Here is a 112095-nt window from a genome sequence, read left to right as displayed (position 1 = left end):
ACTATCCCGAGATGAACCCGCTCATTCCGCTCTGGTACCACGACAAGGCGTCGAAGACGCCTGCATCGAAAGGTGTGCCTGTGCGGATCGAACGCGCCGTGCCTACCGCTTGAGCGTGAATGTGAAATCGCGAAAGCGGTGCGCGTTGCCGCTGTTAGCCCTTGTGTCACCCACGCTACTGGGAGGGTGCGCGGCGTTGAGTCACGGCTTCATGGCTGCGGCCGGGCCCGTCGCTGCTCAGCAGCGCGAGCTGTTCTGGATCGTGGCACCCGTCCTTGCGTTCGTCGTCGGGCCAGTGCTGATCCTCGTCCCGCTGATCGCGTGGCACTATCGCCTGTCGAACAAGGGGGATGCGTATCGGCCCAACTGGAATTTCTCGTGGACCTTGGAAGGGTTTATCTGGATTCCGCCGGCGTTGATTGTGATCGGACTGGCAGTGCTGCTGTGGAGCTACACGAAACGACTAGACCCATATCGTGTGCTTCCCGGAGCTTCTCCGCTGGAGGTGCAAGTGGTCGCTTCCGACTGGAATTGGCTGTTCGTCTATCCCGGTAGCGGGATCGCCAGTGTCAATCGCTTGGTCATTCCTGCAGATCGGCCGGTACGACTGACCATCACGAGTACTACCGTAATGCAGTCGCTGATGATCCCGCGGCTGACCGGTCAAATCTATGCCATGGCGGGCATGAAGACCCAATTGAACTTCCAGGCCAATCGCCCGGGCAATTTTCGCGGGGCAAATATGCAGTATAACGGTAACGGGTTTCCTCAACAGTCGTTCGACGTCGTCGCGGTTAACCCGTCCCAATTCCAAAATTGGCTTGCCGGCTCGGATCGCATGGCGCCCACCTTTGACGCCCATGTTCGAGGTTTGCTGGCCGAACGTTCAACGGTGGCAGGCGAACCTGTTTACGCGCACGTGCCTCGCGGATTCTTCGACTCGGTCGTCGCGGCGAACGGGGGCGCGGCGCACGCTGGGGCGAACGGGCGAAGCCAATGAGCGCCCCGGTGCTTCCGATCTTGCTTGGCCGCTTCGAGTGGACCGATCTATCGTTCGTGCGCGCCTGGGAAAACCCGACGATCAGCGAAATCATTGGCGCCGGTGCGGGGGGATTGGTTATTGTCGGTGCGCTCGCGGTTGCCGGCCTGCTTACCGTCACGGGGCGTTGGCGCTGGCTCTGGACCGAGTGGCTGACGAGCCTCGATCACAAGAAAATCGGCATCATGTATGTCGTCCTCGCGTTCGTCATGCTCACTCGCGCTTTGATCGAAGCGGTGCTGATGCGCATGCAACAGGCGGTCGCGATCGGACATCCCGGCTTCCTGTCGAACGATCATTTCGCGCAGCTGTTCTCAACCCACGGCTCGATCATGATCTTCTTCATGGCGATGCCGTTCCTCACCGGCCTCATGAATTATGTTCTGCCGTTGCAGCTCGGCGCGCGGGACGTCGCATATCCGTGGGCAAACTCGGTTGGGCTCGCACTGACCGCGGCAGGCGCCGGGCTCATGATGGCAAGCTTGGTCATTGGTCAGTTTTCGACCGGCGGGTGGAGCGGATATCCCCCGTATACCGGACTCGCGTTCAGCCCGGATGTCGGCCCCGACTACTGGATCTGGGCCGTTTCCCTTGGATCGTTCGGCTCAACGATCGCGGGCATCAACATCGCGTGTACGATCTACAAGCGGCGCTGTCCCGGCATGACCTTCATGCGGTTGCCGATGTTCTGCTGGACGAGCCTGTGCACCGCAATCCTGATGATCTTCGCGATGCCGCCGCTGACCGTGGCAACCGCACTCCTCGCACTCGACCGCTATCTCGGCTTTCATTTCTTCACCAACGACCTCGGGGGCAATGTTATGAACTTTGCCAACCTGTTCTGGCTGTTCGGCCACCCCGAGGTCTACATCGTTATCCTTCCGGCGTTCGGCGTCTATTCCGAGGTCGTGTCCACCTTCTCGACGAAGTCGCTTTACGGTTACACTTCGCTCGTTATCGCCACGATGGCGATTGCGGTGCTGAGCTTCACGGTGTGGGTCCACCATTTCTTCACGATGGGACAGTCTGCCAACATCAACGCTGTGTTCGGCATCGCGACGATGACAATCGGAATACCGACGGGTGTGAAAATCTATGACTGGATATGGACCATGTTTCGCGGCGAGGTCCGTTTCACCGTGCCCACGCTATATTCTCTCGCGTTTATGATGACGTTCGTGATCGGCGGCATCACCGGCATCGTGCTGGCAATCCCGCCGCTCGACTACGTGTTCCACAACACGTTGTTCCTGGTAGCGCATTTTCATAACATGCTGATTCCCGGTACCCTCTACGGCATGCTTGCTGCATATCACTACTGGTTCCCCAAAGCGTTCGGGTTCCGGCTCGACGAGCGATGGGGACGACGCGCGTTCGCGTGTTGGGTCGGGGGCTTCTATCTGGCATTCATGCCACTTTACGTCTTGGGTGCCAGCGGGATGGTGCGCAGAACCGCCGAGATCTTCGAGCCTGATTTCAGGCCTTGGCTTTATGTCGCTTGCGGCGGGGCCTGCGTCCTGCTGGCGGCGCTCGGCTCGCTGTTCGTGCAGTTGTGGGTCAGCATCCGCGACAGAGAGACGACGCGGGTGACCGCAGGTGATCCTTGGGACGGGCGCACGCTGGAATGGTCGACCTCAGCGCCACCTCCTGAGTATAATTTCGCGGTGCTGCCGACCGTCGTCCGCCGCGACGAGTTCTACGAGGGCAAGCGGGATGCCAACCCGTACGCTCCGCCCGCGTGTTATGCTTCGATCGAAGTGCCGCGCGGGAGTGCGCTCGGGCCGGTAATCGGACTGGCGGCGGCTTCATGCGGCTTCGGGCTCGTCTGGCATATGTGGTGGTTGGCAACGCTGGGACTGGTCGGCATTGCGGCTGCGCTGATTACGCGAAGTTTCGTGCGTGATACCATGCGGGCCATCCCGGCCGCGGAGGTGGAGGCGGTCGAGCGCCGCTGGCTGACAGCGGTCCACGAGCACCGACCGATTTCGCGCGAGCTGGAGCAGACGCCTGCCAACCGCGGCCTCGCAGAGGCGGTGCCGACATGAGCCGCTCCGCACACGTGGGCCTGACGTTGGGCGAAGAGGGGACCCCGCATCGCGCTCGAGCCGAGCCCGACCTGTTCGGATTCTGGGTGTTCTTGATGAGCGACGCGCTGCTTTTTGCGCTTTTGTTCGCGACTTATGGTGCGATGCTTGTCGGAACTGCGGGCGGACCCGGCCCTCGCGACCTGTTCGAGCTGAAGCCGACGTTGATCGAGACCGCGCTTCTGCTGACAAGCAGTTTTACCTGGGGCATGGCGTCAGTCGCGCTCAAATATGGCGATGCCAAGCCGCGCCTGCTTGCCTGGATGGGGACGACTCTGGTGCTGGGCGTGGCCTTCCTGTCGATGGAGGTGAACGATTTCGCGACGATGTTTGCGAAGGGCGCTTTCCCGACCCGCAGCGGCTTCCTGTCGGCATTCTTCGGACTGGTGCCGCTCCACGGCCTTCATGTTCTAGCCGGCTGCATCTGGATCTCTGTCATGGCAGTGCAGGTGGTCGTGATCGGCACCGACGAACGCACGAAAACGAATTTGCTGCGACTGGGGCTCTTTTGGCATTTCCTCGATATCATCTGGATCGCGATCTTCTCCGTCGTATTCCTGCAAGGGTTGGCGCCGTGAGCGATCGCACGCGCGAGACAATGGGATATGTCGCCGGTTTGCTGACCGCGGCAGTTCTGACCATCTGCGCCTTTGGATTGGTTCGCTGGCCAGGCGTGGTGGGACGGTTGACGTTCGCGGCCGTCTGCACCTTGGGTCTTCTCCAGGCGATCGTACAATTCCGCTTTTTCCTCCATGTGCGGTTGAAGGGCTCGGGACGGGATGATCTGCTGCTTCTAGTCTTCTCGTCGATCATTATCGCGCTGATGGTCGCGGGAACGCTGGTGATGATGGCCAACCTTCGTAGTCGAATGATGTGACGCGGCCAGGCGAGAGATCACGTTAGGTTTTAGCCGTAGCCGAACCTGCCGCAGTGTCGAAGAAATCGACTTTTCCCGTGCTCAGCGCGTAATAAGCTCCCACGACAAGAAGCCTGCCACTCGCCTGCGCCTCGATGAGCGCCGGAGCGGAATCTTCTCGTAGTTCCCGCACCGCATTTGCTACGTTTTGACGGACAGCTGCTTCAAGCGTGGAATGACCAAGCCGGGATGCCTCCAGAACAGCAGGAATGATCGGCTCGACCATCTTGCCGATGTTGCCGGGGAAGCGCTCGCCCCTGGTCACCACCGCCATCGCGGCGCTCACCGCGCCGCAGCCTTCGTGGCCCATGACGACGATCAATGGCACTCCAAGCACGGCGACCGCGAATTCCAGGCTGCCCGAGGCCGCGATGTCGAGCGTATTACCCGCATTACGAACGATGAACAGTTCCCCCAATCCTCGACCGAACAGCAACTCCGGTGGCACTCGGCTGTCGGAACAGCTGACATAAGCCGCGAACGGCTTCTGCCCTCCAGCCAGGGCGAGGCGGCTCGCCCGATCTAGTGACGGTTGAAGCGGCTCGTCACTTAGGAATGCGCGATTTCCCTCTTTTAGGCACGTCAGCGCTTCAGCAGGGGTCATTTGATCGATGCTCCAATGATGTATCCCGAAAAACGGTCAGACGTCTAATAGCAGCTTGGGTGGTATCCGAGCTCTTTTAAGGCAGCAACCGCGTCATGTTCCGTCTGTTTCCCCCGATATGGTATGAAGCCACTTCAGCAGTAGCGTCGCCGACAAAATGGCTACCCAAGAAACTAGAGGGTTCGTTTGTTCGGATGAGCCTACCTGAGCGATCCAGATCGCGCCGATCAGTGCAACCATCGTAATGGCTGTTAACAATATCTTGCCCGCTCTCGCTTCCGCTCTCCAGAGTAAATCCGAAAGCAGCGCGATAGTCAAAGACAGCAGGACACCGATAACGCTGATGATCTAGTTTCTTCTATTTTTAGTAAAACATCCGTAGTTTATTTTGTTACGATACGACATTGATAATGGTTTAATATAAAGAGTTGGCATTATTCCACTAACCCAAAATTGAATTAAGATTATCTACTCTCGTCGCATTCAAAGCTCTCGCCATCAGCGACATCACCGTCGAATGTGACACAAGCGCAAACGACCGCGATCTTTACTGCATCAGCTCAACGAGATCTTGGAGTGTCCCCTAGCGATGCTACGGTCGGCGGACAGCCGGTATCCCGGCGCATCCTCTCCCCAACGACAGCCCTGCTGAGCTTGTCGGCCAACCGTAGCGTCTCAGAGTAGCGGCAGCCGAACGCCTTCAGTAGCTATTTTTAGCTGAGACTAAGGATGTGCTCAAATCGCCCTGCGTTATTGTATCGTGGTGCGACATATTAACAACATGTCTCATGGAGGATAAGCGTCAGAGGCGCAAAACCTCTCCAACAGTGACTACTGAGCGCCGACTGAACCTCGACAGGCGCGGCCAACGTTTCCGACGCCCCGCGTGCACTTGTAATTAGCGATAACGCTGATTCCCGCTAATTACATGCTGGCGCAGATTCTGGTGATCGGTTAGCCCGTTTCGCGGATAAGGGCGGTCTCATCCACCGGCCGGTTGAATCAACGTGCGGCGTAGGAGGACGGCTTGCCCGATGACGACATTGATGATGCGGCTCGCGTCAACCGCGCGGACCTGGACGCGATCGTGGCTGACGCGCTGGTCATCGTTGATCAGGTCCAGTCGCTCGAACCCTATCTCCCGCAACTTGCCCCCCAGGATCGCGAGCGCGTCGACGACTATGTCCGCCGCGCGTCGGCCGACGCGACACTGCGCGCCTACAAATCGGACTGGCGGTTGTTCTGTGCGTGGTGTCAGGAGAGCGGCTATCGCCCGCTTCCCGCGACACCGGCGACCGTCGCCGCATTTCTGACGTTGCTGGCCGAACGCGGATACAGTCCGCAAGAACTTCGCAGGACGAAGCGCGGAACCGTGCTGCCGCGGAAGGAGCCAACGCCACTCGGCCGGGCGACGATCGGCCGGCGGCTTGCTGCCATCGTATTCGCGCACCGAGCCGCCGACGTCGAGCCGCCGACCTCGCAGCCAGACGCGGCGCGCTTAGAGCGCGCCATGCGCGGCATCCGCAAGGACAAGCGTGGCGAACTGTCCGGGAAGAAGCGTCCTGCCGACGGCGACGTTCTGCGCGACATGGTGCGCGCAATCACGGGTGAGGATCTTCGCAGCTACCGCGACCGCGCTCTCCTTGCGATCGGGATGGCCGGAGCGTTCCGCCGTTCCGAGCTCGTGGCAATCACCGTGGCGCGTGTAAGCGGGGATAGCCGCGGACTGCTAGTGCGCATCGCCGCATCGAAGACTGACCAAGAGGGCAAGGGTCACACCGTCGCGATCCCCGACGGCCGCAGGCTTGAACCAGTGAGGCATTACCGCGCCTGGCTCGAGCAGGCAGGCATCACCAGCGGGCCGGTATTTCGCAAACTGACGCCACAGGGCCGGCTAACCGACAAGCCAATGAGCGCTCAAGGGGTGGCGTTGGTGGTGAAGGCGGCTGCGCTCGCCGCGGGATACTCGCCGGAGTTGTTCTCAGGCCACTCTCTCCGCGCCGGGTTCCTTACCGAGGCCGGTCGCCAGAACGCCAATTTGTTTAAAATGAAGGAGCATAGCCGGCATTCATCTTTAGAAATGGTAGCGGAATATGTGCGGGATCATGAGCGGTTCCGCGAGCATGCGGGCGAGGGATTTTTGTAACTACGACCCAGATGCGGACACTCAGCGACCTCGTCACCTATCTTAACTTCAGACGCTCGTTCAGGTGAGGCGATCGATGAGCCGGCGGCCGCATCTGTCGGACTGAGCGAACGATGGATGCCCTTGTACGAAAAGTTTATCGGCTTTGACCGGATATGTCAGGTACGATCTTCGATAATGAGCACGCTGGCGCGCCGCTGCTCGGCTCCTTCGATCGCCCAGTCTTCCGCCTGGGCAACCGTCTCATGGTCGCGGTCCTCCATCAACCCCGACATTGGGCCTTCAATTTTGAGGTTTGCGCGAACGCGGCCGCCATGCGCCTGAGAGAGCATCAGGCGCGCTACGGTCGCGTTTGCGGGGTGCTTCGGGACGCGCAAGATTTCCATGGACCGTGATTAGCAGAGCTGGAAGAAGTGTGCGAGCCAAGCCGGTGCCGTAGCGGCGCGGGCTGGACCAAGCACGCAGATCTTTGGGCTGGAAACATGTTGACGCGAAACGACAGCAAGTGTCGCCGAAATGGCTAGTGCGCGCGAGGCATCGGTCTTCGTGTCGTATTCACATCTGGATGATGAGTTCAGGAAGCGCTTCGAGACTCATATGGCGCAGTTGCACCGCGAAGGCGTGCGCACCTGGTTCGATGGCGACATAACCCCCGGCGCCGAGCTCGATCCCAACATCAGGCGGGCATTGAAGCAGGCGGACATCTTCGTCGCGCTGGCGAGCCCGAACTATCTGGCTTCGCGCTATTGCTTCGAGACCGAATATGGCTTCGCGCTGCGCAAAGCGTCCCGCAAGAAGCTCTTTGTCGTCGTCGTCCTGCTGCGCCAGTGCCAGTGGCGGCACACTCGCATGGCTAGGTACAAGCTCTTGCCGAGGGACGCCAAGCCGATTGACCAATGGGCGCGCCGCGGCGACGCTTGGGAAAATGTCGTCGAGGGCATCAGGACGGTTGTGAAGCAATTTCGTCTGGCGTCGCAGCCGCCCGACGCACTCAAGAAAACAAGAGCCCCCGCCCAGACGAGCGCCACTAAAACGAAGCCGCCCGGTGTGCGGCCACGGCGGGTGACGAGCGGTAAGGCGTCGCCCGCGGCCAAACCCAAGCCGACGCGCAGCCTGAAGCCTGCCGGGAAGCGGACGCGACCGATCAAGCCGCGCGCATCCTAGCTTGCTTCGCTCGCCCGCCCTCCCTCACAAGGTTGCACAACCAAGGATCCGCCATGCACGGTAACGACCCCGAACTGCCACTGCTCGAGGAGCCGTGCGGCGCCTGCGGCGGAAGCGGTGATGCACCGCCCGGCAACGGCTATGAGATGCGCGCCAGCTTCAATTGCCCGAAGTGCAAAGGGCATAAGATTGCTCCAACCGCTGCGGGCCGCACGCTGCTCGATTTCGTCAAGCGTCGTTTGAACCTGTCCGAACCCGAAGCGACGCGATCGTTATTCGGTTAGGTGGCGCATCGCCCTTTTCATCGCTCATTCATCGCGAGCGTGATCGGAGCCGCCGAGACGACAGGACCCATTACCCGCCGTTTGTATGCCGTTCGTCGTTCCCGAACTTCCGTCGGTCGTTCAGGCTAACTGCGCGCCACGATTTCCCTCCAGAGGGTGGACCGGAACGACACTGTCCCTTGGCAACGAGTGCCCCATTCTTCAAAACTGCGGCATGACGCAAGAGACCATCGCGCGCGTGCGCATCAACCTTAACGACATCGGTCCTGAGATCTGGCGGATCGTCGAGATGCCTGTCGCGGGCAGCCTCAAGATGCTCCATGACGTGATCCAGGCCGCCATGGGGTGGCAGGATTATCATCTCTGGCATTTCGAGGCCGGTGAACGCCGCTACGGCGTACCAAACCCGGAATGGCCAGACCGCAACCTCGCCGCAGCCCGAAACGTAAAGCTTGGTACGCTCATCGATCGCGACGTCCGGCAGTTCACCTATACCTATGACATGGGTGATGACTGGCGGCACACTGTCGTCGTCGAGGCAGTCGAACTGGGTGAGCACGAAATCAAATATCCCCGCTTCGTTACTGGAGAGCGACGATGCCCACCCGAGGATGTCGGCGGCCTCCCCGGCTTTGAGCGCTTCCTACAGGCGCTGAGCGACGTGGCCCACGAGGAACATCAACAGCTATATGAATGGTATGGCGGTCCCTTCGACCCGCTCGACATCGATGAAGTCGCCTCGAAGAATGCAGTCGCAGCGATTGCGATCCGCCGACATGCCGGCAAGGTCGCCTACGAAAAGAGCCGAAACCGCCACTGACGCAGTTGAAAGATCAAGATCCTGGCGCGGGAGACCCACGTCCGGACATTCGCGACCAGTTTCCGGCTCCCCAACTTCAGCCGTTCATTCATCTCGAGGATAACACGGTAGTTTCCGGATAAGCGGTTCACGCCATACAAATGGATCACCTGAAATCACGCCGCGTGAGATCGATGACCATCACGGCCAGCAAAATGACGCCCGCGATCCCACCGACGAGCGCGAATGGCACCGGGTCTTTACTCGTCACGATTTTCATCGGCAAAACCCACGGAAACCAAGCCGCCTGTTGTGTGCGCGTCATCGCTACTGCGAGGGCTACAAGCGTACCCCCGATGCCGACGCTCAGCGGCACGACGAAACTTGCGAAACGTAATGCGGACCATAGCTGGAGAATTATCATCAGCGTAGTACCCGACCACAGGAGAAACATGGTTCGGGCCAGGCTCTGCCAAGGGATTGCCCCCACTGGAACGTGCCCACCAAGCGTCCCTCCAAGCCAAGCACCGATCCCGGTGTCCAGAAGGGCCAGCAGCGTGATGCACCCGGAGGTCACAAGCACGACGATCGCTTTCGCCAGGAACACCTGCCAACGTCTGATCGGCAGGGCGAGGAGATGATCCCAACTACGTCCGCGATGTTCGATCTGGCCGACCAAGGTGGTGAAAGCGGCGACGATCATCGGCAGCAGGAACAGCGCCCAGATCGGGAGCAGGAACTCGTTGAAGATCGACGTCCAGCTCGACGTGCGGTCGCTGGTCATGAGCGACAGGCACGCCAGACCGCCGGGCAACGCCGGCGTAGCCAATGCGAGGAGTGCGGCCAGTGAACCGTTCAGCTTGCGAATTTCGACATCGAGGATCGTGATCATGCTGTCATCCCGTCATGCGCTTCGGCACGATCGACCGCATCCCGGTAGACGTCCTCCATCGTGCGAACCTGCGGCCTGATCGACGAGACGGCGAAATCGGCTTCGACCAGCAGGCGGTTAGCCATCGACGCCTGATCGGATTGCACGATGCCTTCACAACGAACGATGATCGACCGGTCGTCACCTGCCGTCGCGTCCATCCCGCGCCTCCTCAGCAACGCAGATCCCGCTTCCGCCTCGCCGGAAACCGTGAAGATTATGCTGGTGCCACCCCGCAGCAGTGTGTCGATATCGTCCTGTACCAGCAGGCGCCCCTTGCGCATCACACCGACGTGATCGGCCACGTGCTCGACTTCAGTCAGGAGATGACTGGAGACGAACACGGTCCCACCGATATGTCCGGGTAGCGCACGGATCAGGGCGCGCATGGCCAAAATGCCATCCGGATCGAGGCCGTTGGTGGGTTCGTCGAGCAGCAGTAGTTTTGGCGAACCGAGCATGGCTCGAGCCAAGGCAAGGCGTTGTTTCATCCCGAGCGAATAGTCTCGCACCCGCCGACTTGCCGCTGTGCAAAGATCGACGAGTTCCAGTACACGATCGACCTCTCCGTCTGGCAAACGAAGCAAGCGGCAGGTGAGGCCAAGGTTGGCCCGTCCGGTCAGATGATCGTACAGCGAGGGGCTTTCAACGAATGCGCCGACCTGCGCCAAGGCGACGCGGCGTGCCATGGCCAGATCGTGGCCAAGCAGCCGTATCGATCCGGCGTCAGGGCGTAACAGCCCGAGCAGCAGGCGCATCGTGGTGGTCTTGCCCGCGCCGTTGGGCCCGAGGAAGCCATACACGCATCCCATCGGCACTTGCAGCGCCACTGCATCGACCACCGGACGTCCGGCAAAACGCTTGGTCAGTCGGTCCGTTTCGATCGCCAGCAATAGCTTGCCCCTATCATTAGATTTAATTCTCGATTAAATCCTCATCGTGGAGCGATTTAAGTCAAGGTTAAATATGGCACGGCTGATGAACGACGATCTGCAGCACAGTCGATGGCTGGCACGGCTGGCGACGATGACCTTCTGTGTGATCGCGCTCGTGATCGTCACAGAAGCGGCAATCGTCGCCGTTGCGCCTCGTTCTGCTGCCGCACTAGCGTTCCTGCTCGCATTCCGTGCGCCGGTGCCGTTCTACCTATATGCGCTCTGGACAATGCGGCTGGCTTTTGGCCGGATCGCCGGTGGCGAGGTGTTCTCGACTGTGCTGCCGAGTTCTCTCACTCGACTGGGCCTGGCTCTCGCCCTCGGTGCGACCGCGACGGTCTTCGTCAGCCCGTTGGCACTGAGGCTCATGGGTGGCTATCGTCACGGTGCCTATGCCGCCTTCGATCCATCGGCGATCACAATCGGGCTCGCGGGTCTTTTCCTCGTGATCCTGTCGCGCCTGTTCTCCCGCGCGGTCATGCTGCAGAACGAATTGGACGAGATCTCTCTGATGCCGATCCGGGTGACGCTCGATACCGTTCTGACCAATCGGAAGATGACGGGGAAGCAGCTGGCCCAAGCGGTGGGCCTCAGCGAGACGCAGCTTTCGCTGTTCCGGTCCGGCAAGGTGCGCGGCATCCGGTTCGCAACACTGGCCCGGCTATGCGCCGCTCTTGATTGCCGACCAGGCGACCTCGTCGACTATGATTACAATCCGAAAGACCTGCACAACGACGATGCTGCAGATACCTGACATCCTACGTGTTTTGTCCCGGCTACCGCCTCGACCCAGACCCGGACATTCGCCACACGTATCTCACTTGCCGATTTCGGTCATTCGTTCATTCAAACAACGTACGTTGAGTATGTTAATCTCATCATACATGTACGATTTTTCTGACTCCGCCTGGCGTGGCGCAGTCAATAGGGCGATTCGAGCCCGCTCAGGATCATCTCGGCAAACACCTTGCCGATCTCGTCCGCGGATGCCCCACGATCCGGCTTGTACCAGCGGTGCGACCAGTTGAGCATGCCGAGGATCCCGTACGCGACGATCCGCGGCACGCCCACCCGGCGAAAGCTCTTATCCGCATAGCCCTGCTCGACGATGTCGATCACCGACTGCTCGATGTTGCGATTGAGGTGCCGCATGTGTTCGGACCAGCTCGATCGGGTGTCGCTGACGTGCGTCAGGTCCTCGCGGATATAAATATATAGCAGCGGATAATTGGAACCGTAGGAGTTCATCAGCGCGGTGATCAGTTCGCGCAGCTTGCGCGCCGGACTGATCGGACTGTCGGCGATTCTGGCGCGCCAGTTTGTCGTTGCTTTCCAGGACCGTGCGGACGATCTCGTCGAACATCTGTTCCTTCGACGAGAAATAATAATATAGCGTCGCGCGATCGACGCCAAGCTCGGCCGCGACCGCGCTGACGCTCGCGGCGCTGTAGCCGAGCCGGTGGAAGACGCGGATCGCCGCCTCGGAGATCTCCTGACGGCGGTTTTGATAGGATTCGCGCGGCTCCTTGCCCGCGGCGAATCGTCGCTTGCCGATCAACGATGGTTGCTTTGCCACTCTGATGCCCTTCGATACGAGATGCCGGACTAAGGGCTCGCGTCGCGCTTGGCGAGTGCGCGCGGGCCTTACCCCCTCGGTGCGCCGGCGACATAGAGCACCTGCCCCGTTACGAAGCCGGACCGTTCGTCGGCGAAGAACGCGACCGCTTGCGCGATGTCGTCGGGCACGCCGGGGCGCCCGACATGGATCCCGGTCATCATCTCGGTCACCATATCCTCGAACGGCATGTTCATGCGTGCGGCAACCGCGCGCGTCATGTCGGTAACGACGAAACCCGGGGCGACCGCGTTGGCGGTGATGCCGTGACGGCCGAGTTCGATCGCCAATGTCCGCGTGATGCCCTGAACCCCGGCCTTTGCGGCCGCATAGTTCGCCTCGCCGATCACGCCGAGCGCGGCAATGCTCGACATATTGACGATCCGGCCCCAGCGCGCGGCGCGCATATACGGCTGCACCGCGCGGCACATCAGAAAGACCGAGCGGAGGTTTACCGCCAGCACGACCTCCCAATCGTCCAGCGTCATCTTCGCCAGCGTCCGATCGCGGAGGATGCCGGCGTTGTTGACGAGGATTGTGGGCGCACCGAGTTTCTCGACGACGCGCGCAACTCCAGCGACGACCGCATCCTCGTTCGATACGTCGACGGCGACCGCCAGCGCGCGGTGTCCGGTCGCCTCAATCCGGCCGACCGTCTCGGCGCAGGCGTCGGCGTCCAGATCGAACACCGCAACGTCGTGGCCATCTGCCGCAAGGCGCGTGGCGATCGCCGCGCCGATGCCCCGCGCGCCGCCGGTGACGATCGCGATCTTACGGTCGGGGGCAGTGAAGATCGTCGTCATGGCAGCTCCAGGATATGCAGGGCCTGTTCGGTCAGCAGGAATTTGCGCGCCCGGCCGGACGCAGTGGTCGGTATGGCTGCCGCATCGACGAGCAGGATGTGTCGCGGTACCTTGTAGCGCGCGAGACGGTTGGCGATCAGGCGCTGCAACTCGGATCGGTCGAGCGTCGCGCCCGGCCGCGAGACGACGAACGCCACGCCCACTTCGCCCATCCGTTCGTCGGGGATCGGCACGACATGCGCCTGCGCCACGTCGGCATGCGTCGTCAGCAGATCCTCGATCTCGGTCGGCAGCACCTGTTCGCCGCCGCAGCGGTAGGACTCTTTGGTGCGGCCCAGCAGCGTGATGTAGCCGTCGTCGTCGATCCGGCCCAGATCGCCGGTGCGCAACCAACCCTCGGCATCGAAGGCCGCCGCCGTCGCCTCGGGCTTGTTGTAATAGCCGGGCGTCACGCCGTAGCCCTTGGCGACGAGTTCGCCGGTCTCGCCATTGTCCAGGAACGTACCCGTGCCGGGATCGACGACGCGGTAGGTGACGAGCCGCCCGCCGTCCTTCGGATCGCCGGCGACGCCGACGTCACGCTGGCGGCCGTTGGTGGTCAGCAACCGCTCGACCGGATCGTCGGGACGGGTGACCGTGGTCGATGCGGTCGTCTCGGTCATGCCGTAGCCGGTGGTGATCTCGTCCACCCCCAGCACCTCGCGGATCCCCTGCCAGACGCGTTCGGGTGCGCGTCCGCCCGATGCCAGCACCGAATGCCATCGCGACAGGTCGTACGTCCCTGCCCCCGCCGCATCGAGCACCGCGAGCGACATTGCCGGGATCAACAAGGCATCGCTGGCATGATGCCGGGCGATCGCCTCCAGCGTCGCCGCGGCGTCGAAGCGCAACTGCGGTACGATCGCGCCACCGACGAACGGCACGGCGAGCAGTCCTTCGACATAGCCGAACACATGATACATCGGCAGCGAGAATAGGATGCGGCGGTCATCCTCGAACGCACGCGCATAGGCGCTGCCATACGCGGTACGCATTAGCATGTCGTGCGTCAGCAGCACGCCCTTTGGCGGTCCGGTCGTGCCCGAGGTGTAGATGATGTCGCAAACGGCGAGCGGATCGACCTGCATATCCGCCCAGGCGTCGTCGGTCTCAAGCGACGAGAACGTCCGTGCGGAGTTACGATCCGGCGCCTCCCCGGTCGGCAGCACCACGACTTGGCGTAGGTTCGGCAAGCCATCGCCTCCGCCCGCGTCCTCCCATCCCGGCGCGATCTGTTCGAGCATGTCGAGGTAATCGACGCCGCGAAACTGGTCCATCGTGACGAGCAGCACCGCATTCGATTGATCGAGCAGATAGCGGAGTTCGTCGCGGCGATTGAGGATGTTGATCGGCACGCAGACCGCGCCGATCCGCGACACCGCATATCTGATCGCGACAAATTCGGGATAATTGGCGAGTACCAGCGCGACCTTCTCGCCGGGCGTAACGCCGAGCGCGACCAGCCCGGCCGCGAGCCGCTTCGACCAAGCGGCCATCTCGGCATAGGTCCAGCTTTGGTCGTCGGTGATCACGAACGGGCGATCCGGCGTAACGCGAACCGCATCGTCGAGCACCGCGTGTAGCGTCCGGGGCTTCCAGACGGGCATCGCGGCCCGCAACGCCCGCTGCCGATCGGCGACCGAACCCATCATCTCCTGCGTCCCTCGCCATTGCCGGTCCGGATACGGCGCGACGCCATACCGGCCGGAGGTCAATCCTTGGTCGACCCGAGCCGACGATCGCAATCTAATCCCACGCAAACGCGATCGTCAATGTAGTCGTGGAAAATCGATCAGGTTCGCGGGACGAATGCGATAGAACCAAGTGGCTATAATATTCCACACAACCGTTGACGAGCGTGGAGAAATGAGGGATTACCGGCGCACAGGAGAGGTCCATGACGACGTTCGTTGACGCATTGGTGGTCGGTGCCGGGTTCGGCGGATTGCGCACGTTGCATACGCTGCGCTCCCAGGGGTTCTCGGTCGCCGTCCTCGAAGCGGGCGACGATATCGGCGGAGTCTGGCAGTTCAATCAATATCCCGGCGCGCGCTGCGACGTCGAAAGCTATGATTACTCCTACCGCTTTTCGCCCGAACTCGAACAGGAATGGCGCTGGAGCGAACGCTACGCGACGCAGCCCGAGATCCTGCGATACATCAACCACGTCGCCGATCGCTTCGACCTGCGTCGCGATATCGAACTCCGCACCAGCATGGAACGCGCAACGTTCGACGAAGCGACCGCACGCTGGATCATCGAGGCGAGCGACGGGCGACGCTGGAATGCCGAAAAGCTGATCCTCGCGGTGGGACAATTGTCGACGCCCAAGGATACGCGGTATCCTGGTCAGGACGACTTTACCGGGCGCGTCATCTCCAGCGCGCGCTGGCCGAAGGACAAGGTCGATTTCGCCGGCAAGCGCGTCGCGATCATCGGCACGGGATCATCGGGCGTTCAGATGACGCCGGTGATCGCCAGCGACGCAGCACACCTCACCGTCTTCCAGCGCACTGCGAATTACTCGATCCCCGCCGCCAATGCACCGGTCACCGATGCCGAGGACCGGGCGGTGAAGGCTGGCTATCCCGCACGACGCGAGGCGGCGCGCAATTCGCCGAGCGGTCTCGGCTTCGTGCCCGACAACCGCGCGGCGATCGACGTGCCGGAAGCGGAGCGTAACGCCGCGTTCGAGACCGCGTGGAACCGGCTAGGCTTCGGCTTTGCACTGACGTTCAAGGATATCCTGCTCGACCAGCAATCGAACGACACCGCGTCGGCGTTCATCCGCGGCAAGATCGCGGAACAGGTCGATGATCCAGACCTGCGCGCAAAGCTCACGCCAGGCGACTTCCCGTTCGGAACGCGCCGCCCTTCGGTCGACAGCGGATATTTCACGGCGTTCAACCGGCCCAATGTTTCGCTCGTCGACATCAGCGAAACCCCGATCGAGCGCTTTACCGAGCACGGCATCCGAACCAGAGATGCCGAATATCCGTTCGACATCGTCATCTACGCGACCGGGTTCGACGCATTTACCGGATCGCTGCTGAAGCCGGAGATCGTCGGTCGCGGCGGGTGCACGTTGCGTGAGAAATGGTCGGCGGGGCCGGTCAGCTTTCTCGGGATCGGGGTGCACGGCTTCCCCAACATGTTCGTGATCGTCGGACCGGGCAGCCCGTCATTGCTGAGCAACGTATTGCTGTCGACCGAGGAGCAGGTCGACTGGCTAGTCGCGTTGTTCGACCATTGTCGGCGTGACGGAATAAACGAGATCGAGGCGACCGAGCAGGCCGAACGCGACTGGGTCGCGCATGTGAACAAACGGGCGCAGGAAACCCTCTACCCGAAGACGCCGTCCTATTATCTGGGCGCCGAAATGCCGGGTAAGCCGCGCGTCTTCATGCCGTATTCCGGGGGCGTCCGCGGGTATCGCCGCATCCTGGAGAAGACCGCGGCCAAGGGGTATGAAGGGCTGACGCTGCGCACGGTCGGCCAGCACGCCGATGCCTGACGACGCCCCCGATCCGGCCTTCGACGCACTACTCGCGGACCCGCGAATGGCGTTGCGCCGGCCACCGCCGCATGTGTCCCTCACCGATCTACGCCGGGCCGCGAACGCGTTCCAGGCGAGCGCTCCGAAGCCCTTCATAGCGTCGACGGTCGATCACGTCGTCCCCGGGCCGGGTGGACCGATCCCGGTGCGGGTCTATCGCCCGACGCTTGATCGAACCGCAGCAATCCTGTTCTGCCACGGCGGCGGCTTCATCCTTGGCAACCTCGACACGCACGATGCAATGTGCCGGACACTCGCCTATGCGAGCGGCCGGACGGTCGTCGCGGTCGATTATCGGCTGGCCCCCGAACACCACTTCCCCGCTGCACTCGACGACGCGCAGGCAGCACTCGAATGGCTTCGAGCAGAGGCTCGGCTGCTCGACCTCTATTCCGATCGCATCGCCGTTGCTGGCGACAGTGCGGGCGGCCATATCGCACTCGGCCTCGCGCTGCGCTGCCGCGATGAGGGTGCCCCGCTCGACCATATCGGCCTGATCTACCCGCTGCTCGATCCTGCGAGCGACAGCGCTTCGGCGGTGGAGTTCGCGCAAGGCTATATGCTGACGGCCTCGTTCCTCGAATGGGCGTGGGACGCGTATCGCGGCGACGGCGGGGCGGATCCGTCATTCGATCTAACGCGCGCCGATTTGCAGCGGCTGCCGGCGACAACGATCGTCACCGCACATTTCGACCCGCTACGCGACGAGGGCGAAGCGCTCGCCCGGCGATTGGGTGACGCGGAGGTCGACGTCGCGCTGCGTAGGTATCCGGGTATGATCCATGGTTTTGCCGGTCTGCCGCAACTGACGCCCGTTGCCAACGAAGCGATCGCGTTTGCTGCGGCACGGATCGCCGCGTCCCAGATCGGCGGCCCCAAGATCAGCGCCTCCTAGATCAGCGTGGGGCCATCCGGATCGCACCGTCGAGGCGGATAACGTCGCCGTTGAGCATCGGATTGGCGATGATCGACGCCACCAGCTGCGCATATTCCTCCGGACGCCCGAGCCGCGACGGATGCGGCACCTGAGTCCCGAGCGAATCCTGCGCGGCTTGCGGCAATCCCATCAGCATCGGCGTTAGGAAGATGCCCGGCGCGATCGTCATCACGCGAATCCGGTGCTGCGCCAGGTCGCGCGCCACGGGCAATGTCAGCCCAACGATGCCACCCTTCGATGCAGCATAGGCCACCTGCCCGACCTGCCCGTCGTACGCCGCGACCGATGCGGTGTTGACGATCACCCCGCGCTCCTCGCCGATCGGTTCGGCCGCCGCCAGACGCGCGGCGAATTTCGAGATCATGTTGAAGCTGCCGACGAGATTGATCTCGACCGTCTTGCGGAACAGGTCGAGCGGATGCGGCGTCCCGTCCTTGCCGACCGTCTTCACCGCCGGCGCGATGCCTGCGCAATTGATCAGAACGCGCGCGACGCCGTGCGCCTGTTCCGCCTCGGCCAGCGCATCCGCCACGCCCTGATCGTCGGTGACGTCGACACGCGCGAACCGTCCGCCGATCCTCGTGGCGGTCGCCTCAACGATCTCGGCGTTCAGATCGAAGATTGTCACGCGCGCGCCCGCTGTTGCCAGCATGGCCGCCGTCGCCTCGCCGAGTCCCGACGCGCCACCCGTCACGATCGCGGCAATATCCGTCATTCGCATAGTCTTGTCCTCACGCCTTCAGGATGACCGAGCCGCCGTTCGCGCCGAGCCCCAGTACCGCGGACATGCCGATGCGCGCACCGGGAACCTGATGCCCTTCGGCTTGGCCTCGCAACTGCCATGTCAGTTCGCAGATCTGCAGCACGGCCTGCGCGGTGGTCGCCTCGCCGAACGACAGGAACCCGCCACTCGGGTTGATCGGCAATGTCCCGCCGATGTCGAGTTCACCGTTCTCGAGCATCCAGTCGCCCTTGCCCGCCTCGTAGAATCCGAATTGCTCTGGCCAGGCGAGGATATGCCATGCGGTGTTGTCGGCCATTTCGAGCACGTCGACGTCTTCGGGCCCGATCCCCGCCATCGCGCAGGCCCGCGCGACCGCGTTGCCGACTTCGCTGGTATGCGTGACGCCCGCACGCACGCTCGAGGCGATCGTTGGAATGCGACGGCCGGGATCGCCGAAACTGCCCGTTGCGATCGCGCACCCCGCGACCCTTACGGCAAGGCGTCCGGTCCGCTTCATCCACGCCTCGCTGCCAAGGATGATGGCCGCTGCACCGTCGCTGACCGGGCATATCTGGAGCAGATGAAGCGGATCGGCGACCATCGGAGATGCGAGAACTTCGTCGACAGTCGTTTCTTTGCGGAACCGGGCTAAGCAATTCCCCGTAGCATTCCGCCGCATCAGCACCGCGGCACGCGCAAAAGTCTCTTCACTGGTGCCGAGCTCATGCATCCGCCGCCGTGCCTCGATCGCCCAATACGCGGGATTGGTCGCGCCCATTGCCACCCAGCGCAGGTAGTCGCTGTCCGTGATATCGTCCTGGCTGCCGGGCGGGCGCGGGATGAAACCCTTCGGCATCCGCTCGGCACCGATCACGCACACGACTTCATGCTCGCCGCTGGCGATCATCGCGTGCGCGGTGTGGAACGCGATCGCCCCGGCCGCGCAGGCGCCTCCGACGTTGACGCAGGGGATGCCCTGTTCGGCCACCGCCTGGACGATCTCGTTGGCATGCAGCCCCCACCCCATGCCGCCCTCGAACCGCGAACTCGCTGCGACGAGACCCTGCACGTCGGGCCAACCTAGCCCCGCATCGGCCAGCGCGAGATCGATCGCCTCCAGCGCTAGCTGCAATTGCGGCTTGTCCGGCCATTTGCCCCACGGATGCGCGCCGGCACCCAGCACGTAGACGGACTGGGTCATGCGTCGATCTCCCGCGCGAACTTGTAGGTCAGCACGGGGCCCCGCTCGGCCTCTGCATATAGCGACTCGGCGACCAGCCGCACACGCGTTCCGATCGCGATCCCGTCGAGCGCAAATCCCGAAAGCATGCCCATCACCTCCAGCCCGTCGCCGAGGTCGACCAGCCCGATCGCGTAAGGCTGCCAATCGTCGATCCGGAACAGCGCCGGCGGCTGGTAACGCTGCACGGTGTAGCTCACGAGGACGCCGCGGGTCGGCAGGACCGCGCGCTCGACGGTCTTTTCCCGGCAGTCGGGGTTTCGACAACTCGGCGCCTGCGGGAAATACACCGTGCCACACGCAGCACACCGCGTACCGATCAACCGCGGTTCGTCGCCGTGAAGCTCGAACAGCCCGTCTGCGACCATCGCGCTCACAGCGACAGGATATCCCGCGTCTCGCGGAAATAGAGCGTGCCGTTCGCGACGTCCTCGACCGTCACCGAATGCCGTACATACCGCCGCTCCCGCTTCACGTATTTTTCGGTGGCGCGCGTCGTGATCCGTACCGTCGCGCCGACCGGGATCGGCGCCACGATCTCGGAATCGTGATTGGTGTGGATCGATCCGATCGCAAACGGCCTGGTGTGATCGAACTGCACCGACAGCACGAAATGCGAGACCAGCAACGGCGGCACGATCGCACCGCCGAACGGAGATTCTCCGGGTATCGTCCAGCTGTTCATCCGCCAGCCTTCGTACCACGGATTGAAATCCTCCACGCCGTCCGCATATAGGATGACGAGTTCGGGGCTGATCGTCAGTTCACGCGACAGTTCGTCGCCGATCTCGACCATGTCCCAATAGGTCGCTGCACCAGCCTCGAGCCCGTCGATAAAGTCCCGCGTCTGCGCGATCTGGACCGGGGACATCGGACGCAACTGGTCGGTGCTCATGCGCGATCTCCCTTCACGTCGACATCGACATCGACTTCGACGAAGCCGACCGTCTTCTTCTCACCCTCCTCGTTGTCCGCCCAGACATCGACGACGAACCGGAAGCCATCGCCCTTGGCGATCTTTTCGCGGACCACGCCGTGCGTCGTGATGACCTCGTTCGCGAGCGTCGAGGCGATGTATTTGCACACGACGCGCGCACCGGTGAACATCGCTGCGCCGAAGTGGTTGACGCACATCTCCGCGATATAGGCGGACGACATTTCACCGGTCTGGATCGGTGCCTTCAGCCCGGTTGCGCCGGCATAAACCGGGTCCCAGTGGTTCGGATTGAACCGTCCCCATAGCCGCGATCCCATTAGCTGGATCGCCGCCTTCTTCTTGAGCGGTTGCAGTTCGTACCCGACCGGGGTGTCGCGCGTGACCAGCAGATCCTTCACATCCATCAGAATTTCCCCGAAAGCTGCAACGCGACTTCACGTCCGCGCGCGATGACACCGCGCTGTTCGCTGATCGCTCCCGGAACGCTCGCGCCCCCGGTGCGGTCCGCTGCGTAGAGCAGATAATATTTGTTGGTCAGGTTGCGACCGATCACCGATACCGACCAGCGATCGTCGATCTCGGCGACGCGGGCGCTTGCGTTGAAGCGCCAGAGCGAGCGCTGCAGCGTCGACGGCGCCATCGTTTCGGCCGCGAAGTAACTGCCGCTGTAGAATGCGTCGCCCGTCACGGCCAGCTTGTAGGCGCCGAGCGGAATCGTGACTTCCGCACCGCCATTGCCGGCCCAATCGGGCGACCGGGCGGGCGCGCGGCCGTTGAAATCCTGCTGCAGGGTCAGCGCGGTCGCGTTGACGAACGAACAGTTCGCCGGGGCCGTGGCGGTCGCGCGTACCGTACCCGTCGGGAAGGCATAGCCATAGCATTGCCCGACGAAGTTGCGGAACCGGTTGCGCGTATAGGCTATCGCACCGTGCAGAGTGAGCGCCTGGAACGGCGAGTAATTCACCTCCGCCTCGCCGCCGCGCTGACGCACTTCGCCGGCATTGTTGATCGTGTAGGCGACGCGGGCGGGGTCGTAGGTGTTCACCTGCAGATCGGTGAACTTGTACGCGAAGGCCGCGACGTTGACGCGCAGCCGTCCGTTGAGGAACAGCCCCTTTGCGCCAGCTTCGAACCCGCGCGCCTTTTCGGAGTCGAAATCGGTATCGCCGATCCGTGTCCCCGTCTGGAGCGGGCTCGTCAGCTCGAAACCGCCCGACTTGAAGCCGGTCTTGTAGGCAATGAACAGCGTCTTGCTGCTGTCGGGCCGCCATGTGACAGTCGCTTCGGGCGAGACGTTGCTGTCCTCGAACTTCCCCTCAAGATAGCCGACCCGGCTCGATCCAGGGTAGACGGTGTTCAGCGTGTTGAACGTGCCGATGCCATAGAGGTTCTGCTTGCTAAACTGCTTGCGCTCCCGCGTGTAGCGCGCGCCGCCTGCGATCTCGATCGTCTCGACCGGCTTCACCAGAACCTGCGCGAACCCGGATAGCGTATTGCCGGTCTGGAGGCTGAAATCCTCATACGTCGAATAGCGGTTGGCGGCGGCGTTGTAGTTGCCATCGTTCAGCTTGGTGTCGTTGTTGTCGTGCAATCGCGACGTCTGGTAAAATCCGCCGGCCATGAAATTAAAGGGGCCTTGCAGGTCGCTGGTGAGGCGAAGCTCCTGCGAGAACTGCTCGGCACGCTGTTCGTTAAAAAACGCCAGCTGAGAATAGCTCGTCTGGTCCAGCCCGGAGAAGAACCGGTATTTCGTGTAGTTGTACCCGGTCGTGGTATCGATCGACACGGCTCCTAGCTTCCAGCCTAGATCGATCGCTTGCGTCAGCACGGTGAGTTTGCCGTAGGGCGAACCATCCGCACTGCCTCCACGCATCGTCGTGGAGATCGCGGCGGGCAAGTTTCCGATCGTCGTCCGGTTGTCGACCACGCAGTCGGCTGCCGGATCGGCGATACCGTACATGCGCGGCGTCGCGCCCGTGCAGGGGCCGATATTCTGCGTTGCGGTGCCAGGGCCGGCATCCTTGTTGCGCGCAAAGAAGGATTTGGCCCGGAACGTGAAATTGTCCGAAGGCTCGCCTTTCAGCGTCAGGCGCGCCAGAATTTCCTTGTCGCCCGGCCGCGTGTCCGTGGTGCCGGGTAATTGTGCCGCCCCCGCCGGGGCGCCGGTGGCCGCGCGGTAGAACGGGTTCGCGATCGGCTGTGCGGTATTGCGCAGCCAACCGTCGAGACTGCGATAGCGCACTGCCAGACGCGCGCCGAACGTCTCGGAAAGCGGCCCGGAGATCGCGACGTCCGTCGTGCTTTCGTCGCCGACGAATTCATACGTCGTGCGCCCGCTGATCTCCAACCGGTCGGTTGGATCGGCGGTCGCGATCGAGATGACGCCGGCCGTGTTGTTCTTGCCGAACAGCAACGCCTGCGGCCCCTTCAACACTTCGACCTGCTGGACGTCGAAGATGCCGAGCTGTGCGATGCGGCCGTCGCTGGTCTGCACGCCGTCGATCGCGACCGACACCGCTTGCTCGAACCCGGCCTGGTTGGCAGGCGAGCTGATCCCGCGGATCGCGATCGATCCACCACCGTTCGACTTGTACGCGCCGATGATGACGGTCGGCGTCAGTTCGCCGATCTTGCTGAGGTCGGTCGCGTTGTTGTTGGCGATCTGCGCCTGGCCGATGACCGAGACGACCACGGGAACGGTGTTCAGCGTCTCGCTGCGGCGTCTGGCCGTAACGACGATATCGCCGGTCGAAGCTGGTTCGGTCCGCGCTTCTGTCTGCGCAGCCGCCGCTTCCGGCCCCGATGGCGTATCCGGCGCCGTCTGTCCCGTCGCAGGCAGCGCGAGCAGCGCCAATACCGAGATCCCACTCGCAAGCATCGCCCTGCTCATCGGAGCCCGCTTCATCGTGCCGCGCATCGTCAGCCTCCTGTTTGCATCCTCGCCACGCCACCCTCGCTGGGGCGGTCGCTACGATAGAACTGACGCAGGCTTTGACGGCTGTCAATACATGCGTTGACGGATTGCGCAGGTCCGGTGATAGTGCCGTGCAGGGGATCGTTCCAACCGCAAGAGTCCTTGCGGCGCGTGTATTAGGATGGAAATTAATGGCAGATGCTTTTGTCGTCGATGCGTTGCGCACACCGGGCGGACGTCGCAAAGGTAGTCTCGCCGGGGTACACCCCGCCGACTTAGGTGCAATCATTCTCAACGCGCTCGTGGATAGAACGGGGATCGATCCGGCGGCGATAGAAGACGTGATCGTGGGCTGTGTCAGCCAGGCTGGCGAGCAGGCGTTTGCGCTCGGGCGCAATCTCGTGCTGGCCTCGCGGCTACCTGACAGTGTTCCCGCCGTGACGATCGACCGACAGTGCGGATCGTCGCAACAGGCGCTGCATTTCGCCGCGCAGGCCGTGATGTCGGGCACGCAGGACGTGGTGATCGCGGCCGGCGTCGAAAGCATGACGCGAGTCCCGATGGGATCGAACTTCCGTCTCCACGCCGAGGCCGGGCTCGGCACCGGTCCTTGGAGCGAGGCGATCCGCAATCGTTACGATGTCGCGGAATTCAGCCAGTTCACCGGCGCGCAAATGGTCGCAGACAAATACGGACTTACGCGCGCCGACATGGATGCCTTCGCGCTGGACAGTCATCGCCGCGCTGCGGCCGCGATCGAACGCGGCGCATTCGCGGGCGAGATCGTTCCCGTCGGCACGCCGGCAGGCCCGGTGACGCAGGACGAGGGCGTCCGTTTCGACACGTCGATCGAGGCGATCGGTGCGGTCAAGCCACTGGTCGAGGGCGGCACGATCACCGCGGCAAATGCGAGCCAGATGACCGACGGCGCCAGCGGCGTCCTGATCGTCAGCGAGACCGCCTTGAAGCGCTTCGACCTTACCCCGATCGCTCGGGTACACACACTCACTGTGACCGCGGGTGACCCCGTAATCATGCTCGAAGAGCCTATTCGCGCCACCGCAAAGGCCTTAACCCGCGCCGGGCTGACGCTCGCCGATATCGATCTTTACGAGGTGAACGAAGCGTTCGCCGCAATCCCGCTGGCTTGGCTGAAGGCGACCGGCGCTGATCCCGCCCGTCTGAACGTAAACGGCGGCGCGATCGCGCTCGGTCATCCCTTGGGCGCAAGCGGGACGAAGCTGACGGCCACCCTTATCCATGCTTTGCGGGCCCGCGGGGGCGCTACGGGCTTCAAGCGATGTGTGAGGGCGGCGGGGTCGCGAACGTGACCCTGTTCGAAATCCTGTAAGTCCAGCCGCGCCAGGCAATTCAACCAGCCGTAAGTGGCGTGTACGGTGCGCCGTTCGGCAATCAGGACGGGCCGGCCGCGGGCCGAAGGCGCGTTGGAGTAACGGCCATGTTCCGGGCCTGTAAAGAGTTGAACTGACAGGCGGCACCGCCGGGCGGTGCCCTGTCGCGGCAATGGGCCGGACGGACGCACCGCAAGCGAAGGGTGACACCTCGCGCTGATCCGAGGCGGGTTTCAAGTAATCAACGGACCTGTGGACTATTTTTCAACGAGGGTATTGACTCGCATTTTTTTGAAGCTCATCCAGATGCTCAGGCTACTAATAGACCGGAAACCGGCGGTGGCCTGACAGAGAGGATGACCCATGACTGGCTTGCGTGATCTTGCCGCATCGTCGGCTGACACTGGCGCCCGTACTACACGTGGCGGAGTAGTCTTTACCTGAAAAGTCTCACACTGCGTTTTAGCAGATATATCCCCATGAGATATGGTTTCCAAGCCAATAGGCTCGGCTTTTTTGAAGGGACCGGTAAGATGATTGACGACTACTTCGTTCTCGATGCGGTTACTCACGCCTATAATCATCTCCCGACCAACTGGGAAGACCCGGTGCTGGGTCACGCCATGGTCGAATTGGCTTGGCACTTGGCCGCCGATCCGCCGAACTCAAAATATGCTTTCACGCGGGAACAGTATCTGGTCGACTGGCAGGTACCCGACGTTGCCAACTTCATCTTCCGCGAAAGCGACACCGACGTCGCGGTGATGCATCCGCTGGCCATTGCATCGTTCAAGGACGGCTATTGCTCGGTCCCCAAGGCGGTCGAGGCGCTGGATCGCTATCCATCCCGCTTCATCGGCGCCTATGCCTGCGTCGATCCGCTGAAGGGCAAGGATGCAGAGCGTTCGATGGCCGAACAGGTCGACATGCTCAAGCCGCTCGGGCTGAAGCTCTATCCCACCAGCTGGGACGGTAAGGGTCCGGTCAGCTGGCGGATGGACGATCCTAAGCTGATCTACCCACTTTACGAACAGGCGCAAAAACTCGGCCTCACGACCGTCGCGGTCCATAAGGCGGTACCGATCGGTCCGTTCGCGGTCGGCGATGCATATAATCCGAGCGACATCGAGAATGCCGCGAACGATTTTCCCGATCTCAATTTCGAGATCGTGCATGGCGGTCTCGCCTTCATGGAAGAAACCGCCTGGCTGCTGGCCCGCTTCGGCAACATCGCTGTCAACATGGAAATTCAGAACATCCTGGTCGAACGCCGGCCACGTGCCTTTGCCGAAGTGCTGCTTGGTCTCTGCCGTGTCGGCGGCACCGATATGCTCGATCGCATGTTCTGGGGATCGGGTGGGACGCTGGTCCATAACCAGCCCGCGCTCGAAGCTTTCGCAGCGTTCGAATTTCCGGACGATTTGCTGCAAGGTGCGGGCCTGTTTAAGCCGATCAAACAGATCACGCGGGAAAACAAGGCTAATATTTTCGCCCACAACTTCTGCCGCCTGCACGGCCTTGATGTCGAGGTGTTGAAGCAGGGCATTGTCGGCGACGAGTTCGATCGCCATGGCGCGGAATTAGCCGAGCCCTTCTCGACACTGCATGCGACGCGAAGCGAGACAATCTATGCTTGATATGCGCAACCGCATCCGCGCCGAACTCAACGAGATCAAGGATCCGTGCAGCATGGCGGCAGGCACGCCGCTCGGGCTGGATGAGATGGGGTTAATCCGCGATGTGATTATCGCGGCGAACGGCGATGTCACCATCGATCTACGTCTCACCTCGCCTTTCTGTCACATGATCGGCTTCTTCCAACAGGAGGCGACACGTCGCGTCCAGGCCCTTTGCGGCGCCGAACGGGTGATTTTGAAAGCGGATAACGGCCTTGATTGGTCGCCGAGCTTTTTGAGCCCTGCGGCCAAGGCGAAGCGCACGGTCCATCTGGCCGCACAGGAGGCCTCGATCGCTTCCTGAACAAGCAGAATGGTCAACGAAAGGGGGACAAGATGTCCAGACGATTCTCTACGACGTCGATGGTGGCGCTGGCAACGTTCATGGTATGCGGGAACGCCTACGCGCAGGTGCAATCGGTCCCGCCGGACACTTCTCCCCCGGCGCCGCCCCTTCCGATCCCGGCCCGGCAACAGTCGCAACCGACACGGGGGCGGAAATTATTGTCACGGCGCAGCGGCGATCCGAAACGCTCGAACGGACGCCGGTTGCCATAAGTGTCGTGTCGGCGGACACTTTAGTCGAACGTGCGATCACGACCGAAACCGATCTGCAATCGGCGGTCCCTGGCCTGACCGTGAAAACTGGGCAAAACGAGAATCAGCTCAACTTCTCGTTGCGCGGCCAGTCGGTCGATCCTTTCTCCAGCTCGCGCCCCTCTGTGCTACCCTATTTCAATGAGGTCCAGGTCGGCGGGGTTGGCGGTACCGCGCTGTACGATCTGTCCTCCGTTCAGGTACTCAAGGGCCCGCAGGGCACACTGTTTGGGCGCAACTCTACGGGCGGCGCCGTCCTCTATACCAGTCAAAAGCCCACCGTGGACTTTGGCGGATATCTCGTCGCACGCGTCGGCAACTTCAGCGCACGGCAGCTTGAAGGTGCGCTTAATGTACCGTTGGTGAGTGATGTCGCGCTGTTGCGGGTGGCCGGTCAGTTTCAGCGCCGCGACGGCTTCCAGCGCAATCTCTACCGCGACGAACGACTTGGCGAGATCCGCCGTGAAAATGTCCGTGTTAGCCTAACTCTGAAGCCGAGCAGCCAGCTCAGCAACGATCTGGTCGTCGACTACGGGCACAGCAACGGGAACAGTCTTAGCAGCGTGGTTTACAACGTCCTGCCGCTAGGTGCGCCTGCTTTTGTGCCGTTTAACTTTCTTTTCTCGCCCGCAGTTGATAGCGCCTTTGGTGGTGGCACCTGGGCGTCCTATCTGGCGGCCCATCCGAAGGCAGATCCTGACGGGTTGATCCCCTTTGCTGCCAAGCAGAAGGCACGCGGGCCTTACCTCGTCGATGTCGACTCCCCAATTTCTACCGCCAAAAGAAACTGATCGTGTCGAACGTTACCGCGCTGGAACTCAGCTCGGCGGCGACCATCAAGAACGTGTTCGGCTATGTCCGTTCGAAATTCAGCGGTGCCGGTGAATTTGACGGGACGCCCTACGGCGGTGACGCGAACGGGCCGGATGGGCGCACCGGCGTGATTAAGCAGATCTCAGACGAGCTTCAGCTCCTTGGTAACATCGGTGGACGCCTTGACTATGTGGCCGGTGGCTATTTCAGTCACGAGACGGACAATACACGGTCGACCAGTGTCATATTCGATCTGGCGCCGGTATCTCCGCCGATCAATCAGATTAACAATGGAAAGTTCACTAACGATACCTACGCCGGCTATGCACAGGGAACCTACGATCTTGGTCTGGTCGGACTGAAACTGACGGCTGGCGGGCGCTACAGCATCGAGAAAACGCGGTTCGTCCGCGCGGCTGACGACACTTATGTGACGGCTCCGCTTGCTGCCTACGATTTCAACCAGCGCGCAACATTCAAGAAGTTCAGTTGGACAGTTGGAGTAGAGGATCAGGTCACGACCGACCTGCTGCTCTACGCAAAGTCGCGGCGCAGTTTTCGCAGCGGCGGTTTCAACTATTTCGCACCGCCGACGACCGGCTTCGGCAACGCTTCCGGCGGCGCCTATCGTCCGGAAACCGCGACGGACGCCGAACTTGGCGCAAAATATCGCGGCCGCGTTGCCACTCTTCCCGTCAGGCTGAATGTCGCTGCCTACCAGATGTGGGTCCGCGACGTGCAACGCGCATTTTATGCCCAGATCTTCGGAAATCTCGCCTCAATTACCGTTAATGTTCCACGGGCCAAAATCAGCGGAGTCGAAGTTGACGGGTCAATCGACCCAGTCCCATGGCTCACTCTGGGCGGCAGCGCCAACTACACGAACGCCCGCTTCACCAGCAACATCGTCAACGTCGTCGATAATCCGCAGGCGCGTTTCGATACCTATCCCGATACGCCAAAATGGGCTGGCGCGGCGTATGCCAATGTGAAGGTGCCCGTATCGGACCGGCTGACGGCAAATCTGCGCGGCGACGTCTACGCTCAAACCTTCACCTATTTTAGCTCCACTGCCAAAAGCTTGACGCCCGGCGCACGAATTCCCGGATACGCACTTGTCAATCTACGCGCTGGCTTAGGTGACGTACAAAAGGGGTGGTCATTGGCGGCAGTGGCGAAGAACATCTTCAACACAGTGTATTATACCGGTGGTGTAGGTTTTGCGAACATCTTCACCCTAAACACTGCGGTGCCCGGCGATCGCCGGACCTTCCTTATCGAGGCACGCTTTAACTTTTAACGAAACGGAGAATCACCATGGGGGAACGCCTGCAGGGGAAGGTCGCCGTCGTCACCGGCGCAGGTTCTGGTATGGGCTTGGCAATGGTAGAACGATTCTGCGCCGAAGGTGCTAAGGTCGTCGCGGTGGACGTTACGGGCGCGCAAAATGACCTGGCCATGCGGATCGGACCTAACTGTATCGGCGTGATGGCCGACGTGTCGCGCAGCGCCGATGTTATAATGATGTTGAACACCGCAATCGATCGATTCGGACGGCTTGATATCCTCTGCAATAACGCCGGAATACAGGGACCGCTCGCACTGACCGCCGACTACGCGGAAGCTGATTGGGATCGAGTGTTAGCCGTCAATCTGAAAGGTGTCTTTCTTGGTATGAAATACGCCATTCCGCTGATGTTGCAAACGGCGGGCCGAGGATCCATCGTCAACACCTCATCCATGGCGGCACTGGTGGCCTTTCCGCAACTTCCGGCCTATTCGGCGTCAAAAGGCGGCGTATCGGTCCTCACGCGTCAGACGGCAGCCGAATATGCCAGTCAGAATATTCGGGTGAATGGCATCCTGCCCGGGGCAATCGATACTGGCATGACCCGCGGCATGCCAGCAGACTATCTGAAAGGCGCTGTCGATGCCACGCTGATGGGCCGGATCGGCACACCGGCCGAAATCGCGAACCTCGCTCTATTCCTCGCAAGCGACGAAGCTTCGTTCATCACCGGCACTCTTACCGCCGTCGATGGCGGCTACACGCTCCTGTAATGACACCGCCGCAGCCCTACCGTCTCGTCAACGCGCGTCCTAGCCCCTACGGACGCAAGGTCGCCATCGCTTTGATCGAAAAGGGGATTCCATTCGAAGTCATCGATGACGAGCCTTGGTCCGATCATACCCGCACGGGCGACTATGGTCCCTTGCGTCAATTGCCGATCCTTATCACGCCGGATGGGTACAATGTCTGCGATTCGAGCCATATCCTTGACTGGCTGGAGATTGTTCACCCCATCCCCAGGCTCCTGCCTGCCATGCAGTCCGAAAGGATCTTCGCTCTAAATATGAGGACGTTGGGCGAGCGATTGATGGAGATTGCGCAGGGACTCATCTTCGAGATGTACCGTGATTCGCCAAGCAGCGCCTATATTGCTCGGCAGACACAAAAGATCTACGGCGGCTTGGTGGAGCTCGAACGGTTATCGGCGCTGCTACCAGCGCGCGACTCACGACATTCATCACGGTCATATCGCAGTCGCAACCAGCCTCCTGGTCTGGGAGTTTGTCGTTTCCGACGGTATAAGTTTGCCAATCGATGCCCTTATCTGGCGAGGAACTTACCCTTGTTTGACGTCGATGATAGAAAACGTATCAAGGAGACAATCGTTCGTCGACACCCTCCCAATGTCAATGACAGTTGATATCAAGTCAGAAATTGCATGATCGCCTTGGTAGAGTTTGAGTCTATTTTCAGTCAAATATTCTTGAAATACCTGGGGATAATATTAATTTGCCATAAGTACTACGCGTCCGGGCACGTGTGATTTCTTAAAATGTGTAATGATACGATGTGTTACCGGATCGTCACGACCTTGACGTCAACGGCATCCGCGATCTTCTTCCAGTTCTGGTCGCTCGTCCGTGCCGCCAATCCGTCGCGCTGGCAAGCGCAAGGCTGAGCCCTGCTTCGGCCGTTATCGCGTGCATCCTCCCGGCAATCTGGGCAAGGGCTTTGTCCGCCGACACAACGGTCAATGGCAACGGATCTAGCATGGCGTCGACCTCCCGCTCGGGCATACCTGCATGAATGAAGTGGGTCACCACCTCGGCATAATTCACGCTGCTCACGCGGGCGCCCGCAATTCCTGCGGCGACCTTAGCCGATCCCTTTTCGCCCTTGATCATGGCAATAAGCGCCGACGCATCCAGCACCATGGTCATTCGCCGCTATCCTCGCGACGACGATTAACGAATGCGTCAACCGATGCCTCCGGATTACCACCAATATACTGCTTGACTAGCACCTGGGCTCTTGCCGCCGCTTAGTTCGCCGTTCGCAAAACGACCCCGTCTGCTGTCTCGTCGAGTAGATTGCACCTCCACCGGTCAGGTCCAGCCGCTTACGAACGTCAGCTGGCAGGCTCATCCGCCCGTTCGAAGTTATGTTGATCTGTAGCGTCATAGCGACACCTACCCACATCTGTAGCCTTATTATTAATCGGTAGCTTTTCATGCCAAAGGTGGCAATGGAGCCAAGCGTTTTCACATTCAGATAGGTATGTCGTACTCAACGAATTAATCCCGGATTACGAAGCCGATCTGTCGCAAATCATCATCGTGGAGAACGTGGATTCGGATCCCGCATTGGAACCCAGTCAGTCAGTTCAGCTTTTCTCAAAACAGGCGACTGTCGGTCGCTATGGACTCTTCCCGACGGCAAGCGAGAAATTTCCCGAGGGCTGAGACTGCGTGGGCAAATGCTATTAAGTCTTAAGCGTTCTCGTTACCACGCCCCACGCTTCGTTCTCACCGCACTTCAAAAAGGTTGATCCGATTGCCATGATGACGGAATGCGCAGTCACGGCAGGTCAGCAGAATGACCTGCATTCGTGTTGCAGCGTCGGTTAGCATCTCGGTCAACAGATTTAAGCGGGTATCGTCCGAATAGACGAGCGGGTCGTCCAGGATCAGCGACACCGGCACACCTTGCCTGAGTAGCTTGTCAGCGAAAGCTAGCCGAGTGAGCACCGCCAATTGCTCCTGCGTTCCTCGCGCGAGATCGCCACAAATCTCACCCAGGCCACCACGCGTGATTGACGTCAGGCCCAGATCATCCCCAAAGCTCGGATCGTAACCAGGCAGTAGCCGTTCGATGTGCCGACGCGCATCACGGTCGTACCAAGCTCGCGCGCTTCCTCCAGTTCGAATTTGAGGAGAAGCAGTTCGGTGTACCGCTGGCGGGCCCGGCCGACTTCGATCTGGCATGCTCGTGCCGCAACCAATTTGTTGCCGGCCTCGAGTACGGCATGCGCCTTGCGCCTTGCGCCTTGCGCCTTGCGCCTTGCGCCTTGCGCCTTGCGCCTACACGTACGGGCTACCCGTAGTTAGTCAAGCATGGCGTTTCGTCGGGAGACACCAGCAGAGGCCCGTTAGCCCCCTGCCCCACAGCCTGAACGAACGTCCGTTTACCGCGATCGCCACCCGATAGCGGCCGTTCCGCTTTCCACCAGTTTTGCCATAGATGCGGACAGTCCGCAGGAACCTCGACTACGCCGTATACCGTTACAGCTGTCCGTTCCTGCCGCTTCGACATCTCTCCGAACGCGATGCGGTTCTCCATTGAAGAAGCTTCTTTCGCCTGCAGATAGGGTGCATTTTTGCCGAACGACCTCAGCCAACGGGCGTAATTGCCCCTGCCGCCCGCGCGGCGTTTATGATAAAAGGCGACATGCTCAAGACAAGAATGAAGCGGGTCGGCGATCACGCCGTGCGGCGGCTTGCCGAGATCGAAGCCTCGATCGCGAACCTTTCCAACGAGGATCTGCTCGATTTGGCCGACATCTTTAAAGCCGAGCCCCGCTCAGCAATCGGGGATATGGGATTCGTTGAAATGGCGCGGCGGGATATCAGTCTTTAGAGACCGGTCGGGAACGAATTAGAAGGATCAGGCGACTACCAAGGAGCATCGGGTGCCTTAAGGATCCCCCGCAATTTTGCATGATCATCAACGGAGCGACGACATAGCGATGGTAGCGACTGGTACCAGGATCAATGAGATAGGCACCTTGGTGCGCGATGGCGGAGCCTTCTATCTTCGCCGCGATGTCGGTGGCCGGTACGAGCTGGAATTGCATCGAACCCCCGTAGATCTGGTAGAGAAGCGCGTCCGGCTCATTGGCACATTGGTTGGCGCGGATCTGGTGAACGCTGACGGCGTTGCGCCAGCTTAGTTGGCTGGACATTTGTCCCGTTAAATCGCCAGCCACTGGCCGCAATTCTGATTCAACCTGACTCATTGGCGTTGCGCACAAACCACGAGCGGGCATCATCCATGCCATGGAACAGCGGATCATTCATGCCTGCGGTCATGAGCAGGCTCATCATCTCACCGGCTTTGAAAGCCAGCAGGAACGTAAGGCCAAGTGGCTGAAGACGACTATCTGTCGTGATTGCTTCGCTGCGGAGAAGAAGGCTGAGGAGGTCGCTGCGGCAGCGTCAAGCAGCGCCGCTGTCTCACACCTTGTTCTTCCGCCGCTGGCTGGGACCGATCGGCAAATCAGCTGGGCGTCAACGATCAGGAACAAGCGGCTCGCAGCGCTAACCAACTCAAACAGCGACGCCGACTGTAACGCATGCCTTCGGATCACTGATGCCAAATGGTGGATCGATTGCCGCGATGTAGGTGACGTTGATCTGGTGGCAGCCGCGAACCGAGCGTCAAACATGCAATGCGTGCCGACGCTCATTCCATCAACTACAAATCCCACGATCGCCCTCTGAAGGCATAGGCCGACCTCGCGATCCGCGCCGATAAGCAAGACGCCTATGTGTGCAAGCAGGGTTTAGAACTTCAGAATGAGGTGTTCAATTTCGCTGTTACCGACCCTGTTTGAACGGGATTTGTGTTCAAATCACATGCTCACTCAGGGTATACCCAAATTGACGATCAGTGTGACGTCTCGCCCTTTTTGATGGATGACGGAGAACCTCTAGATTTTGGTTTCCGCACAATCAGACAAAGCGACAGGGTTTGTCGCATCTGCCGGCGCACAGGTTGGGGCAGCCCCGGTCGCCTGACTGCCGCCTGTCGACAGTCATGTGTTTTCCGTCACTCTAAGCTTTCCCGTTTTCCCATCGAAATTCGCAATTTCGAGAATTTCATTTCGGGAACAGATTTTGGGAAAGCGAAACCCGCCTGTGGCCGTCAGCCGGTCGGCAGTGCCGTTTCCCCGTCCCACGTTCGTTTTTGGGAACAGCCGGCCGCGCGAAGATTCATATATCACGTTGCGAAAAGCCGAACTGGCACGTTTAATCCGCGCTCACGATTCCCATCCGGAGCAGCCTCCTAAATATCTCCAATGCTTCAACTGTGACATTAGGTGTAGCTAGAATCACTGGTTCAGGGGGGCTGCTCAGCCTTTGACGTAAGTAGGCCGTTCTTGCCACCGCGCCTGTAGCAAAGCAGACGATATCGAGTGCGTCGTAAGCAGCTATGTCAGCGCCAACAAAACTATATTGTGCACTCAAGTCGAGATTTGAATCGGTATGATTTAGATAGATCGATATTGATCTGGCATCGACCGATCGATCTTCCATGTAGCGAACGCATGCCGAGACGCTGTCATTTGCTACTCGCTTCGGTAATTCGTAATCGGCTAGGGTTAATAGTGAATGCGAAGCCATGAATATGAGCAACCTGTTCCGCTCATCATCTCCCAGGGACTGGTACTTTGCGTTATCGATGACTGACCAGCCAGCCGTCCATTCCTCGCTACTCACTTGCACACTCCTAATCACGCCATGCTTTGCTAAGCCACGACAATTGCGAAATCCGATCGGTTCGAGCAGCGCAGTCCCATATCGTGATCGATTCCGAGAACGCCGATGCCTTTTCGCCCGCCGTTCGCAATTGGACGCGTGAGATCGCAAGAACCATCTAGTTGCGGTCGCTCCTCTTTATATGGGAACATTGCGAACGTCGTTTCGACAATCATTGGCGGAGGTAATGCAGAATGGAAAGTAGCCGTCAGCTGGAAAACATCGGAATCGCAATCGCGCCGATGCTAGTTGGTTCGGTGTCCGAAATAAGGGTCGTGGCGGAAGTCCATGACGACTGGATCCAGAGGCGCTATGATGTCGTGCATGACGGCAAGCTTGTTGAAGGAGTGGAAGGCGAGAGATCCGTGAACCGATCCGTCAATGATGCTCTATCTGCGCTCAGACGTGACATGCTCGAAGAGGGTCAGGTAGACTGGCATCATTGCGCTTATATCTTAAGGGCTGACGGAGCCTTCGAAATCGAATTCGATCGTAGCAGACCGCCGAGTGCATAAATGTCGACGACTGGAGATCTCTAGCGGAACAGTAACTGCCTCGTTTCCGAGCTCGACCATTCCGCTGCCTACCGTTCTCGGCCATTCCCGTAACAGCATCGATTCCGAGAACGCCCGAGCCTTCCCGCTGACGGTTCGTTTTTGAGAAGGTCTGGACCGCTCGCTTGCAGTCGGGCGAGAGCCGCTGCATCGTCCGAGCCGGATCGGAAAATTTCGCGTGAGGCGACTTTGAATGGAAACGCGAGCAGCTTCGACGGAGGATGCCGAGGGAATGGGGCAGGTGCTTCGGGAGATCATCGAACATACCGGCCGCCAGCGGCCGAGCGACGCTGAATTTGTAATCGGCCGCTATATTGCCGATCCGACAAGCATACGCTGTACCGTCGCCGTTGATAAATTGGGGCGCATTGTCGGTTTTCAGTCTCTGAAGAGAGCTACCGCTGGCAACCCGTATGACACGCCCGAAGGATGGGGCATCATTGGAACCCATATCAGTCCAAGGGTGCATCGGCAGGGTGTCGGGAAGCTCTTGTTTTCAGCGACGACGAAAGCCGCTCGCCAGGCAAGTCTAGAAAAGATCGACGCTTACATCAGCGCGGACAATCCATCGGGTTTGAACTATTATGAAGCGATGGGTTTTCGCACCTACCGAACGCCCGATGGAATCGTGCAAAAGGTTTGCGACCTAGTCTAAATCGATCCTGCCGCTTGCCGTGGACCGTTCCCATTTTCCGATCTTTTTTGGGAAAGCCGCGCAAGCAGAAGCCTCAATCGTTGAACTGGCAAAATATTAGGCCGCTATTACGGCTGCCCATTTTTTATGCGCCTCCAGATCGCTCCCGAACCCGGCGCCCAAAAGGACATCGCGCCAGTCAATTTGGGCGAGAAGCACCGCGTTCTCGAACGCAGTGATGCTCCCATCCGATAGTTTCAAAATCGCGAGCCAAATGCGCTCCATTGCTTCGCCATCGATATCTCGAGAATGGACTTGCTCCGGTCCGCAATCGATTACTAGCGTCGTTTCCACCCGCTCCCACAAGTTCGGTGGAAAGACGGCACGAAGAACGTGATGCGTCCTAAGGGTTATATGAAGCGCATTGTTCGGCACATTTCCGCCCTTCAGGCTCAGCACACTCACTTCTACAAGCACGCATATTCCCGCTCAACCAGCCTTTTGGGGAGAGGGCGGCTGCGTCAGGGACGTCCGATAACGCCGTTTGCCTTCCCAATAGCGGACGGTCCGCTTTCTGCCCATTCCGGCCGTTCCGCTGTCGCCCAAAGTCAGACGCTCAGGTTGAAGATCCGCGAGGCCAAAAGCAGCCATTCGTTAGTCCGCGAGCCCCATTGGTGCCCAGCAGCAGGTGCTCCGCTTGCAGCAGGCAAGCCGGGTGATTATTATCGAATAGTATACATAACAAGATGCTTATTATAGCTTCCTCAGAAGCATATAGTCTTTATAGACTCATTGTTGTACGGACTAATAACCACCAATTAATGCTGTTGATCAATTATTGAATCTTAATATCCCAATAATAAATGCATTGAACGCGACATAACTTATGTTATTGACAATGCTATCCGGATTAGTCGAATTTACCGCGTTAGAGGGGAGGGTGATATGTTCAACGATCAAGACCGCGTTTACTTTGCCCAACGAGCTGCAGCCACACGAGCGTTGGCGTCGAATACGTCAGACCCAGCAATTCGCAAAAGCCATGCAGACATGGCGGACAAGTACCATCGCCTGTCTAAGGCGGCGCAGTCTCGGAAATTGATCCGTATCAAGGCAGTCAAACTATCTTGTAGGGGCCTAAAGACCTATGATTTTCCATCATTTTGAGCTTGCCGGATGGTTGATATGGTTCATGACACCGATAAACTAACTCAATTAATTGAGCAGGCTCTTGTATTAGCAGATGATAACGAACTTGATTTGGTAAGCATTAAGCTGGATGAAGCACTTAATGAATTGATAACCTATCGGATAGAGCCTGGTATTTTGTCGAGTATGGATTCCTTAATAAGCGACTTTCCAACAGCTGTTGCATTGCAAACTCGTTCTGGCGATAATGTCGTATCGCTTCGCTCACCTGCTAGTTTAGAGCGATTGATGAGCGATCATATAGATCTCGACATCCGCCGTAAGTCGCTAATTCAGCTGGTGCGTGGGCCACAGAATGTCATTGAGGCTCAGCGACAGCTTACCGAATTTGGAAAGCTTATCGATGCGCACCGGGCTTTGGAACGATGCTGCATCTACGGCCCTCTAATGACCAGAGGGATCGACGCCGGTTTCTCTTTAGAAGAGAGGCTCAGGACGCTGCTTGGTGAAATAGAGACTGATTGGGACAGTTATCTTTATACCTGGGATTGCGATAGGCTAGAAACGCAATGGGTAGAATTCGCTGTCGCGACACACACTATCTTGGCTCGTGCAGGCGAACGTATGCGTCTCGAAGAAAAAGTCATTTACCCCCTATGCTTCATGAGCGGGCTAATTAACATGAAAGATGCCGTTAGTTAAGCGCACCTGACTTTGCAAGCTGCGCGACAGTCAGTGTTTCAATCAATATAACTATGCCGACCTTCTATTCCTCTTTACGCTGCCCTTATTGATGTTTGTGGTGGCGTCCGAGCGCAAGGACGCTTGGCCTGATGATCATAAAGAGCGACAATCTGCTTTCTTCCCATCAATACCCCATTCGGGGCAGGCGAGAGCCGCACTACGGCAGAACACGATCCCGATAGCGCTGCTACCGCCATCGTGGACGATCGGATCGTAGCCCCCGTTCATGTCCGCGACGAACACATCGGGTCACTCCAACCGATCCGCGTGAATGGCACAAACCCGGTTTAAATCGTCAGCCATTCGCGGGCAACATGGAGTCGGCGTCATGCCGCTATTTGGCGCCTGCGGGGCTGTGAAAGCGATGCCCGCTATATCACTAGCCGTGCCTGAAACCGGACGGTCCGCTTTCCTTCCCATCCCGGACATTCCTTGATGCAAAAATTAAAAGTTTTGCATCAGGCCACCACGTTTTTCGGTAACTATAAGCGTCTGCCAAACCGAGCGATCAACTATGATATTGCTCAATTATGGAGAACACTGGGCTACCCCAATCATAGCTGAATTCGTCATAGCGATATCCAGTAAAAGACGCTGCTAGATCAATCGGAACGTCAAGTAAGTGGTCAACGTCGCTATCTACGCCACCGCTTGCGTTTTGCGCATCTATCTTGGAGATTTCTATTTGTCGTAATTGGTGCGGGACCGGGCCGGTTGAGGAAACATCGCATGTTCCTTCCTGGGCATCATGACTGACATTCCATGTGACGGTGCCGTTTTGTGCCGCAAAACACGAACTGAACATCACATGCTCTTCGACCTGGAATCCAACGATTTCGGTATCAGAGGAGCGACCAATGGTACTCGGACTGATCGCATATTCGAAATCATTAGACCAAATGATTGTCCACCCAGTTGGTAGTGAGGCGGCAGAAAATGGCGCTTCGTTGGCCTCGTCCGCCACGCCAGTATCTTTGAAACCCATTATCTCGAGCGCGCGATCCTTCGGTAGTCGAAGCGCCACCCATGATATCGAGAAGCCCATAAACCCTCCGTGTTTTTACGCCTCATACAGTATCGGTGACGACGACTGTTTCTACAAATGGCGCTTGGGTTGGCGTGATGCATAATTCACGGATTTCGCATCAGCGCATAAACAGCCGGAAGCCGAGCGCCCCTGTGATGCAAAATATTGATGCATCCCGAATACCCGTTGATTGGTTGGTTTCTTGAGGTGTGGCCTCTAAAGCGGCCATTCCGCTTTCCTGCCCAACCCAGACATTCCCGAATTCGATTGGTTGTGGGAACGCTCGCGCGAAGATCGACAATCCCGCGATCTGATCGCTACGAAGGGCTATGTCCGTGCCCAGCCACTATAAGAGGCAGCGCCCGTCGTCATATCGATCACAAAGGTGTCACCGCCGATCCGGCTTGCATAAAATCGTCCTTCGATATTGCTGATGGCGGAGAAGGTGTCGGTCGCGGGGCGGGTCGCATCGAACTTCCGGTGCATGTCGTCCGTCGCGCCTGGTTCCGGTGCGATCTGCCAAACGGGCCGGTTGCCGGCGTCGAACAAGAACACCTCTCGCCCCCAGATTTCGCGGTGAATGACATCCCTCGTCGGATACGCTTCGAATAGAACCAGACGCCCCGAGCCGGGCACCGGTAAGATCATGCCGATAGGGTAAGACTGCACAGCCTGATCCGATATTCTTGTTCCACACACCACAATACGAGGCAGCGGTTAATTCCTCAAACTCGATCCTTTTCGGGAAAAGCTGAGCCCCGCAATGTCGGCTAATGCCACCTGCCTTCCCGAAAGCTGCCGTTCCGCTCCCCTCTCCCATTATCGCCGTTCAGCGGCCGGATGTGCGGAAAACCCGGTCGTAATCATAGTTGTGCGACAAACAGGTCAGACCGTCCGAAAACGTCATGAGGGATTCCAGCGTGGCGGCCGGATCGATATGATCCGGCATGGGGTACATCGAAGGTCTTCCACGCGATCAGATGCAGTTGCTGCCGGCGTCGGTCGATGACTACGTATCGGCGGACAACCCGGCGCGGTTCATCGCGGCGTTCGTCGACGAGCTGGATCTGGGTGAGCTTGGTTTTGGCCGGGCGCGACCCAAGGCGACAGGCCGGCCCGGCTATGATCCTGCTGATCTGCTGAAGCTGTACCTCTACGGCTATCTGAACCGGGTCCGGTCGAGCCGGTGCCTGGCGGCAGAGGCAGGACGCAACTTGGAAGTGATGTGGCTGCTGGGCGGCCTGCAACCGGACTTCCGCACGATCGCGGATTTCCGGCGCGTCAACGTGGCCGCGTTCAAGCCATTGTTCCGGTCGTTCGTGTTGCTGTGCCGCAGGCTAGACCTGTTCGGGCGGGAGTTGGTGGCGGTGGACGGCACACGGCTCAAGGCTGTGAACAGCCGTCGGCGCAACTTCACTCGCCAGAAGCTGGCTGGGTGGATCACAATCGCCGATGAGCGGATCGAGGAGTATCTGACCCGGCTCGACCGCGCCGACCAGGCCGAAACTGAAGCGGAAGGAGCTTCCGCACGCGCCGCTGTGCTGACGGCGAAGATCGCGCGGATGCGCGAGCGCCGGCTCCGGCATTCGGCGATGCTGGCCGAGTTGGTCGCCAGCGGTGAGAGCCAGAAGTCGCTGACCGATCCTGATGCTCGCGGCATGGCGATGCACCCCAAGGTCGGCGTCGGCTACAACGCGCAGGTCGCCGTCGACGCCCGGCACAAGCTGATCGTGGAACAGCACGTCACCAACGCCGGTAGCGACCTTGGCCTGCTCGCGCAGACTGCTGGCGCCGCACGCGAGTTACTGGGCGTCGAGCGGATCGCCGCGGTAGCCGACAAGGGCTATTACAAGGGGGAGGACATCGCTGCCTGCGAGACGGTCGGTGTGATCCCCTACGTCGCCCGCCCAGAGCGTGGTCCTGCCATCGACCAGGGCTATTTCGGCAAGGACGCTTTCGCCTACGATGCGGCGCAGGACTGCTACACCTGCCCTGCCAGGAAGCGCCTCGATCCGTTTAGCCGCTCCGAGAAGGACGGTCATTGCACCATCCGCTACGGCAACCGGCAAGCCTGCCGGGCCTGCCCACTCAAGCCACAATGCACGTCCGGTACGGCGCGGACCATCAACCGCTGGGAAGGCGAGGCGGTGCTCGACCGCATGGCCGAGCGGCTTGCCACCCGCCCCGACATTCTCGACCGGCGCCGCGAAACGGTCGAGCACCCCTTCGGCTCGATCAAACAGTGGATGAACCAGGGCGCGTTCCTGATGCGGGGGCTCGGCAGCGTGAATGCCGAGTTAAGCCTGACCGCGCTCGCCTACAATCTGAGGCGAGCCATCACGATCCTTGGGATCCCCGCCATGCTCCAGGCCATGCAGGCCTGAAAGGCACGCGTCCGGCTGCCAGAACCACCCTTATAAGCCGGCTATCAGCAGCCAAGGCGCAGTTTATGCGATATCAAAGCGGACTTGGGCCGAAAATAGCGTCAGCGACGGCTCTTCTGACACCCGATCGAGTGCGCATCTGCCCAGAATACGTTTTCGGACGGTCTGAGGTGATTTTGGACGGCAGTCGCAGCCGCTGAATGGTTTCCGGGAAGCTGGCTACAAAAACCGCTACCGTGCGAGCCTTTTCCACCCAAGCCAGATACCACTTATCGACGTCACAACACCGGCGATCGAGAACAGCCAGATCAGTCCATCCCAGGCCGGCCGGTGCAATGTCAGCGTGTTCAGATCCCATCTGTGGAGGAGGTTGAATACCCAGCGGTACACCCTCTGTCGTTCATCGACCGTCCGGAGAACTTCCCCGGTAGCGGGATCGACATAGAACCAAGTCTGCGCCGGATCGGCAAAACGCAGCCGCAACACTGGTAGACGCGGTAGCATCCCGACCGCATACCAGTATGCATCGGGCGCCGTCAGGCAATCGACCGAGAGTAGCGGCGCGGAGCTCTCCAGATGACGTACGGCCCTCACGATGGCCACCTCTGTAGCTTGGGATGGCGCGAGTGTGACCGCATTCAACACTACTCGCCGCCCGTCGTGATAGGACAGCAGGACGAGGGGGGTTCCCGCATGGTGAGTCAACTGCGCTATCACCGCACCCTCGCCTGCTATGCGGAGCCGGTCGAGTGCTAGGTCCGGCATCGGATCAGAGGCCTGATAAATCCGCATCGCCGCCTTGTCCGGCTTCGTCCCGCCAAACAAATGACCAGGGTCTACCGACAGCCAACCGCTAAAGATCCAGGCGACTAGGAAAGCACCACCCACCAGCCCCGCGACATGATGCCAGAGCATCCAGCCGTTGTAGGGTGTCATTCGCCCGCCTTTGAAGCGCCGTGCGCCGATGCGGGTCCGCAGGATGCCGATCCACATCCCCGCGACCGCCGCGGCGATGCAGGGACCAGACACCCATAGCACGACCTGACGCCAAGCCGTTTGATCCTGTCTTAGAACCGTCGGATAGAGCCAGTGCGGCACCGAGCCGAGCCAATTCCAGAACCGCTCGCGACGGGTGGTCACTTGAAAGACGGCGCCCGTATTCGACGACACATAGGCCTCCGTGCCGGACGCGTCGGCAAGCGCAACCTTCCAAAGTGGACGGTGTCGATCGAAGCCGCCAGCAACCGTCCACTGATCCCGGGTCAGCCGTTCTACGTGCCTCGTCGGTGCGTTGGCAAAGCGGCCAGCGACCCGACCGGCGTAACGAGCATCGACTGGCCGCAGGACGGTACCGCGACTGGCGGCGAGAGTGGTGTGCGTTCCATCCCACCCGGTCACGCGCCAGACAGGCGCGCCGTCGCGCATCTCGAGGAACAGCTCCTGCGATAGCCGTCCGCCGTCCAGCGGGGGCGGCACGTTCACTGCTGCCCAGTCGATCGCCTCGCTCCCAGCCAGCTTATCGGCTGGCGAGAGGGAGGGATAAGGCACGTAGACCATCACCAGCCCGGACAGAAACCACATGGCGAAGAACAGGCAGCTGGCGATGCCGATCCAGCGATGAACGAGGTACAGCCAGCGCCGGGCAGTCTTGCCAAGCGCCGGCCGCCTGAGGGCGTTAAAAGCTGGCACGAAGCGAAACGTCGACCGAGCGGGGACGGCCAAGGACCCACTGCTGATTGTTGTACGTGTTTAGCGCGTAGGCCCGGTCAAACAGGTTGTAGCCGTGGATATCGACCGCGAGGCGTGGTGTCACCGCAAAGGAAAGCGTGGCATCGATCGTGGTGTAGCTGGGGACGCGGAAGCTGTTGGCGTTGTCCGAATAACGACGCCCGACGTAGCGCAGCCCGGCGCGCGCCTGGAGCGAGCGCGTTGCGTTCAAACGCAGCCAGAGATTGGCAAGCGTCTCGGGGACGTCTGGCGGGGTGTTGCCGTCGAAGCTCGAGCCGCCGGAGACGAAGTCGTCGAACGTCGCGTTGAGCACGCTGCCGTTTGCATCGATCCCGACGCCGTAGGGCAGATCGAGCAATACCGCGGCCTCGATCCCCTTGGCAGATCGCTGGCCGACCTGCTCGACCGGGCTCGTCGGGGTCAACTGTGCCAGCAGGCGTTTCTTGACTATGCGATAGGCGGCGAGGGTGGCGGTGCCGCGACCGTCGAGGAACACCGCCTTGGCGCCGACCTCAACTTGGTCGCCGACCGCGTTGCTGAACTGAACCTGCCCGGTCGAATAGGTGGTCAGCGTCCCCAGTGGGTCCACGCCGGTGGCATACTGCGCATAGAGCGACACCGTCGGGATCGGCTGATAGACGCTACCGACCCGCCAGGTCACGTTATGCAGCCGCTTGTCGAGCGCGAACGTCTCGGTGCTGACGCCGCCTGGATAGTCGATCGACCAGCGGCGGATCTTGTCGTGCTCGTAGCGCACGCCACCGACGATCGAGACATGCGTGCCGAGTTTCAGCCGGTCCTCGGCAAAGACCGCATATTCGGTGGTGCGCGTACGATAGCGCGGTGCGATCCCCTGCGTGTCGACGATCAGACCTGGATCGAACGCTAAAGGATCGACCTCCGAAACCTGGGGGTCCGAACCGAAGTTGTGGGAGTAGGTGAGTTTGATGAGGTTGACGTCAAAGCCCACGACAAAGTAGTTGCTGACGCCATCGGCGATGCCTGTCCTGAGCGTCACGCTGCCCTGATCGCCCCATTGCGTCTGATCGTGGACGATGCCGGTCATGTCGGTGCGCAGGATGCGCCCCGGTGTGCCGGTGTTGCCGCTGCCGTTGGCGCAGACGCCGTCCGCGGCGATCCAGCAATAGGTTTCGAGATTGAGCCAGGAGCGTTTGGAGGTGAGACGATAGGCCTGGTTGCTGACGGTGACCGCATCGCTCGGCGTCCAGTCGACCTGCAGGCTGGTACGGTTGTCGCGGTAGCGGATAAAGCCATCGCGTGTGTTGTAGTTTCGCTCCCCGATGCGGTCGTCGAGCCGTCCTTCGATCAGCGGCGTGCCGAAATAGCGCATCGGCTTCTGGTCGCCATAATCGTCACGCGCGGTGGCGACGAGCGTGTCGGTCGGTGCCCAGCGCAATGTGCCCGAGACTGCATAGCTGCGCGACTGGCCGCGATCGACATAGCCGTCCGATCGGCGATAGCTGCCATCTATGCGGTACGAGAGGCGCTCGGTGATCGGCCCCCTGCGCCAGCTGCCACATGGAAGCTGTCCTGCGAGCCATAGCCGATCTCGCCCTCCACGTGCGTCCGCTGCGTATTGGGTTTGCGCATCAGGACATTCACCGCGCCGCCCAGCGCGCCTTGGCCGTAGAGCACCGAGGCCGGGCCACTCAGGATGTCGATCCGTTCGACCATCCACGGATCGGTCGGAAAGGTGATCGTGCCCGCAGCCGGGAACAGCCTGATGCCGTCGATGAGCTGGAGCATGGATCCCTGACCGCTGAAGCCCCGTGCGGCGAGCGCGGTGCCACCGTTGCCGGGGTTGCCGGCGTTGCTGATGCCCGGCGCACGGCTTGTCGCGTCGATCACCGAGAGGTCGCCACGTGCGCGGATCGTGGTGCCATCGATGACCGAGATCGTCGCGGGGGTCTCGAGCGGCGTAAGGCCCAGGCGGCTGCCAGTCGCGTTTGGAGTGGTGAGCGTGTCGCGGGCATGCTGGCCGACAACTAGGATGTCTTCATTGTCGGAGGCAGGCAAAGACTGCGCATTGAGCGGCGCTGCAAAAACAGGCGACAGGAAAGCCCCCGCGACCGCGAGTCGAAACAATAGGAATGGCATTACGGTAATCCCCGGGGCGTCGAGCGAACCCGGCAGGGACCTCCCGCGAACGGCCGACATCCGCGCCATGCGGACGCCATCGCGACCGGCACGCATGCCCGTACGGTCCCCACCGCACACGTCGTCGCTCGACGGAGTACCGTGCCGCGGCCACCCCCTGGGCCCGGCAAGAGCGACCAGACGCCGGCAGGTCTCCTGGCTCACGGGTCATCACACGATGCACGGCCTTCCCAGGCCTTCGTGACTTACGTCCGGCCCAGTGGCTGCCCCTTCCTATGAAGGAAGAAGCGATATGCATCGCGCTCGCCGCTTACAGTTGCAGGGACAGCCTCGGATTCAGGCGGCGAACCACCCTCACCGCGTTCCCTATTAAGTCCCTCTCAGGACACCGACGCGATCATGCCAGCCTGCTTCAAAAGCAGTTCAGCGGCGCCGATGTATCCCGATCAATGCTCTTGAGCAATCGCCATAACCGAACGTCACGGTCTAGCGTCCAGGCGGCGTCCTCTAGCGCAACCTGCTTTTCCAATAGCGGACGGAACGCTCCTGTTGCAACGCGGCAACAACATCGTATGATACGCTATATCATGTCGCAGCTAGATTGAGGCTTATGCCCGATAATAACGGTAACCCTATTGCTATCCACGAACTGGCGGTTGCCTATGGCAACCATCGCGTTCTCGACGGTCTATCGCTCGATGTTCCCGCCAGCAGCATCACGGCATTGTTGGGTGGCAACGGAGCGGGCAAATCGACCACCTTGTCCGCTTTGCTCGGCTTTGTGCGTGCCGATGCAGGACAGATCGCAGTCTGCGGCATCGATCCAGGTGCGGACGCTGACGCGGCACGCCGACGCATTGCCTACGCGAACATCACTGTCATATGCCTCGCGGCCGTTCGTTCGGCCCTGCGAACTTCGCCAAAGTCCGACGCTCCGAATAGTCGCGGCGCCGCGACCAGCGCATAAAACCGGTCGTGAACAGGATCATGGGCAGTATACCCGCGACCAGCGCGAGCAGCCGACCGGTGAGCCCGAACGCCTCACCGCCATGCAGCGGGTGGAGCCAGTTCAGCACCGTGTCGCCGCCACTCTCCGCACGGCCGTCACGCACGGCAAGGATGCGACCATCATGGGGATCGAACCAGACATTGGTGCGCGGGAAGCGTCGGCTCGGCTCGCCGGGGCGGGCGAGATTGATACGGACCGCCCCTGAGGGAGTGGGCGGCGTTTCGATCCAGGCAAGCGCACCGTCGAGAAAGCGCCGACGTGCACGCATGATGAGCGCGTCGATGGTCAATCGGGTGCTTCCGGGCATCACGGCCGGCTTGGGTGTCTGGTAAAGCGGCGAGACGCTGGAGATGATCGGCCGGGTCTGGTCGGGCAGGTCGAGCATCACCCCCGTCGCGGTCACCACCAGCAACAGGATCAGTCCGGAAAGGCCGGCCAGCTTGTGCCAGTCGTATAGTCGCCGGATCGGCACGGCGCGCGTTTTGAACCGCAGCGCCCGCCACCAGCCCCCTGATCGCGGCCACCACGCCCACAAGCCGCTCGCCAGCAGTACTAGCATGACGATCCCGGCAATCCCCATCGCGATCCCGCCGGGCTGCTCCAGCAACAGGCGGTAGTGAAGATCGTAGATCCAGGTGACCAGCGTATCACCCCAGAAGCCGGTGCGGATCGTCGTCAGACGCTCCGGGTCGACCCAGGCGAGCAGCGGCGCGAAGGCGCGTCCTGTCGTTTCCTTCGGTGTGTAGTACCGGACAGGGATAGCGCCGCCCTCCCCCGTCACCTCGATCCGCCACGCGCCAGTGCGCGACGGATGCTCGCGGTGAAGCGTATCGATCACCGCCTGCCACGACGCCGGGCGTGCTCCCGTCGGCACCGCGCGCAGCGCCGGGCTGAGCGCAGCGTCGATTTCCGGATAGAACACCAGTAGACTGCCGGTCAGCCCGGCAAACGCGAACAGCACGCCGATCGTCAGCCCGAGCCACAGGTGGACGCGCCGCATCGTCACGCGCAGCGAAGGACGCGTCGCCATTTTAGAAGCTCAACCGCACTGCGCCGAACAGCGAGCGCGGGTCTGCCGGCGCGTGAAGCCGCTGCGTGCCGTCGTACCAGACATATTCGTAATGATCGTTCGCGAGGTTCTTCAGTTGCGCCGACAGTTCGAGCTGCGGTGTCACCTTGTAGGCGAGTTCCGCGTTCAGCACGACATAGTCGCCATAGCGCCCCTGCGTGTTCGCCGGGTTCAACTCATAGCTTGACTGTCCGTTACCCCAGAACGATACGCGCAGCTTCGGATCCGGGGTTAGGTCCAGCCCGCCCGAGAAGACGTTCTGCGGTACATGGTCGATCGCGTTGCCCGCCTGCGACGGCGTCGCCGGATCGGGCGTCACGATCCGTGCGGTCTGGTGCGAATAACTGCCCCAGAGCGCAACGCTGCGCACCGGCTTCACGTCAATTTGGAAATCGACGCCCCGCCGACGCGTCTTGCCGAGATTGTCGAAATCGCCCGATGGATCGTTCAGACGACGCTTCAGTTCGCCACTCGCGGTCTGCTGCCACAGCGCGACGCGCGCTTCCAGCCAGCGACCGCGCGTCAGTTTCACGCCGCCCTCGAACCCTTCGTTGATCGACGCCGCGACATCGACGACGCGGGGCGCCACCAGATACGCACCTGAGCCGGCACCGATCTGGAAGGTCCGGCCGTAATTGCCGTACACCGTGACGCCGTGCACGGGCACGATCGCGACGCTCAGCTTGGGCTGGCTGATCGTGCCGTAATCGTTGATCGGCGCGGTCGTGCCAGCGAGCCGGTTGGTGAAATCCCCCTCGACCCGGTCAAGCCGCCATGCGGGCGTGATCTTCAGCCAGTCGGTCGGTTCGATCACCGCCTGCAGATACCCGCCGTACACGGTTAGGCTGAATTTCTGGTCTCGCGTCTGGTTGGTGAGGATACGCCGGTTGGTCAGCCAGCGCAGACTCTTGTTGTCCTGCACCTGCACGTCGCCGCCCGCCTCGATCATCAGCGCGTCGCTGGCGTGGTAATGCAGCGCGAGCGTGCCGCCATATTGCCATTCCTGGGTCAACCGGCGTTGTTGCGCGACGTTCGCCGAGAAGCGGACGTAGCGGTCGTCGCGCAAAGCGTTGGCATAGCCCTTGGCACTGAGCGCGAGATCGCCGGTGAGGTCGGAATCGAGGTGCACGCTGTACTGTCCGAGCCGACGCTTGCCGCCATCGGTTTCCGAAACCGCGTAGGAGCGTCGTCGGTTCGTATAGGCATCGGCATCGGTCAGGTAGCCTGGCTCCTCGGCGGTCGCGTTCGAATGGCGGACGATCGCGCCGAGCCGCGTCGATCCGAAGTCGTAGAACCATTTGGCCGCGAGATTGAGCCGGTCGAGATCGGCATGGTCGCGAAACGCATCGGTGCGTCGGTAGCTGACCAGGTAGTTCTGGCTAAACTGGCCGCGTTCCAGACCCGCGGAGACCTGACCGTCGATCGTCCCGAACGCGCCCGCGATGGCCCGCGCGTCGAGGTAGCTACCACCGATCCGCGTCAGGATGTTCGCGTTGCCCGCGATATTATGCAGGCCCCAGCGCGGATCGGAGGTGCCGCGGACCAGTTCGATCCCGGCGATGTCGAGCGGCGAGACCATGTCGATCCCGGTCATGCCGCCGGCATTGTCGTTGGTCGGGACGCCGTCGATCAGCAGCTTGACCGCGTTGATCTCGCCTTCGCCATTGAAGCCGCGGATCGAGAAGCGGCCCGAGGTGGTGCCCTGGTTAAAGTCGGTCAGCACGACACCCGGCAGCCGCGCGAACAGCTCCCAGGTGTTGTCGACCGACTGGCGCTGGACGATGTTGCCGCCGAGTACGTCGACCGACGTCAGCACATTCTCGGTCGAGCGCGCCATGCTGGGCGCGGTCACGACGATATCGCCGATGGTGAAGCGCGTATCGCCCTCTACCGGCCCCGTCGCGGCCGTCCTTGCGGTATCCGTCTGTGCGGTGGCGGGATAGGCGAGCGCCAGACCCAACATCAGGCCTGGCACAGTGAGCATTATCGTCTTCACTTCAGTCTTCCCCTTAATTCGTTACTTCGTCGATCTGCGGATTCAGCCGTTGGCGGCGAGGGCCTCGGCCTGTTTCCTGAATCCGGCGATCAGTTCGATCATCGGCGCCTTCACCTCGGGACGCGCGGTCTTGAGCGTGCCGGCGTTGAAGAGTGGCTGCGGATCATATTCGCTCATCAGCTGGGTGCATTCGGCGTAGGTCCGGTCGCGCAGTTCGGCGATCATCGTCGGCCCGAAATCGAGCCCCGACGTCACTCCCGCGCCGGTGATGCGGTTGCGGTCGCGCACGACACGCGCGTCGGTCGGGATCGCGCCGAAACCCGCCAGCGCGTTGCGGCACGACCAGTGCGAGGTGGCCTTGTACCCCTTCAGCGATCCGGCCTTGCCGAGGATCAGCGAGCCCGAGCAGACGCTGGTGACGTATCTCGCGCGGGCACCGCGATCGGCCATGAATGCAATGGTCGCGGGATCCCGAGCCGCAGCGATCGTCCCGTCGGTGCCGCCCGGCGCGAACAGCACCGTCAAGTCCCGCGAACGGGTGTCGAAGGTGGCGTGCGGCGTGATTGTCACGCCCGCGTCGCTGGTCACCGGTTCGAGCGTTTTCGCGACCAGCATGACCTTGGCGCCCATCATCGATGCGAACATCGACTGTGGCCCGATCAGGTCCATGACGGTCATGCCGGGGTACATGAGCATCGCGATCTGTTCGTCGCCTATCCAGTGGATGCCGTCGCCGCTGTTGCCGGGCATCGCGTGGTTCATGGGCGGCGCCATCGGCGCAGGTTTAAGCCTGGCGGACGCCGTCTGTGCGCCGGCCGCACCCGCCGCCAGCGGAGAGAGCAGCGTCATCAGCGCAGCGGTACGGCGATCGATGTTCGTCATCGACATATCCTTTCAGAGACGCGTCTTGAGCGTGACGAACGCCGAGCGCGGCTGCGTCGGCATCACGACCGGGAAGGCGAAATACTGATAGGTGTCGAAGCTGCGCGCGCCGCCCAGGTTGACGGTTGACACCTGCACAGTGAACCGCCCGATGTCATAGGATGCCTGCGCGTCGATCGCCGCATAGCCCGGCACGGACACGCTGTTGGGCAGCGTGATCTCGCGCGCGGTGAAGGCGGTGACGCCCGCACCCAGCGACAGGCCCTTCGCCGCGCCGCCCAGGACGCGATACCGTGCGGCGATACGCCCGCTGTGCCGCGGCACGCGCGGCAACCGGTCGTCGATCAGCGATGTGTTGGTGTCACGGGTGACCGCAGCATCGGTATAGGCGTAGTTCGCGATGATCGAGAACGCCGGGCGCGGTTCCCAGATCAGGTCGGCCTCGATCCCGCGCGATCGCTGCTGCCCGGTCTGCACCGCGAAAAACGGAAAGGCCGGATCGGGATCGGGCGTCGCGACGTTGTTGCGCGTCTGTTCGTACACCGCCAGCGTGCCCGACAGGCCGATGCCGGTCGCCGCAAGCTTGATGCCACCTTCGACGTTGCGCGACGTTTCCGGCCGCGGCGTAAAGCGGCTCATGAGGCCGAACGCGCCACGAAAGGCTGTGGCATAACCGGCATAGAGCGCTACCCCCGGCACGACGTCGACCGTCGCACCGATCCGCGGCGACAGCCGATGATACGTTTCGTCTGTCGCCTGCTGGTCCTCGCGGAACCTGAGCCGCGTGTAGCGAAGCGATCCGGTGAGGTGCAGCCAGCCATAATCGGCCTGATCCTGCGCGTAGATGGCCCGCGTCTCGTATCGGTCCGTCTGCAGGAGACTGGGAGGCAGGATTTCGCCGAACGACACGTCGTAGGTCGGATCGGCGAGGTCGATCGATCCGCGCGTCATGCCCGTGAAGGCCATGTCCGAATAGAAATCGGTATGGTCGTAGCTCGCCCCGACGAGGAACGTGTGCGTCCCGCCCACCATCTCCGTCTTGGCGACCAGGTTCGCATCGAACGTCGCCTCCTCGAAATGGCTGAGCATGTTGAGCGCGAGCAGCGGATAGGTCGTCGGGGTGGCGGGGTCGGCCGGGTACATGTCCGGATAGATGAAGGTCCCGAACTGCGGCACGCGGCTTTCGTAATAGCGGCCTGTGACGGTCAACCGCACGTCGTCGCCGAAGTCGTGCCGCAAGGTGCCGGTGACCATCTGGTTCGTGGTACTGGACCGCGGCTGACCGTTCGGCGCGCCGGGAAAGGCATTGCGATCCACTTCGCCTGCCAAGGTCTGCGCGGCGGGAAGCCCCGAATATTCCAGTTGCTCACGGCGACCATATTGCCCCTGCACCATCAGGTCGGTCCGGGTGCCGAGCTGGAAAGCGATGCTCGGCTGGACGAAGATCCGCTCGCCCTCGATCCGGTCGACCCAGTGGTCGTTGCTCTGATATTCGCCGGCGATACGCGCGGAAATGCCCGTTGTGATCGGCACGTCGAGTTTGCCGTAAGGATTGAAAGTCGCGAAGCTTCCGGCCCGGATCGCGGCATAGCCCTGAAGCTTGGTTCCGGGGCGCTCGCTTTCGATATTGATGAGGCCGCCAAGCGGCGAGCCGACGCCGCCGCCGTAGAGTGTGGCGCTCGGGCCTTTCAGCACGTCGATCCTGCGGATGCCGACCAGGCTTGCGGGATCGTTGGCCGCCGAAAACGCGCCGAACATCGGCAGGCCATCCTGATAGATCTCCGCCATGAAGCCGCGCACGATCGGCCCTACGGTCAAGCCCTCCTCGGGGCGGTTGCCGACGACACCCGACACATTCGCCAAAGCCTCGCCGAGCTGGCGACGATCCTGTTCGCGCAGCAGCGCGCCGGTCAGCACCTGCACCGACTGCGGCACATGGATCAAAGGCGTGGTGGTGCGCGTTGCGGACGCTGTCTCGGGAACGGCATATCCGTCGCGGATACCCGTGACGACGATCGTATCGCCAGTCCAGCTTGGCCCGGCATTGGTCGGTATGGGGTCAATCGGCGCAGTCCGAGCTTCGACGTTCTGAGCGTGCACGGTCGGAATTGAGAAAGACGTACAGGGTGCGGCGACGGCGACAGCCATCGTCGTCCCAAAAAGAGACTTCGGTCGAAACATCGAAAATGCCTTTGACTGGCGCGCGAGCCTTTGGCAGCGCACCATGAACGACAGCGACCCGCCCCCGATGGGAGGCAGGTGCGATTCAACAGGTCAACTGAAGACGGGCGGGCCTTGCGAGGGCGGCCGGAGATGCGGCGTAAGTGCAAGGCGCGGCGATCCGACCGCTCGCGAGCCAACCGCCATGACGAAGGCGATGGCCGCGATCAGCAGGACGGGATCGACCGCCGCGAGCGCGTGCGCCGAAAGGCTGGAGAACGCGCACGGCATCTCCGTCTTGCCATGCTCGTCGGACTTGCCTTGATCGGCCATGTCGCCGTGCATCCCCGGCATGGTCATGTCCATGTCCCTGCTCGTGCCAGGGTTAATGGTCTGCGGTGCGACCCCCGAGCAGATCGTGATCGCGATCCGACCGTGCTCGGCGGAGATCATATAGCCCGACGGGATCAGCAGCTTCAGCGCCAGCGCCGCAACGCAAATCAGCGCAGCAAGATGGCGATGAGCCAGAACATGGCGGCGAAGTGCGAACACCCGATGCGAGGTAGCCCAGTCATGAGCAACTGTCACTTGGACAGGATGACCTCCTCGTGACGTTCGTGCGATCCGAACCTGCCGCCGTTTCATGCGCAATTCCGCCCGGGAACATTCGTTGGCAAAGAAGCAAAAATAATCGCGGGTTCCCAATATCATGGGGATATCGAAATGGACTTAAGCACCAGCCCTGCAGCGCACATGAGACATAATGTCACATCGACCAGGGCGACGGCGTGACTTAGCGCGTTCTCATGCCGGCCATTCGCCATCTTGTTCAAAACCATTCGCTGGCGATAGTCTTGATCCTTGCGGTATCGCTTGCATTACGGCTCGTCGTACCGAGCGGATACATGCCGACGATGTCGCACGGCAAGATGATCGTATCGATTTGCTCGGGCACGATGACCGAGCCGATGGTCCTGGAGGTACCCGGACTGGCGCAGCAGCCGGACGATGCGAGCCACGACGCCCCCGCAAAGCATGACACACCGTGCGCCTATGCCGGCCTGACGATGGCGGCGCTTGCTGCAGTACCGCTCGACCTGCTGATCGTCGCTCTGGCCTTCACGATGGGCAGCGGCCTACGCCCTGGACCGGCACCGGTCGAGACGTCGCGGTACGGGCTTCGACCGTGGGCGCGAGGCCCCCCTTCCCCCTCTGACCAGTCGTTCATGCGTCTGAACGTCCACTCGGTGGTCTCGTCCAGCTGAGCCGACGCGCGGCGCCCGCTTCGTCAGAGATGCCCGCGTCGATCGCGGGCGGAACAGGATCATCAATGTCTAACTCATCGTCCGTCCGGGCGAGGGCGTCGTGTGCCCGGCGCCAAGGCCCCGTCTCACTGATCGGAAGGGCAGCGGAATGCTGACTCCCGGTGAACGGCGTTTCCGCCGAAAACTCGACATCTTCGTGGTTCTGCGGGTCGCGGTCACCGCGATGCTCCTCATGCTGGAACGCGCGACCGAAGAGCGTGCAGGCGCAACCGATCCGCAGCCGGCCACGAGCACGGCAGGATGAACTTGGTGCCGAGCGCCAGTCGTTCGGCATCGCTCCGTGCCCGGCCAGGTCCGGCACGACGAACAGGCCTCCCATGACAGATTATGCGCTTCTTCTCGCACGGATACAGTTCGCCTTCACGGTATCCTTCCACTTCCTGTTTCCCGCGTTCTCGATCGGGCTCGCCAGCTTCCTGATGACGCTCGAGGGCCTTTGGCTCAGGACCGGGCGCGGCGTGTACGCCAACCTCTACCGCTACTGGCTAAAGATCTTCGCGATCGTGTTCGGCATGGGCGTCGTCTCCGGCATCGTCATGTCCTACCAGTTCGGCACCAACTGGTCGGTGTTCTCCGACCGGGCCGGCCCCGTGATCGGTCCGTTGATGGCCTACGAGGTGCTCACAGCCTTCTTCCTGGAAGCGGGCTTCCTCGGCGTCATGCTGTTCGGCATCACGAAGGTCGGGCGCGGACTGCACTTCTTCGCTACCTGCATGGTGGCACTTGGCACTCTAATCTCGGCGACCTGGATCCTGAGCGTCAACAGCTGGATGCACACTCCGACCGGCTTCGCGATCAATGCGCAAGGGCAGTTCGTCCCTGCAGGATCGTGGCTGCCGATCATCTTCAACCCCAGTTTCCCTTACCGGCTGACCCACACGGTCATTGCCGCATTCCTGACGACGGCGCTGGTCGTCGCCGCGGTTGGTGGATGGCACCTGCTGCGCGATCGGGCGAACCTCGGCGCGCGCAAGATGCTGGCGATGGGCCTGGGCATGATCGCGGTCATGGCACCGCTCCAGATCCTGGCTGGCGACGAGCACGGGCTGAACACGCTCGAGCATCAGCCGGCCAAGGTGCTGGCGATGGAAGGGCATTACGACGCGCATCCTGACGGAGCGCCGCTCATCCTGTTCGGCCTACCCAGCGACCGCGACGAGCAGGTCCGCTATGCCGTGGAGATACCCAGGCTCAGTTCGCTGATCCTGCGCCATGACCTGAACGCCCCGCTGCCGGGACTGAAGGATTTCGCGCGCAATCGACGTCCCCCGGCAACGATCCTGTTCTGGTCGTTCCGGATCATGGTCGGGCTTGGGCTGGCAATGCTCATGCTCGGCGTGTGGGGACTGTGGGCACGGTGGCGAGGCCGGTTGTACGACACACCCTGGCTACACCGTGCGGCGGTGGCAATGGGACCGGCGGGCTTCGTGGCAGTGCTCGCCGGCTGGATCACGACCGAGGTCGGCCGGCAGCCATGGGTCATTTATGGTCATATGCTGACGGCGGACGCGCGCTCGCCGATTGCTGCCCCCGCAGTGGCGACGTCACTTGCCGCTTTCGTCGTCGTCTACTTCGCGGTCTTTGGATTGGGCGTCCTCTACGTCCTTCGCCTGATCGCCAAACCACCCGAAGCGCATGAGGCTGAGCCGCGCCGCACGCCGCGCCATGCAGCCGGCATCACGCCGGCAGCGACCTTCGAGCCGACCAACAAGGAGAAGGACGCATGACCGGCCTGACATACAGTCTGGACCTTACGGTCGTCTGGGCCGTCATTATCGCATTCGGCATATTCGCCTATGTCGTCATGGACGGGTTCGATCTTGGCATCGGCATCCTGTTCCCCGGCTTCGAGGTCGGGGCGGAGCGTGACGCCGCGATGAATTCGATCGCGCCGGTGTGGGACGGAAACGAGACATGGCTGGTGCTAGGCGGGGGCGGGCTGTTCGCGGCCTTCCCTCTCGCCTACGCGATTATCCTTCCCGCCACCTATCCGCTGGTGATCGCCATGCTGCTGGGCCTGGTCTTTCGCGGGGTGGCGTTCGAGTTCCGCTGGCGCGATCCGGTGCACAGACGTTGGTGGGACAGGGCCTTCATGCTGGGTTCTCTGGTCGCAGCGATCGCCCAGGGCATGATGCTAGGCGCAATCCTGCAGGGCATCCGGGTCGTGGGCCGTGCCTTCGCCGGGGGATGGCTGGACTGGCTCACTCCGTTCACCGTCCTGACCGGTATCTCTGTAGCGGTCGGCTACGGGTTGCTTGGCGCGACCTGGTTGATCGGTAAGACGGACGGCCCCGCACAGGCGCACGCGCGACGGATGGCCAGGATGCTGAGCATCGCTACGGTCGTTGCAATGGCCGCGGTCAGTGTGGCGACGCCATTCCTCAGCTACGATTATTGGCGACGCTGGTTCGCGATGCCAGGGGTCCTGCTGACCGCGCAGGTACCGTTGCTGGTCGTCGTCATCACAGGAATCCTGTTTTGGTCGATCGCCCGCGGTAGGCACAAGCTACCCTTCCTCGCGGCGCTTGCACTGTTCCTGTTGGGCTATGTCGGGCTGGGCATCAGCATCTTCCCCTATGTTGTACCGCGCGCCATCACGATCTGGGCAGCTGCGGCACCGGAGCAGAGCCAGTTGTTCATGCTGGTCGGGACCGTCGTCATTATCCCGATCATCATCGGCTATACCGGTTGGGCCTATTGGGTTTTCAGGGGTAAGGTCGGCGAGGGGTATCACTGATGGCCACGCCCAAATCTCCGTTCGTCCGGCGGCTGTGCTGGCTGGCAGCGATCTGGACCGGGAGCGTGCTGGCACTTGCGGCGGTCGCCTTCGCCATTCGTTCGGTGCTACTTTAGTCTCTTCTACTCCGGCCGGGAAAGGCGAGTTTCCAGGCCGGAAGGGGGCTGCATGCATCGGTACGCGCCACGTGCCGGCGTCCGTCGGCGCACGCTCTAATCGGTGATCTTATCAGCCCGGGCGTCGATCATTCGCCGTGGCGGCGACTTCACGCACACCTGCCACGAAGCCCGTAAGCATGTCCTTCGCCCGAGCGAGTACCGCAGGGGGCGCGTGGTCCGGCGTACCGCTATCGAGCGAAGGCGCCGGTGCATATTCGGCAAACAGCTGGACCATCTGCGCAAACTCGGTGGGACGAAGCCGCTGGATCAGGGCAAGCGCCAGGTCGAGGCCAGCGGAGACCCCTGCCCCGGTCGCCCTGTTGCGGTCGAAGACGACGCGCTCATCGACTTCGACCGCGCCGAATTCCTTCAGCAGCGGTCGGCCAATCCAGTGCGACGTCGCGCGATACCCGTTAAGGAGTCCGGCGCGACCGAGCACGAGCGATCCCGTGCAGACACTCGTCACCCACTTGGCGCGCGCTCCACGATCGCGCAGGAAGGCGAGCATCGCCGGATCGCGCATCGCCGCCAGCGTGCCGGCGGTACCGCCACCAATCAGCAACACGTCGAGATTTTTGGGGCAGGTCTCGAACGTGGCGGTTGGCGTCAGGACGAGGCCGTTCTCGGACGGTATCGGGCGAATACTGTCGGCAACGAAGTGGATCGTCGCACCGGCCAGCCGGCCCAGGAAATAATGCGGCCCAATAACGTCGAGCGCCGTGACGTGATCGTACAGGACGATGCCGATCTGCTCATTGCCCTTCCAGGCGGCAGGAACCTTGTCCATGTAGCCGTTCGGTTCGGCGCTGGTGTATGATGCCTCCAAGGACGCCGTTCCGCTTGCCAGAAGCGTTCCAAACAGAGTCATCATCGTTGCCGTTCGGCGATCGCAGTCGACCATGTGTGGCTCCCCAGTGGTTCGTGGATACTCGTACGCCGGATGGTATCATCGCAACTTTCCCGGCCGAGGCCGAACCCAGCGCCTGCTTATCGCATGACTAACCACCGCAACCCCCTTGTCACTTGGGCAGAATGCCCAAGTGACAAGGCCCTGATCACGATAGCTCTGCGTCGTGCCTGCGATCCGCCGCCTCCTTGCGCAACGTCATCTTGCCGTGCTGCTATGTGTCGCGGTGCTGCTGTTGAAGCTGCTCGTTCCGACCGGGTACATGATCGCGAACGACGGCGGTGCGATCACCATCGTTACTTGCTCGGGCATGACGACCGAAGCGACGGCGATGCCCGGAATGGGCGACGACATGCCCACGATGAAGGCAGCGATGCCCGATCACGCGCCGTCGGCCGATCACGGCAAGACCGAAATGCCCTGCGCCTATGCCGGTCTTTCGGCACAGATCCTCGGCGCTGTCGATCCCGTCATCCTGTTGGCCGCACTCGCCATCGTCGCCGCGTCGGCCTTGCTGACAGCGCCCAAGGCAACGCTGCAACCTCATCCGTATCTACGCCCACCGCTACGTGGACCACCGCTCTCGCTGAACTGACGATCATCCGCCCACCGGCATGACCGGATGCAGCGGCACTGTCACCGTGCACCCGGCGCGTGATCGGGTGTGCGTACAGGCTCGTCACGTCGATCGACTGACCGGGAGGCGTCGACACCATGTCGGCGACCAAGCTCTCGCGCACGATCGATGGAGCCTTTCGCGATAAGGAAATCATCAATGTTTCGCTGCCTGTTTTTCGGGGCGATCGCCCTGTGCGCGCCGGTGCCGTCGTTCGCGCAAGTCGCGCCGGCACCGTTCACGCTTCCAGCGTTACCCTATGCCACCGATGCGCTTGATCCCGCGATCGACGCGACGACCATGACGATCCACCACGACAAGCATCATCAGGCCTATGTCGATGCGTTGAACAAGGCCGTGGTGGCCGATCCGTCGCTCGCGGGCCGATCGCTGGAGGCGTTGCTGGCGAAGGCCAGCACGCTCCCGCCGGTCGTCCGGAACAACGCCGGCGGTCATTGGAACCACAGCTTTTTCTGGAAGACGATGGCGCCGGCCGCACAGTCCGGGCAGCCTTCCGCCCCGCTCGGGGCCGCAATCGATCGACAGTTCGGTTCGCTCGCGGCATTCAAGGTCGCCTTCAGGGAAGCCGGTACGAAGCGGTTCGGCTCGGGCTGGGTGTGGCTGGTGGTGAAGGCGGATGGCACGCTCGCCATCACATCCACCCCCAACCAGGATAATCCGCTGATGGATGTCGCCGATGTGAAGGGCACCCCGGTGCTGGGCAACGACGTGTGGGAACACGCCTACTACCTCAAATACCAGAACCGCCGCGCCGACTATCTCGATGGCTGGTGGCAGGTTGTGAATTGGAAGACCGTTTCGGACCGCTTCGCTGCTGCGCGCACGCGCTGAACCCTATCAAAGGAAGTAGAATGACCTATCGCATCGCGCTGGCGCTCGTCGCCACGCTTGCCACCCCTGCCCTTGCGCAGGATGTCCGCAAGGGCTCGCTCACCATCTCGCAGCCCTGGTCGCGGGCTACGTCGCCGCGTGCCACGGTAGGGGCGGGCTTCCTGACGATCCGCAACGCCGGAGCACGAGGAGACCGGCTTATTTCCGCCACGTCGCCGCGCGGAACGCGTCGAGATCCACACCATGTCGATGGACGGCGGGGTCATGCGGATGCGCCAGCTCGTCGATGGTCTCGCAGTGCCGGCAGGCGGCACTGCGACGCTCGCGCCGAGCGGCAATCACATCATGCTGATCGGCCTGAAGTCCCCCCTTAAGGCAGGCGAACGGGTTCCGGCGACGCTGCGTTTCGCGCGCGGGGGACGGTGACCGTGCAGTTCGTCATCGGTGGCGCTGGCGATGCAGCGCCGGCCGGTCAGAATGGGGGGCATAAGTGATGTCGGATCCACGCACGCGCGGGTTGCTGCGCGGTACCGCTCTGGCAACCGTCCTCACGCTCGGGCTGGTCGTGACCGTCACGGGATGTTCGCGCCAACCCAATGCCTCCGGCAATAGCGCCACGACATCGCAACGCGCGGGACCAGGCGGGCCGTTCACACTGGTCGACACCAAGGGAAAGACGGTCACCAATGAGACGCTCAAAGGCAAGCCCTACGCGATCTTCTTCGGCTTCACGCGTTGCCCGGATGTGTGCCCGACGACGATGGCGCGCATGGAATTGCTCCGCAAGCGGCTCGGGACCGACGCGGACAAGATGAACGTCGTGTTCGTCTCGGTCGATCCCGAGCACGACAAGAAGGAGGACATCGCCAGCTTCCTCTCGATGTTCGATGCGCCGGTGATTGGTCTGACCGGAGACCCAGCCGAGCTCAAGCGGATGGAGAAGTCGTTCAAGATCTATGTCGAACGTGTGCCGCTGCCGAACGGCGATTACACGATCGATCACACCGCGCGGATACTGCTGTTCGATCGTGATGGGCAATTTGTCGACACGATGGACGCCAAGGAACCGGAGGCTCAGGCGGTAACTAGACTGAAGCGACTGATCGATGCTTAGGTTTCTCGGGATGGCGGGCGCTTTTGCGCTCGCCGGCTGCGGCATTCCGAACACGGTCGTCGACAAAGGACGCATCGCTCAAGCGACTGAAGCGCACTTCGGCAGTGCGCGGTTTCCGATCGAGCTTGGTCCGGTCGTCATAAGCGGCGATCACGCGATCGCGGACTGGACCCAAGGCGACTTTGGCGGTCGGGCCTTGTTCGAGCGGGGGACGTACGGCTGGATGCTCGTGCTCTGCAGCGGCGATTCGATCCGACGCGCGGAGAATCTGAAGCGCGCTGGCGTGCCCGACTTCAACGCCGGCTGGATCGCCGACCGGCTTGCCAAAGCGGAAGCCGAACTGCCCCCCGAGAACCTAGCTCGCATGAAGCGCTTCGTAGGCACGGCGCAGGACCACGAAAACTATCTGAAGACACTGGAGGGGAAGTGATATCCGGACCGAGCTCAGCGCTACCTTTCGATCATGCGGAAGGTTTCACGGCGTTCATCCTCCGGCGTGATCGAACGAGGTCAGGATTGGGCACGGTCCCGCGGAACCGCTGGCGCATTCGCGTGCTAGCCGTCGAAGCGAGTCCCGCGCCTTTTCCAGCGCCTCGATCTGAAAGCCCAGCGCAACGAGCCGCTCCTTCGCCAGCGCCAGGACCCTTGCCCGATCCTCGGTCGCGTCGAGCGCGAGCAGTTCGCCGATCTGCTCAAGCGTGAAACCGGCTGCCTGCGCGGAACGGATGAACCGAAGCCTACGAACATCGTCGTTGTTATAGCGCCGGATACTCCCCGACTGGCCGTATTCGTACGTCTATCCGTTCGCCGAAGGACTGGCGGGCGTACTGATGATCGCAGGCGTGCTGACCTGGCTGTCGGTGCCGATCGCGCTGGTCATCGGTAGGGTCGGCGCGGTGTCCGTGGTCAAAGCCGTATATATAGACCGACGTGATCTCAAGTGCGCGTGTGTTGGCGGATCAAGCAACGTTCCGCTCGGCTTCCTGTCGCTGACCGAGAACCTGATGATGATCGCGATGGCGGCATGGATGGGGCTTTCGGTTCACCCAACCCTGTGATCGGCATCCTCGAAAGCATGACCGGGCTGGGAATGAGCCCGGATCAATGCTCCTTTCGGCATTGACGTTCAGTTGCGAGGAACGCGGACAATTTCGAATCCGCCCTTGATCGATCGCATCTGCAATCCCGTACCGTCCAGCATGGCCTGCAACGCCCGTTGAGGCACCATGGTGCCGACGACCGGCTTTGAGCGCTTGCCCTTGGCCAGCTTCGTGCCGGAAATCGGGCACCTGGTCGTGAGGCGCAGCTGGTTGAGCGCCCGGTCCAGTCGATCACCCGGGATGGCGATGGCGACCGGTTCATTCCGGCAGTCATACTGGAGACCCTGAGCGCTGACGTTGGCGCCAATGCCGGTCACCATCACAGCCAATGTTGGAATTACCAGTCGGGCGATGGAGGTGCGCATTCGCTTGATCCTTATGTATGCGAGATGGCCGTCGCGGGCCGTATGCCGTGACGGCAATCCTCTCTAACGGACTGTCATTTCAGTCTTCTGAACATGTAGGTGCCTCGTTGACCCGATGTACCGGTACCGAGCGCATACGCATCGCTCGGCTTGTGCGACACCAATTTTGAGAACCAAGTGCCCGATGGCGCAAAACCAGTGATCCAAGTCCTTTACGCCACCGCTTCGTCGGCAGACAGATCGTCGCATAGGCGGCAATCAGGAATCCCCATGCAAGACTTCAATCGACGGACAGCGCTCATCTCCGCAGCCGTGACACTAGGTGGGCTCGCACTCGCTGGCAGGGCCGCGATCGCCGGACAGGCCGCCAAGACATCATCGCTCTTCGACGCCTCCAAGAACCCAAATCCGGAGAGAATAGCGCCGTACAAACCAAGGTTCGGTCGCTCGAAGCCTCTCGTCGCCATCGTCGGCTTGAACGAGGGCACGATCATCAGCGATTTCTGCATTCCATTCGGGGTAATGGCACGCTCGGATGTGGCCGACGTCGTATCAGTGTCGGTGACATCTGGTCCGGTGAAGATGCAGCCTCTCACCTTCCAGCTGCAGACGACCGTGGACGAATTCGACAAGAACCATCCCGAGGGCGCTGATTACATCTTCGTTCCGGCCGTCGAAAACGACAGTGATGCGGGCCTGCTGCGGTGGATCAAGGCGCAGGCGGGCAAAGGCTGCACCGTAATCAGCATCTGCTACGGTGCAATGGCGGTCGCGAACACCGGCCTGTTCGACGGCCACCGGGCGACCTCGCACTACAGCAACGAAGAGATGCGGGTACGGCGTTTCCCGAACGTGAAATGGCAGAAGAACATCCGCTACGTCGCCGACGGCAAAGTAGTCTCCAGTGCCGGCGTCAGTGCCTCGATGCCGACCTCGATCGCGCTTGTCGAGGCGATCGCCGGTCCCGCCAAGGCTGCCCAGGTCGCACGCGACGTCGGCATCGACGGCTGGAGTTCGAAGCATGACAGCGACGCGTTCCAGTCCGATCCGGGTAATGCGGACATGCCGGCGCGCGATGCGAAGCCCGATGTCAAGCTCGGTATCCCGGTAAAGACGGGAGACGACGAGATCGCGCTTGCGTTGACCGCAGAGTCCTACAGCCGGACGGGGAACACGATGGCCTACGCCGTCGCGGCAAGCAGAGCTCCCCTGCGACTTGCACACGGGCTGGTCCTCCTGCCCGATCTGGTGGCAGGAAGCCCCACGAAAGTCGATCGCACCCTTGCCCCGCTCGAAGCACATGAAGCCACTCGCGCGCTGGACATCGCGCTGGCCGACATCACCAAGACCTACGGTCCGAAGGCCGCGCGTCATGTCGCCCTGTTCATGGAATATCCCGGACCGACGTAATCCCAGGCACCATTCAGGTCGTTGGCTGATCCCCGCTCGCGAACCGTCGTCGGTAATCGGATGGGGAGCCACATGTGCATCGACGCAACCGCGCGTGCCTCATTCGATTTCGAACGGTGGTCGGCGACGCCTGCGCTACGCACGCGCGGTTCAGCGATGGCGTCGACGTCCTGGCCCCACAGGTCCACGCGAGGTTCATGGCAGCGCTTGCCTTCGCCTATGCCAAGGTCGTGCCAACATCAGTGTTGCTTGCTGACCGAATTGCGATTGGAGGGGGAATCTAAATTAACGCCCTCTAACTGCCCGATCTGGCTCTCCTAAATTCCCATGTCGGTGAGCCACTGCCCCACGCTGCGCGGGCAAAGGCCGAGTTGCTCCTGCGCGCTGGTGTTGGCAGTCACCACGTTATCAGGCATCTGCAGGAGCGCGGTGTAGAAGCTTGCGATGTTCACAGCAGCAGGACCGATCAGTGGTTCGAGCTGCGCGCCAAATGATTTGGGAGACAGCGCCTCGAACCGGATCTCGCGAGCAAGATGCTCTGAGAACGCGTAGGCCAGTTCCGGTCCTGTCAGACCTGGGATATGGCCGATGCCGACTATGCCAGTCACGGAATGGTCGGTCAGCAGCCGTTCCGCCGCGATTGCCACATCGAGGTGTGAACTCCACGACACGGCGAAATCTTCGCGCATCGGGTAGAGCAATACGCCTTCCGACTTCACCGGCCCGATAACCATCGGCAGCAGCAGGTTTTCCAGATACTGGCGCGGCGCGATGACAGCATGAGACACGCCGCTGCCGGCGACGCCGCGGAGCAGCGTTGCGATAGCACTATCAGCAGATGCCTGCAGTATGCTTTCGGGCTGATCAACGATCGCGCCGCTGGTTGAGATCACAACGCGCTTCGGCCGGGCGACGGCTATTGCCTCGACAATGTTGTTCGCCTGTTCCAGCCGCACGGATTCTGCCGTCTGCGGCAGATGCACGAACACGCCGTCCGCACCGGTGTAAGCAGCGATCAGCGACTTGATCGAACCGTTGTCCATGATGATGGCGGGCATGTCTTGCGCACTGGCGGGGCTGCGTACCGCAGCAAGCGCAGCCCGATTGGATGCGAGAAGCTGCTTGTAGAGGGGCGCGCCCTGCGCTCCAGTCGCGCCATGGATGATGTAGGACATGTAATGTTCCTTTTCGATAACGCCGGCTAATCTACCGACACGGATGAGTTCGATGATTTCGGTTCCGGCGCAGCCTAGAACATGCGCGGCAGGACATCGCTTCCAGGCCGTGTGTCGAAATACCGGTGCTTCACGACACCAGCGACATGCAGCCCAATCAAGGTCAGAAGCATGTAGGCCATAACTCGGTGCAGCCACTGGAAAACTGCGAAGCGAGCGTCATCCTTGGACAGCAACTCCGCAACGGGAATGCCGAACAAAGTGACTCCGTCACTTTGACTATAGCTGCTCGACATAGCGTAGCCCATCAACGGCACTGCCACTAGCAGTACGTACATAGCGGTATGGACCGAGGTCGACATCCGCTGTTCCCAGATGGCAATTGCGGCAGCGGGTGGCGGCAGCGCAGTTCGCAATCGGATCGCGATCTGGGTGACGATGAGGCCGAAGACCAGCAGCCCGAACGACTTGTGGGTCGGATAGAACGTGCCGTATTTTGACGGAACCGTATCGTCGAGCCGGGTCATCCACCACCCTGCACCGAGCAACCCGATAACCAGCAGCGCACGGCTCCAGTGCAGCAGTCGCAAAACAAGGGGATAGCGCGAAACTTCTCGCCCCGAAGCGGTCACCATCAGTGGCCCATCGTTCCGGAACGAGACGCCACCCACGGTTACTTGCTCACCGAAAAGCCGCCGTGGATCATCCGGCCTCTGAGCGGCGTATTCCGCAACATGCGGACCAGTGCCTGTTCAGGCGTCAACCGCCCCTTGATCAGCACGGTCTTCATGCTGCGCGTCGAGCGGCCTCTTACCCGATCCGTGTCGATCGAAACCGGGCAACGGGTGACACTGGTGAATTTGGCCAACGCCTTGTCCAACGGCATCGACGCGATCGCGATCGGAATCCTGTCATTCTGACAGTCGTAGAAGCTGGCGTCCTGCGCCTTGCCGGCATGTGGCAGTAGCGCGACGAACCCAATTGCGATCGGAAGAAGGAACTTGGACATGAATTCATCCTTTGACTGAAGCAGGACTTGCCGATGGTATGACCCGTCAGGACGGGTCGCCTCCTCAGCGGCGGTACTGAGCGATGATCGGTCCGATCATCCCTCGGGCGGCGTCTCGCATCTGCGATGAAGCAGCATCCACGGTGCCTGTGCGGAACGGAGGGTGCGGGTCATACTCGATCGCGAACTCCGCTAGTTCGCCTGCTTCGCGTCCAAACGCGTCTGCCGCAACCAGCAGCGCCACCTCGAAGCTACCGATGCCGGGGCCAGCGGTATAGAGATTGCCGTCGACCGCGGCCCCCGAGCCGGACGCCAGCACCTTGGCTGCGCCAAGGTCCTCGAGAAGCCGTTCGGCGGCAAAGTTGCTTGCGACCGTCCGGCCCTCGATTAACCCGGCCGCACCCAGAAGCGCGACGCCATTGCAGACGCCGATGACATATCGCGCGCTTTCAGCCGCCTTCCGGGTGAAAGCGATGACGTCTGGATCATTCTGGACTTCGGGTGGGTTCATACCAACCGCAAAGACGTCCAGCGGAGGGCACGTCTCGAAGGTGGCCGTAGGCACGGTCGGCCACGATCGAAAGCCTTCGACCACGTCATGGTTCTTCCAGATAAAGTGGATCTGCGATCCCGGCATCATCGCCAGCACGGTCTGCACACCGATGATGTCCATCGGCACGAAGCCGGGTCCGATCAGGATACCAACGTGGAACGGCGGAACGCCTTCGGGCGCGAGCGAGGCGAGCATGCCATCGTAGGAGGTGATCTTCATGGCTGATTCCGTCACACGTGTCAGTTGGCAACGAGCGCACTACCGCCCCGTCACGGATGGCTGTAGGGCATTAATCCCTCAATTTCGGCCATAGGTCGCTTTTGCCGATGCGTCCGGAAGCAACTTGCCTAGGAGGTGAGTTGGCTTGGTTCATGAGGAGGTACGATGTCAGCGCCGTTCGCTTTCTACCTGTGCGAAGGCTTTCAACTTCTGGATCTGGCCGGGCCAACGGCGGCTCTGACTGCGGCAAACCGTTTGCTTGGTGCAGAGTATTACCGGATCGAACTCATCTCCAAAGACGGCGATACTGTTTTGGGTGATGCGGGGCTCAGCCTGGCGGCACGTCTCGCGGGGTCGTCCCCGGTCGAGACGGTCGTGGTGGTGGGGGGCATGATCGAACCGATGCTGGAACCTGACAACATTGCAGGTATTCAGCGTGCATCTGCCGAAGCCTCGAGCATCGCAAGCATTTGCACCGGTGCGTTCCTACTTGCCGCTGCGGGCTATCTGGACGGCAAACGAGCGACAACGCACTGGCAGTTCGCGCAAAGACTGCAGGATCGATATCCTAGAGTGACGGTCGATGCAGACCGGATTTTCATCAACGATGGTGCGATCTGGACGTCAGCGGGCATGACCGCTGGTATTGACTTGATGCTGGCACGCATTGAAGTCGATCACGGCGCAGAAATAGCCAAATCGGTATCACGCGAGCTCGTCGTGTATCACCGGCGACCAGGTGGACAATCGCAGTACGCGGCAATCTCCCAGATGGAGCCGCGGACCGACCGCATCCGCAAGGCGCTAACCTACGCACGCGACCACCTCTCAGAACCGTTATCAGTCGATCGGCTTGCTGAGGCTTCCTGCCTTAGTGTTCGTCAATTCACTCGCCTGTTTCGGAAGGAGACGGGTGAATCACCTGCACGTGCGATCGAACGTCTGCGCTGCGAAGCCGCACGCATCCGTCTCCGCGACGGGAATGAACCGGTCGGAACCGTCGCGCTGCTTGTCGGGTTCGCAGATGCGGAGCGCATGCGGTGCGCATTCCTACGCAACTTTGGTCATCCGCCGCAGACGCAGCGTCGGCTTGACCAGCCATTTGCAGTAAACGTTAGTGGCCTTACCTGCTGGCCTCCAGCATAACGGTGCTGACACATCAGATCCTGTAATTCCTCATCTTCGTTGCTATTTCTCATTCGGGAAGCGCTAGCAGCAATAGATCTTGGGACCGTCGCGCGGAGGTGGCGGGGCCTTGTGCCTGTCCCATCTGGGCGGCTTGGTTGACCCTCTCAGTCGGGAATGCAGACCGCTAAGCGCGGTGGGGTCCAAAGAAGATTACGCCGGTACCTAGAATGCAGAGTGCCGTGCCAACCAAATCCCAGCGGTCAGGCCTGACACCTTCCGCTCCCCAGAGCCATAAAACTGCAAAGGTGATGTAGATGCCGCCATAGGCGGCATAGGAACGTCCCGCAGCAGCGCTATCAACGCGGGTCAGAAGATAGGCAAAAATCACCAACGAGAGGCAGCCGGGAATAAGCCAGAACGGTGACTTCGACATGCGAAGCCACGCCCAAAAGGCGAAGCAACCGGCAATTTCCGCGATAGCTGCACCGCCGTAGATAAAGATCGAGAGCATTTTTAAAGCCTAGCAACCCGGCGCGATGATGTCAGTAAGGTTTTCATGCTTTACTGATCATCTAATCCAATGGGGAAGCTGAACCGGGAATAAAGCTTTTTAAATATCTTCTTAAGAATTATAAAGTGATGGCTACTCTATATCACTGCGAGATTCGTCACGCTGAAAATTGGGTATTAGAACCAGTCCGGAGTTTCCGGTTTTAGTATTGATGGCGCTGACGTAAATCTGCGTCGGGGTGGACGATGGTACGTCGATTGAGCCGGTGAATACGCCGGGAGATTCCGTAAACGGCAGCGATGTTGTCACCAGTTTCTTGCCGGCCGACCAGACGGATGCTGTTACCACATACTCCGATGCATCCCATTCTCCCCCGGGGTGATTGGGCATCCGCACATCAACTCGACCTTAGCTTGAACCACCACGGCACTGCCGCTGCGCATTGCGGTCGGGGTAATCGCCAGCCCAGGCAGTTCGACCATCCAGCCATTGCCGATATCGATTGCCTGGCCTGGCACCATCCATCGTTGAGACTTTACCTGGAGGAGCGACCCAAGCCGCCCAAGTGGTCCAGCCACCTCGAGATCGACTAGAGTTGGCTCTGCAATGTCGACAATCGTATCAAAGGTTGCCGCGCCGTCGGTTTGCAACAGTGGAGAGCGACCGGTCGCTCGCATGATCCGGTCGGTGTTCCCGGTGCCGCCCTTCGTAATGCCTTGAGCCAGCGTTTTACCGGACTTGGCGTCGCGGAGGGTGATGCGCGCACCGCCAGTATGATCGCCGACAAACTTGCCGTCCTGACTCAATACCCGAACCACCACACGGGTAGGCTCAGCGTACGCGGGAGTAGCGACTGCCATCCCAAAAGCTGATACGAAAAGCCCGATTTTCATCCCCATCTCCTTGCTGACATCAAGGACTAATCCGCTAGCCGCATGTCAAGCCGTTGCTGACGCCGTGGGGCAGCATCACCGTTGTTGGCCCACGGCGCCTTGCTTAGATCGAAATATTCTCGCCGTCGGCGGGGATAAGTAGCCGCTGAGCGAAGCCTTCCTTTTTAGCAAAGGCTGCGAGATCGGCCCGACTAAGGACACAGTGATTGATTGCTTCCATATGCGTCGCGACGAGCTGAGCGGTCGGTGCCGCGCGATGGACGGATAGTACCCCTTGTGGACCCATCAGGATCGGGCCGAGATCAACCCATTGGGCATACCCTGCATTGAGGACGATGACGTCAGGCTTGTAAGTCTGTACCGCCTGCGACACGGCTGCATCCCAAACGGTGTCCCCCACGACGTAAACCGACTTGTGCGATTGGTGACGAAAGACAACGCCGCTAACGGGATCTAGCGTTGGCACTGCACGCAACACAGCATCTCCGCCATGATGCCCGCCTGTCCGGGCAAGTTGAACACCCTTGAAGCGCGTATCCGTCGTCATAATCCGCACATCAGAAAAGCCCTGCCCCCGAATGGTGGCAGCGTCCGTTGCGTTCTGAACGAAGATTGGCATCGCCTTCGGCAGTGCCTTCTGCGCGGCGTCGTCCCAGTGGTCGATATGCGTATGGGTAACTATAACAGCGTCTGCATCGACAAGGTCTGCAACTGCAACTGGCAAAGGAACGAGCGGATTGCGCAGATGGCTCATCGCCGAACCAGGGAAGCCCGGATAAGCCCCTGGATCCGCAAACATGGGATCAACCAGGAACCGCACCCCGGCATAGTTGACGCGAATTGTCGCGTTCCGGATCTGGACTATCGAGTCCCCGGTGCTTGGCGCAGGCAACGGCGCTGCCTTGAGCGAAGGGGCAACGCTGAGGGTAACGGCAGCGGCACCACCGGCTGCCAGAAGCTGGCGGCGAGAGAGGCCGGACAGAGTTTCCGATGTCATAGTAATGCTCCAGCTCAGGCAGGAAGGAAGTCGGCGGTGGAGACTACCTGACCGTAGGCAAAGGCGAGTGCGGCCATGAAGGCAGCGTGGACATGGGCCGCAGGAACCTCGACGCCGTTGATCGACAACGCGCGCGTGGCACAGGCATCATCGATGACGGTCACGGCATAACCGAAGTCGAACGCTGCGCGAGCCGTCGCATCGATGCACATGTGGCTCATCGCGCCGACGATGATCACCTCCTGCACGCTCGCGTCATCGAGCAGCGCCTTCAGCCCCGTGTCGCGAAAGGCGTTGGGGTAGTGCTTGGTGAGCGTTGTTTCACCATCGACGGGCGCTACTGCCGCGATGATTTCGGTGCCGCTCGTACCAATCGCAAAAGGTACCACGTCCAAATTCGGTGTCTCGTGACGAATGTGAACGATCATCTCCTCGCCGTCACGCGCGGCCGTGAGGACACGCTTCGCATTCGCGACGGCTTGATCCAGATTCTCCAGCGGCAGCTTGCCACTGGCTTCATATTCGTTCTGCAGATCGACTACGATCAGGGCTCGTTTGGCCACAACATTGCTCCAGTTGAGTATGGAGCCTGTCTAACAGGATGATCAGGCCTATATGAGTGGCGACAGCGACAAAAACCGGGTTAGAAATGACATGATGGAAATTGCTCTTCTTGCCTATCGTGGAGCCCAGCAAGCAGCGATTTTGGGCATGACGGATCTCCTGATTGCTGCCGATCGCATTGCCGCTTCGTTGCCGGCGCAAGCGCACAGATCCAGGCTAGTGGTCAGTCACTGGGCTGCAGCGAAGGCAACGGGCCGGTTGGAGCGCGTTTATTCCTCGGCGTCATGCAGCACTGATCCATCGATATGCATTTTGCCACCGGCGTTGGATGGCCCGCATGATGACAGGGATCCAGATATAAAGAGCTGGTTGCTCGAACGGCACGCCGAGGGCGCCGTGCTGGCCTCCATCTGCTCAGGTGCATTCGTGCTTGGCGATACCGGCTTGTTCGACAACCGAACCGTCACGACGCACTGGACCTACGAAGATCGCTTTCGAAGCCGCTTCCCTTTGGCGCGGGTCGAAACCGACCGGATCGTCATCGACGATGGTGACATCATCACGGCCGGGGGCGTCATGGCCTGGACCGATCTCTGCTTGACGATCATCGCGCGGTTCATGGGGGATGCCGTGATGATAGAAGTGGCCCGTGGCTTCCTCATTGATCCGCCCGGACGCGAGCAGAGCTATTACAGCGGCTTCAGTCCCCACGTTGGCCACAAGGACGAGGCTATATTGAAGGTGCAAGAATTCCTGGAAAGTAATAAGGGCAAAACCGTCAACGTGGCAGCGCTTGCAGCTCAAGCTAGCCTTGAGGAACGGACGCTTTTACGACGCTTTCAGAAAGCGACCGGCTATACCACGACCGAATACTGGCAACGCCTGCGAGTATCGAACGCCAAGACAAAGCTGCGTGATACAAGGCTTGCTATCGACCAAATCGGCTGGGACGTGGGCTACACCGATCCAAGCGCGTTTCGTAAGGTATTCCATCGCATTGTCGGCTTATCTCCTTCCGATTATCGGCGACGGTTCGCTACGGCGGTCAAGACTGTAGCCTGAAATTGGCTTTCACCGCCCACCTAGGCGATTCCCAAAATACCATCGTTTTTGAGAAAGGCAGATGGCTTCAGCGAAAGCCCGCTAACGCCATCTGCCTTCCCAATAGCGGACAGGCTGCTTTCGAAAAGAATTACCCAGAAAGCAGCCAGCCATCTCAGTACGACTACTAGTCGCAAGAGCAGAATTTCATAGCTTAAGATCGCCATCGCAAATAAGCGCCAATAGTCGGCCGACCCGCCAGCCGACGAATGTACCGGGAGTATCGTCAGCTCCTTCACTTGTTCATAGTTTGGAACGTCTAGCGTTTCATTAAGCCAGCACCGCCTGTACCGCGGCGCGCTCACCGTGCTCGAAAGCATCAGCAAAGCTGTCGAGGTCGGCACCGGTCATGCCAAGCGCACGTCCCTCGTCCTGCCAACCCGCGACGGCCTGCTCAATTTGCGACAGCATTTCCTTCGCGCGCGATTGTGTCAGGCGAAAGTAGGGTAGCACGGACATCAAAGCGTCGATCGTAGCTTCAGGGCCGACCTCTTCCGAGACCCACGTTTTCAACTCGCGTAGCCGCTCCGGGAACGGATTGATGTCGAACGCCGGCGCCAGCCGCCACAGTCCCCTGTCGACGTGCAGGAAGCCGTGGTTCATAAGATGATCGTCGACGTTGGTGATCAGGATCGAAAAGGCGATCCGACGCCATAGCTCCTCGATATCGGCAGTGGGGTTGCTTCCGTTCACACGAAGCGCGTCCACGATCTCGGTGTAAGCGTGTTCCTGTGCGTCTCCAGGCTCCGCGCCAATCATCGTCGCCGCCGAAACGTACATCAACCGCCCGCCCCCGGCGGGCCGATCGAACCGTCGGATCAGCGCGATTGCGTCGCCATCGCTCTCGACCAGCCGGGCTTCGGCGGCGTCGATCCCGGCGCGGCGGGCAAGCCGCATCGCCAGCACCTCCCCTCGCGTGACAGAACGCTCGTCGGCGACGCTCGGAAACTTGCCGATCGAAAGATGCCCCTCGTCATCGATGACGGTGCATTTGGGGCGTAGCCCGCCGAGCGACGTGCCGCGACCGCGCAGATAGGCGAGATCGGCGGCGGTTTCCGTGTTGGTCTCGACCGCGCGACTGGCGGCCAAGAGATGACCCAGCTCGATGAGGGGTGGCGTGGTGCGGCGACCATCCTCGGTCGCGCGCTGCGCGATCCCTTGCTCGTCGACGAGACGCAGCGCGCCGACCCGGCTGACGTCGTCGACCGCCAACAGATAATCGAGGCCATTCAAGGCGCGGGCGTTGACCTCCTCGCCGCGGCGGCGGGCGTCCTGCCGTCGCTTGGCATGGTCTCGCTGAATGACGCGCTTACCCCATCCGTCTGGCTCGGTGTCGGCGATGGCGGCATGGAAGACAGAGCCAGTGCCTGCCTTGCGGTGAAACTGCGGGCCGGCAACGAGCGGCAGCGCGGGCTCGAGGGCGAAGCGGTCGGGGTCGGCCAGCCAGCCGGCATCATATTCGAAGCCCGCGCTCTCGCGGCTTCCCTGCTGATTGTAGTGCAGCAATCCGACGACGCGCGCCTCGTCGCCAATCTGGATGCCGATGGTCCGCCTCATAGCGAAACCGGCGGTTTGGGTCGGCGAACGCGCTGCGGCATGCGCTCCACGTCGAGCACCAGACCTTGCTCGTCGTTTCTGGCGTCGAGGATCTCTCCAAGGCTCTCGCCAAACCCGAGAACGAAGAAGGTCATGGCGTATGTACCCAACGCGACGGTCGGGTCGCCTTTTTCCAGCTTGAGATATGTGCTCTTGGCCACGCCGATGCGTTCGGCCATCATGACCACCGTGAGGCTGCGCTTTTTGCGCGCCAGCGCAATATCGGCGCCTAGCTTCGTCAAGCTCCGCCGCACGCGCGGCGGCAGAGTATCAGCGACAGTCGATCGCATCTAGCGTCTCATATAAGCGCCCATCAGGCCGATACGGTACGTTATACACGACCTTACGTTGCCGGTCGAGATAGCCGGTTCGAGCCGCGTTGCCCGGGTTCGAGAGGGGCGAATGCAAGTGCCTGCTCGGGTGGCATCGATAGAACGGTTAATCCCACGCAGAGCGTCGGCCGTGGCGGCTTGCTCTTCAGGTAACCGGTACCGCTGGGCGTGCTACGTGCTGTCGCAGCGCGGGGGTATGTCGTTGGTCTACCGATCAGACCGAGCAACCTTCACGAGTCGGAATTAAAGCCCTAGACGCCCTGAAGGCTTCACCCCCTGAGGTGCACGCAGCAGCGCTTGCCGTTCTAGGTCAGGTGTCGGCGCCATTGACCGCGCGCCAGCTCGCCAGCGCCTTTCCAGCACAAGGCATCGCGCTGCTCGATGCCAAACGCATGGCACGAGCCCTGCGAAAGCTCGATATCATCGCGGTCGCCCCTCGCTGCCCTTGAAGCTCGAGGATTGTGGGCTTCGGACTGGCACGGACGCGCCCTGTCGGGCTACAATCGAAATTGCGCCAGAACCAGACGCGAGAAGGTAGACGATCATGACAGAAGCGACCTGGGGTGAAAGCGCGAAGACGCCCGAGATCAATTGGCGGATGAGCGCGTCGCTCGAAAATGTCCCGCGCGGCGATAGTGACGTCGCTGAAGTCACCAACCTCGAGCGAGCAGTTCGCGATTGGCGCGGATTGGACCCCGAGCATCAAGCCGCGGCCGTCCTGACGGTAGAGCATCCTGTCCAGATCGAGGGTGCCTCCAGCACGACATTTACCGGTGAGGGTATCGCAGCACTGGCGGAGCACCTGCCGGCTTCCAGCACAACCGAGGAGTAAGCCGGCATGGCCAATCCCAGCGTCCGTTTCGAGATGGGGGACTATTACTGGGTTGCCGAACGCGAGAGCGTCGGTTTCACGGGTACCACCAACTTAGGGGTCGTTGAGTTCCTCATCACCAGCGAGGCTCTGACACAGCTTCTCGATCCTGATCGCGATACTGTCGATTCCGAAACTGCCCTGGAGGTCTTCATCGAGTTCGAAAGCGACATTCACCGCATAGCACAGCGCGAGTTCGTCAAGCGGCTCGGCGGGGAGCCCCGATCCTGCTGACTGCGGCCGACGTAGAAGGCTGAAGCCGTGGCGGAAGGAACCGCCAGCCGGATCGATCCGTCGCATCCAAACGGGCGCCACCCCCAGGCGTTTCAGCCGACGATGCAGGCGGCCACTCCTTCTCACTGATCGAGCACTTCCTCATATCGGCCCGCACGGCGCAGCTGACGGACAATGCCGTTGAACGCAGCGGTCACCCCCTGTGCCCTGCCGATCTCATTCTCCTGGCGCGCCGCATCCCAATAAAGCTCGAGCGGCCATCGCTCCGGGCAGTGCGGCAGCAGGCACCGAAGCGCCAAGCGAACCTCCGCGCCGTCCACGCGTGCGTCCGAGCAGCGGGCGACGCCGCTCCGCAGGATATGGACCGATAGCGCAATGACGACGCGCTGGTGGCGAGCGAGCTTTGCCATCGCTCAACGAAAGTCATGCGATTTGAAACGCACCGCGTCCTCGGGATCCATGCCCTCGGCGTGCGGCGGCCAGTAGCAGTTCCGCGGCTCCGGCTTCCAGCCCGCGTCACCCCGGTCAGGCGATCCGGCATGCTTGGCCCCATCGCCGCGGCCGGTCCGATGAGGGAACGACATCTCGCCAACGCGGTGCAGCAGGTCCCCATGGTCGATGATCCGGTCGCAGATGACGTGGATCACCTCGCCCTCTTTCTGCACCCTGCCCTTCATGCCGATCATCGACGCGGACATGATCGTGCGGCGTTGCCGCTCGAACCGGTCCGGCCACAGGATGCCGTTGGCGATTCCGGTCTCGTCCTCGATCGTGATGAACAACACCCCCTTGGCGGACCCGGGCTTTTGCCGGACCAGGATGATGCCGGCGACCTCGACGTGCCGGCCATCTCGGATATTCGTGAGCTCCCCGCATTTGGTCACGCCACGCCTGGCCAGCTCATCGCGGACGAACGTCAGCGGATGCGCCCGCAGCGACAGCTGAAGCGAGCGGTAATCCTCGATCACCTCGCGCCCGTCCGTCAACGGACGGAGAGCGACGGACGGTTCGATCCCTTCGGCGCTGATCGTCTCACACAAGCGATCCGCAGCCGCGAACAGCGGCAGCGGCGCCTCGGCAAGGCCCCTTACCTTCCACAGGCCCTGCCGCCTGTCGGCGCCGAACGCGTGAAACGCATCGGCATCAGCGAGCTTCTCGATCGCCTCGCGCTGGACGCCGGATCGACGCCACACGTCCTCGATGGAGTCGAACAATGTCGTGCTGCGCGCGCCAACGATCGCGGCACCGTCGGCGTTCGACAGTCCGCGCACCTGGCGAAGCCCGAGCCGAACCGCGAGGAAGCGGCCGCTGGTCGGCTCCAACGTGCAATCCCAGCGGCTCGCGTTGATGCACGGGGGCCGGACCTGAACATTGTGCGCCTGAGCATCGCGGACGATCTGTGCGGGGGCGTAGAACCCCATCGGCTGCGCGTTCATCAGCGAAGCACAAAAGACGTCGGGATGATGATGCTTCATCCAGCTCGACGCGTAGGAAATTTTGGCGAAACTCGCCGCGTGGCTTTCTGGGAAACCGTAGGAGCCGAAGCCCTCGAGCTGACGGAAGGTGCGCTCGGCGAAGTCGCGAGGATACCCCCGCGCAACCATGCCCTCGACGAGCTTTTCCGAGAAATGCGACACGCCGCCGGTGACCTTGAAGGTCGCCATGGCGCGGCGCAGCTGATCCGCCTCGGCCGGCGTGAAGCCGGCGCCCACGATGGCGACCTTCATCGCCTGCTCCTGAAACAGCGGCACGCCGAGCGTCTTTTCCAGCACGGCGCGCAGTTCGGGCCGGGGATATTCGGGCTTCTCCAGCCCCTCACGTCGGCGCAGATACGGGTGCACCATGTCGCCCTGGATTGGGCCTGGCCGCACGATCGCGACCTGAATGACAAGGTCGTAGAAACGCCGCGGCTTCATGCGCGGCAGCATCGACATCTGTGCGCGGCTCTCGATCTGGAAGGTGCCGAGCGTGTCGGCCTTCTGGATCATCGCGTACACGTCCGGATCGTCGTCCTGCAGGTCGGCAAGCCCGATCCGCACGCCCTTGGTCTCCTCCAGCATGTTGAAGGCGCGATTCATGCAGCCGAGCATGCCTAGGCCGAGCACGTCGACCTTCATGAACTTCAGGGAGTTGATATCATCCTTGTCCCACTCGATGATCTGCCGGTCGACCATTGCGGCAGGCTCGATCGGCACAAGGTTGTCGAGCCGGTCGTGGGTGAGCACGAACCCGCCTGGATGCGGCGACATGTGGCGCGGCACGCCAATCAGCTTGCGGGCGAGTTCGAGCGTAAGCCGCAACCGACGATCGCCCGTATCTAGGTTCAGTTCATTGACCTGCTTCTCGCCGACGCCCTCGGCCGACCAACCCCAGACCAGACCAGACCCGCCAACGACGACGTCAGGTCCTCGGGCAACCCCAGCGCCTTGCCGACGTCGCGCACGGCGCCCGCGCGCGGTAGCGCTGCACCACAGCCGTCAGCGCGGCGTGGTTGCGGCCGTAGGTTTCGTAAATCCATTGGATGATTTCTTCGCGCCGCTCATGCTCGAAATCGACATCGATATCGGGCGGCTCACGGCGCTCGCCCGAGACGAACCGCTCGAACAGCAGTTCGTGCTTGATCGGGTCGATCGAGGTGATCGCGAGCACGAAACATACGCACGAGTTCGCAGCAGACCCCCGCCCCTGGCACAGGATTCCGCGGCGCCGTGCTTCACGCACGATCGCGTAGACGGTCAGGAAATAAGGGGCGTATGCAAGCTTTGCGATGACCTTCAGCTCGTGTGTGATCTGATCGGTGTACGCCTGGGGCACCGCCCCATCGAACATCTGGTCGACGGCCTCCAGCGCCAAGCGCTCGAGCGCTTCCTGGGCGCTCAGCCCCTCCAACAGCCGCTCATGCGGGTATTGGTACGCCAGCTCGCCGAGATCGAACGTACAGGCGCGCGCAATATCGACGCTGGCGCGCAGTGCGTCCGGGTAGGCCTTGAACCGTCGAACCATCTCGGCCGGCGACTTGAGCGCGCGGTCGGCGTTCACCTCTCGGCGATAGCCGAGTTCGTCGACCGTGCATTTCTCTCTGACCACAGTGACGACGTCCTGCATCAGCCGCGCCTCGGGCGCGTGATAGAGAATGTCGCCGGTGACGACCGCGCGTACGCCTGCAGCCGCGGCTTGGCGAGCCATTGCATCGATACGGACCGCGTCGTTCGGCCGGCGCCGCTGGTACAGCGCCATATAGCCGCGCTTGCCATACACCGTTTTCAGCTCGGCGAGCGCGACCGCATTATGGTCGCTGGCTTCCTCGGCGAGCAGGATAGCAACCGTTCCTTCGGACCAGGCCACGAGATCGTGCCAGTGCAGCTCGCACTTGCCCTTGCCCGCTCGCTTCTTGCCGACCGTCAGCAGCCGAGTAAGCCTGGACCAGGCGGGCCGATCCGTCGGATAGAGCAGCAGCCGGCGCCCACAGGCGAGATCGACGCGGGCACCGGCGATCATCCGCACGCCGGTCGCCTTCTGCGCCTCCCAGCCTCGCACGATCCCGGCGACGGAACCAATGTCCGATAGCCCCAACGCCTCCAGTCCGAGAAGATTCGCGGCCGCGAACAGCTCGTCGGGGCTCGAGGCGCCGCGGAGCAGTGAGAAATGCGTGAGCACCTGCAGTTCGACATAGTCGGTCATGCGAACACACCGTGCATCCACCAGCTGAGATCGCCGGTTTCGCTCTCGAAGCCATCACCGCGTCGGAACACCCAGTAGCGGCCGCCCTTGTCATCCTCGACCCGGTAGTAATCGCGCACCGCCCAGACTTCGGCGTCGCGGCGCCACCATTCGCCGTGGATGCGCTCGGGACCGTCGCCGGCGACGATCATGTAGGTTGTGCCGCGCCATTCGAACCGCCGGGGCGGTTGGTCGGGCAACAGGGCTATCACGCGCGACAGCGGCTCTGGCCTTGCGAACAACCGAACGGGGCGAACCCATTCTGGCCAGACGGCAGGTGCGTCGACAGGGTCCGAGCGAGATCACTGCGCGCTCGGGCACATGGCTTTCGACGGGCGCGAGACGGTACACCGCGCGCGCCAATCCTGCTGGCGACGACGTCGACCAGGCGGGCAGGATCGCGCACCAATGTCTCGCCTGCGAGTACGGCTCCCAGGTCGATGGCATCGAGCGGTTCGGTGTGGGGTGCAACCAGCGTGAACTGCTCAATGCCGAGCCCGGGATCGATCCCGTCGATGCGAAGCTTCAGAAGGCGTAGGAGATGCGACACTTCCCGCGTTGGGCGGGACGTACCGACAGCGACCACTTGCTCGCCTCCATCGATCCGCAGCCCTACCAGCCGCAAGGCGCGAGCGCCGAGCCCCTCGCCTGCAGCACCTCGGCGAGATCGGCGAGCAGGTCTCCCATGACGCGCTCGATCGCCTCCGCGGTGCAGATGGGCTCCAGCAGGCGCCGCTCAACGATCGGCACCTCTGCATCCTGGCGCGGCGTGATCGGCTCGGCGACGCCGCCCAGCGCCTGATCGAGCCGCGTGATTGCGGCTAGACCGAGACGGCGCGCGAGCGGCCCCCGGGCGACGGGCAGGAGATCTGTGACCGTCTCGAACCCGAATTTGCGGCCGGCGGTCAGCGCTACGCTGTTCAAACGAAGCGCTGCGATCGGCAAAGGTCCGAGCGCTTCAACGGTACGCCCCGACGGCACGATGGTGAGAGCGGCGCGCCCAAAGCGAGCAACCGCATGCGCGGCGCCTGGTGTGTCCGCAACCGCAACACGGGCCGTGCGCTGGCAGAAAGCGCGCAGCCGCTGGCAGAAGCGCTCCGCGCCGCCATGAAGATGATCGCAGCCGGTCAGATCGAGCCACAGCCCGTCGGGTGGTGTCGCCGCGGCGATTGGTGTCCAACGACGCACGGCGCGCAAAGCCAGATGGTCGAGTAACGCCGCATCTGCTTCCGGCTCAGCCGGTCGGAAATCAAGGTCCGACACCAAGGCGCGGGCATGCGTTGCAGCCATGCCAACGACGATCCCGAGGCTTGCAGCCGAAGCGCAGGCTGCCACGACCTCTTCCCGCCGACCGACCTTACCGATCAACGCGAGCGGGATTGTATGGAAGGCCGCAACCGTTGCTTCTACCGAACTGGCTAGATCTGCTAGCGCAGCGCCGCGGTACGGGTGGACCGCCGCTTCCGAGCGCCGGCCGAGTTCGCGCATCGGCGGTTTCGCATGTGCCGGGAGCGCTGCGATCTGACTTTCGACGTCGGTGCTCTCCGGCGCGTCGGTACGGGCCCAGCGCGCACCGGGTCGCCAACCGCCACCACGCGGAACGGAACAGGCGCCGGGATTGTCGTCGACAGGAGGCTGGAGCGCGACGGACCTAGGCCGCGGCATAGCGTGCCGGTCCAGCCGTCTCAGCCGTTCGATGGCCAAGTGCGGCAGGAACAGCGAGACAACCCGTCTCATCGCACCCCTCCACGATCATAGAAAACGATGTGCCACTGCGCTGGCGGGCAAGCTCGACCGACCAACGCGGCCGCCCTACCCCGGCGACGCTCAGGCGTTCAGACGGAGCGCTGGCAATCCGCCAGCGGGTCCACGCGGCCGACGGCTCGCCAAGTGGATCCTGCTCGCGCCCGCGTCGTCGTCGAAGGAGGAGCACGGGGATGTCTGCGTCGGCCGCAACCAGCTGAAGCCGGCGCGTCGCCACCATCGAGACCTGCCGTGCTTCCGCGATAACCGCAGACGGTGTGCCATCGCGCACCGCGTCTTCGATGACGGCCAGCAGCGCTGCGTCATCGAGCGGCTGCGCATAGATCACGTTCGCGGAAAGCAGGCCCGCCTGCTCGAGGCCGGGGGCGTAAAGATCGTTACGGCAACTTGCCCACAATACCGGCCCGCCGGTCCGGGCCGACTCGCGTGCTGCAATGCCTGCGAGGAATAGCGTGGTGGCTGCGTCGTCGACCAGTGAGCAGCTGTGCGCTGCGGCCTCGTGGAGTGCACCCGTGCGCAGGCCCCCGCCACTCAGGCGGCTATCGATACCCTGGATTTCGAACGGCAGCACCCGGTAGTCGGCGACGGGAACCGCGATCGTTCGCAGCTGCGCGAGACTGTGCTGGAGGTTAGTGGACGCGGCAAACATGATAGCTCAAACTCGATTCGTTCTCTATATGTTCCGCTTATTGTGGCGCTCCGTCAAGGCGATTCCGGCGAGCAGTTCGACCAAATCGGGATTCGACGGGCGACTGCGGGACGGAACGGCTGCGCAACATAGGGCAAACAAAGCAGGAAGATTTCTCTTTCGTTCTGCCATCGGCTGACTCATAGAATCGAGATGCCGATCCGCCCCGAAAATCGCTGGCTTTACCCGATCGATTGGCGGCAGCTTTCCGACGTGATCCGGTTCGACCGAGCCGGCGCGCGCTGCGAGAATTGCTCGAGACCGCACATGCGACGGGTCGCCCATCTCGGCGACGGTCGTTGGTGGGACGCAGAGGCCGCATGCTGGCGATCAGCGCGTGGCAAGCGGATAACGTTGAAGGGCGACTTGATCCTCAAGTCGGTGCGAACGACCTATGTCGTGCTCGCCTGCGCGCATCTCGATCACGATCCGGGCAACAGCATGCCCGGCAATCTCGCGGCGCTCTGTCAGCGCTGCCATATGATCCACGATGCGGCCGAGCATCGATGGCAGCGCTGGTGGAACGTCTTCCGGCAGCGCGCGATCCGCGACCTGTATGAGGATCCGCGCGTCACCCGGGAGCGGTGTGCACGGTAGGTGGCCACGCCAAGGCTTCGCATCTGCCGAGGCGCCCGTTGGGCGGACGCTCCTGTCAGCACGCAGTCCGATACCCTCGACGACGTGGTGATATGCCAACGTTCGAACAGTCGAGCGGAAGCCGCGATGCCGGCCGCATTGCGCAGCGTCGTTGAAACGTTGCTCGTCATGGCTAAGGTCGTGTGAGTTTCACAAGGGAAGTACATGAGCATGAATATGGGTGAACTGGTCAAGGCCGTCGCTGGTACGACGAGCACGAGCGAGGCAGAAGCCAAGGCCGCGATTGCCGCTGTGTTCGAGCATATCGCAGGCGCGGCCGCGAAGGGCGAAGAGGTCTCGATCGCCGGCTTCGGCAAGTTCTCGGTCAAGGATCGTCCCGAGCGCCAGGGCCGCAATCCTTCGACCGGCGAGGCGATGACGATCGCTGCATCGAAGAAGGTTTCGTTCACGCCCGCCAAGGGTCTGAAGGACAGGTTCTAAGACCAGAGTGCCGGCGGGCGGAGCTTGCCGGCACCGCGATAGGGTGCTCGGATGTGCAATCGATACAGGCTGACGGCGACGCAGGCGGAGATCGCCGCGACGTTCGGCATCCGGCCGCCTTACGAGCCGGACGAGACTTACCCCGCTCCCGACATCTTTCCGACGGGCAAGAAGACGCCGTTCTACGGCCAAGTGGTCATCCAGGACGGCGCCGACCGGAAGATCGAGCGGATGGAGTGGGGTGTACCGACCCAGGTCCCGAGCAAGCGCGATCCAGCGGTCAAGCTGACCAAGTACGTGACCAACGTGCGCAATCTTAGCTCGAGCTTCTGGCGGTCGATGCTGACAACGCCGGCGCGCCGTTGCCTGGTGCCGGTGACGGCGTTCTCCGAGTTCGGGATCGCGCCTGGCGAGGACGGAAAGAAGCCGCTGCACTGGTTCGACGTGCCTAGCCGCCCGATTTTTGCCTTTGCCGGAATTTGGCGACCGACCGAGCGCGGGAATGCCTATGGGTTCTTGACCACCGAGCCGAATGCGATCGTCGCGCCGATCCATCCAAAGGCGATGCCGGTGGTTTTGCACGATGACGACTATGATCGCTGGCTATCGGCACCATGGGACGATCTGAAGGGGCTCGTCGCCCCCTACCCTTCCCAGTTGATGCGGCTCGGCTGACGCGCCCAAAATCCGCTTAATTCAACTGCCGCAGTTGCGATTTCATGCGCTGCGCTGGTGCGCGCGCCAGGCGTCGTTCCAGTCGTTATGATCCTCGGGCACGCGGCTGATGAGCTCGCGCCCGTTCGCCGTCAGGTGATCGCGCGCTTTTTCGAGCAGGCGTTCGGCCGCGCGGCCTTGATCGCCATAGACGATCACACGCCGCACCTTGTCCGGGATCGCGACGAAGGCGAGCCGTTCGACACCGCCCAGCGCCCATGTCGGCGTTCCGAACCACTGCGTTGCTGACAGAGCGTCCTCGATTCCTTCGGCAAGGCCGAGCTCGTCGGTCGCAGGTGCAAGACGGATCGCTGCTGTGCTGAGCAGTCCGAGCGCAACCTTCGGCTTTGGGATAGGCTTGCGCAGCACATCGACAGGATCGAGGAAGGTCCGCTGGACGGCAACCAGTCCGAGGTCGTTTTCGACTGCGGCGATCATCGCGGGCATGACGCGTCTGTCGGCACCGGAGCCGAATATGGTCGCCGGGTTGAAGCGTAGAGCCTTGGGATAGGGCGCGGAGAGGCCACGGGCGACGAGGTAGTCTTCAGCGAGCGTGCCCGCGATCGGCGCGCTGGCGTTCCAGAGACGCAGGGCGAGCGCGCCCATGTCGCGCTTTGGTTTTCCCTCCGGCATTGCCACTGCAGAACGGTCATGGAGCTTCCGGCGCTGAAGCGCCTTGAGCACCTCGAGCGCTGTACAGCCAGCAAAGCAGTGGAACAGGATGGCCGAATCGCCGAGCCGGACGGACAGGCTCGGTGAGCCATCGTCATGGGCCGGGCAGCGGCATTCGCCGCGGGTGCCACGCCATACCCCGCCGAGTTGTTCGACAATGTTCCTAGCTCGAATTTCGGCATCGAGCGGTAGTCTCGCCATCGGCCACGTCCTGTGAAGCTGATAGGTTTCGGTCACTTTGGCCTCCGGAAAATATCACCGAAGGCCGAGGCGGCATCCTCCACTCTGGATGGTCGGCAGGAGACCATTGGCCACGCGCTGCGCGACGGTCTCCTTCGTCCAGGTGTCGACAAAGCGAGGATCGTCACCCGACCGGGTCGAGACCGCCAAGCGGGCTCGGCCACACCGCAGCGTAAGGTAGAGCCGTGCGGCCAAGCCGCTCCCGCCTCTCATCAGCTATGCTCGGCTTCGGCCTTGCTCAGGATCGAGAAGGTGTCGGCAATCAGTTCGGTGCGGTAGGAAACTTCATTGCCGTCCCCGTGGTTGCTCTCGCGGACCCGGCCGGTGACATGCACCAGATCACCCTTCCCGGCCGCCTCGACCTGGGGGCCGACATTGGAAAAGCACACGACGCTGTTCCATAGCGTGTCGGTCTTCCAGTCGTCGCCATCGCGCCGGTTATAATTGGCGGCGACGCTCACATAGGTGACCTTCTCACGCGCCGTGATCTTGCCGACGCGACCAATGATCCGGAACTCGGCAATATTCTGTGGCATGATATCCTCCTTGGTTGATGTTGTAATCGGATCCGGCGGGACAGTGCGAGCCTAGTCGCGCTCCTCTTGGCGGTGCGCAAAGTGGTAGCGCGCCACGTTCTCGGGCGTCGCGTATGTGTCGTAGGCCTGCGTCCAGTCGCGCCGGATGGCCTGCTGCGCCGTCCGAAGTGGTACGCGGCGCGCGCAAACCAGCCGCCACAAGACATAGGCCAAGGCATTCTTGTCGGCCGCGTTCGCCTGACCGCGCCGGGGCTGGAGCCACAGATCACGTAGGTCGAGCGGCGCGCCGCCAAGCGAGATCGGGATCAGATGGTCGAGTTCGTAATCGGCAAAGGACCCGCCTGGATGCTGCGCGTCCATCAATCGCCGTTTGACGGGCGCGGTAACCGCGAAGGCGGGGCGGACCGATCGTGCATAGCCGGGTCGGCAGATCGTCGTGCCGATGTTCGCCTGAGTGATAGAGGGATCGACGGCCCCTGGCGTATCGCGGGGCGGCAGGATGCCGGTTCGGTCCACCCGCAAGAAGGGATTGCGGAGCGCCGTCGATAGGCCGGCAACGGCATCGCAGAAGTCATGCGTCGCAGCGACGCTGCAGGACGAAACCTCACCGCGCCTCCCAGCCCGCTTGTCGTCGAACGGCCGATACCAGAAGCCGATGGCGATCAAGAGCGCCAACCCGCCCGATATAGCTTGCAGCTTCAAGAGCGCATGCCCCGTATATCCACGTCGTCCCCAGTCACCTCGAAACCACTCGACAACTGAATCAGCTGGATGCTGGCCTGGCTGACAATTGCCTAAATCCGTTTGAAACATATCTCCTATGGTCATGGTGCAATACCGTGCCTCTAGTCGCAATAGATTACGCCGTATCACTCCATAATCGCGATTGGATCGCTCCAGATGTGTTGTTGTTTGCCTTATGCTTCAGGTTTAGCCTTTTGATGTCGATGTCCTGTAGTCGCCGACATCTGCTTGGGTTCAATTCAGCAATGGTGCATTGGTGTGCTTTTGGCGAGTATCGTAGCGAAGGCAATTCAACTCTGTGCCGCCGGGCTAGCCGGGGCCGGAACGCCATCTCCCGAGTCGCTCGCAATCTTTGTTCGTTCGGGTGCGGTCCTCGCTAGGCAGCCGGGCAACGCAGCTGACGCAGAGGCGACGGTGCGTGATCTGATCGCGTTGGGCGCGGACTTCGAGGCGGGGCCGCTGGCGATCCGCGGCCGTGATTTTGCGACTTACGGTATCACGCCGGCAACGGTTTTTGATGCCTGCGCGCTCTCGCATATCGACGACGACTGGTCTTCTATCGGCTCCGTGGGCGCGCCCTCGGTGTCGAACGTCGCAGCCCTCGTTCGTCGCGCCTTTGGCTCGCGGATCACCGATACGATCCGCCCAATGAACGCCAGCTACGGCGCGCGGTATAGCTGGCACAAGTTCGGCCAGGCGATCGATTTCGTTCCCGCAGGCGGCGTCCAAGCGATCGACCGCGAGCAGATCCGAGCCCTCATGGCACAGAGCGGTATCCGGATCATCGAACTGCTCGGGCCGGGGGATCGCGGTCACGCGAACCACTGGCATGTCGCGTTCGCACGACCCGGGCAGGTCATCGACCGGACCCGACCGATCGAAGGCGACGAGGACTGGATCATCACCGTCGCACCAGGCGACGCGCCGTCCCCGGCGACGCCCGCCGGAGTTGAGGCGGCCCCCGCACCGACCGCGCCGGCCTCGGCCCTCGCCCTTGCCGCCAATGCACCGGCGCAGTGGGACGTGTTCGCAACCGAAGAGTGGCGCACAGTTCATGGAGGTGGCTCATGATCCAATACCTGACGACCAAGCTGGCCGGCACTACTGGCGCCATCGCGCTTTGCGTGGTCGGCGCCGTGGCGGTCGCGGCCCCACAACCCGCCTACGCGTCGGACTGGGGGTGTCAGGTGGTCCTCTGCCTCGCGACACCCGGTTCGCCGACGAAATATGTCGAGTGCGTCCCGCCGATCACGAAACTTTGGAACGCCCTCGCTATCGGCGGCTCGTTCCCGACCTGCACCGGGGTTGGCGTCAAAATGAAACAGGCCAAGCACGGCTACGACCTGACCGTGACGCAGGCCGATGGCGGAACGTCGCGGTACGCGCTCGACACCCGCTACCAGACGGTGACGCAGCAATGATCCACGCGATCGCCGCTATCACCATGCTTGCGCAGCAATGCGCGCCTGAGATCGCGACCGAGGCGGTTGTTCCCCTCGTCGTGACCGAAAGCGGCGGCGACGATCTGGCGATCAATATCAACAAGGGGCCGCGTGTCCGCGCCGCGTCGCTCGCCAACGGTGCCGCGCTGGTGCGCCGGTACATGGCGGCCGGCTATACGGTCGACGTTGGTCTGGCTCAGGTGAACTCCGCCAATTTTGCGCGACTGGGTGTCACCGTCGAGCAGGCCTTCGACCCTTGTACGAACCTGCGGCTCGCATCCTCGATGCTGCGGGCAGGATATGGCCTCGCGATCCAGCATTATACGGGGCTGGACGCGATCTCGGCGACCTATTCGCTCTACAACACCGGCACGCTGACGCGCGGTTTCCGCAATGGTTATGTCGGTCGCGTTTGGTCGGCCGCGAGCGGTATGGGGACGATCCAGACACCCCCGCCCATCCCGGGCTCGGCGTCGGCGTCGGCGCCGAGCGCCACGCCCGCCTCGGCAAAGCAAGCGATCGCCGAAGCTAGCTGGGTGGTGGGGCAGATCGATTCCAGCGCGGTTCAGGTCTTCAAATGAGCGCGGATAACAGCGTTGCGCGGGGCGGCCTCGACGCGCAGACGCAAGCCGGACAGGCTGCGTTCCAGATCCCGCCTGAGCTGGCGACACGTTATCAGGTCCGGATCATCGAGCCGTCCGACGGCAGCGAGCGCCGCGTCGGCATGTTCCTGCCGACGGATCATGAGAATCCGTCGATCGAGATTGCCGGCGATCGCATCATTGCTCGAAACGAGGATCCCGAGACCGTCTCGGCCCTGGTCACGATCGCCAAGCACAATGGCTGGGCAGGAATCGACGTCGAAGGTTCGCCCGAGTTTCGTCAGGCCGTGTGGACGGCAGCGTCGCGCGAAGGCCTGACCGTGCGCGGCTATGAGCCGAGCTTCGACGAACAGGCGCGAATGGAAGAACTGCGTCGCGCCGAACCATATGGCACGGTGGCGGTCTTCGAAGACCTCTACGGAAACCGATGGGATTTGATTGAACCTAGCGTGGGCAAGGGATGACCTGCGATCCGCCATTCTATGCGGTAAGAGCATTGGCTGGGATCGAACGCAGCGGTCCCTAATCTTGGCAGCCGAGGCCTGTCTGGGTGTTGCGCGGACGGAGGCTGACGGCCGGCGCTCGCTTCAGCTCGGCCGAACGGGATACTTGAAAGCAGATGGACGGCGCCAGATCAGGCTGCCCCCTCCCCTGCAGGCCGACCATAGATTGCGCCGTGTTGGCGGCTGGCGATCGCCCGTACGCCACTGCACGCGGGCGCCGCTCGTACTGTGTTTCGGGCGCCGTCTCGGTCCTGCCAAGCGGGGTATCACGCCCTGTTAATTCGACCGTGGGATCGCCTTTAACGAGATCTGCGGCGCGCGGGCGGTCAACCAGGATGCGTTGCGTCGCCGCGCTAACGGCCATGGCCCCTGCCCTACCTATGGAGCAGCCCCGCCAATTTCCTGCTCGTAAAGCAAGAGCGCCGCATCTGCTACAACGTCGGCGAGCACGCGCTTGCGTGCCGGATCCGCGTCACGAAGAGCATAGAGTCTCGCAGCGGTCTCGGGATCTACCCTCACGTTGATCGCGATATTGCGATTGCCGGTTACGCGTGGCGGCCGTTGGAATGTCCCGGCTTGGGGACGCTCTTGAGGCACGGGCGCCGCTACAGGCGGGGCAGCTACAGCTGGGACAGCCGGACGCGACGGAAAGCCCGCCCCGTCGCTTATCTCGCGTAGCTTGGCTGGATCCTTGTTCGAGGGCGTATCATCGAACTCCGAGAGATCGAGCCGGGACCGGGTCATGCTGCCTCCTTCACGGCACGCGCCTTACGCAGCCTTGCGATCACCGCTGCCGCGTAGGCCTCGGCGTTCTCGAGCGCTGCCTTCATGTTACCGACGCCTTTGTCGTTGATGGTGCGAAGCGTTCCACCAGCGGCGAACATCGCGCGATAGGCCTCGCGATTGTAGATCATGACCGGAAGGACTGGAATCTCAGCATCGTTGAACTGCTCCGCGATGTCCTTCTGATTGTTAGAGCGCAGCGCCGGCGGGATTTGGCTGAACAGGATCGCATAATCGATCTCGGTCCTGGTGCCGCGCGCCGTCTGCTTGACGAGCTTGATAGCGCGGGCAGCCTGGGTGGCATCCAGATGCGACCCCTTGCAAGGAATGATCACCAGATCGCTTTGCGCGATTGCGAACGTGACGGTCGCGGTCGCCGCGCCTTCGAGGTCAACGAGTGTGAAGCGCGCCTCCGACGCGCCCCTCTCGATTTCATCGATGATCGCGTTTTCGTCGCGGCACCCGACGACAGTTATCGCATCCGGTCGCCCCGGTAACTGGCCCCAGTCGACCAGCGGAAGGTTCGGGTCAGCATCGATAAGGCGTACGGTACCCCCCGCCTCTGCCAACTCTCCGGCGAGCAACAATGTCGCGGTGGTCTTGCCCACCCCGCCTTTCGGCGACACGAAGCTGATGACTGGCATGCTGCTCTCCCGTTGCGGCCAGGTTGCTACCATGTAGCAGCCAGCGTTCATGAAGCGGCTATATCGCAACCTAACAGCGAGCGTCTAGCGACTTTGACGCAATCTAACAGCGAGCAGCTTGCGGTATAGTTGCGATTTGATCGCAACTATACCGCGAGTTGCTAGCATATTTATCGCGAGACAGTTGCAGCTGAGATGCGACAATGTTGCGTTTAACAAGCGACGTGATCGCGATCTGGTTGGTAGCCGGTTGCTGCCTGCTACCAACCAGCGATACGCGCTCCTGCGATAACGTCGAGACGCGGTTGTAAAGCCGTGAGAGGCAAGGGCACTAACTGTGTATGACCATGCTACGTCATAGCCGTTGGGTTGCTACCCGAACGCAATCCGCGATCAGGTCGCTACAATATCGCTAGTTGGTTGCTACCAGGCAGCTACCATACGAAATTACAATTCCCCTTAGTTCGCGTGTCACCAAAGCAATTGATGGATTCACAGTGCCAAGCCACAAATCGACAAAAGATTGAGACGCCGAACGCGACAAACGCGATCGGCGTTCACCAAAGCGCAAAATGGCGAAATCGATCGTGAAGTACCCACGGCCCGATCTCGTTCGACACGACCTGCACCACACCAGATACAACGACGCTCAAGACGAAGACCCAATCCTCTAATCGGGCGGCCGAGGCCGCCCGGACGATGCTCATTCCTCCCAGAGCGGCTTGAGCTTGCGAGTTCGCTTTACTGCGGGGAGGGGTGCCCGCTCGGGCATCCCGTGTGCTGCGATCTCCGTTCGGATGTTTGCAAGTTCAGCGAGCCATGCCTGGGTGCGTGCGGTTTGGACGTGCATGTGAACCTCCGTCTGTTCGTTGAGACGGATGCCGGCTGACGATCGGGTGGGGTCAGGGTCACAGGACCGCGCAGCGGCCGCGCAAGCGGGGCGTGGGGGTGCCGATATTGTCGTGGTCGTAGCGAAGCGAAGGCCGCGTCAAAATCGGGGGAACCGCGCATCCTTGACGCTGGCTCCGCCCCGTCGTCACGATGGACAGAGTCGACGAGAGAGCCTTTCCGACGTTGGCAGGGCAGGGGAGGCGGCGACCCACGCGACGGTCTTGCCTCCCACGCGCTCGGTTGCGCTCATCGCAGGGCGTTGAGTGGGGAGGGGGTCTCGACATTCGCGATCCGATCCTCTCGGCAGAACGAAGAGCCCCGACGCCATCACGCCGGGGCGGTGCATCATCGTTCGTCGACGCGCATGATCGTCAGGACGCGCGTGGTCTTGAAAGGATCTGCCGGATCCTCCGAGCCCGCGCTCAGGTCGTGATTGTAATAGTCGATCTTCCAGTAGCAGTCGGCGCCTTCAAACCGGAACCGGCCCAGATCGTGCTCGCCGTACGGGTCGATCGCTTCGTCGAAGGCAGCGAAGTCGCGAACCGCGCGGAGCAGCTCCGCCCGCTTGCGGAAGTTTCGGAAGAGGCTGACGTCGCCTATCAGGTCTGCGATCCCGCTGGTCATCACGACACGGTTGTTGCCCGGGGCGGTGAGATGCTCGCGCAGCCAGTCGTTGAGGCGGGCGATCTCCGCTGCGCCACCCTTGGCGTGGTTCGATTGAGGCGTTTGCTCGGCCATGATGGTCTCCTACCATTGACCCCGACGATCGGGGCCTTTCGACAGGCGACAGGACGGTCGGGGCATAGATCGCTCGCGCACCCGTAGGGTCGCAACGGAGTGGAGAAGCCCGCTGGCGGGCTTGCGCGGGGGATCGCCCCGGCCAGGACGTACGAGCCCGAAATGCCGCGCGGATCGTCGACACGGGGAGACCTCACGTCGAGGCTGATGCTGGACGACCACGCCGATCGCGGCGTATCGATCGATCATGGAAACGGCTGCCAACATCGTTGCCCTGTGGCCCCGCTGGATGGAGAGCGCTGGCGATATGCTCCGGATGAAGGCGTTGGTTCGGACCCGATGCTGCAAATGTGGGACGCTGATGCGGGCCGAGCTAGACGATATCGTGGCACGCCACGGCTACGATTATTCGCTCGTCGACAAACTGGAGCGCTGCCGGATGGTCGAGTGCGAAGGGTCTACCTTCTATTTGGCGTCGCGAACCTATGGCCGGGAATGGGTGACGCTCCTGCGCGACCGGCGGCTGATGAAGGCGTTCGAGGAACTGCCGCCTGTCCGGACGGCGTGGAGCTGATTGCCCGCCTTCGGAAGAGATACCGTCTGAATTTGAATTCCGCACCCAAGCGGTGGGTAGAAGGGGGCAGAAGCCTTCTGTCCAGCAGGGCTGCCGTGCTCGCGTAGCCGGGCCGGGGCGGGCTCGATGCCCGCTCCGCCGCCTTCACGGCTGAAGCGCGGGGAGGGGAGGGGGCCTGAGCCCCCCGACGTCTCAGGCGAAAGGGTCGTATTCGTTGACGATCGTGAGCGAGCTGTCGTGATCTTCGGCGGTGATGACGGCGTACCCTGTGCCGACGGCGATGACCATGGTTGCCACCATCAAGGTTCTTGCGAGGCTCGGTCTCGGCGAGATTGGTGCGGGGCGAGCGGCTTTCGACGCGCTGGCGGCCGTGGGCGTCCATGATGACGCGCCGGCTGCGCCCCGTCACCTCGGCAACCGCGTCGGTGCCGAAATGCCCGATGATATGGTCAAGCGCGGACCCGACGATCGGCAGCGCGCAGAGCTGCTCGAGGAGATTGTCGCGCATCTTAAGCGCCTCCTGGCTGAAGACGGGGCGGCCGTCCTCGTCCGACATCGGTTCGGAACGCGTTTTGCCGGTCTCGTCGACAAAAGTCTTCATCTGTCGGACCGGGAAGGCGGCCGTGAGGTACGACATGAGAAACTCCCTCGGCGAAAGTTCAATGTCGAGATTGGCGCGTTCCTCGACCGAAAGAGCCGCCAGCGCCCGGTTGAGCATCGCCTCGGACGTCGAGACGAGCTGAATGACGACGCTCTCGCCGCGGGCGAGATCGGCCCGGATCGCGGGAACGAGCGAGGGCAGCTTCATGCCGATCAGGAGTTGGCAGAAGAACCGCTGTTTGGTGGACTCGAAGATCGACAGTGCAGCCGCCTTGGCGCCGCTGTTGTAGGTGTCGTTCGAGAAGCTGTCCGTGACGCGGGTCGCGTCGAGCGCGGCGCGAAGGTTGCTGTGGATGATCGCCCAGGCGTCGGCGTAGGCGTCGTACACCTCGATCTGGTCGACGGTCAGCTTGTGTTCGAGGATGTCGTACTCGACACCGGCGAAGCTCAGCGCCCGCGAGACGTAGAGCCCCTGCATTTTCAGGTCGCGCGCGATAAGCTCCAGCGCGGCGATCCCGCCCCGGCGCAGGGAGTCGACGAAGGTCCGGCGATCGGCGAATGCCGTGCCCGGACCCCACAGGCCAAGCCGCGTGGCATAGGCCAGATTGTTGACGTCGGATGCGCCGGTCGCGGACACGTAGAGGACGCGGGCGCGCGGCAGGAGGTTCTGGAGACGGACGCCGGCGATGCCCTGGTCGGAGCCTTGTTTGGTGCCGAAACTACCTTCGCCTCCTGCGACACCGGCCATCTCGTGCGCCTCGTCGAACACTATCATGCCGTCATAGTCGTCGCCGACCCATTCGAAGATCTGCTGGAGCCGCGTGCCCTTGTCGCCGCGGTTGAAGCGCAGCGTCGCATAGGTCAGGAACAGCACGCCTTCGACCGCGGCGATCGGCGTGCCGAGTTTCCACTGGTTGAGGTGCTGGATGTCGAGCGCGAGACCGCCAACTGCGGTCCAGTCGCGACGCGCATCTTCGAGCAACGTCTCGGTCTTGGAGACCCAGATGTGCTTGCGGCGTCCGCGCAGCCACTGGTCGAGGATGATCGCGGCGACCTGGCGGCCCTTGCCAGCGCCGGTGCCGTCACCGAGGAAGAAGCCGGTCCGGTACGGACGGCCATCCTCCGACGGCGCGATCGAGAGCCCTTCCTCGACAGGTTTGAACAGGCCGGGGATGTCGCGCTCGAAGGCGTCGCCGGCATAGATCAGCGTCTCGAGCTGCGCGTCGGAGAGCGTCTTCGCATCGACGACCGCGTGCGGGAGCGTGGGGACGTAGGTCGGCCGCGGCGCGGTGATCGAGCCCATGGCGATCGATTCCACTAGCGCGGTTGGGTGCGCCGATGCACAGCCGATCGCGATGCGGCTTGGCCGATAGGGCAGGTACACACCGACAGACTCGCCGGTCGGCAGTGGCTCGGCGAACACGGTATAATCGATCGGGGTCGCGGTCTGCGACCGCGCGGCTTTGCGGGTGGTGCGCTCAAGCGCGGTTTGCTTGCCAAGCCGCCAAGAAGCGAGCTGCGCCCGCTCGGGCGGGCGAGCAACGAGGCCGTGCGCGGGACAGGCCCGGACATAGGTGGAGCGGCCTTTGCGGCGATCGCCGGGAGCGCATCGGCGAGCGTCGCGCAGCGGATCAGCTCGGCAGGCGTGCCGGTCCCCTTTTCCAGCACCATAATCTTCACGGTCTGGCTGGTGCCATGCTTCGCATAGGCGTTCGCCGGCAGTTCGAGGTGCAGCGTCAGCGTGCAGCCCTCGGTCGCCTTGGCCCAGGCGCGGCTCGACGTGTCGACGCGATCGGGCAGGATGGCGGCGCAGCGACCTCCGGCGCCGAGACACATCAAGGCGCTGCGAAGATGCCGGAAAGCTGCAAGCGGATCGGCATGGCGACCGATGCTGCGCGAGAAGGGAGGATTGATGAGGACGGCCGTGGGCCGGATCGTTGGTTCGAGTAGATCGTGGATCAGCTCCCCGTCGTGGCGCGTGACAGCGACGCCCGGAAAGGCGGCTGCGAGCATCTCGGCGCGGGCCGGATCGATCTCGTTGAGGACTAGGCGCGCACCGGCGCGATGCGCGAAGGCGGCGAGCAGGCCGGTGCCGGCAGAGGGTTCGAGGACCAGATCCGTGGCGGCGAGCCTGCCAGCGAGCGCAGCGAGATAGGCAATCGGGGCAGGGGTCGAGAACTGCTGAAGCTCGATCTGCTCTTCGCTGCGGACGGTATGCGTCGGCAGGCAGGCGACCAACTCGGTCAGCGCGGCAAGGCAATCGCTCGGCGCGGCGGGAAGGTCGGCTTTCGCCAGGTACATGACCTCGGCGAGTTCGAGCATGTCGTAGGCGTCGCGAAGCGACCAGCGACCATCGGCTGAGGAACCGCCATAGGCTTGCTCCATGACCCAAAGCATCGTGTCGCGCTGGAGCGATCCGTTCCTCGCAATGGTGTCAGCGACCGCCTTGGCGGCCGTGATCGAGGGTTCGGTGAACTCGAGTTCAAGAGCTGCGGCTGAAGTACGCATCGAGGGCCTCCGGTTTTATCGCCCGGTAGTCATCACCGGATCAACAAGCCGAAGGCTCCCTCTCCTCTGAACGCCTTTTGCATGACGAGGCATCGCTACCGCGAAGCAAGCTCCCCGAGCCGACCGCAACGGGCCGGCCGCTGTTAGTCGAGCAGCATGTCAGGCCTTTATGTCGATATCAGGCGGCCAACGCTGCCCGACCGCCCGTTGACCGATCCTTGGGCTTCATCACGACGACCGTCTCGGGCTTCCCGACCCGTCGGCCTAGTTTATCTCGCGCAGGGACTTCCGGAATAACTTCCCGCACTTCGATTGAGTAGCTGGGCATTTTATTCTCGGCTGCGATCTTCTTCAGCTGACTTTTTAACGTGCGGAGCGGCGACGTGGAGCCGATCTTCGCACCCAACATTTCCAGAGGCATTTCATATTCTTCATCACGACAATAGCAGTGCGCCAATTCATAAAGGCGTCGCTCAATCGAGCCGAGACGGAAGTAATCGTTGTGATAGTCGTAGATACGGCTGTCACGCGAGACCGCGCGGACGAGCCAGTCACAGAGCTGGACGCGGACCGGCATGAGTTGATCGACGCCGCTCGCCGTTTCGCGAGTGGTCGCCTGCGCTTCCGCGAACCAAGAGAAGAAGCCCTTCGTCCCCACGGTGCCAGTTTTGATGTTCGTCCGGATCTGCGTGCCCTGCAAACGACCGAGCGCTTCGATGAAGCGATCGTAATCACGCTTCGATGGGCGTCCGACGCCGGTCGCCCGGAAGAAGTCGTGTGCATTGAAGGTGAAGACGTTCTGTACTTCCCCCGGTCCGACCAATATGCTGTACCATCAGCGACAGGACGTAGATCAGGACCTCTTTATCCCACATCGTCGCGATACCGCTCGAACTGGGCTTGATCTCGATTTTGACGCCGTCCATCTCGTAGGTCATCGCCTCCATCTGAGGCCGCTTCGCTAACGAGAACAGTGGGAAGTCCATGATACTCTGCTCGCCACGGACTTTGCCGTGCAGCGGGCTGTCGAGATAGTCGAACAGCTTACCCTGGGTGAGAGCGACTTCTCGCGAGATCCATCGTCGGGGCTCCCACCAGCTTCACTCTGCAAAGCCGCTTATAGCGGATCGGCCGCAAACCTGCAGTCGGATAAGCGACCGCGTTATCGATAGCACGAGGATTTGGAGCGATTTAGCCGGTAAATCGGGGTGTGTTTCACTTTTCGGTAGGTGCGGGCCACCGCAAACTCGGTCGGGACTCGTGCTATCGGTAACGCCGTGAAAACCGTTCAAAGACCAGGTGTGCAGTACGAGGGCCAAGCCTATGAAAAGATGACGAGATCCCGTCATCGTAGTCCGGTTCCCCGGGAAACCAACCGCGACATTAGGCTCCCGATCGGCGTTGCATCGGTCCCATCGGACATCCCCCGCATGGCGACCGCGCGGCTCGTGTCCTTGAGGCCGTGGAGCGTCCGCCCAAGGTTCAATTCGCCCTTGTCAGCTTTGCTGCTCATTCCGCGAAGATACGCGCCGGGCCGCTGAACCTCGCCGCGCCGGTATTTCTGGATGGTGGCGAAGACCGACGCAGCAGCACCTCGCTGGCCCATGATGCGACAGGCTTCCTTAAACGCGTGATTGCTGATCCCCGACTGGCCGGCAAGCCGCTCCGCGGTGGCGACGACCTCACCCCACGATCCATCGCGGTAGAGCAAACCGGAACAGAGCTCCGGCGCGATCGACATGATGAACCCCGGATCGACACCGTGTTTCTCCAGATCGTCGTCGACGGCAGTTTGAGGTTGAGAGGGGAGGGCGTCCCCATTTCCACTACTCTTTTCCGCCAAGCCACTACGGGTATCTGCGTTAGCAGATTGGAGTTGGTTTGTAGTTGTAGAGTGCATGTCTTCAGTGCCATCCCAGCATGAACTAACCTCCTGGTCACTACCCATATTCGAGAGGGCGATCTTGGCCGAAACAGCCCCGGCTAGACGACGCGCACGCTCTTCGATCTGCTCCACACAGGCCGTCAGGAGGCCGGCATCGCGGACGCAACGCATCTGGTCGGTGGCCATCAACGCCAACGCGAGATCGTCACCCGCCTTCAAATCGTGAAGATCGGCGTCGAATGCCGTTTGGGCCAGAGCCCTGATATTCCTTCGGGCAGCGGCAAGGCGCTTGCGGAGCACTGTCAGTGCCGCGTCCTCTGCGGCTCCCTTGGCCGCGCGGGCAGCAAATTCTTGAAGCCTGGTGCCGATCGGAGCGAGGACGATGCCGTAGCCCCACGTGATGAAGCCGTCGGCTCCGCGGCGTCCACCACGATGACCGTTCGGACTATCCCGAAAGCTGACCAGACCGAAGGCTTGTGCCTGGTTCAAGAGCTTCTGAACCTGTCGAACGGTTACGCCCAGCTTTTGCGCGAGCAGGTCGTTCGATGGCCAAACGACGGGAATTTGTCCACCCTGCCAGTCCTGGGGCTTCGTCCAGGCAAACAGGAGATCGATGACGGAGACCACGCGCAGGGGGACGCCCATATAAGGAGCCGCCCGTTTGAGCGCCGCAAGCGCGTTGGAAGGTGCCATTCCGGTCTCGAGCCCGCAAAATTCGTCGACAAGCTTCGTCGCCCTGGCGGCATGTTCGTCAAACCGGCGAAGTCCCCGGCCGGGGCTATGGGCAGCAGCCATTGTTCGTTCTCCCTGGGAGGGGAGCCCGTGCAGATAAAGCGACACCGTGGCGCCACGGCCGGCGCTTTGGGGTAGCAATATGAAAGGGAGCCAGCTAAGTGAGGGTTCTCACATCCGCCCTAGCAGGCGTCCCGAAAAGCCCGGCCTCGTGCCGGGTTTTTCATGTCCGCACAGCGTCCCCCTTGATCGTTGTGGCGCCCGCCCGGGTGGACGGCGGCGGTCAGCGTTGAGCCGATCCACAACGTCGATTGTTAAGCATCGCTGGCGGGTCGGTCGTGCGCGATGAATCGTGCTATCGGTAACGGAGCGGGCAATAATCACGTGCTATCGGTAACGAAGCGTCGACCTCCGCTCGTGCTATCGATAACGCCGTGCTGCCGAGGCACGTGCTATCGGTAACGCCGTCGCTGTCTTGCTCGTGCTTTCGGTAACGGCGTGAGAACCGGGCGATTCGGCTGTCTCACGCGACATGTAGCGCAGAAGGAAAGCATCCTCCTCAGCGCCGCGCCGGATAGGCGTGGCAGGAAAGTTGCAGTTAAGGCCGCGAGGGACTGCAAGTTCAGGCTCGGAATTGGCTGACCTCGTCTGTCCAAGCGGTAGATCGAATAGTACTTGTTCGGGCGTTCGATATGTCACTGCGACCGAAAGAACGGAGTCTAGTGGGACCTGTAGCCATCGTCAGCCCGATCTCCGATCCTGGATTCGGGACTCGGCGATCTGAAGATCGAGCCACTGCTCCGAAGCAGCAAGAAGGGGAGTGAGCGTGCCGACGATCAGGCGGCGTCCGTCATCGGGATCCGTTTGTCTGACTATGTATCCAAGCGCCTCGAGATGCTCGATGTGGCGCAAAGCGGTGGTCGTCGAGCCTCCGCTCAGCTTACAAAGCTGGGACACCGCGATGCGGCGCCGCTCGCATGTGGCCACGTAAAGCTCCAGAATCATGTCCCAGCTCGGATCATAGAAGCGGACGCCGTTGAAGTGGGTCGCCCGCCGACGCCGGCCTACCAACACCGCCCTGGCCTCGGCAAGCCTGCGCTCGGACAGGTCTCTCGCGTCTGGCGGCATAGACAGCAAAGTGTCCTCGATCGCCTTGCGCGGCAGCCGCACGACGACGTCGATCAGGTCGTCTCCTTCAGATGCTGCACCCATAATCGTCTTGATCCGTTTCGGATGTGGGGCTCGGCGTTCGCCGGCAAGCGGAAGGTGCCGAGCGCAAGCGCGCCGAGCGCGAGGTAGGCGTAGATCCCAAGCCCGGTGTGGTAGGCAAAGAGCGGCACGCGGGGCAGCAGGGCGCCGAAGATGCTCATGAAGAGGTCGGCGACTGCGAAACCGGCCGCCCAGATGGGCCAGAAGCGGATTGTAGTAACACCGAGCCAATAGAACCCGCCCGCTACAGCGAGATCTATCAGCAACGTGACCGTTTCCGCAGGCGCGAAATAGGATACATCCAGCAGCCGAAGGGCGGTCGTCACGACCGAAGCTGCAAGATTTATAGCCGCTCCGACACGCTCAGGTCGCCCGCCCTTCAGTGCGGCATAACCACAAATGAGCAGCAGCGTGACGTCGAACAGCAGAGCCAAAATAATCTGCAGCGACATCACTTCTCCTTGGCGGTTCGCCCCTAAATTGGAAGGCTCTCAAACTCAGGCAAAGTAGCCATTGCGGGCTTCGGTGCGCCTTCTCCCCAGTTCGTCTCGGTCAGCCCTAGCTGTCGGCCGACCTTTTCGATCGAGAGATGGGCTCGTATCGTCATGTGATCCTGACCTTCTATGAGGGAGGCCAGAGCTGCGACGGTAGCTTTGACGGTCCGCTGCGTCATCGCGGGAGCTACGCGGTGCGCCTCCGTCGCATCCAGCGTCGTGAGAAGAAACTGCGCAGTATCGCGCGCGGCAAGGTTGATCGATCGCTCCGCTTTACGCAACTCATCGGCGATGATCCGGCTCGTGTTCGAAAGTGCTTGCATTACGCCTCCTTGGGCGTCCGGCGCCCATTACAGTGTTTTCAGCCCGAGCAGGAGAAGCAGCGTTACAATCGCCATGCCGGCCGCAGTCAGGCCCAAGGGGGTCACGATCGAGATGATCGCGGTCCAGAAGGCAACCTGCTTCCAGGTGAGCATATTCGCTGCCGCCCCAGCGGTCGGCAACGGGAGGGGAAGCGGGAAAGTTGGCGGCGCGGAAGGTAGGTCGTTTGCAGGGGGTAAAGGCTCTACCCCTCCGTCGTGATCCGCCAGGAGCCGCGCGGCGTCAAAACGGGTCGGTACGCCGAGGATATTATTAGCCTTTAACAAGTGCTTATCGACCGCCCGGTGGCTGCTACCCGTGGCCGCCGCAATCTCCTTCGAGTTGCGGTTCTGAAGCACAAGGCGAAGATAAGACCGTTGACGATCGGTCAGGCGGGCAATGCGATCCGGTGCGCTTACGACTGAGGTGGCAGCCGCGAGCGTCTGTTCGGCAGGGGGCGAGCCCGGTTCGTTTGTCAGCATGCTCTTGAAATTACTCGCATCGCGGAATGATTCGGCTCCATATCAGGGATAACTCCTGACGAGCCCGGTCGATCAAATCCACATCACAAATGGGTTCAAGGCGGCGCGCGAACGCGGTGAACAGGTCACGTTTCAGCGCCCGCGACGCTTCGCCGAGTTCTCACTTTCGAAGCAGGCTTATCCAAAGCGCACCTCGGCGATCAACTGCGGCCGCCACTCAGCATGACCGGCAGGACTAGTGAACAGACGGAAATTTGCCGACGGTTGCCGCGGTGTCGTTCAAGCGTGAGGCCCAAAAGGAAAGGATCTGTCCCTCAGCAGGGCAGTCTTCGGCTGTATAAGCGGCAAACTCGGACAGGGTGCGAGCGAGGTCGACAGCTGTAATTATGCGTTCGCGTTCCAGTATCGTGGCCAGAAGTGCCAGCCAGTCGCCATGTGCCTGAACCAGCGCTTCGATCTGAAGCTTTCCCGAACCGCTGCCGGACAAACCCTGTGGAGGGCTCTGGCGCTGGCGGAACTTCGTAAACAAACTTTTGATCAAGGACATGGCGCGCGTTCCATCAACCGCCCGTAGCCGGGACGGTTGAACACGCGGGAACACTGGTAACCACGCCCCACGTATTCCCCGCACCGACAAGCGGTAGCAAGGTCTTGTATTTCGCGGGCCGCCCGACGGAAGTCGGGGACCCAGCATTCGACCGCACTTGCGGGCCAAGGATGGTGTTCAAGCCATGCCCAAGCGACACCGCTATGGCACAAGGCTCAGGCGAAAACACGCTGTCATTGCAACTCAAAGCAGACGCAGCATTCTGGACGCTGGCGTAGCGCTCGTCGCCAGATTGACATGCCGCAGGGCGGATTAGGCGCGCGCGCCGCCCGATGACGGCTAGGGAGATCGGTGTCCGTCGCCGCGCTTCACCCGCACCTTCGTGGGGCAATCTGGCAAGGTGACACCTCGCGCAGCCTGGGCTAACTGCCGGAAGTGCACGCCATCCGGCATCTTCTCGCGCAACGCCATCTTGCCGTGCTGATCTGCGCGGCGACGCTGCTGCTAAAGCTGCTCGTGCCGACCGGCTATATGATCGACAGCGATCATGGACGGATCGCCATCACCATCTGCTCGGGCACCGGGCCGGCGACGATGGCGATGGAGATGCCGGGAATGCACGGGGACATGCCCGATCACGGCAAATCAAAGGATCACGGCAAGGCGGAGATGCCATGCGCCTTCTCCGGCCTGTCAGCCGCAATGACCGGCGCCATCGATCCGATCCAGCTCGCTGCACTCATCGCGTTCGTCCTCGCGATCGGAATGTCGCCAATCGTCCTGCCGACACCGGCACGGCGGATCTATCTGCGCCCGCCGCTGCGTGGACCGCCCGCCTTCCTCTGACCGATCGACGCTGCCCCAAGTGGGCAGCCCACGCATCTTAAGGTCCGGCACCGGCGTGTGCCGTGCCGGTCGAAGGCATATCCATGATCCGATCTTACCTGCTAGCAGGGGCGTGCTTGTCATGCCTCCCGCTGGCCGCCCCCGCATCCGCCCAAGAAGCGGCACCTGACCAGACACCCACGCCGACTGTCTCCGAGCCTCAGAGTGCCGCTAGTGGGCAAGGCGGCGACATCATCGTCACCGCGCTCAAACGCTCGCAAGCGCTTCAGGACGTACCGGCGAGCGTTACTACCTTGTCCGCCGACCTGCTCCGCCACCTCAATGCGCAGGACTTCTCGCGCGTTGCGGACTCGGTGCCGGGCGTCGCCTTTGCGACCACTGGCCCCGGAAACTCGCAATACATTATCCGTGGAATCGGCGGGGTCGGCTTCGTCCAATCGCCGACGACAGGCGTCTATCTCGATGAAACCCCGCTCCAGACGCGGGCGCTGCGCGGCTTTTCTCAGCCCGACCCTCAGCTCTTTGATGTTGCACGTGTCGAGGTGCTGCGGGGACCACAGGGCGTGCTGTTCGGATCGTCGAACATGGGTGGCCTGGTCCGCATCATCACCAACCAGCCCGATGAATCCAAGGTCGCCGCGACGGGGCAGGCGAGCGTCGCGAGTGTCACCGATGGTGGCACGAGCTGGAACACGAAGGCGATGCTCAACCTGCCGATCGTTGCCGATACGCTGGCGCTGCGCGTCTCCGGCGGTATCGACCGCCAGGGCGGTTGGATCGACGATCTACGGCCGACCACGGGCGACCTGACCGAGAACGCCGGAACGTCGGCGGTGCACAAGGACGTCAACTGGACGCGTACCAGCACGATCCGGGGGCGCTCCGCTGGAACGCCACACCAACGCTCACGATCACGCCGTCGTTCGTCTGGCAGGACGGCTACAGCAACGCCGACCGGCCCCATAGCGATGTGACCTTCGGAAAGCGGGCGCGCCTGAAGGCGCGCTATGCGGACACGTTCGCGAAAGACGAGTTCATCATCGGTTCGCTGCTGGTGGAAAACCGGTTCGACGCGCTGGGCGGGTTCACCCTCTCGTCGAACTCCTCCTACCTCGACCGGCGCAACCGTCTGTCGTTCGACGTCACCGCGTTCGACTCCCCGATCGTCGAGGAGATCGTCGGCCCCGGGCCGGGGGGCAAGCTCTTCCCGACCCCGCTCATGGACTTCGGGCGCACGAAGCAGTTCACGCAAGAGATCCGGGCCGTGTCGGACGGCTCCGGTCGCCTGCAATATGTCGTCGGCGCCTATTACCGCGACCTGCATCAGGATTCCGGCCGTACCATCACGGTCGCCGACCTGTTCGGCGTAACGGCACCGCTGCCGCTCGGTGCCAGCAACCCGCCCGTCATCCAAGACACTACGGTGCGCTTCCACGAGAGTGAGATCGCGGCATTCGGCGAGCTGACCTATGCCGTCCTGCCGAAGGTGAAGGTGGCGGCCGGCGCTCGCGTCTTCTCCTACCGTCAGCGCGAGGCGAGCCGGCGATACGGCATCGGCGGTATCACTGGCGGCGATCTCGCCTACGACTATGACGAGCGCAACCGCGAGCACGGTGTCACGCCACGCTTCACGTTGAGCTACGAACCGAGCCGCGCCGCGACCCTCTATGCCAGCTACTCGCAGGGCTTCCGCACCGGCGGCGTCAACGCGCCGATCACCGACGATATCTGCTCGGCTGCCGAACGGCGTACGGCCGGAATCCCCGATGTGCCGCCCCCTTACGACAGCGATCGAACCGACAATTACGAGGTGGGTGCGAAGACCAGGCTGTGGGGCGGGCGGCTGCGGATCAACGCCGCGGCCTATGCGATCGAATGGAAAAATTATCAGCAGGCGTTCCAGACTGCGTGTGGGATCAACAACGCGACGACCATCTCGTTCACGGTCAATGCCGGCAGGGTCCGCAGTCGGGGCGGGGAGCTGGAAGTTTCTCTCTCGCCTGTCCGTGGGCTCGATCTCTCCGCAGGCGGGGCGTTCATCGATGCGACCTATCGCAACGCCGTCCCCAACCTCCTGCTGCCGGCTGGGTCGCGCGTGCTCGACGTGCCGCGCTGGACGTGGAACGCGCGGGGCAATTACGACGCTCCGCTCGGGCTCGGACTGACGGGCAATCTGTTCGCGGCAGCGCGCCATGTTGGCGCAACCAACAGCGGCTTCGGCGAAGGCGAGGTGTTGCCGCGTCCGGCCTACACGCTGGTCGATGCGACTGCCGGCATCCGACGGGGCGGCATCGCGATCGACCTGTTTGTCACCAACCTGTTCGATGTCGTGCCGGTCTTTGGCCAGGAGTTCACCACCTCGCCCGGCAACACGACGGCGACCAGCTACTTCTCCTATCTCGTCGGCCCGCCACGAACGGTCGGCATTCGCGTGAGTAAGGCACTGTGATGGGCAAGACTTCAGCATTCGTCCGCCGGTCGAGCCGGACCTTCATGATCGCCGCTTTAGGGTCAGGACTCATTGGTCATAGCCAGAAGATGACGGTGGCCGCGAGCGCGACGGCAGAGAAGAAGACGGTTGGGCAGCGGTCATAGCGAGTGGCGACGCGGCGCCAGTCCTTCAGACGGCCGAACATGATCTCGATGCGGCTGCGGCGCCGGTAGCGGCGCTTGTCGTATCTGACCGGCTCGTTGCGCGATCTGCGGCCCGGGATGCAGGGCTGGATGCCCTTGGCTTCCAGGGCGTCCCTGAACCAATCGGCGTCATAACCACGGTCGCCAAGCAGCCACTGTGCTTTCGGCAGATCGTCCAGCAGAGCCGCCGCGCCGGTGTAATCACTGACCTGCCCGGCGGTCATGAAGAAGCTCAAGGGCCGCCCGTCCGCATCGCTGACGGCGTGCAGTTTGGTGTTCATGCCGCCTTTCGTGCGGCCGATCAGGCGGCCGAGATCCCCTTTTTACCCGCAGACTCGATGCCGTGCGGTGTGCCTTCAGGTAGGTCGCGTCGATCATCACCGTTTTCGGTACGGCTTCCGCTGCCGCGAGCCCCTCCATCATCATGCGCAAGAAGACTCCCTCTCGCCCCACCGCTTCCAGCGATTGTAGAGCGTCTTGTGCGGCCCATAGTCCTTCGGCGCATCACACCAGCGCAGCCCGTTGCGGTTGACGAAAACGATGCCGCTGAGCACCCGCCGGTCATCGACGCGAGGCTTGCCATGGCTCTTGGGAAAGAACGGCTGCAGACGCGCCATCTGCTCATCCGTCAGCCAGTACAGGTCGCTCATCCACGCTCTCCTCACGGAGCCTGAATCAGATCGCGTCTCCCACATCAATGGATCCTGACCCTAGCAACCCTCATTTCAGGCAAGGCCGTATTACCACAGGCGCACGACACCGATATTTATCTCGCCGGACTCGCGATCCTGCTGACGAGCGTTTACCTGGGTGGTTTGATCTTCCGCCCGAATCGGAACATCCTTGGTATGGGTGTGGACTCGCTCGCCGTGCTTATTCTTTATGCGATCGGGACGGTGGGCTTGTTCGTGATCGCGCTTGGCGAAAAAGCCGCATGAACTGATGTCCCTGGACGCGATCAAGACGTCACATCTAACCCGTCACTGGAGCCGGGGGGCGTTGCTGACTTCATTCTCGTAACCGAGATGATCGAAGATGACCGATAGACCCTGTCCAGCGTCGAGCTGCCACGTCATTTGCTCTGGAAATGTCGGTCACCGAGCGTTTCTAATTTATGGAGATGTTGCAGCATTTCACGCCCCGGTTAGCATCTGGCGAGGAAGCTGCGGTTGCACTCGTAATCGCGCAGGCGCCGCGGTCGGGGCGCCTGCGCGATCTCAGGCCTTGTTCGTCCATTGGGGTGCGCGCGAGCCGGGCGAAAATCGACGCGGGTACGCATGCACGACGCGAAGGAGGAGATTCGCATCAAGCTCGGACGGTGGCTCTCGATCGAGTTCGCGGCTGATCCTGCGCACGAGCTTGGATTCAAAATGGTCACGTGGATCGCAGCGATAGAGTTTGTCCACGACTTCCACGATCTCGGTGCCGGGTAGAGGGGTTACAACGAGGACCACGAGATATACGGATTCCGCAAGCCCAACTAAACGCAGCTCCACTCCCCAATTCAGTGAACTCGTAAAAGACTATCGACCGTAACGCTTCGATCAGGGCCGTCGGATTTAGCCACGCTGGTCGGTCCCAGCTTATTGCGGTAGGCTTCCGCGAGTTGGTAGTGCACTGACATGGCCTCGCGCGTCGCTGCCTCCTCAGCGCGTTGAATTTCAACTTGGACCCGGTGCTCATAGTAAGAACGGTCATTCGCAAACATAGAATTCTCCGGAACTTTGGAAGCTATCAGGGGGGCCGCTCCTATTTCGTACGAGCACCGTCACGCTCTCAAGCTGGCAACAACACATCGGTGCGGACCTACCCTGACCCACGACCCTTTTCGCCGTTCCTACCGCTCAGGGCCGTCATAGCCGCGCGCAACAAAACGCGTCGGGCGGCGAAGCTCGCGGGCGCAGATTGCGATCCAAAGCGTAGGGCGAGCCCTTCCCGCCAGAGCCGCGACGCTACTAAGTGGATCTCGTCGCGCGTTGGGTAGCGTTCCTGGCCGATGCAGGCTGTGATTGCGGGATAGGACCACGGCGACTGCGCAGATTGTGGCGGTATGACCACCTCGCTCGTCTCTGGCTCGACGAGTTGCGGGCGCGTGCTGTTCGAAGCCTGCCGACGTTGCTTGCGCCAAGCGCGTCCCGCGAACCAGAGGGGTACCGCAGCGACGACTGCGAAGGTCAGTGTCATGTTCAGAAATTGGCTTTTCGGGAACTCTCCCGCGAAGGCGAGCAAGAGCAAGATCAGAACGACTGATACTCCCAATTCCGGATGCAGTACGAGCCGAAACGCGTACCACAGAAACCAGCAAAGCAGCACGGCTGCGGCCAAACTACCTACGGTGAGGCCGATCGCTTCAAGCACCATGAGAATCAACTGCATCTCGCCGACTCCTTGTATGCGATTTATATCGCATTGCGATACATATTGCAACTAGAGCGGCCTGTGGCTTCGATTAATCCACGCGGGCGAGCAGTTCGGTCAGCATCGGCCGAAGCCGCACGATTTCCTCACGATGCGTCTTTGATAGCTGTCGCAGGAGGGTTTGCGCCTTCTGCGTAAGTTCGAGCAGGGCCTGTCGTCCGTCGTCGGGGGATGGCCGACGTGTGACCAGACCAAGCGTCTCCAGACGATCGACCAGGCCGGTCGCGCTGTGCGGCTTCAAAGCAAGACGCTCGGCGACGTAGCCAACGCTGACGTTCGCATGCGTAGCCCCCCGAATGGCGAGCATCGCTTGGTGTTGCTGGGGCGTCAGGCCGCAGCTTGCCGCGCCACGTTCGCTGAACACCAGAAACTGCCGAAGCGCATACCGAAAATCCGCGAGCGCCGCATAGTCGGCGTCAATCAACTCATCACCATCGATCATCGTTCAAATCCTAACCGTTGAACTATATCGTGTCGCGATATAGTGGTCGCCGTTCTCAAACCGGCGAGTGTGCATGACGGCTTCCACCATCAATATCCCAAAAGCCAAGCGGCTTGCCGATCATAGCGCCGACTGGCGGATGATCATGCTCGCAGGAGCCGCTGTCGTGGTCGGCACCGGCGCTGCGTTCGGGGCTTGGGTCCTGCTAAAGCTGATAGCGCTCGCCACCAACCTCTTCTGGTTCGGCAGGATATCGGCCGCGCCTGCTGAAATCGCGAATGCGCATGTCGGTTTGGCGGTCGTCGCGATACCCGTCATCGGCAGTGTGATGATCGGCCTGATGGCGCGTTTCGGCTCGGAGAAGATCAAGGGACACGGTATTCCGGAAGCCATCGAAGCCATTCTTTACGGCGAAAGCCGCCTGTCGCTCAAGGTTGCGATCCTCAAGCCGCTATCCTCAGCGATTTCAATCGGGAGCGGCGGCCCGTTTGGCGCCGAAGGTCCGATCATCATGACCGGGGGCGCGATCGGATCGCTTTTCGCGCAATGCTTCCACCTGAGCGCGGCCGAACGAAAGACTTTGCTGGTCGCCGGTGCCGCGGCGGGCATGACCGGCATCTTCGGCACACCGATCGCGGCGATCCTGCTGGCGATCGAGGTCCTCCTGTTCGAGTGGAAGCCGCGCAGCTTCGTGCCGGTCGTCGTCGGGACGCTCGTGGCGTTTGCCTGGCGACCCATGCTCCTGGGGGCCGGGCCACTGTTTCCGTTCGCCGTTGCCCCCGTGCAGGCGTGGTGGCCGACTGAAGGCTTGGCCCTCGGCATGGGTGCTCTGGTCGGTCTCGAGGCGGCGCTGCTGTCAGCGTTGCTCTACCGTGTCGAGGACGCGTTCCACCGCTTGCCCGTGCACTGGATGTGGTGGCCGGCGCTCGGCGGTATCATCGTCGGGATCGGGGGGCTAATCGATGCTCGCGTTCTCGGCGCGGGCTACGCCAACATCCAGGCGTTGCTCGATGGATCATTGGCGGTGCGGGTCATCCTGGCACTGCTCGTCGTAAAGGCAATCGTGTGGCTGGTCGCGCTCGGGTCGGGAACGTCGGGCGGTGTTCTCGCACCCCTGCTAATCATGGGAGGCGCTTTGGGTGCCCTACTGGGGCAGTTTCTTCCCGGGTCGGTAGGCTTCTGGGCGATGGTTGGCATGGCCGGCATGATGAGCGGTGCCATGCGCGCACCGCTTACCGGCGCACTGTTCGCGGTTGAACTGACCGGTCACTTCGACGCCTTGCCGGCTACGATCGCAGCGGCAACCGGGGCCTATGCGATTAGTGTCCTGATCATGCGCCGGTCGATCCTGACGGAAAAGATCGCCCGGCGCGGCCGTCATATTCTTCAGGAATATACCGTTGATCCGCACGAGTTCCTGCAAGCCGAGCAGGTGATGACACCCGATCCTGCCGTGCTGTCGGGTGCCATGTCGATCAAGGATGCGGTCGCCTTTTTCGGTGACGCCGCAACGCACCGGACCTATCCCGTGGTGGACGATGGCGGACATCTGGTCGCGATGGTGTCGCGATCCGATGCTCTGCGCTGGCAGGTAGAAGGCGATTTACCCGATACCTCACTCGCCGAGACGCTGTCCGATTCATCGCAAGCGATCGCTTATCCTCACTCGCCGATCGGCGAAGTGGCTGATCTGATGGTCGAGAGCGGGGTTGGGCGTATCCCCATTGTCGAGGCCGGCACAAATCGCGTTATCGGCATCCTCTCGCGCCATGATCTGCTCAAGGTCCGGAGCGCCCGCAAGCGCGCAGAGATCGACCGAACCTAAGAAGACTATCGCGATGGGTATTGCTGATAGAAGGCATACCGATCGGAGCGGATGATCTGAGAAATGAAGCTGTCTTTGCCATTTGTACCTATCCTCGCCGGTGCTACCCTGCGTGACCGGCTTCTCGCGTGCATCGGCGCGTTGATCGGCGTTGCGCTGACGAGCCTAGTGAGCGCGACGGCCCTGCACGGGTGGGCACCGCTCCCGTTGCTGGTGGCGCCTGTCGGCGCGTCCGCGGTGCTGGTCTTCGCCGTACCGGCGAGCCCATTGGCACAGCCCTGGTCGGTCGTGGGCGGTAACGTCGTCTCGGCACTGGTTGGCGTGACTGCGGCTTACTTCGTGCCTATACCGTATTTGGCGGTCGGGGTTGCCGTGGGCGGAGCGATCCTCGCCATGTCGCTGCTCCGCTGCCTGCATCCGCCCGGCGGGGCTGCCGCCCTAACGGCCGTGATCGGGGGCCCTGCGGTGCTAGGCGCCGGTTACGCTTTCCCGTTCGTGCCCGTCGGGATCAACTCGCTTATCCTTATCGTGACCGGCATCGCGTTCCACAGGGCCTCCGGACATTCCTATCCGCACCGCCCGATCCCGATCGTGGGTCACGAACTTGCGGCGTCCGGATTGGGCATGCCGCATCCCGAAGACATCGACCTTGCGCTCACAGACCTCGGCGAGACGTTCGATGTGAGCCGGGACGATCTTGACCTGCTGTTTCGGCGCGTTGAGTTCCACGCATCCATGCGCGCGGCAAGACCAACCGGGACAAAGGGCGAAATTAGATGAATACCACGGGGAGCACGCTCTCGGACCGACAGGCGATCTGGGCTTTTGTGCTGGGATGTCTGGCAGTCACGGCGGGCGTAGCCACGCACCTACCGATGTTCGCGATGGGGCAACAGATGCACTATCGTTTGGCCGGCATGCCGATGACCAGCTCGATGGTCGTGGGCATGGTTCTCATCGTCGGGGGGCTTTTCGTGGCCGCTTATGGTCTTTTGCCTCGCAACCTGAGCGCGCATCGCACGTCCACCGCCGACATCGTCGTCGCAGCGCCCGAAGATGCGCAGCTTGGCGCAGCCCATTTCGGCCTTATGGCCATCCTCGTGATCGCGCTCGTGGTGGACGTGATGAAGCCCGCTGCACTCGGGTTCGCGATCCCCGGCATGACGAGCGAGTACGGCGTATCGAAAGCAACGGCGTCGCTCGTCGCATTCTTTGCGCTCGTCGGGACTGTGGTAGGCTCGGTGGTGTGGGGATTCCTAGCCGACATCTATGGGCGCAAGGCGACCATCCTGCTTTCCGCTGTGTTCTTCGTCGGCACCGCGATTTGCGGCGCCATGCCTAGCCTCGCCTGGAATATCGGCATGTGCTTCATGATGGGGGCCGCGGCCGGAGGCATGCTGCCGGTGACCTATGCCCTGCTCGCCGAGATGATGCCGACCCGCCACCGGGGCTGGGCATTGGTGCTGGTTGGCGGTCTGGGCGCAGTCGGCGGTTACTTCGCCGCAAGTGGGGCATCAGCCCTTTGGCAGGGCACCTTCAGTTGGCGCATCCTGTTTCTCCTCAACCTGCCGACCGGCCTGCTGTTGGTTGTGCTTGGCAACTTCATTCCTGAATCGGCAAAGTTCTTAATCGCACGCGGTCGAATAGCGGAAGCCGAGACAGTCATGCGACGGTTTGGCGCGACCGCGCGGAAGGTGACCACATCGTCGCAGTCCCCGCGCCCCAGTCACCGGCCGCTCACTGGTTTTCCCTCTGGAGCAAGCTAGTGGCGCTCAGCCTGGCAGCGTTGTGTTGGGGATTGATCAATTTCGGGCTGCTTCTTTGGTTGCCGGGCGACCTGCAGGAAAAGGGCTATTCGGTTACCGTCGCCAGCACGCTGCTGGCAAAGTCGGCACTCATCTCCTTCCCGACGGTCTTCCTGTGCGCGTTCCTCTATAGTCGCTGGAGCACGAAGTGGTCGCTCGTGACGATGATCGCGATCACGATGGTGGGATTGGGGTTGGTGATCCATCTGGAGCTCGCGGGACATGGCAGCCCGGTTTTGCCGGTATCCCTTCTCATTGTCGGATCGAACGGCATACTCGCCATCCTGCTACCCTATGCGGCGGAGAGTTTCCCGTTGAACGTGCGGGGCAGAGCAACGGGATGGGTGGCCGCTTGCACAAAGGCGGGTGGAGTCGGTGCCCAAGGGCTCGCTATCACTGCGCTTGTGCCGAGCGTGGGTTCGGCAGCCGTTGCGATCATGCTGCCTACCGCTCTTGCGTTGGCACTGATCGCTCGGTTTGGTCGTGAAACCCGGGGCACCGACCTGCGCGACCTAGACGGTTAGAGCGGTCCATTCGAGCATGGCTCCCTATCCAAGGATCATGTGATTGTGAAGGTAATCGAGTCAGCGAAGACAGCATAGTCAGCTGTCAAATGATGCCCATCAATCATCATTTTACGTGCTAGCCGTTGAATAATATCGCGTTACGACATAGAAGGCCATCATTCCGAAACGGCGGTTCTGTATGGCAACTTCCAGCATCAGTATCCGGGAATTTAGGCGGCTTGCCGATCGCGCCGACTGGCGATCATCATGCTCGCCAACGCGGCGCTCGCTGTCGGCACATACGCATCATTCGACACTAGGATTCTCCCAGTGCTTATCGCGTCTGCTGCCAACCTGTTCTGGTTTGGAGGCGGGTCGGCCGCACCTGCTGAAATCGCGGATCCAAACGTCGGCCTTACTATGGTCGATCTATCTGTCGGTGGCAGTATGATGATCAGCCTGACGGCGCTTTTCAGCTTGAAGAAGATTCGCGGAAAGCGTCGCCTCGGGACCTACACATCCTTGTACTTACCGGCATCCAGAAAGCCTTTAACGGACGGGAGAAGACCATGAACGACGACGAAGACGGCACGACCCACTATTCCGGCTCCTCCGGAGGATTCGGCTCGATTAAGGGGATGGCAAAAGTCTTCGCTCGGGAATTGTCGTCGCCCGGAACGCTCGACACGTTGCGCCGTCAGAACAAGCCGGAGGGCTATATGTGCTCGTCCTGTGCATGGGGCAAGCCCGCGAAGCCGCATGCCTTCGAGTTCTGCGAGAATGGCGCCAAGGCCACAATCTGGGACCTGACCCGTGATCGGTGCACACCCGATTTCTTTGCTGCGCATACGCTTGCGGAGCTGCGCGAGTTGCCTGACTTCGACTTGGAGATGGAGGGGCGCCTGACGGCGCCAATGCGCTACGACGCTGCCAGCGACCGTTATCTCCAGTGCACGTGGGACGAGGCATTCGCGGGAATTGCTGCGGAGCTCCAGCAGCTCGATCCCAAATCGGTGGTGTTCTACGCCTCGGGGAAGGCATCGCTGGAAACCAGTTACCTCTACGCGCTGCTGGCTCGCGCCTACGGTAACAACAATCTGCCTGACAGCTCGAACATGTGCCACGAAACCACGTCTGTTGCACTGAAAAAGGTAACGGGCTCACCCGTCGGCACCTGCGTACTCGAAGACTTTGATCACTGTGACGCAATATTCTATTTCGGGCAGAACCCGGGGACTAATAGCCCGCGCTTCCTCCATCCGCTTCAAGAGGCGGTAAAGCGCGGCTGCAAGATCATCGTGTTCAATCCGGTAAAAGAGGTTGGGCTGATGCGGTTCATCAACCCGCAAAACCCGGTCCAGATGCTATCGCAAAAGCCAACCGAGCTCGCCCACATGTACCTGCAGGTACGCCCCGGCGGCGATATCGCGGCGATCATGGGCGTCGTGAAGCGCGTTTTGGAGCGCGACGACCAAGCACTCGCGTCGGGCAAGCCCAGCATACTCGATCCGAGCTTCATCCAGCAGCATACTTCAGGCTGGGAGGCGTTCCGGGACAAGGCCCGAGCGACTGAATGGGCAGACATCGAGGAGCATTCTGGGCTGAAGCGTGCTGACCTTGAAGAGGCGGGGGACGTTTACGTCGAAGCTGAAAAGGTGATCTCGGTCTACGGGATGGGGCTAACCCAGCATGTCCACGGCTCCCAAAGCATTCAGACGATGGTCAATCTGATGCTGATGCGCGGTAATATCGGCAAGCAGGGCGCTGGAGTAAGTCCCGTACGCGGCCACTCGAACGTACAGGGTCAGCGAACCGTGGGGATTTCCGAAAAGCCCGAACTGGTTCCACTGGACAAGATCGCGTCGCAGTTCGGCTTTGAGCCCCCGCGTGACAAGGGCCTGACCACCGTCGATGCCTGCGAAGGGATCAAAGATGGATCCGTACAGGGCTTCCTTAGCCTGGGCGGTAATCTGGTCCGCGCCGTGCCCGATCGCGACGCGATGGAGCCAGCGTGGCGTAGGCTGGCGCTCACCGTCTTCGTTGCGACCAAGCTCAACCGCAGCCACCTCATCCACGGCAAGGTCTCGTTCCTGCTCCCCTGCCTCGCGCGTTCCGAGGAGGACATCCAAGCAAGTGGTCCGCAAGCGGTGTCAATCGAGGACAGTTTCAGCCACATCTACGGGTCGCGTGGCAAGCGGTTGCCCGCCGCCGAGACGCTGAAGTCCGAACTTGCGATCGTTGCCGGCATCGCCAAGGCACTGCTGCCCCACAATCCGAAGATGCGTTGGGATGATTGGACCGACGACTACGCATTGG

At 61.8% G+C, this 112095-nt stretch carries 115 protein-coding genes, 9 pseudogenes and 1 riboswitch (1 of these 125 only partly in view); of the genes and pseudogenes, 58 read left to right on the top strand and 66 right to left on the bottom strand.

Translation table 11 applies throughout. The features are described 5' to 3' along the window. The 5 genes from QP181_RS19825 to QP181_RS19805 all read left to right on the top strand — a co-directional run. The coding region annotated (locus QP181_RS19825) for a molybdopterin dinucleotide binding domain-containing protein (RefSeq protein WP_333929788.1) crosses the window boundary (this coding region is incomplete at its 5' end): on the top strand, positions 1-113 show 113 of its 548 nt. The annotated region extends 435 nt beyond the left edge of the window. A gap of 83 nt (positions 114-196) precedes the next feature. Continuing rightward, complete coding sequence (locus tag QP181_RS19820; protein ID WP_333929787.1) at positions 197-1000, top strand: cytochrome c oxidase subunit II; 804 nt, start codon at positions 197-199, stop codon at positions 998-1000. After that, entirely contained in the window at positions 997-3084 is a 2088-nt protein-coding gene (locus tag QP181_RS19815) for a cbb3-type cytochrome c oxidase subunit I (RefSeq protein WP_443027610.1), read from the top strand. Before QP181_RS19820 ends, QP181_RS19815 begins: the two co-directional genes overlap by 4 nt. Next, a complete protein-coding gene (locus tag QP181_RS19810) occupies positions 3081-3701 on the top strand; it encodes a cytochrome c oxidase subunit 3 (protein ID WP_333929785.1) in 621 nt (206 codons plus the stop codon). The genes QP181_RS19815 and QP181_RS19810 overlap by 4 nt, the downstream gene beginning before the upstream one ends. Continuing rightward, a complete protein-coding gene (locus QP181_RS19805; protein WP_333929784.1) occupies positions 3698-4000 on the top strand; it encodes a cytochrome o ubiquinol oxidase subunit IV in 303 nt (100 codons plus the stop codon). The genes QP181_RS19810 and QP181_RS19805 overlap by 4 nt, the downstream gene beginning before the upstream one ends. Before the next feature lie 22 nt (positions 4001-4022). Here QP181_RS19805 and QP181_RS19800 read toward each other — a convergent pair whose 3' ends face one another. Beyond that, positions 4023-4643 carry a carbonic anhydrase gene (locus QP181_RS19800; protein WP_333929783.1) on the bottom strand — a complete coding sequence of 207 codons (621 nt, stop codon included), beginning with the start codon at positions 4641-4643 and terminating at the stop codon, positions 4023-4025. A gap of 1027 nt (positions 4644-5670) precedes the next feature. Here QP181_RS19800 and QP181_RS19795 point away from each other — a divergent pair. Further along, positions 5671-6789, top strand: a complete 1119-nt coding sequence (locus QP181_RS19795) for a tyrosine-type recombinase/integrase (protein WP_333929782.1) — start codon at positions 5671-5673, stop codon at positions 6787-6789. Positions 6790-6947: 158 nt separating this feature from the next. Here the strand turns inward: QP181_RS19795 and QP181_RS19790 are convergent, their stop codons facing one another. Further along, entirely contained in the window at positions 6948-7121 is a 174-nt protein-coding gene (locus QP181_RS19790) for a hypothetical protein (RefSeq protein ID WP_333929781.1), read from the bottom strand. Positions 7122-7305: 184 nt separating this feature from the next. On the opposite strand from QP181_RS19790, the gene QP181_RS19785 reads away from it, so the two are divergent. From QP181_RS19785 to QP181_RS19775, 3 genes are all read left to right on the top strand, one after another. Next, the gene (locus QP181_RS19785; RefSeq protein WP_333929780.1) at positions 7306-7953 is read left to right on the top strand and encodes a toll/interleukin-1 receptor domain-containing protein; all 648 of its coding nucleotides are present in this window, start codon (positions 7306-7308) and stop codon (positions 7951-7953) included. A 53-nt stretch (positions 7954-8006) separates the two neighbouring features. Further along, positions 8007-8237 (top strand): hypothetical protein, encoded by a 231-nt coding sequence (locus QP181_RS19780; protein WP_333929779.1) that lies wholly within the window; start codon positions 8007-8009, stop codon positions 8235-8237. 85 nt (positions 8238-8322) lie between these two features. After that, positions 8323-9057: a plasmid pRiA4b ORF-3 family protein gene (locus QP181_RS19775; RefSeq protein ID WP_333929778.1), complete on the top strand. Its 735-nt coding sequence runs from the start codon at positions 8323-8325 to the stop codon at positions 9055-9057. A gap of 145 nt (positions 9058-9202) precedes the next feature. On the opposite strand, the gene QP181_RS19770 is transcribed toward QP181_RS19775, so the two are convergent. Both QP181_RS19770 and QP181_RS19765 read right to left on the bottom strand, forming a co-directional pair. Beyond that, complete coding sequence (locus tag QP181_RS19770; RefSeq protein ID WP_333929777.1) at positions 9203-9928, bottom strand: ABC transporter permease; 726 nt, start codon at positions 9926-9928, stop codon at positions 9203-9205. Further along, positions 9925-10860: an ABC transporter ATP-binding protein gene (locus QP181_RS19765; protein WP_333929776.1), complete on the bottom strand. Its 936-nt coding sequence runs from the start codon at positions 10858-10860 to the stop codon at positions 9925-9927. The genes QP181_RS19770 and QP181_RS19765 overlap by 4 nt, the downstream gene beginning before the upstream one ends. Before the next feature lie 85 nt (positions 10861-10945). On the opposite strand from QP181_RS19765, the gene QP181_RS19760 reads away from it, so the two are divergent. Beyond that, positions 10946-11656, top strand: coding sequence for a helix-turn-helix domain-containing protein (locus QP181_RS19760; protein WP_333929775.1), 711 nt, complete (start codon positions 10946-10948; stop codon positions 11654-11656). 167 nt (positions 11657-11823) lie between these two features. On the opposite strand, the gene QP181_RS19755 is transcribed toward QP181_RS19760, so the two are convergent. From QP181_RS19755 to QP181_RS19740, 4 genes and pseudogenes are all read right to left on the bottom strand, one after another. Then, a complete protein-coding gene (locus QP181_RS19755) occupies positions 11824-12315 on the bottom strand; it encodes a TetR-type transcription factor C-terminal domain-containing protein (protein ID WP_333929774.1) in 492 nt (163 codons plus the stop codon). Continuing rightward, positions 12263-12478 (bottom strand): annotated as a pseudogene (locus tag QP181_RS19750) (TetR/AcrR family transcriptional regulator); the annotation flags it as partial. The pseudogene QP181_RS19750 and the gene QP181_RS19755, both read right to left, overlap by 53 nt. Before the next feature lie 68 nt (positions 12479-12546). After that, positions 12547-13320: a 3-oxoacyl-ACP reductase FabG gene (fabG, locus tag QP181_RS19745; RefSeq protein ID WP_333929773.1), complete on the bottom strand. Its 774-nt coding sequence runs from the start codon at positions 13318-13320 to the stop codon at positions 12547-12549. Next, positions 13317-15074, bottom strand: a complete 1758-nt coding sequence (locus tag QP181_RS19740) for a class I adenylate-forming enzyme family protein (protein WP_333929772.1) — start codon at positions 15072-15074, stop codon at positions 13317-13319. Before QP181_RS19740 ends, fabG begins: the two co-directional genes overlap by 4 nt. A gap of 182 nt (positions 15075-15256) precedes the next feature. Here QP181_RS19740 and QP181_RS19735 point away from each other — a divergent pair, with 182 nt between their 5' ends. Together QP181_RS19735 and QP181_RS19730 are read left to right on the top strand one after the other, a co-directional pair. Next, a complete protein-coding gene (locus tag QP181_RS19735; RefSeq protein WP_333929771.1) occupies positions 15257-16873 on the top strand; it encodes a flavin-containing monooxygenase in 1617 nt (538 codons plus the stop codon). Further along, positions 16866-17810, top strand: a complete 945-nt coding sequence (locus QP181_RS19730) for an alpha/beta hydrolase (RefSeq protein WP_333929770.1) — start codon at positions 16866-16868, stop codon at positions 17808-17810. The genes QP181_RS19735 and QP181_RS19730 overlap by 8 nt, the downstream gene beginning before the upstream one ends. Position 17811: 1 nt before the next feature. Here QP181_RS19730 and QP181_RS19725 read toward each other — a convergent pair whose 3' ends face one another. From QP181_RS19725 to QP181_RS19700, 6 genes are read right to left on the bottom strand one after another with little or no spacing between them, the layout of a single operon-like run. Then, complete coding sequence (locus QP181_RS19725) at positions 17812-18573, bottom strand: SDR family NAD(P)-dependent oxidoreductase (RefSeq protein ID WP_333929769.1); 762 nt, start codon at positions 18571-18573, stop codon at positions 17812-17814. A gap of 10 nt (positions 18574-18583) precedes the next feature. After that, positions 18584-19777, bottom strand: a complete 1194-nt coding sequence (locus QP181_RS19720; RefSeq protein ID WP_333929768.1) for a lipid-transfer protein — start codon at positions 19775-19777, stop codon at positions 18584-18586. Then, positions 19774-20184: a Zn-ribbon domain-containing OB-fold protein gene (locus tag QP181_RS19715; protein WP_333929795.1), complete on the bottom strand. Its 411-nt coding sequence runs from the start codon at positions 20182-20184 to the stop codon at positions 19774-19776. Before QP181_RS19715 ends, QP181_RS19720 begins: the two co-directional genes overlap by 4 nt. A 5-nt stretch (positions 20185-20189) precedes the next feature. Beyond that, positions 20190-20711, bottom strand: a complete 522-nt coding sequence (locus tag QP181_RS19710; protein ID WP_333929767.1) for a MaoC family dehydratase — start codon at positions 20709-20711, stop codon at positions 20190-20192. Next, the gene (locus QP181_RS19705; RefSeq protein WP_056476100.1) at positions 20708-21157 is read right to left on the bottom strand and encodes a MaoC family dehydratase; all 450 of its coding nucleotides are present in this window, start codon (positions 21155-21157) and stop codon (positions 20708-20710) included. Before QP181_RS19705 ends, QP181_RS19710 begins: the two co-directional genes overlap by 4 nt. Then, the gene (locus tag QP181_RS19700) at positions 21157-23670 is read right to left on the bottom strand and encodes a TonB-dependent receptor (RefSeq protein ID WP_333929766.1); all 2514 of its coding nucleotides are present in this window, start codon (positions 23668-23670) and stop codon (positions 21157-21159) included. Before QP181_RS19700 ends, QP181_RS19705 begins: the two co-directional genes overlap by 1 nt. 188 nt (positions 23671-23858) lie before the next feature. Here QP181_RS19700 and QP181_RS19695 point away from each other — a divergent pair. From QP181_RS19695 to QP181_RS19665, 7 genes and pseudogenes are all read left to right on the top strand, one after another. Further along, a pseudogene (locus QP181_RS19695) lies at positions 23859-25018 on the top strand (acetyl-CoA C-acetyltransferase). Positions 25019-25498: 480 nt separating this feature from the next. Further along, positions 25499-26656, top strand: a complete 1158-nt coding sequence (locus QP181_RS19690) for an amidohydrolase family protein (RefSeq protein WP_333929765.1) — start codon at positions 25499-25501, stop codon at positions 26654-26656. Then, positions 26649-26999, top strand: a complete 351-nt coding sequence (locus QP181_RS19685) for a metal-sulfur cluster assembly factor (protein ID WP_333929764.1) — start codon at positions 26649-26651, stop codon at positions 26997-26999. The genes QP181_RS19690 and QP181_RS19685 overlap by 8 nt, the downstream gene beginning before the upstream one ends. Positions 27000-27084: 85 nt before the next feature. Then, positions 27085-28083 (top strand): TonB-dependent receptor plug domain-containing protein, encoded by a 999-nt coding sequence (locus QP181_RS19680; protein ID WP_333929763.1) that lies wholly within the window; start codon positions 27085-27087, stop codon positions 28081-28083. Between the two features lie 2 nt (positions 28084-28085). Beyond that, positions 28086-29405 (top strand): TonB-dependent receptor, encoded by a 1320-nt coding sequence (locus QP181_RS19675; protein ID WP_333929762.1) that lies wholly within the window; start codon positions 28086-28088, stop codon positions 29403-29405. A 17-nt stretch (positions 29406-29422) separates the two neighbouring features. Further along, positions 29423-30166, top strand: coding sequence for an SDR family NAD(P)-dependent oxidoreductase (locus tag QP181_RS19670; RefSeq protein ID WP_333929761.1), 744 nt, complete (start codon positions 29423-29425; stop codon positions 30164-30166). Next, a complete protein-coding gene (locus QP181_RS19665; protein WP_333929760.1) occupies positions 30166-30816 on the top strand; it encodes a glutathione S-transferase N-terminal domain-containing protein in 651 nt (216 codons plus the stop codon). The genes QP181_RS19670 and QP181_RS19665 overlap by 1 nt, the downstream gene beginning before the upstream one ends. A gap of 152 nt (positions 30817-30968) precedes the next feature. Here the strand turns inward: QP181_RS19665 and QP181_RS19660 are convergent. From QP181_RS19660 to QP181_RS19645, 4 genes and pseudogenes are all read right to left on the bottom strand, one after another. Beyond that, positions 30969-31336 (bottom strand): annotated as a pseudogene (locus QP181_RS19660) (PIN domain-containing protein). Next, positions 31333-31577 (bottom strand): annotated as a pseudogene (locus QP181_RS19655) (AbrB/MazE/SpoVT family DNA-binding domain-containing protein). Before QP181_RS19655 ends, QP181_RS19660 begins: the two co-directional pseudogenes overlap by 4 nt. Positions 31578-31921: 344 nt before the next feature. Next, the gene (locus QP181_RS19650; RefSeq protein WP_333929759.1) at positions 31922-32092 is read right to left on the bottom strand and encodes a hypothetical protein; all 171 of its coding nucleotides are present in this window, start codon (positions 32090-32092) and stop codon (positions 31922-31924) included. Positions 32093-32214: 122 nt separating this feature from the next. Continuing rightward, a complete protein-coding gene (locus tag QP181_RS19645) occupies positions 32215-32397 on the bottom strand; it encodes a hypothetical protein (protein WP_333929758.1) in 183 nt (60 codons plus the stop codon). A gap of 446 nt (positions 32398-32843) precedes the next feature. Here QP181_RS19645 and QP181_RS19640 point away from each other — a divergent pair, with 446 nt between their 5' ends. After that, the gene (locus QP181_RS19640; RefSeq protein ID WP_333929757.1) at positions 32844-33032 is read left to right on the top strand and encodes a hypothetical protein; all 189 of its coding nucleotides are present in this window, start codon (positions 32844-32846) and stop codon (positions 33030-33032) included. On the opposite strand, the gene QP181_RS20190 is transcribed toward QP181_RS19640, so the two are convergent. Beyond that, positions 33022-33453: a hypothetical protein gene (locus QP181_RS20190; protein ID WP_443027609.1), complete on the bottom strand. Its 432-nt coding sequence runs from the start codon at positions 33451-33453 to the stop codon at positions 33022-33024. The two genes, QP181_RS19640 and QP181_RS20190, sit on opposite strands and share 11 nt — an antisense overlap. Here QP181_RS20190 and QP181_RS19630 point away from each other — a divergent pair. Beyond that, positions 33452-33895: a hypothetical protein gene (locus tag QP181_RS19630; protein WP_333929755.1), complete on the top strand. Its 444-nt coding sequence runs from the start codon at positions 33452-33454 to the stop codon at positions 33893-33895. The two genes, QP181_RS20190 and QP181_RS19630, sit on opposite strands and share 2 nt — an antisense overlap. Positions 33896-34423: 528 nt before the next feature. Here QP181_RS19630 and QP181_RS19625 read toward each other — a convergent pair. After that, positions 34424-34894 (bottom strand): hypothetical protein, encoded by a 471-nt coding sequence (locus QP181_RS19625; protein ID WP_333929754.1) that lies wholly within the window; start codon positions 34892-34894, stop codon positions 34424-34426. A gap of 786 nt (positions 34895-35680) precedes the next feature. On the opposite strand from QP181_RS19625, the gene QP181_RS19620 reads away from it, so the two are divergent. After that, on the top strand, positions 35681-36142 hold the full coding sequence (locus tag QP181_RS19620) for a GNAT family N-acetyltransferase (protein WP_132833871.1): 462 nt from the start codon (positions 35681-35683) through the stop codon (positions 36140-36142). 96 nt (positions 36143-36238) lie between these two features. Here the strand turns inward: QP181_RS19620 and QP181_RS19615 are convergent, their stop codons facing one another. Beyond that, positions 36239-36598 carry a hypothetical protein gene (locus tag QP181_RS19615; RefSeq protein WP_132833872.1) on the bottom strand — a complete coding sequence of 120 codons (360 nt, stop codon included), beginning with the start codon at positions 36596-36598 and terminating at the stop codon, positions 36239-36241. A 699-nt stretch (positions 36599-37297) separates the two neighbouring features. Here QP181_RS19615 and QP181_RS19610 point away from each other — a divergent pair. Beyond that, positions 37298-37972: a hypothetical protein gene (locus QP181_RS19610; RefSeq protein ID WP_333929753.1), complete on the top strand. Its 675-nt coding sequence runs from the start codon at positions 37298-37300 to the stop codon at positions 37970-37972. Positions 37973-38522: 550 nt separating this feature from the next. Here the strand turns inward: QP181_RS19610 and QP181_RS19605 are convergent. Both QP181_RS19605 and QP181_RS19600 read right to left on the bottom strand, forming a co-directional pair. Continuing rightward, a complete protein-coding gene (locus tag QP181_RS19605) occupies positions 38523-38999 on the bottom strand; it encodes a hypothetical protein (RefSeq protein ID WP_333929752.1) in 477 nt (158 codons plus the stop codon). Positions 39000-39368: 369 nt separating this feature from the next. Continuing rightward, complete coding sequence (locus QP181_RS19600) at positions 39369-39689, bottom strand: hypothetical protein (protein ID WP_055879890.1); 321 nt, start codon at positions 39687-39689, stop codon at positions 39369-39371. A 299-nt stretch (positions 39690-39988) separates the two neighbouring features. On the opposite strand from QP181_RS19600, the gene QP181_RS19595 reads away from it, so the two are divergent. Further along, a complete protein-coding gene (locus tag QP181_RS19595) occupies positions 39989-41425 on the top strand; it encodes an IS1182 family transposase (protein ID WP_333929751.1) in 1437 nt (478 codons plus the stop codon). A 231-nt stretch (positions 41426-41656) separates the two neighbouring features. Here the strand turns inward: QP181_RS19595 and QP181_RS19590 are convergent, their stop codons facing one another. The 3 genes from QP181_RS19590 to QP181_RS19580 form a co-directional block, all read right to left on the bottom strand. After that, positions 41657-43147, bottom strand: a complete 1491-nt coding sequence (locus tag QP181_RS19590) for a PepSY-associated transmembrane domain-containing protein (RefSeq protein WP_333929750.1) — start codon at positions 43145-43147, stop codon at positions 41657-41659. Continuing rightward, positions 43101-44570, bottom strand: a complete 1470-nt coding sequence (locus QP181_RS19585; RefSeq protein ID WP_333929749.1) for a TonB-dependent receptor — start codon at positions 44568-44570, stop codon at positions 43101-43103. The genes QP181_RS19590 and QP181_RS19585 overlap by 47 nt, the downstream gene beginning before the upstream one ends. Positions 44571-44641: 71 nt before the next feature. Next, on the bottom strand, positions 44642-45271 hold the full coding sequence (locus QP181_RS19580; protein ID WP_333929748.1) for a TonB-dependent receptor plug domain-containing protein: 630 nt from the start codon (positions 45269-45271) through the stop codon (positions 44642-44644). Positions 45272-45439: 168 nt separating this feature from the next. Beyond that, a riboswitch (cobalamin riboswitch) is annotated at positions 45440-45679 on the bottom strand. Between the two features lie 202 nt (positions 45680-45881). Here QP181_RS19580 and QP181_RS19575 point away from each other — a divergent pair. Continuing rightward, positions 45882-46238 (top strand): ATP-binding cassette domain-containing protein, encoded by a 357-nt coding sequence (locus QP181_RS19575; RefSeq protein WP_333929747.1) that lies wholly within the window; start codon positions 45882-45884, stop codon positions 46236-46238. Here QP181_RS19575 and QP181_RS19570 read toward each other — a convergent pair. The 5 genes from QP181_RS19570 to QP181_RS19550 all read right to left on the bottom strand — a co-directional run bounded on the left by QP181_RS19570 (position 46150) and on the right by QP181_RS19550 (position 53098). Then, a complete protein-coding gene (locus QP181_RS19570; protein ID WP_333929746.1) occupies positions 46150-47310 on the bottom strand; it encodes a PepSY-associated TM helix domain-containing protein in 1161 nt (386 codons plus the stop codon). The two genes, QP181_RS19575 and QP181_RS19570, sit on opposite strands and share 89 nt — an antisense overlap. 1 nt (position 47311) lies before the next feature. Then, on the bottom strand, positions 47312-49333 hold the full coding sequence (locus QP181_RS19565) for a TonB-dependent receptor (RefSeq protein ID WP_333929745.1): 2022 nt from the start codon (positions 49331-49333) through the stop codon (positions 47312-47314). 54 nt (positions 49334-49387) lie between these two features. Then, positions 49388-50227, bottom strand: a complete 840-nt coding sequence (locus QP181_RS19560; RefSeq protein WP_333929744.1) for a DJ-1/PfpI family protein — start codon at positions 50225-50227, stop codon at positions 49388-49390. Positions 50228-50239: 12 nt separating this feature from the next. Further along, the gene (locus QP181_RS19555; protein WP_333929743.1) at positions 50240-52375 is read right to left on the bottom strand and encodes a TonB-dependent siderophore receptor; all 2136 of its coding nucleotides are present in this window, start codon (positions 52373-52375) and stop codon (positions 50240-50242) included. Positions 52376-52501: 126 nt separating this feature from the next. Next, positions 52502-53098 carry a hypothetical protein gene (locus QP181_RS19550; RefSeq protein ID WP_333929742.1) on the bottom strand — a complete coding sequence of 199 codons (597 nt, stop codon included), beginning with the start codon at positions 53096-53098 and terminating at the stop codon, positions 52502-52504. A gap of 194 nt (positions 53099-53292) precedes the next feature. Between QP181_RS19550 and QP181_RS19545 the strand changes: the two genes are divergently transcribed. The 5 genes from QP181_RS19545 to QP181_RS19525 all read left to right on the top strand — a co-directional run bounded on the left by QP181_RS19545 (position 53293) and on the right by QP181_RS19525 (position 56565). Continuing rightward, on the top strand, positions 53293-53652 hold the full coding sequence (locus tag QP181_RS19545; RefSeq protein ID WP_333929741.1) for a hypothetical protein: 360 nt from the start codon (positions 53293-53295) through the stop codon (positions 53650-53652). Between the two features lie 148 nt (positions 53653-53800). Next, positions 53801-53956, top strand: a complete 156-nt coding sequence (locus QP181_RS19540) for a hypothetical protein (protein WP_333929740.1) — start codon at positions 53801-53803, stop codon at positions 53954-53956. A 73-nt stretch (positions 53957-54029) separates the two neighbouring features. Then, on the top strand, positions 54030-55439 hold the full coding sequence (locus QP181_RS19535) for a cytochrome ubiquinol oxidase subunit I (protein ID WP_192003474.1): 1410 nt from the start codon (positions 54030-54032) through the stop codon (positions 55437-55439). Continuing rightward, positions 55436-56449, top strand: a complete 1014-nt coding sequence (cydB, locus tag QP181_RS19530) for a cytochrome d ubiquinol oxidase subunit II (protein ID WP_333929739.1) — start codon at positions 55436-55438, stop codon at positions 56447-56449. The genes QP181_RS19535 and cydB overlap by 4 nt, the downstream gene beginning before the upstream one ends. Further along, positions 56449-56565, top strand: coding sequence for a DUF2474 family protein (locus tag QP181_RS19525; RefSeq protein WP_107959533.1), 117 nt, complete (start codon positions 56449-56451; stop codon positions 56563-56565). The genes cydB and QP181_RS19525 overlap by 1 nt, the downstream gene beginning before the upstream one ends. A 112-nt stretch (positions 56566-56677) precedes the next feature. Here the strand turns inward: QP181_RS19525 and QP181_RS19520 are convergent, their stop codons facing one another. After that, positions 56678-57433 (bottom strand): DJ-1/PfpI family protein, encoded by a 756-nt coding sequence (locus QP181_RS19520; RefSeq protein WP_333929738.1) that lies wholly within the window; start codon positions 57431-57433, stop codon positions 56678-56680. Positions 57434-57680: 247 nt separating this feature from the next. On the opposite strand from QP181_RS19520, the gene QP181_RS19515 reads away from it, so the two are divergent. From QP181_RS19515 to QP181_RS19495, 5 genes and pseudogenes are all read left to right on the top strand, one after another. Beyond that, entirely contained in the window at positions 57681-58109 is a 429-nt protein-coding gene (locus QP181_RS19515; protein WP_333929737.1) for a DUF2946 family protein, read from the top strand. 180 nt (positions 58110-58289) lie between these two features. After that, the gene (locus QP181_RS19510; RefSeq protein ID WP_333929736.1) at positions 58290-58982 is read left to right on the top strand and encodes a superoxide dismutase; all 693 of its coding nucleotides are present in this window, start codon (positions 58290-58292) and stop codon (positions 58980-58982) included. 20 nt (positions 58983-59002) lie between these two features. Next, positions 59003-59408 (top strand): annotated as a pseudogene (locus QP181_RS20185) (copper chaperone PCu(A)C). A gap of 67 nt (positions 59409-59475) precedes the next feature. Beyond that, a complete protein-coding gene (locus QP181_RS19500; RefSeq protein ID WP_107959528.1) occupies positions 59476-60096 on the top strand; it encodes an SCO family protein in 621 nt (206 codons plus the stop codon). After that, positions 60089-60526: a copper uptake system-associated protein gene (locus QP181_RS19495; protein ID WP_146168898.1), complete on the top strand. Its 438-nt coding sequence runs from the start codon at positions 60089-60091 to the stop codon at positions 60524-60526. Before QP181_RS19500 ends, QP181_RS19495 begins: the two co-directional genes overlap by 8 nt. A gap of 54 nt (positions 60527-60580) precedes the next feature. On the opposite strand, the gene QP181_RS19490 is transcribed toward QP181_RS19495, so the two are convergent. After that, complete coding sequence (locus QP181_RS19490) at positions 60581-60865, bottom strand: MerR family DNA-binding protein (RefSeq protein WP_443027611.1); 285 nt, start codon at positions 60863-60865, stop codon at positions 60581-60583. Between the two features lie 13 nt (positions 60866-60878). On the opposite strand from QP181_RS19490, the pseudogene QP181_RS19485 reads away from it, so the two are divergent. Continuing rightward, positions 60879-61154, top strand: a pseudogene (locus tag QP181_RS19485) (MauE/DoxX family redox-associated membrane protein); the annotation flags it as partial. Positions 61155-61222: 68 nt separating this feature from the next. On the opposite strand, the gene QP181_RS19480 reads toward QP181_RS19485, so the two are convergent. Beyond that, entirely contained in the window at positions 61223-61561 is a 339-nt protein-coding gene (locus QP181_RS19480) for an STN domain-containing protein (protein WP_107959525.1), read from the bottom strand. A gap of 270 nt (positions 61562-61831) precedes the next feature. Between QP181_RS19480 and QP181_RS19475 the strand changes: the two genes are divergently transcribed. Continuing rightward, complete coding sequence (locus tag QP181_RS19475; protein ID WP_192003467.1) at positions 61832-62971, top strand: DJ-1/PfpI family protein; 1140 nt, start codon at positions 61832-61834, stop codon at positions 62969-62971. 317 nt (positions 62972-63288) lie between these two features. Here the strand turns inward: QP181_RS19475 and QP181_RS19470 are convergent, their stop codons facing one another. The 4 genes from QP181_RS19470 to QP181_RS19455 all read right to left on the bottom strand — a co-directional run bounded on the left by QP181_RS19470 (position 63289) and on the right by QP181_RS19455 (position 65903). After that, the gene (locus QP181_RS19470; protein ID WP_192143096.1) at positions 63289-64146 is read right to left on the bottom strand and encodes an SDR family oxidoreductase; all 858 of its coding nucleotides are present in this window, start codon (positions 64144-64146) and stop codon (positions 63289-63291) included. Between the two features lie 74 nt (positions 64147-64220). Beyond that, positions 64221-64781 (bottom strand): cytochrome b, encoded by a 561-nt coding sequence (locus QP181_RS19465; RefSeq protein WP_333929734.1) that lies wholly within the window; start codon positions 64779-64781, stop codon positions 64221-64223. Between the two features lie 38 nt (positions 64782-64819). Next, the gene (locus QP181_RS19460; RefSeq protein WP_192071794.1) at positions 64820-65155 is read right to left on the bottom strand and encodes an STN domain-containing protein; all 336 of its coding nucleotides are present in this window, start codon (positions 65153-65155) and stop codon (positions 64820-64822) included. Between the two features lie 64 nt (positions 65156-65219). Beyond that, positions 65220-65903 (bottom strand): DJ-1/PfpI family protein, encoded by a 684-nt coding sequence (locus tag QP181_RS19455; RefSeq protein WP_333929733.1) that lies wholly within the window; start codon positions 65901-65903, stop codon positions 65220-65222. Positions 65904-66092: 189 nt separating this feature from the next. Between QP181_RS19455 and QP181_RS19450 the strand changes: the two genes are divergently transcribed. Next, positions 66093-67073 carry a GlxA family transcriptional regulator gene (locus QP181_RS19450; RefSeq protein ID WP_192003462.1) on the top strand — a complete coding sequence of 327 codons (981 nt, stop codon included), beginning with the start codon at positions 66093-66095 and terminating at the stop codon, positions 67071-67073. 166 nt (positions 67074-67239) lie between these two features. On the opposite strand, the gene QP181_RS19445 is transcribed toward QP181_RS19450, so the two are convergent. The 4 genes from QP181_RS19445 to QP181_RS19430 form a co-directional block, all read right to left on the bottom strand. Continuing rightward, positions 67240-67566 carry a YnfA family protein gene (locus QP181_RS19445; protein WP_192071796.1) on the bottom strand — a complete coding sequence of 109 codons (327 nt, stop codon included), beginning with the start codon at positions 67564-67566 and terminating at the stop codon, positions 67240-67242. A gap of 341 nt (positions 67567-67907) precedes the next feature. Further along, positions 67908-68459, bottom strand: coding sequence for a hypothetical protein (locus QP181_RS19440; protein WP_333929732.1), 552 nt, complete (start codon positions 68457-68459; stop codon positions 67908-67910). Between the two features lie 103 nt (positions 68460-68562). Continuing rightward, the gene (locus tag QP181_RS19435; RefSeq protein ID WP_333929731.1) at positions 68563-69456 is read right to left on the bottom strand and encodes an MBL fold metallo-hydrolase; all 894 of its coding nucleotides are present in this window, start codon (positions 69454-69456) and stop codon (positions 68563-68565) included. A gap of 14 nt (positions 69457-69470) precedes the next feature. Beyond that, positions 69471-70019, bottom strand: a complete 549-nt coding sequence (locus tag QP181_RS19430) for a cysteine hydrolase family protein (protein ID WP_107959515.1) — start codon at positions 70017-70019, stop codon at positions 69471-69473. Positions 70020-70071: 52 nt separating this feature from the next. Here QP181_RS19430 and QP181_RS19425 point away from each other — a divergent pair, with 52 nt between their 5' ends. Beyond that, positions 70072-71082, top strand: coding sequence for a GlxA family transcriptional regulator (locus QP181_RS19425; protein ID WP_333929730.1), 1011 nt, complete (start codon positions 70072-70074; stop codon positions 71080-71082). Between the two features lie 309 nt (positions 71083-71391). On the opposite strand, the gene QP181_RS19420 is transcribed toward QP181_RS19425, so the two are convergent. Both QP181_RS19420 and QP181_RS19415 read right to left on the bottom strand, forming a co-directional pair. Beyond that, positions 71392-72678 carry a type II toxin-antitoxin system HipA family toxin gene (locus QP181_RS19420; protein WP_107959514.1) on the bottom strand — a complete coding sequence of 429 codons (1287 nt, stop codon included), beginning with the start codon at positions 72676-72678 and terminating at the stop codon, positions 71392-71394. Beyond that, positions 72675-72959 (bottom strand): helix-turn-helix domain-containing protein, encoded by a 285-nt coding sequence (locus QP181_RS19415; RefSeq protein ID WP_333929729.1) that lies wholly within the window; start codon positions 72957-72959, stop codon positions 72675-72677. Before QP181_RS19415 ends, QP181_RS19420 begins: the two co-directional genes overlap by 4 nt. 634 nt (positions 72960-73593) lie before the next feature. On the opposite strand from QP181_RS19415, the gene QP181_RS19410 reads away from it, so the two are divergent. Together QP181_RS19410 and QP181_RS19405 are read left to right on the top strand one after the other, a co-directional pair. Continuing rightward, a complete protein-coding gene (locus QP181_RS19410) occupies positions 73594-73881 on the top strand; it encodes a hypothetical protein (RefSeq protein ID WP_107959512.1) in 288 nt (95 codons plus the stop codon). A 6-nt stretch (positions 73882-73887) separates the two neighbouring features. Beyond that, positions 73888-74154 carry a DUF1488 family protein gene (locus QP181_RS19405; protein WP_333929728.1) on the top strand — a complete coding sequence of 89 codons (267 nt, stop codon included), beginning with the start codon at positions 73888-73890 and terminating at the stop codon, positions 74152-74154. A gap of 122 nt (positions 74155-74276) precedes the next feature. Here the strand turns inward: QP181_RS19405 and QP181_RS19400 are convergent, their stop codons facing one another. The 4 genes and pseudogenes from QP181_RS19400 to QP181_RS19375 form a co-directional block, all read right to left on the bottom strand. Continuing rightward, on the bottom strand, positions 74277-74564 hold the full coding sequence (locus QP181_RS19400; RefSeq protein ID WP_209570594.1) for a hypothetical protein: 288 nt from the start codon (positions 74562-74564) through the stop codon (positions 74277-74279). Between the two features lie 3 nt (positions 74565-74567). Continuing rightward, positions 74568-77835, bottom strand: a pseudogene (locus QP181_RS19395) (error-prone DNA polymerase). Further along, positions 77832-79362: pseudogene (locus QP181_RS20180) on the bottom strand (Y-family DNA polymerase). The pseudogenes QP181_RS19395 and QP181_RS20180 overlap by 4 nt, the downstream one beginning before the upstream one ends. A gap of 163 nt (positions 79363-79525) precedes the next feature. Further along, a complete protein-coding gene (locus QP181_RS19375; RefSeq protein WP_333929724.1) occupies positions 79526-80287 on the bottom strand; it encodes an ImuA family protein in 762 nt (253 codons plus the stop codon). 306 nt (positions 80288-80593) lie between these two features. Between QP181_RS19375 and QP181_RS19370 the strand changes: the two genes are divergently transcribed. From QP181_RS19370 to QP181_RS19360, 3 genes are all read left to right on the top strand, one after another. Further along, the gene (locus QP181_RS19370; RefSeq protein WP_333929723.1) at positions 80594-80923 is read left to right on the top strand and encodes a hypothetical protein; all 330 of its coding nucleotides are present in this window, start codon (positions 80594-80596) and stop codon (positions 80921-80923) included. A 210-nt stretch (positions 80924-81133) separates the two neighbouring features. Further along, positions 81134-81403 carry an HU family DNA-binding protein gene (locus tag QP181_RS19365; protein ID WP_333929794.1) on the top strand — a complete coding sequence of 90 codons (270 nt, stop codon included), beginning with the start codon at positions 81134-81136 and terminating at the stop codon, positions 81401-81403. A 51-nt stretch (positions 81404-81454) separates the two neighbouring features. Next, entirely contained in the window at positions 81455-82078 is a 624-nt protein-coding gene (locus tag QP181_RS19360) for an SOS response-associated peptidase (RefSeq protein ID WP_333929722.1), read from the top strand. Between the two features lie 42 nt (positions 82079-82120). On the opposite strand, the gene QP181_RS19355 is transcribed toward QP181_RS19360, so the two are convergent. The 3 genes from QP181_RS19355 to QP181_RS19345 form a co-directional block, all read right to left on the bottom strand. Next, positions 82121-82990: a DUF7146 domain-containing protein gene (locus tag QP181_RS19355; protein ID WP_333929793.1), complete on the bottom strand. Its 870-nt coding sequence runs from the start codon at positions 82988-82990 to the stop codon at positions 82121-82123. A 251-nt stretch (positions 82991-83241) separates the two neighbouring features. Then, positions 83242-83565 (bottom strand): single-stranded DNA-binding protein, encoded by a 324-nt coding sequence (locus tag QP181_RS19350; RefSeq protein WP_333929721.1) that lies wholly within the window; start codon positions 83563-83565, stop codon positions 83242-83244. Positions 83566-83616: 51 nt separating this feature from the next. Further along, entirely contained in the window at positions 83617-84240 is a 624-nt protein-coding gene (locus QP181_RS19345) for a hypothetical protein (RefSeq protein ID WP_333929720.1), read from the bottom strand. A gap of 483 nt (positions 84241-84723) precedes the next feature. On the opposite strand from QP181_RS19345, the gene QP181_RS19340 reads away from it, so the two are divergent. Genes QP181_RS19340 through QP181_RS19325 form a run of 4 tightly spaced genes read left to right on the top strand, consistent with a single transcriptional unit; the run spans position 84724 to position 86817 of the window. Beyond that, a complete protein-coding gene (locus QP181_RS19340) occupies positions 84724-85380 on the top strand; it encodes a muramidase (RefSeq protein ID WP_333929719.1) in 657 nt (218 codons plus the stop codon). Further along, a complete protein-coding gene (locus QP181_RS19335) occupies positions 85377-85730 on the top strand; it encodes a hypothetical protein (protein ID WP_333929718.1) in 354 nt (117 codons plus the stop codon). The genes QP181_RS19340 and QP181_RS19335 overlap by 4 nt, the downstream gene beginning before the upstream one ends. Next, the gene (locus tag QP181_RS19330) at positions 85727-86332 is read left to right on the top strand and encodes a lytic transglycosylase domain-containing protein (protein ID WP_333929717.1); all 606 of its coding nucleotides are present in this window, start codon (positions 85727-85729) and stop codon (positions 86330-86332) included. Before QP181_RS19335 ends, QP181_RS19330 begins: the two co-directional genes overlap by 4 nt. Next, the gene (locus tag QP181_RS19325; protein ID WP_333929716.1) at positions 86329-86817 is read left to right on the top strand and encodes an LPD7 domain-containing protein; all 489 of its coding nucleotides are present in this window, start codon (positions 86329-86331) and stop codon (positions 86815-86817) included. Before QP181_RS19330 ends, QP181_RS19325 begins: the two co-directional genes overlap by 4 nt. A 779-nt stretch (positions 86818-87596) precedes the next feature. On the opposite strand, the gene QP181_RS19320 is transcribed toward QP181_RS19325, so the two are convergent. The 12 genes from QP181_RS19320 to QP181_RS19270 form a co-directional block, all read right to left on the bottom strand. Further along, entirely contained in the window at positions 87597-88283 is a 687-nt protein-coding gene (locus QP181_RS19320) for a nucleotide-binding protein (protein ID WP_333929715.1), read from the bottom strand. A 1236-nt stretch (positions 88284-89519) separates the two neighbouring features. Then, the gene (locus tag QP181_RS19315; protein ID WP_333929714.1) at positions 89520-89912 is read right to left on the bottom strand and encodes a DUF3768 domain-containing protein; all 393 of its coding nucleotides are present in this window, start codon (positions 89910-89912) and stop codon (positions 89520-89522) included. A gap of 458 nt (positions 89913-90370) precedes the next feature. Beyond that, a complete protein-coding gene (locus tag QP181_RS20175; protein WP_443027608.1) occupies positions 90371-92509 on the bottom strand; it encodes a strawberry notch family protein in 2139 nt (712 codons plus the stop codon). Beyond that, positions 92404-93594: a hypothetical protein gene (locus tag QP181_RS20170; RefSeq protein ID WP_443027607.1), complete on the bottom strand. Its 1191-nt coding sequence runs from the start codon at positions 93592-93594 to the stop codon at positions 92404-92406. The genes QP181_RS20175 and QP181_RS20170 overlap by 106 nt, the downstream gene beginning before the upstream one ends. 178 nt (positions 93595-93772) lie before the next feature. After that, positions 93773-94417, bottom strand: coding sequence for a replication initiator protein A (locus tag QP181_RS19305; RefSeq protein WP_333929713.1), 645 nt, complete (start codon positions 94415-94417; stop codon positions 93773-93775). Continuing rightward, positions 94326-94541 (bottom strand): replication initiator protein A, encoded by a 216-nt coding sequence (locus QP181_RS19300; protein WP_333929792.1) that lies wholly within the window; start codon positions 94539-94541, stop codon positions 94326-94328. The genes QP181_RS19305 and QP181_RS19300 overlap by 92 nt, the downstream gene beginning before the upstream one ends. Before the next feature lie 398 nt (positions 94542-94939). Continuing rightward, positions 94940-96274, bottom strand: a complete 1335-nt coding sequence (repC, locus tag QP181_RS19295) for a plasmid replication protein RepC (protein WP_333929712.1) — start codon at positions 96272-96274, stop codon at positions 94940-94942. 678 nt (positions 96275-96952) lie between these two features. Next, positions 96953-97423 carry a MarR family transcriptional regulator gene (locus QP181_RS19290; protein WP_333929711.1) on the bottom strand — a complete coding sequence of 157 codons (471 nt, stop codon included), beginning with the start codon at positions 97421-97423 and terminating at the stop codon, positions 96953-96955. Beyond that, positions 97393-97872: a hypothetical protein gene (locus tag QP181_RS19285; RefSeq protein WP_333929710.1), complete on the bottom strand. Its 480-nt coding sequence runs from the start codon at positions 97870-97872 to the stop codon at positions 97393-97395. Before QP181_RS19285 ends, QP181_RS19290 begins: the two co-directional genes overlap by 31 nt. 23 nt (positions 97873-97895) lie before the next feature. Beyond that, positions 97896-98237: a hypothetical protein gene (locus QP181_RS19280; RefSeq protein ID WP_333929709.1), complete on the bottom strand. Its 342-nt coding sequence runs from the start codon at positions 98235-98237 to the stop codon at positions 97896-97898. 27 nt (positions 98238-98264) lie between these two features. After that, complete coding sequence (locus tag QP181_RS19275) at positions 98265-98756, bottom strand: helix-turn-helix domain-containing protein (RefSeq protein ID WP_333929708.1); 492 nt, start codon at positions 98754-98756, stop codon at positions 98265-98267. A gap of 235 nt (positions 98757-98991) precedes the next feature. After that, positions 98992-99303 carry a hypothetical protein gene (locus tag QP181_RS19270; protein WP_333929707.1) on the bottom strand — a complete coding sequence of 104 codons (312 nt, stop codon included), beginning with the start codon at positions 99301-99303 and terminating at the stop codon, positions 98992-98994. Positions 99304-99738: 435 nt separating this feature from the next. Between QP181_RS19270 and QP181_RS19265 the strand changes: the two genes are divergently transcribed. The 3 genes from QP181_RS19265 to QP181_RS19255 all read left to right on the top strand — a co-directional run bounded on the left by QP181_RS19265 (position 99739) and on the right by QP181_RS19255 (position 102598). Next, entirely contained in the window at positions 99739-100149 is a 411-nt protein-coding gene (locus tag QP181_RS19265; RefSeq protein WP_333929705.1) for a DUF2946 family protein, read from the top strand. Between the two features lie 83 nt (positions 100150-100232). Continuing rightward, entirely contained in the window at positions 100233-101123 is an 891-nt protein-coding gene (locus tag QP181_RS19260; RefSeq protein ID WP_333929704.1) for a TonB-dependent receptor plug domain-containing protein, read from the top strand. Continuing rightward, on the top strand, positions 101060-102598 hold the full coding sequence (locus QP181_RS19255; protein WP_333929791.1) for a TonB-dependent receptor: 1539 nt from the start codon (positions 101060-101062) through the stop codon (positions 102596-102598). Before QP181_RS19260 ends, QP181_RS19255 begins: the two co-directional genes overlap by 64 nt. 76 nt (positions 102599-102674) lie before the next feature. Here the strand turns inward: QP181_RS19255 and QP181_RS19250 are convergent. Further along, positions 102675-103433, bottom strand: a pseudogene (locus QP181_RS19250) (IS5 family transposase). Between the two features lie 627 nt (positions 103434-104060). Between QP181_RS19250 and QP181_RS19245 the strand changes: the two are divergent. Beyond that, the gene (locus QP181_RS19245) at positions 104061-104216 is read left to right on the top strand and encodes a hypothetical protein (RefSeq protein WP_333929703.1); all 156 of its coding nucleotides are present in this window, start codon (positions 104061-104063) and stop codon (positions 104214-104216) included. A 373-nt stretch (positions 104217-104589) separates the two neighbouring features. Here QP181_RS19245 and QP181_RS19240 read toward each other — a convergent pair whose 3' ends face one another. Beyond that, positions 104590-105159 carry a hypothetical protein gene (locus QP181_RS19240; protein WP_333929702.1) on the bottom strand — a complete coding sequence of 190 codons (570 nt, stop codon included), beginning with the start codon at positions 105157-105159 and terminating at the stop codon, positions 104590-104592. Between the two features lie 73 nt (positions 105160-105232). Further along, positions 105233-105643, bottom strand: a complete 411-nt coding sequence (locus QP181_RS19235; protein ID WP_333929701.1) for a MarR family winged helix-turn-helix transcriptional regulator — start codon at positions 105641-105643, stop codon at positions 105233-105235. A gap of 73 nt (positions 105644-105716) precedes the next feature. Between QP181_RS19235 and QP181_RS19230 the strand changes: the two genes are divergently transcribed. The 6 genes from QP181_RS19230 to QP181_RS19205 form a co-directional block, all read left to right on the top strand. Continuing rightward, a complete protein-coding gene (locus QP181_RS19230) occupies positions 105717-107468 on the top strand; it encodes a chloride channel protein (RefSeq protein ID WP_443027606.1) in 1752 nt (583 codons plus the stop codon). A 63-nt stretch (positions 107469-107531) separates the two neighbouring features. Then, positions 107532-108248, top strand: coding sequence for an HPP family protein (locus QP181_RS19225; RefSeq protein WP_333929700.1), 717 nt, complete (start codon positions 107532-107534; stop codon positions 108246-108248). Between the two features lie 95 nt (positions 108249-108343). Further along, on the top strand, positions 108344-109234 hold the full coding sequence (locus tag QP181_RS19220) for an MFS transporter (RefSeq protein WP_333929699.1): 891 nt from the start codon (positions 108344-108346) through the stop codon (positions 109232-109234). After that, positions 109171-109797 (top strand): MFS transporter, encoded by a 627-nt coding sequence (locus QP181_RS19215; RefSeq protein WP_333929789.1) that lies wholly within the window; start codon positions 109171-109173, stop codon positions 109795-109797. Before QP181_RS19220 ends, QP181_RS19215 begins: the two co-directional genes overlap by 64 nt. A gap of 249 nt (positions 109798-110046) precedes the next feature. After that, entirely contained in the window at positions 110047-110352 is a 306-nt protein-coding gene (locus QP181_RS19210; protein WP_333929698.1) for a hypothetical protein, read from the top strand. Continuing rightward, the coding region (locus QP181_RS19205) for an FdhF/YdeP family oxidoreductase (protein ID WP_333929697.1) at positions 110349-112095 on the top strand (1747 nt) is incomplete at its 3' end. The genes QP181_RS19210 and QP181_RS19205, both read left to right, overlap by 4 nt.

The organism is Sphingomonas sp. LR55, from assembly GCF_036856015.1.
Lineage (GTDB): Bacteria > Pseudomonadota > Alphaproteobacteria > Sphingomonadales > Sphingomonadaceae > Sphingomonas.
The sequence above is the reverse complement of the archived record's forward strand: the minus strand, read 5'-3'. Positions and strand labels throughout refer to the sequence as shown.

What these genes read in the sequence shown, in the direction of transcription:
- QP181_RS19535 (WP_192003474.1), top strand. Translation starts at nt 54,030, where the DNA reads ATGACAGATTATGCGCTTCTTCTCGCACGGATACAGTTCGCCTTCACG.
- QP181_RS19700 (WP_333929766.1), bottom strand. Translation starts at nt 23,670, where the DNA reads ATGCGCGGCACGATGAAGCGGGCTCCGATGAGCAGGGCGATGCTTGCG.
- QP181_RS19495 (WP_146168898.1), top strand. Translation starts at nt 60,089, where the DNA reads ATGCTTAGGTTTCTCGGGATGGCGGGCGCTTTTGCGCTCGCCGGCTGC.
- QP181_RS19360 (WP_333929722.1), top strand. Translation starts at nt 81,455, where the DNA reads ATGTGCAATCGATACAGGCTGACGGCGACGCAGGCGGAGATCGCCGCG.
- QP181_RS19510 (WP_333929736.1), top strand. Translation starts at nt 58,290, where the DNA reads ATGTTTCGCTGCCTGTTTTTCGGGGCGATCGCCCTGTGCGCGCCGGTG.
- QP181_RS19350 (WP_333929721.1), bottom strand. Translation starts at nt 83,565, where the DNA reads ATGCCACAGAATATTGCCGAGTTCCGGATCATTGGTCGCGTCGGCAAG.
- QP181_RS19240 (WP_333929702.1), bottom strand. Translation starts at nt 105,159, where the DNA reads ATGCAGTTGATTCTCATGGTGCTTGAAGCGATCGGCCTCACCGTAGGT.
- QP181_RS19775 (WP_333929778.1), top strand. Translation starts at nt 8,323, where the DNA reads ATGCCGTTCGTCGTTCCCGAACTTCCGTCGGTCGTTCAGGCTAACTGC.
- QP181_RS19460 (WP_192071794.1), bottom strand. Translation starts at nt 65,155, where the DNA reads ATGTCCAAGTTCCTTCTTCCGATCGCAATTGGGTTCGTCGCGCTACTG.
- QP181_RS19475 (WP_192003467.1), top strand. Translation starts at nt 61,832, where the DNA reads ATGCAAGACTTCAATCGACGGACAGCGCTCATCTCCGCAGCCGTGACA.
- QP181_RS19680 (WP_333929763.1), top strand. Translation starts at nt 27,085, where the DNA reads ATGCGGGAACGCCTACGCGCAGGTGCAATCGGTCCCGCCGGACACTTC.
- QP181_RS19555 (WP_333929743.1), bottom strand. Translation starts at nt 52,375, where the DNA reads ATGGCTGTCGCCGTCGCCGCACCCTGTACGTCTTTCTCAATTCCGACC.
- QP181_RS19230 (WP_443027606.1), top strand. Translation starts at nt 105,717, where the DNA reads ATGACGGCTTCCACCATCAATATCCCAAAAGCCAAGCGGCTTGCCGAT.
- QP181_RS19720 (WP_333929768.1), bottom strand. Translation starts at nt 19,777, where the DNA reads ATGACCCAGTCCGTCTACGTGCTGGGTGCCGGCGCGCATCCGTGGGGC.
- QP181_RS19620 (WP_132833871.1), top strand. Translation starts at nt 35,681, where the DNA reads ATGGAAACGCGAGCAGCTTCGACGGAGGATGCCGAGGGAATGGGGCAG.
- QP181_RS19355 (WP_333929793.1), bottom strand. Translation starts at nt 82,990, where the DNA reads ATGGCGAGACTACCGCTCGATGCCGAAATTCGAGCTAGGAACATTGTC.
- QP181_RS19610 (WP_333929753.1), top strand. Translation starts at nt 37,298, where the DNA reads ATGGTTGATATGGTTCATGACACCGATAAACTAACTCAATTAATTGAG.
- fabG (WP_333929773.1), bottom strand. Translation starts at nt 13,320, where the DNA reads ATGACGACGATCTTCACTGCCCCCGACCGTAAGATCGCGATCGTCACC.
- QP181_RS19570 (WP_333929746.1), bottom strand. Translation starts at nt 47,310, where the DNA reads ATGGCGACGCGTCCTTCGCTGCGCGTGACGATGCGGCGCGTCCACCTG.
- QP181_RS19525 (WP_107959533.1), top strand. Translation starts at nt 56,449, where the DNA reads ATGGCCACGCCCAAATCTCCGTTCGTCCGGCGGCTGTGCTGGCTGGCA.
- QP181_RS19280 (WP_333929709.1), bottom strand. Translation starts at nt 98,237, where the DNA reads ATGCAAGCACTTTCGAACACGAGCCGGATCATCGCCGATGAGTTGCGT.
- QP181_RS19480 (WP_107959525.1), bottom strand. Translation starts at nt 61,561, where the DNA reads ATGCGCACCTCCATCGCCCGACTGGTAATTCCAACATTGGCTGTGATG.
- QP181_RS19730 (WP_333929770.1), top strand. Translation starts at nt 16,866, where the DNA reads ATGCCTGACGACGCCCCCGATCCGGCCTTCGACGCACTACTCGCGGAC.
- QP181_RS19335 (WP_333929718.1), top strand. Translation starts at nt 85,377, where the DNA reads ATGATCCAATACCTGACGACCAAGCTGGCCGGCACTACTGGCGCCATC.
- QP181_RS20170 (WP_443027607.1), bottom strand. Translation starts at nt 93,594, where the DNA reads ATGCGTACTTCAGCCGCAGCTCTTGAACTCGAGTTCACCGAACCCTCG.
- QP181_RS19465 (WP_333929734.1), bottom strand. Translation starts at nt 64,781, where the DNA reads ATGGTGACCGCTTCGGGGCGAGAAGTTTCGCGCTATCCCCTTGTTTTG.
- QP181_RS19710 (WP_333929767.1), bottom strand. Translation starts at nt 20,711, where the DNA reads ATGAGCACCGACCAGTTGCGTCCGATGTCCCCGGTCCAGATCGCGCAG.
- QP181_RS19545 (WP_333929741.1), top strand. Translation starts at nt 53,293, where the DNA reads ATGCCGACGATGTCGCACGGCAAGATGATCGTATCGATTTGCTCGGGC.
- QP181_RS19365 (WP_333929794.1), top strand. Translation starts at nt 81,134, where the DNA reads ATGAATATGGGTGAACTGGTCAAGGCCGTCGCTGGTACGACGAGCACG.
- QP181_RS19595 (WP_333929751.1), top strand. Translation starts at nt 39,989, where the DNA reads ATGGGGTACATCGAAGGTCTTCCACGCGATCAGATGCAGTTGCTGCCG.
- QP181_RS19435 (WP_333929731.1), bottom strand. Translation starts at nt 69,456, where the DNA reads ATGACATCGGAAACTCTGTCCGGCCTCTCTCGCCGCCAGCTTCTGGCA.
- QP181_RS19370 (WP_333929723.1), top strand. Translation starts at nt 80,594, where the DNA reads ATGCGACGGGTCGCCCATCTCGGCGACGGTCGTTGGTGGGACGCAGAG.
- QP181_RS19455 (WP_333929733.1), bottom strand. Translation starts at nt 65,903, where the DNA reads ATGCTCGCCTCGCTCGCGCCCGAAGGCGTTCCGCCGTTCCACGTTGGT.
- QP181_RS19640 (WP_333929757.1), top strand. Translation starts at nt 32,844, where the DNA reads ATGCTCAAGACAAGAATGAAGCGGGTCGGCGATCACGCCGTGCGGCGG.
- QP181_RS19225 (WP_333929700.1), top strand. Translation starts at nt 107,532, where the DNA reads ATGAAGCTGTCTTTGCCATTTGTACCTATCCTCGCCGGTGCTACCCTG.
- QP181_RS19375 (WP_333929724.1), bottom strand. Translation starts at nt 80,287, where the DNA reads ATGTTTGCCGCGTCCACTAACCTCCAGCACAGTCTCGCGCAGCTGCGA.
- QP181_RS19560 (WP_333929744.1), bottom strand. Translation starts at nt 50,227, where the DNA reads ATGACGAACATCGATCGCCGTACCGCTGCGCTGATGACGCTGCTCTCT.
- QP181_RS19300 (WP_333929792.1), bottom strand. Translation starts at nt 94,541, where the DNA reads ATGGAGGCGATGACCTACGAGATGGACGGCGTCAAAATCGAGATCAAG.
- QP181_RS19440 (WP_333929732.1), bottom strand. Translation starts at nt 68,459, where the DNA reads ATGAAAATCGGGCTTTTCGTATCAGCTTTTGGGATGGCAGTCGCTACT.
- QP181_RS19320 (WP_333929715.1), bottom strand. Translation starts at nt 88,283, where the DNA reads ATGCCAGTCATCAGCTTCGTGTCGCCGAAAGGCGGGGTGGGCAAGACC.
- QP181_RS19785 (WP_333929780.1), top strand. Translation starts at nt 7,306, where the DNA reads ATGGCTAGTGCGCGCGAGGCATCGGTCTTCGTGTCGTATTCACATCTG.
- QP181_RS19220 (WP_333929699.1), top strand. Translation starts at nt 108,344, where the DNA reads ATGTTCGCGATGGGGCAACAGATGCACTATCGTTTGGCCGGCATGCCG.
- QP181_RS19580 (WP_333929748.1), bottom strand. Translation starts at nt 45,271, where the DNA reads ATGCCATTCCTATTGTTTCGACTCGCGGTCGCGGGGGCTTTCCTGTCG.
- QP181_RS19285 (WP_333929710.1), bottom strand. Translation starts at nt 97,872, where the DNA reads ATGTCGCTGCAGATTATTTTGGCTCTGCTGTTCGACGTCACGCTGCTG.
- QP181_RS19630 (WP_333929755.1), top strand. Translation starts at nt 33,452, where the DNA reads ATGGAACAGCGGATCATTCATGCCTGCGGTCATGAGCAGGCTCATCAT.
- QP181_RS19715 (WP_333929795.1), bottom strand. Translation starts at nt 20,184, where the DNA reads ATGGTCGCAGACGGGCTGTTCGAGCTTCACGGCGACGAACCGCGGTTG.
- QP181_RS19790 (WP_333929781.1), bottom strand. Translation starts at nt 7,121, where the DNA reads ATGCTCTCTCAGGCGCATGGCGGCCGCGTTCGCGCAAACCTCAAAATT.
- QP181_RS19770 (WP_333929777.1), bottom strand. Translation starts at nt 9,928, where the DNA reads ATGATCACGATCCTCGATGTCGAAATTCGCAAGCTGAACGGTTCACTG.
- QP181_RS19540 (WP_333929740.1), top strand. Translation starts at nt 53,801, where the DNA reads ATGCTGACTCCCGGTGAACGGCGTTTCCGCCGAAAACTCGACATCTTC.
- QP181_RS19735 (WP_333929771.1), top strand. Translation starts at nt 15,257, where the DNA reads ATGACGACGTTCGTTGACGCATTGGTGGTCGGTGCCGGGTTCGGCGGA.
- QP181_RS19275 (WP_333929708.1), bottom strand. Translation starts at nt 98,756, where the DNA reads ATGCTGACAAACGAACCGGGCTCGCCCCCTGCCGAACAGACGCTCGCG.
- QP181_RS19760 (WP_333929775.1), top strand. Translation starts at nt 10,946, where the DNA reads ATGAACGACGATCTGCAGCACAGTCGATGGCTGGCACGGCTGGCGACG.
- QP181_RS19800 (WP_333929783.1), bottom strand. Translation starts at nt 4,643, where the DNA reads ATGACCCCTGCTGAAGCGCTGACGTGCCTAAAAGAGGGAAATCGCGCA.
- QP181_RS19685 (WP_333929764.1), top strand. Translation starts at nt 26,649, where the DNA reads ATGCTTGATATGCGCAACCGCATCCGCGCCGAACTCAACGAGATCAAG.
- cydB (WP_333929739.1), top strand. Translation starts at nt 55,436, where the DNA reads ATGACCGGCCTGACATACAGTCTGGACCTTACGGTCGTCTGGGCCGTC.
- QP181_RS19725 (WP_333929769.1), bottom strand. Translation starts at nt 18,573, where the DNA reads ATGCGAATGACGGATATTGCCGCGATCGTGACGGGTGGCGCGTCGGGA.
- QP181_RS19780 (WP_333929779.1), top strand. Translation starts at nt 8,007, where the DNA reads ATGCACGGTAACGACCCCGAACTGCCACTGCTCGAGGAGCCGTGCGGC.
- repC (WP_333929712.1), bottom strand. Translation starts at nt 96,274, where the DNA reads ATGGCTGCTGCCCATAGCCCCGGCCGGGGACTTCGCCGGTTTGACGAA.
- QP181_RS19445 (WP_192071796.1), bottom strand. Translation starts at nt 67,566, where the DNA reads ATGCTCTCGATCTTTATCTACGGCGGTGCAGCTATCGCGGAAATTGCC.
- QP181_RS19235 (WP_333929701.1), bottom strand. Translation starts at nt 105,643, where the DNA reads ATGATCGATGGTGATGAGTTGATTGACGCCGACTATGCGGCGCTCGCG.
- QP181_RS20190 (WP_443027609.1), bottom strand. Translation starts at nt 33,453, where the DNA reads ATGGCATGGATGATGCCCGCTCGTGGTTTGTGCGCAACGCCAATGAGT.
- QP181_RS19405 (WP_333929728.1), top strand. Translation starts at nt 73,888, where the DNA reads ATGGCCAATCCCAGCGTCCGTTTCGAGATGGGGGACTATTACTGGGTT.
- QP181_RS19815 (WP_443027610.1), top strand. Translation starts at nt 997, where the DNA reads ATGAGCGCCCCGGTGCTTCCGATCTTGCTTGGCCGCTTCGAGTGGACC.
- QP181_RS19210 (WP_333929698.1), top strand. Translation starts at nt 110,047, where the DNA reads ATGCTCGCCAACGCGGCGCTCGCTGTCGGCACATACGCATCATTCGAC.
- QP181_RS19500 (WP_107959528.1), top strand. Translation starts at nt 59,476, where the DNA reads ATGTCGGATCCACGCACGCGCGGGTTGCTGCGCGGTACCGCTCTGGCA.
- QP181_RS19550 (WP_333929742.1), bottom strand. Translation starts at nt 53,098, where the DNA reads ATGATATTGGGAACCCGCGATTATTTTTGCTTCTTTGCCAACGAATGT.
- QP181_RS19810 (WP_333929785.1), top strand. Translation starts at nt 3,081, where the DNA reads ATGAGCCGCTCCGCACACGTGGGCCTGACGTTGGGCGAAGAGGGGACC.
- QP181_RS19330 (WP_333929717.1), top strand. Translation starts at nt 85,727, where the DNA reads ATGATCCACGCGATCGCCGCTATCACCATGCTTGCGCAGCAATGCGCG.
- QP181_RS19605 (WP_333929752.1), bottom strand. Translation starts at nt 38,999, where the DNA reads ATGGGTTTCAAAGATACTGGCGTGGCGGACGAGGCCAACGAAGCGCCA.
- QP181_RS19575 (WP_333929747.1), top strand. Translation starts at nt 45,882, where the DNA reads ATGCCCGATAATAACGGTAACCCTATTGCTATCCACGAACTGGCGGTT.
- QP181_RS19420 (WP_107959514.1), bottom strand. Translation starts at nt 72,678, where the DNA reads ATGAGGCGGACCATCGGCATCCAGATTGGCGACGAGGCGCGCGTCGTC.
- QP181_RS19690 (WP_333929765.1), top strand. Translation starts at nt 25,499, where the DNA reads ATGAGATATGGTTTCCAAGCCAATAGGCTCGGCTTTTTTGAAGGGACC.
- QP181_RS19245 (WP_333929703.1), top strand. Translation starts at nt 104,061, where the DNA reads ATGCACGACGCGAAGGAGGAGATTCGCATCAAGCTCGGACGGTGGCTC.
- QP181_RS19670 (WP_333929761.1), top strand. Translation starts at nt 29,423, where the DNA reads ATGGGGGAACGCCTGCAGGGGAAGGTCGCCGTCGTCACCGGCGCAGGT.
- QP181_RS19665 (WP_333929760.1), top strand. Translation starts at nt 30,166, where the DNA reads ATGACACCGCCGCAGCCCTACCGTCTCGTCAACGCGCGTCCTAGCCCC.
- QP181_RS19270 (WP_333929707.1), bottom strand. Translation starts at nt 99,303, where the DNA reads ATGTCCTTGATCAAAAGTTTGTTTACGAAGTTCCGCCAGCGCCAGAGC.
- QP181_RS19400 (WP_209570594.1), bottom strand. Translation starts at nt 74,564, where the DNA reads ATGGCAAAGCTCGCTCGCCACCAGCGCGTCGTCATTGCGCTATCGGTC.
- QP181_RS19410 (WP_107959512.1), top strand. Translation starts at nt 73,594, where the DNA reads ATGACAGAAGCGACCTGGGGTGAAAGCGCGAAGACGCCCGAGATCAAT.
- QP181_RS19600 (WP_055879890.1), bottom strand. Translation starts at nt 39,689, where the DNA reads ATGATCTTACCGGTGCCCGGCTCGGGGCGTCTGGTTCTATTCGAAGCG.
- QP181_RS19470 (WP_192143096.1), bottom strand. Translation starts at nt 64,146, where the DNA reads ATGTCCTACATCATCCATGGCGCGACTGGAGCGCAGGGCGCGCCCCTC.
- QP181_RS19315 (WP_333929714.1), bottom strand. Translation starts at nt 89,912, where the DNA reads ATGGCCGAGCAAACGCCTCAATCGAACCACGCCAAGGGTGGCGCAGCG.
- QP181_RS19260 (WP_333929704.1), top strand. Translation starts at nt 100,233, where the DNA reads ATGATCCGATCTTACCTGCTAGCAGGGGCGTGCTTGTCATGCCTCCCG.
- QP181_RS19290 (WP_333929711.1), bottom strand. Translation starts at nt 97,423, where the DNA reads ATGGGTGCAGCATCTGAAGGAGACGACCTGATCGACGTCGTCGTGCGG.
- QP181_RS19450 (WP_192003462.1), top strand. Translation starts at nt 66,093, where the DNA reads ATGTCAGCGCCGTTCGCTTTCTACCTGTGCGAAGGCTTTCAACTTCTG.
- QP181_RS19325 (WP_333929716.1), top strand. Translation starts at nt 86,329, where the DNA reads ATGAGCGCGGATAACAGCGTTGCGCGGGGCGGCCTCGACGCGCAGACG.
- QP181_RS19425 (WP_333929730.1), top strand. Translation starts at nt 70,072, where the DNA reads ATGAGTGGCGACAGCGACAAAAACCGGGTTAGAAATGACATGATGGAA.
- QP181_RS19565 (WP_333929745.1), bottom strand. Translation starts at nt 49,333, where the DNA reads ATGCTCACTGTGCCAGGCCTGATGTTGGGTCTGGCGCTCGCCTATCCC.
- QP181_RS19705 (WP_056476100.1), bottom strand. Translation starts at nt 21,157, where the DNA reads ATGGATGTGAAGGATCTGCTGGTCACGCGCGACACCCCGGTCGGGTAC.